Origin of the sequence: Bradyrhizobium sp. KB893862 SZCCT0404 (assembly GCF_018130885.1) — a bacterium.
Lineage (GTDB): Bacteria > Pseudomonadota > Alphaproteobacteria > Rhizobiales > Xanthobacteraceae > Bradyrhizobium > Bradyrhizobium stylosanthis.
Genome location: NZ_JAFCLT010000005.1, coordinates 223,172 through 334,971, shown reverse-complemented (window position 1 = coordinate 334,971; position 111,800 = coordinate 223,172). Strand labels below are relative to the sequence as shown.

Sequence of the window (111,800 nt, the reverse complement as noted above, 5' to 3'; positions counted from 1 at the left end):
GGCGAATTTCCCTGCCCCGTGAAGGTCACGGTCGAGGACGCGACGCTATGTCCGGGCTTCGCGCTCCGCCTCGTGCGCGGCGTCAAGAATGGCCCGTCGCCGGAATGGCTGCAGAAGCGGCTGACCGCGATCGGCCTGCGCCCGATCAACGCGCTGGTCGACATCACCAACTTCATGACCTACGACCGCGCGCGCCCGCTGCACGTGTTCGACGCGAAGAAGGTGAAGGGCAATCTCGTCGTGCGCCGCGCGCGCGACGGTGAGACGCTGCTCGCGCTCGACGGCCGCACCTACAATCTCGACCCCGCGATCTGCGTGATCGCGGACGAGCACGGCGTCGAATCGCTCGCCGGCATCATGGGCGGCGAGGCCTCGGGCTGCGACGAGAACACCACCGACGTGCTGATCGAATCGGCGTTGTGGAACGAGATCAACATCGCCCAGACCGGCCGCAAGCTCGGCATCAACTCCGATGCACGCTACCGCTTCGAGCGCGGCGTCGACCCGGCCTTCATGGTGCCCGGCCTCGAGCTCGCGACCAGGCTGGTGATGGAGATGTGCGGCGGCGCGCCGTCCGAGAACGTCGTGGTCGGCAAGGCCTTCGGCGACGACCGCGTGATCGATTTCCCCGTGACGGAAGTGAAGCGTCTCTCCGGCATCGAGGTGCCGCAGGTGGAGATGAAGCGCATCCTGACCCATCTCGGCTTCATGATGGCCGGCCCCGGCCCGGTGGTGAAGGTCGCGGTGCCGTCGTGGCGCTCCGACGTGCACGGCAAGGCCGACATCGTCGAGGAGATCGTCCGCATCTTCGGCGTCGACAAGGTGCCGATGACGCCGTTCGAGCGCGGCGACGACGCGCGCAAGCCGGTGCTGACCCCGCTGCAGCTTCGCACCCGCCGCGCGCGGCGCGCGCTGGCGAGCCGCGGCATCATCGAGGCGGTGACCTGGTCGTTCATCACCAAGAGTGCGGCTGAACTGTTCGGCGGCGGACAGCGCGAGCTCGAAGTGGCGAACCCGATCGCGTCCGACCTCTCCGACATGCGCCCGACGCTGCTCGCGGGCCTGATCGCGGCCGCACAGGCCAACGCCAATCGCGGCGTCAGTGATGTCGCGCTGTTCGAAGTCGGTCAGGTTTTCAAGGGCGATCGTCCGCAGGACCAGTTCATGGCGGCCAGCGGCGTGCGCCACGGCTTCGCGTCGTCCGAAGGTCTCGGCCGGCACTGGACGGGCTCGGCGCAGGCAACCGTGTTCGACGCCAAGGCCGATGCGCTGGCGGTGCTGGCAGCCGCCGGCGCGCCGATGCAGGCGCTGCAGATCGTGTCCGGCGGACCGGCCTGGCTGCATCCGGGCCGCTCCGGCACGATCCAGATCGGCCCGCAGAACGTGCTCGGCTATTTCGGCGAGGTGCACCCGCGCGCGCTCGAGGCTCTCGGCGCTGACGGTCCGCTGATGGTGTTCGAGGTGATTCTCGACCGCATCCCGGAGGCGAAGAAGAAGCCGACCCGCGCCAAGCCGCTGATCGAGCTGTCGGCGTTCCAGCCCGTGTCGCGCGACTTCGCCTTCATCGTCGATCGCGGCGTGAAGGCCGCCGACATCGTCCGCGCCGCGCAGGGCGTCGACAAGAAGCTGATCACCGGCGTCAACGTGTTCGACGTCTACGAGGGCAAGGGCATCGACGACGGCAAGAAGTCGATTGCGGTCGCGGTCACACTGCAGCCGCGCGAGAAGACGCTGACCGATCAGGAGATCGAAGCCGTTGCCGCGAAGATCGTGGCGGAGGTCACCAAGAAGACCGGCGGCACGCTGAGGGCATGATGCCGAAAAGTGTGAAGCGGTTTTCGGACAACATCATGCTCCAGAATCATAGGGCATGATGCTCTGGAATAGCAGGGCATGAGTATCGCCGACTTCCTGCCGAAGGACGTCAGCCTCACCATTGCGATGGCGCTCTGCGCCGTCGCTTTCGTTTCCGGCACCGCGCGCGGTTTCTCCGGCTTCGGCTCGGCGCTGATCTTCATGCCGCTGGCGAGCAGCATCGCGGCACCCAGGCTCGTCGCGGCGCTGCTGCTCGTGATCGATTTCGTTGCGGCCGCGCCGCTGCTGCCCGACGCGTGGCGCAAGGCGGATCGCAAGGCCACCGCCGTGATCGTGCTGGGCGCGCTGATCGGCGTGCCCGTCGGCACCTACTTCCTCAGCGTGCTCGACCCCGTCACCACGCGCTGGATCATCTCCTGCTTCGTCGCGGCGCTGCTGCTCCTGCTGCTGTCGGGCTGGCGCTATCGCGGCAAGGACCACGCCTGGCTCTCGGTCGGCATCGGCAGCCTCTCCGGCTTCTGCAGCGGCCTCGCACAGACCGGCGGCCCGCCGATCGTCGGCTATTGGCTCGGCCGTCCCATCGCGCCGATCGTTGCGCGCGCCAACATCGTGCTGTTCTTCGGCGCCTCGGATTTCTTCTCGATGGTCAGCTACGCGACCACGGGCCTGATCAGTCGCGAATCGCTGCTGCTGTCGCTGATCGTCGGCCCGGTCTACGCCCTCGGCGTCGCCTTCGGCGCATCCCTGTTCGGCCGCGCCAGCGAACAGGTGTTTCGCGGGATTTGCTACGCGCTGATTGCGATGGCGGTGGTCTTCGGGCTGCCGGCGCTGGACGGAGTGTTGCGGTAGTGTCGTCCCGGCCTAGTGCGCAATTGCGCACGGGGGCCGGGACCCATACGCCGCAGCAGTCGTTGTTGCGCGAGATTGTCATTGGCTGTCTTCGCCAAACTACTGCTGCGGCGTATGGGTCCCGGATCTGCGCTTCGCTTGTCCGGGACGACAGCGGAGTGTGTTGCGGGCCCCTCGCCCTATTGCGGCCTCGCCCGCCGCTTCTTCGTCGACTGCGTCGGCACATCGGCCGGCTCGTCCCTGATCGCGCCGATCTTGCGCAGCGCGGCATCCGCGGCACGCTCGCCGCTTTCCCACGCGCCGTCGATGGTGCCCCACAGCGTTTCGTGGGTGGCTTCGCCGGCGAGGAAGACATTGCCGATCGGCTCGGTCAGGATCTTTCGCGACAGTTGGCCGCCGGGCGCGGACGCCGACATCGCGCCCATCACGTAAGGCGAGGCGTTCCAGCGCGTGGCGCTGGTCTTCTGCACGGCGGCGGCGGCTTCGCTGCCGAACAGTTTCGTGATCCATTCCCTGGCGAAGGCAACCATCGCCTTCTCGCCCTGCTCGGAGAGATCGCGGCCGAACGAGCCGCCGACGTCGATCGCGCACAGCGAGGATCCGCCGATATTGGCGTACATCAGCGCCGTGCGCGTCGAGTTGCTCTGCTCGATCAGGATGTCGTCGCGCGACAGGCCGAGCGGATTGCCCGGGAGCTGCAGCACGATGTGGTCGTAGCTGCCGAGGGTGAGCTTCGAGGCCGCGTCCAGCGTTCGTTTGGGGATGTCGGGCGCGAACTTGATCGCGCCTGACGTCAGCACGTTGATGGAGACGGTGATGATGGCCGCGCGCGCGGCGATCTTGCCGCTTTGCGTCTCGACGCTGACGTCGCGATTGCTCCAGACGATCCGGCTCGCCGGCGTCGACAGGGCGATTGGCGCCTGCTCGCCGAGCTTGGCGATCAGCGTGCCCAGGCCCTGGCGGCAGGCGATCGCGGCATTGCGGTCCTGCGCCCGCGACTTGTCGATCGCCGAGAGCTCCTTGAGGTCCTTGCCGGCAAAGCTCGCGCCCAGCATGAACTCGGTCGCGCCCGCCCAGTCGCCGAGATCCTTCGGCAGCACGGAGGCGCAGGAGGTGTCGAGCTTGCCGCGCGCGGCCTCGTCGATGGCGCGGTTGGCGCGGACCAGCGCCGCCAGGAATTCCTCGGTCTCGCCGGCGCGTGCGTTGCGGCGGCCGATGCGCATCTTCTGGCCGGAGGGCGCCTGCACCACGTCGAGCCCGGCGCTGCGCGCCAGGCGGATCATCGGATTGGTTTCGGGATTGTGCATCCAGCGCGCGCCGCGGTCGAACGGCACGTCGAAGGTCGTGGTATCCGTGATGCATCGGCCGCCGACCTGCGACGCCGCCTCCACCACCACGACCTTGCGATTGGCGGCCATGACGCGCCGCGCCGCAGCGATCCCGGCGGCACCCGCGCCGATCACGACGATGTCGGCCTCGCGCGGCAGGGGCGCGGCGTTTGCGCGCAGCACCGGCAGCGCGGCAAGGCCCGCCGAGGTGATAAGGAAACCACGGCGCGTGATTGTCATGTCATGGTTTCCGGGGACTTGCGGCAAACGGGAACAGCCCGCGAACCTTGCCGCATCTGATGCTGCACGGCAACCATCATGGTGAATCAATCGTGCTTGACCTCACAGAGAGATGAACCGAATTGCAAGACGTTTCGACCATGATAGAGAAGGGAAAAAAGACGGCCGGAAAAGGCTGTGGGGGAGTTCGACATGGGGACGGTCCTAGATTCAGTCGGCAAGGTGATTGCCGCGTACCTCTCGAAGGAGGTGCCGGGCTATGAGCCGTTCACGCCCAGCGACCCCGAGCATCTGCGCGGCGTCATCGAGCCCGGCGACGTGCTGCTGGTCGAGGGCAACAACCGCATCTCCGGCATCATCAAATATCTGACGCAGTCGACCTGGTCGCACGCTGCGCTCTATGTCGGTCCGATCGAGGGCGCGGTAGAGCCCGACGGCGAGCCGCATGTGCTGATCGAGGCCAATATCGGCGAGGGCGTCACCTCGGCGCCGCTGTCGAAATACTTCCCCTATCACACCCGTGTCTGCCGCCCGGTCGGGCTGTCCTATGAGGACCGCACCACGGTGTGCCGCTATGCGATCAACCGCATCGGCTTCGGCTACGACACCAAGAACATCCTCGATCTGATGCGCTTCCTGTTCCCGCTGCCGATACCGCAGCGCTGGCGGCGCCGCATGATCGCGCTCGGTTCGGGCGATCCCACCAAGATCATCTGCTCGGCGCTGATCGCGCAGGCGTTCGACGCGGTGCGCTATCCGATCCTGCCCAAGATCACCAAGGCCGGCAGCCGCGCCGCACGGCGCGAGATCCTGCACATTCGCGATTCCTCGCTCTACATGCCGCGCGACTTCGACATCTCGCCCTATTTCGAGGTGGTGAAGCCGACCATCGTCAACGGATTCGACTACACGGCCCTGCATTGGGCCGACAAGCAAAAGCCGCTCGAGGAGGTGGCGGGCACTTTCAGTGTGTTTCCAGAAACGCTCCGTGCGCCGCCGCTCGTTCCTGAAGCGATTGACGAAGAGACGCCGGTTGAAATTCCGGCTGAGGAAGTGAACGCCCAGCCCGCAGCGATGGCTGCCTCCTTCTGCGAGCATTTCGTGCAGCTCAGCGAGCTCGCAACGTATCGCGCGCGGGCGCGGGAGATGGCGGCTTAAGGTAACGTGTCGTCCCGGCGAAGGCCGGGACCCATACCGCGTGATCTGTCCATCGCACACGATCTTGGTACCGGCGCACGATCAACTTCTAATCTTCGTCAAACCACTCCCTGTGGTTATGGGTCCCGGCCTTCGCCGGGACGACGCCAGGGGGGCAGCCCGATCTCATCCCTCCACCGTCATTACGAGCGCAGCGAAGCAAGCCAGTGTCCCTCCGCGGAGACGGTCTGGATCGCTTCGCTGCGCTCGCAATGACGTAAAGAGCTACCTCTCCGCCCGTCCGATCACCGCCATCAGTTCCGCGATCTTCTCGCGCTGGTCGGCCTTGTCGCCGCTCGAGATCGCGTGCTCGACGCAATGGGCGACGTGGTCCTTCAAAACCTCTTCCTCGACCCGGCGCAGCGCGGCGCGTACCGCCGAGATCTGCGTCACGATGTCGATGCAGTAGCGGTCTTCCTCGACCATTTTTGACAGGCCGCGAACCTGGCCCTCGATCCGGCCGAGACGTTTTCCGACAGATGCCTTGATGTCCTTGCGCATGCGCTCTATATACCCCTACCGGGTATTGGTTGCAAGACCCAGCGGGACGATCGGCAAGGCCGGAGCATGACAATGAACAACAACGAACACGAGCACCGTCACGACGCGGACACGCATTCCGGATGCGGCTGTTCCGCAAAAGCTGAACAGCCGGCCAAGCCGGCGGCGACCTCGTGCTGCGGCGGCCACGGCGATCATTCCGGCCATGCCCATCATCACGGACATGACCACGGCGACGCCGGGGGCAGGGTCAAGGACCCCGTCTGCGGCATGACGGTCGATCCCGCGACCTCAAAACACCACCTCACACATCACGGCGAGACCTTCCATTTCTGCTCGGCCGGCTGCCGCACCAAATTCGCCGCCGATCCCGCAAAATATCTCGCCAAGAACAAGGCGCCCGAGCCGGAGATGCCCGCAGGCACGATCTACACCTGCCCCATGCATCCCGAGATCCGCCAGGTCGGACCCGGCAGCTGCCCGATCTGCGGCATGGCGCTGGAGCCGGAGGTGGCGAGCCTGGAGAGCGGCCCCAACCCGGAGCTCGCCGACATGACGCGGCGGTTCTGGATCGGCGGCGTGCTGGCGCTGCCGGCGGTGGTGCTGGAGATGGGCGGCCATCTCGCAGGACCCCACAACTGGATTGATCAGACGCTTTCGAACTGGATCCAGTTCGCGTTCGCAACGCCCGTGGTGCTGTGGGCCGGCTGGCCGTTCTTCGTCCGCGGCTGGCAGTCGCTCGTGACGCGCAACCTCAACATGTTCACGCTGATCGCAATGGGCACCGGCGTCGCCTACGTCTACAGCGTGCTCGGCACCGTCGTGCCGCAGATCTTCCCCGACACGTTCCGTGGCCATGGCGGCGCGGTCGCCGTCTATTTCGAGGCCGCGGCCGTCATCACCGTCTTGGTTTTGCTCGGCCAGGTGCTCGAGCTGCGCGCCCGCGATGCGACCTCGGGCGCGATCAAGGCGCTGCTGCAGCTCGCGCCGAAGACCGCGCGCCGCGTCGATGCCGATGGCAGCGAGCATGAGGTCGAGATCGACACGCTCCATGCCGGCGACCGCTTGCGTGTTCGGCCCGGCGAGAAAGTGCCGGTCGACGGTGTCATTCTCGAGGGCCGTTCCTCGCTCGACGAGTCGCTCGTGACGGGCGAATCCATGCCGGTCACCAAGGAGACCGGCGCCAAGGTGATCGCCGGCACGCTCAACCAGTCGGGCAGCTTCATCATGCGCGCCGACAAGGTCGGGCGCGAGACGCTGCTGTCGCAGATCGTGCAGATGGTCGCAGATGCGCAGCGCTCGCGCGCGCCGATCCAGCGGCTGGCCGATCAGGTCGCGGGCTGGTTCGTGCCGACAGTGATCGTCGTCGCCCTCGCCGCCTTCGCGGCGTGGGCCTGGTTCGGGCCTGAGCCGCGGCTCGCCTTCGGCCTCGTCGCCGCCGTCAGCGTGCTGATCATCGCCTGCCCCTGCGCGCTGGGCCTGGCGACCCCGATGTCGATCATGGTCGGCGTCGGCCGCGGCGCGCAAGGCGGCGTGCTGATCAAGAACGCCGAGGCGCTGGAGCGGATGGAGAAGATCGACACGCTGGTGGTGGACAAGACCGGCACGCTGACCGAGGGCAAGCCCAAGGTGGTCACGATCGTGCCTGCGGCCGGCTTTGCCGAGGACGACATCCTGCGCATCGCGGCCAGCGTCGAGCGCGCCAGCGAGCATCCCCTGGCCGACGCGATCGTGCGCGCGGCAAAGGAGAAGCAGCTTACCCTCGGCCAGGTCGAGGAGTTCGACTCGCCGACCGGCAAGGGCGCGACCGGCAAGGTCGAGGGCAAGTCCGTCGTGCTCGGCAATGCCCGGTATCTGTCGTGGATCGGCATCGACACCGGGGCGTTCGACACCGAAGCGGAACGGCTGCGCGGCGACGGCGCCACCGTGATCAACATGGCTGTCGACGGCCGGCTCGCCGGCCTGTTCGCGATCGCCGATCCCGTCAAGGCCTCGACGCCGGAGGCGCTGAAGGCGCTGGCCGAAGAAGGCATCAAGGTGATCATGCTGACCGGCGACAACCGCACGACGGCGGAGGCCGTGGCGCGCCGGCTCGGCATCGCCGAGGTCGAGGCCGAGGTGCTGCCGGACCAGAAGAGCGCGGTGGTCACAAAACTGCAGAAGGCCGGCCGCAGCGTCGCGATGGCCGGCGACGGCGTCAACGACGCCCCGGCGCTGGCCGCCGCCGAAGTCGGCATCGCCATGGGCACCGGCACGGACGTCGCGATGGAGAGCGCCGGCGTCACCCTGCTCAAGGGCGACCTCATCGGCATCGTCCGCGCGCGAAAACTGTCGCAGGCGACGATGAGCAACATCCGCCAGAACCTGTTCTTCGCCTTCATCTACAACGCCGCCGGCATCCCGATCGCCGCCGGCATCCTCTACCCGACCTTCGGCGTGCTGCTGTCGCCGATCATCGCGGCGGCGGCGATGGCGCTGTCCTCGGTGAGCGTGGTCGGGAATGCCTTGCGGCTGCGTGCGACGCGGCTGTGACAGTGAAGCCATTGCTCCCTCGCCCTCGCCACGCGCGCGGAACGCGGTAAGATGTGCGTAGCCCGGATGGAGCGTAGCGAAATCCGGGTTGTGTCAACGTTTCGAAACTGTCCCGGATTACGCTTCGCTCCATCCGGGCTACGGATCACGCACTAGGCAGTGCCCGCGGAGAGGACCTGATGCAGCGGATAACGATCACGATCGAGGACGATCTCCTGGCGGAGATCGACGCCGCGGCCGAGGCGCGCGGATACCAGAACCGCTCCGAGATCATCCGCGATCTCGCGCGCGCCGGGCTGCAGCAATCCACCGAGGACACCGCGCAGACCGGCCAATGCGTGGCCGGCCTCATCTATGTCTACGACCACGCCGCGCGCGATCTCTCAAAGCGGCTGGTGCAGGAATTCCACGGCCACCATGACCTCGCGCTGGCGACCCTGCACGTCCATCTCGACCACGACAATTGCATGGAGATGACGGCGCTGCGCGGCTCCGCCGACGAGGTCAAGCATTTCGCCGACCACATCATCGCCGAACGCGGCGTGCGCTACGGCCGCGTGGTGATGATCCCGACCGGCGAGGGCAGGCATGCGAAGGCGAGGAAGCACGGGCACCGGCACGAGTAGACTAGCCGCGCAGACGGTGCGTTTCCTTCTCCCCTTGCGGGAGAGGGTGGCTCGCCGCGCAGCGGCGAGACGGTGAGGGGTCTCTCTCCGCGCGCACCTCTTGCACTAGAATTTGCGGAGACAACCCCTCATCCGGCGCTTCGCGCCACCTTCTCCCGCAAGGGGAGAAGGGAAACGACCCCACGCCCTTGCCGAAGCCACATTGCATCTCTACTTCTCGCGCAGAGTTTAGCTCAGAGGGTCCCCCATGCTGGATGCCGCCGTGAAGGCGCTGTCGCAAATGATCTCGCCGCCGATGCGCACGATCCTGTGGCGATCGATCGGGCTTGCGCTCGTGCTGATCACCGTGCTGGCGATCGGCCTGCAGCGGCTGCTGAGCTGGTTTGCGACCTCCGGCGAGGTCTGGCTGGAGGGCCTGCTCGGGCCGGGCTGGCATTCCTCGCTCGAGGTCCTGTCCTGGATCGTCTCGATCGCGGCGGGGCTCGGCGTCGTGTTCGGCGGTATCTTCCTGATGCCCGCGATCACCTCGCTGGTGGCGAGCCTGTTTGTCGACGACGTCGCCGACATCGTCGAGCGCGAGCATTATCCCGCCGAGCGTCCGGGCACGGCGCTGCCGTTCAGCCAGGCGATCCTCGAAGGCGTCAAGACGGCGCTGCTGACGATCTTGGTCTATCTCGCCGCGCTGCCGCTGGTGCTGTTTGCCGGCGCCGGCTTCCTGATCTTCTTCGTTGCCGCCGCCTGGCTATTGGGCCGCGAATATTTCGAGCTCGCCGCGATGCGCTTCCGCTCGCCGGAGGACGCCAAGGCGATGCGTCGCGACAATGCCGCGACCATCTTCACCGCCGGCCTCTTCATCGCCGCCTTCGTCTCGATCCCGATCGTCAATCTGGCGACGCCGATCTTCGGCATGGCCTTCATGGTCCACATGCACAAGCGCCTGTCGGGCCCGCGCCCCGAGCTGATCGAACCGGCCCGGCAGATGCGGTGACAGTGCGCTCCCTCTCCCGCTTGCGGGAGAGGTAACCGGCGCTACGCGACCCGTACGCCGCATTTCCGCAGCAGCATCTTGGCAAAGCCGAACGGGGCCGGTGTGAACGGGCCCGGCGGCGCGCGGGTGATCAGCGCGATGAAGCCGAGCGCCGATATCGCGAGCCAGAAGCACAGCCAGAAGCCGTCGATATAGGCGAGCACGTTGGCCTCGCGCTGCACCAGTCCCGCGAGCGTGCCGACCGCGCGCGCCTGCGCCGATCCGGCCCCGTGAGGGACAAAATGATCGGCAAGCTGCTTCAGCATCCGTACCACGTCGATATCGCCGACGGCGAGGTTCTGGCCGATGTAGAAGGAATGCACCTGCTCGCGGACACGCAGCCAGGTTCCCATCAGCGCCACGCCGATCTCGGCGCCGCCGAGACGCATGATCTGGATATAGGCGGCGAAGGAGGTCGCGCGGCTCGGATCGGAGTTCGACAGCAGCGTGATGATCAGCGGCAGCAGGGTCAGCGACTGCCCGATCGCCTGGAGCACCACATGCCGATGAAATCCTCGCGCGCCCAGACATGCGTGAGCTGGGTGCCCCAGAGATTGGCGGCAGCGAAGCAGGCAAAGCCGAGCACAGTCACGGTACGGGTGTCAAAATGGCGAAGCAGCCAGATCGAGAGTGGCACCAGCACGAACATCGGCAGCGCGCCCCAGGTCAGCAACAAGAGGCCGCTCTGCTCTGGCCTGAGCAGACCGACAGTGCCGAGAAAGTTCGGCACCAGCGACGAGTTGGAGAGGCTGGTCAGCGTGTAGAGCAGGATCAAGACCAGGCCCAATCCGATGTTGCGCGAGAACAGCACATCCACATGGGCCCAGGGTTGGCGCACCAAAGATTCGTTGATCAGGAAGCCGGCAAACAACACGGCTCCGCCAACGAGCAGTGCCATCACCGTCCCGTTGCCGAGCCAGTCGAGGCGATTGCCCTGATCGAGGCCTGCGTAGATCATCGAAACCGACGTACCGAGCAGCAGCATGCCGCCCCAATCGGCCTCGCGCAGCAATGCGCGGTTCACGGCCTCGCTCGGCGTGCCCAGATAGACCATCAGGCCCATCAGCGGCGCGATCACCACGCTCTGCCAATAGACCCATTGCCAGCCGAGATGATCGACATAGAAGCCGACCAGCGAGCTCGACGTATCGAACGCAAAACCGACGCGGATCGAATAGAGCGCGATCGCCGGCAACCACCAGCGCATCGGCAAATTGCGAAAGATGATCATCAGCGTCGCCGGCACGAAGGTGCCAAGCAGGAGGCCGTGCACGACGCTGAGCGCGATCAGTGTCGTATAGTCGTGCACGAGGGGGACGATCAGCGAGATCACGGCATAGATCAAACTCGGGATGCCGAGCACGCGGCGAAGACCGAACACGGTTGCGAGCCACGGCACCGCGGGTGCGATCAAGATCTGCGATCCGATGCCGGCGGTGGACAGCCACGCGCCCTCGTCGAATGAGAGCGAGAACGCGCCGCGCAGATCCGGCAAGCCGACTGTGGTCAGGCGGCTGTCGACATTGGTGAGAAACGAGCCCAGCAGCACCGCCGCCACCGCGAACAACGGCTGGGGTGCGATGCCGCCGCGCGAGACCGGTCCGCGGCGGTCATCGTCATTTTCCGCCATCGCCGCCCGCAGTATTGATGCTGGTCACCACCGACATGCCCGGCACCAGCCGCGCCAGCAGCGGCTGGTTGGCGTCGAGCTGGATGCGCACGGGAATGCGCTGCACGACCTTGGTGAAATTGCCGGTCGCATTGTCGGGCGGCAGCAGCGCGACCTGCGCGCCGGTCGCCGGTGCGATGCGCTCGACCTTGCCGTGCAGCTTCTCGCGCGGGAAACTGTCGACGGTGATTTCGACCGGCTGGCCCGGCGCCACATGCGTCAGCTGGGTCTCCTTGTAGTTCGCGATCACGTACACTTTCGGCAGCGGCACCACGTTGATGAGGTTGGTGCCGATATTGACGTAATCGCCGGGCTGCACCTGGCGCTCGCCGACGACGCCGTCGAACGGCGCGGTGATTGCCGTATAACCAAGCTTGAGCTTCACGCTTGCGAGCGTCGCCTTGGCCGCCTCGACATCGGCGGCACGCTGCTTCCTGGTGCCCTGCAGGACCTCGAGCTGGTGCTGCTGGGCGGCGATCACGGCGCGGCTGGCGCGCACGTCGGCCTGCGCCTTGGCGTAGCCGGCAACCGCCTGCTCGAACCGCTGGCGCGTGCCGGATTCGGTCTGCGACAGCGATTTCTGTCGATCCTGCTCCTGCTGGGCCTCGATCTCGAGCGCTTCGGCCGAGAGCCGCGCGGCCTGGGCCTGCGCGATGGTCGCATATTGCAGCTCGATCTGCTTGGAGAGATTGTCGAGCACGGCTTGCGCGGCGGCAACCGCGGCCTCGGATTGCGCGACCTGGGCCTGATAGTCGGCGGGATCGATCTGGATCAGGAGATCGCCGGCCTTGACGCGCTGGAAGTCGGTCACTGCCACGGTCAGCACCTCGCCGGAGACGCGGCTTGCCAGCCGCGTCAGTTCGGCGCGCACATAGGCGTCATTGGTGGTCTGGACCACTTCATTGCCGACCCATTCATCGAAACGCAGCGTCGCCAGCGCGACGAAGCCGAGCGCGACGATCACGGCAAACAACGGGATCGCGAGCCGGCTCCACAGCGAGGTCGCTGGCGGCTGGGCGGGCTTTGGCGGCGGCGCGGCAGGCGGTGGCGGCGAAATTTGTTCCTGCTGACTCACGGATGACCCCAAACCGTTTTGTCCTAGACCGTCTTCTCCGGCCACCGGCAGAGATCGTTGATCAGGCACACCTCGCAGCGCGGCTTGCGCGCGAGGCAAGTATAGCGGCCGTGCAGGATCAGCCAATGATGGGCATGCAGCATGAACTCGGCCGGGATCACCTTTTCGAGACCGAGCTCGACCTCCAGCGGCGTCTTGCCGGGCGCAAGCCCCGTGCGGTTGCCGACGCGGAACACATGCGTGTCCACCGCCATCGTATGTTCGCCGAAGGCCATGTTGAGCACGACGTTGGCGGTCTTGCGTCCCGCCCCCGGCAATGACTCGATCTCCGCGCGCGTGCGCGGCACCTCGCCGCCGAAATCGCTGAGCACCTTGGCCGACAGCGCGATGACGTTCTTCGCCTTGGTGCGATAGAGGCCGATGGTCTTGATGTACTCGCGAAGACGCTCCTCGCCGAGGTCGAGCATCTTCTGCGGCGTGTCGGCGATTTCGAACAAGGCCCGCGTCGCCTTGTTGACGCCGGCATCGGTGGCCTGGGCCGACAGCACCACGGCGACCAAGAGCGTGAACGGGTTGACGTGCTCGAGCTCGCCCTTCGGCTCCGGATTGGCCTTGCGGAAGCGGCTGAAGACCTCATGAATCTCCGCCGGCGTCCAGGGCTTTGTCGCTTTGAGCGATTTCTTTGCCGGGGCCGGTTTCCTAGCGGGCTTGGCGATGGCCGCCTTTGCCTTTTTCTGCGGCACGGCGGCTTTGCGCGGGACCGGCTTGCGGGTGATTTTCGCCATGATCGGGATATACTGAGGGACGATGAGCACAGGCAACGAAATTGAGCGCGAGAACGAGCCTCAGATCTTCTCCGCGCTGCTGACGCCGCACCGCTCGCTGAACCGCACCGGCTTCCTCGCCGTCATGCTGTTCCTGAGCGTCGTCAGCTTTGCCACCGGGCTCGCCTTCCTGATGAAGGGCGCCTGGCCCGTGCTTGGCTTCTTCGGTCTCGACGTGCTCGTGGTGTGGTGGGCCTTCAGGGTCAATTTCGGCACCGCCCGGGCGCGCGAGGAAATCACGGTCACGACCTCCGAACTGCGCGTGAGGCGCATCAGCCATCACGGCCAGGTCGCCGAATGGACCTTCAATCCGCTCTGGGTCCGCCTCGACATGGAAGTCGACGAGGATTTTGGCATCGAGCATCTCTATCTGATCTCGCGCGGCCACCAGATCCGCATCGCGAGGTTCCTCGGGCCTGAGGAAAAGGCTAGTTTTTACAAAGGCTTGGTCGAGGCACTCAACGCCGCCAAGCGCGGGCCGACCTACAATCCGATCAACTGAAATCCCGTCGGAAATCGGGTGGTTTCAAGCCCGCCCCTCTCCTACATTTCCGGTCATGATGACACTCGCGATCCATGACCAGCGCTTGGCCAAGCCGGGCCCCCAGAACGCAGCGCTGCGCGACTATGATTCCGTGCGCCGGGCGATCGCGTTCATTTCCGAGAACTGGCGCGCGCAGCCGACCATCGAGGCGATGGCGGATGCGGCCGGCGTCACACCGGACGAACTGCACCATCTGTTCCGCCGCTGGGCCTCGATCACGCCGAAGGCCTTCATGCAGGCGCTCACCCTCGACCACGCCAAGGGGCTGCTGCGGGATTCCGCCAGCATCCTCGATGCGGCACTCGACTCCGGGCTCTCGGGTCCGGGCCGGCTGCACGACCTCTTCGTCACCCATGAAGCGATGTCGCCGGGCGAATGGAAGAACGGCGGCGCGGGGCTGACCTTGCGCTACGGCTTCCATCCCTCGCCGTTCGGCACCGCCATCGTGATCGCGACCGATCGCGGCCTCTCGGGCCTCGCCTTTGCCGATCCCGGCGAGGAGAAGATCGCGCTCGCCGACATGACGCGGCGCTGGCCGAACGCGACCTATGTCGAGGATCACGAGGGCACCGCGCCGCTCGCCGCGCGCATCTTCGACACAAAACTCTGGCGGCCCGACCAGCCGCTGCGCGTGGTGCTGATCGGCACCGATTTCGAGGTGCGGGTGTGGGAGACGTTGCTGAAGATTCCGATGGGCCGCGCGGTGTCCTATTCCGACATCGCCTGCAACATCAGCAACCCGAAGGCCTCGCGCGCCGTCGGCGCTGCGGTCGGCAGGAACCCGGTCTCGTTCGTCGTGCCCTGCCACCGCGCACTCGGCAAGAGCGGCACGCTCACCGGCTATCACTGGGGCATCACCCGCAAGCAGGCGATGCTGGGCTGGGAAGCCGGGCGGGTCGGGGTGCAGTAATCGCCGTCCCGGCAAAGGTCTCGTAGGGTGGGCAAAGGCGCAAAGCGCCGTGCCCACCATTTGTCTTAAGTCGCTGACGCTGCGTGGGCACGCTTCGCTTTGCCCACCCTACGGCACCGCCATTGTGGCGGAAACCTACCCCGCCAGATCCAGCTTCGAGGCCACGGTTGAATCCGCGTTGAGCCGGTAGATGATCGGTACGCCGGTCGCGAGCTCGCGCTTCAGGATGCCTTCCGGCGACAGTTTCTCCAGCACCATGATCAGCGCGCGCAGCGAGTTGCCGTGGGCGGCGACGAGGGTGCGCTTGCCGTTGAGCACGCCGGGCAGGATCTCCTGCACGTAGTACGGCAGGGCGCGCGCCAGCGTGTCCTTCAGGCTTTCGCCGCCGGGCGGCGGCACGTCGTAGGAACGGCGCCAGATCAGCACCTGGTCCTCGCCCCACTTCTTGCGCGCGTCGTCCTTGTTGAGGCCGGAGAGATCGCCATAGTCGCGCTCGTTCAGCGCGAGGTCCTTCGAGGTCGGCAGGCCTTTCTGGCCGAGCTCGCCGAGGATGAGGTCGAGCGTGTGCTGCGCGCGCGTCAGCACCGAGGTGTAGGCGACGTCGAACACGAGGCCCTGCGCCTTCAGCTTGCGGCCGGCTTCCTTGGCCTCTTTGACGCCGAGCTCGGTGAGGTCGGGGTCCTTCCAGCCCGTGAACAGGTTCTTCAGATTCCATTCGCTCTGGCCATGGCGCACGAGCACGAGGAGTCGTTCACTCATCAACTGATTTCCATGTTTGTTCAGATGTCGGAAAGGCCGAGCACGTCGGCCATGGAGTAGTGCCCCGGCGGCTTGCCGTGCGCCCACAGCGCCGCCTTGAGCGCGCCGTGCGCAAACAGCATGCGGTCCTCGGCCTGGTGCGACAGCGTCAGGCGCTCGAACGGACCGAGGAAGGTCACGCTGTGGTCGCCGGCCACGGTGCCGCCGCGCAAGGAGGCGAAACCGATATTGCCCGGCCGGCGCGCGCCGGTGATGCCGTCACGGCCGCGCTCGGAATGCTCGTCGAGGGGGACGCCGCGGCCGCTGGCTGCGGCCTGGCCCAGCATGAGCGCCGTGCCCGAGGGCGCATCGACCTTCATGCGGTGATGGGTCTCGACGATCTCGATGTCGAAGCTCTGGTCCAGCGCCTTGGCGACGCGCTTGACCACGGCGGCGAGCAGATTGACGCCGAGGCTCATATTGCCCGACTGCACCACCACCGCGCGGTTGGTGACGCTCTTGATCACGGCGTTGTCGGAGCCCGATAGCCCCGTCGTGCCGACGACGTGCACGAGGCCGCGCTCGGCGGCGATCGCGACATTGGCGATGGTCGCGGCCGGCACGGTGAAATCGAGGATTCCGTCGGCCTCCTTCGACATCGCCCAGAGATCGGCCGACAGCTTGACGCCGTTGGCGGGGAGCCCCGCGAGCACGCCGGCATCCTTGCCGAGCAGCTCCGAGCCCGGCGCCTCCAGCGCACCTGCCAGCACCGCGCCTTTGCTCTCGGCAATCGCCCGCACCAGCGCGCGGCCCATCCGGCCGCCGGCTCCTGCAACAATCAAGCGCATGTCGGACATGGTGTAATCCTCTTCGGAGGCCGTTGTAGCGGGGGGATGGAGTTCCGGCAACCGAGGGGGATTGTAGGGCGCGACGCCACGTTCACCGTCATTCCGGGGCGATGCGCAGCATCGAGCCCGGAATCTCGAGATTCTCAGGTGCGCAATTGCGCACCATAGTTCGCCCTTTGGGCGCCCCGGAATGACGGTATCCGTCAGCCGTCCGCCGGCTGCGGGCCGTCATAGCCCTCGATGATGATGAGGTCGGCGACCGAGTGCGGCTGGCGCACCTTGATGTTGGCCTGGTATTCCGGCGAGTTGTAGCAGTCGATTGCGGTCTGGTAGCTCGGGAATTCGATGACGACGTTGCGGGTGCGGCTGGCGCCTTCGACGGTGGTGAACTTGCCGGCGCGGACGACGAAGCGGCCGCCCCACTTCTTGAAGATCGGACCGTTGGCGACGGCATAGGGCTTGTAGCCCTCGTCGCTGCTCACATCGACGCGTCCGATCCAGTAGCCCTTTGCCATTGTTCTTCTCCCTTGTTGTCCGGTGGTTGGCAGTCTCTATTTGAGACTGATCTGATTGGAAAACCGCTGCGCACTTTTCCGGATCATGCTCGAAGCGCCTGCGCGATCTCGGCGTGAATGGCTTCTGCCGTCGCCTTGGGATCGGCGGCCTCGACCACCGGCCGTCCGACGACGAGATAGTCGGCGCCGGCGGCAATCGCACGGCCCGGCGTCATGATGCGCTTCTGGTCGCCGCTGGCCGAACCCGCCGGGCGGATACCGGGTGTCACGAGCGTCATCTGGTGGCCGACGATCTTGCGAAGGCTGCCGACTTCCTCGGGCGATGACACCAGCCCGTCGACACCGAGAACCTGCGCCTGCTGCGCGCGCGCTTCGACCAGCTCGGAGACACCGAGCCGATAACCGGCGGCGTGCAGATCGTCCTCGTTGTAGGAGGTCAGCACCGTCACGGCGAGAATCTTCAGGCTAGCACTGCCGCGTCCCTCGACAGCGCCTTTCATGGTCTGCGGATAGGCATGCACGGTCACGAAAGTTGCACCAAGCTTGGCGACGCTCTCGGTGCCGCGCGCGACAGTGTTGCCGATGTCGTGCATCTTGAGATCGGCAAACACCTTCTTGCCCTTGTCGGCGAGCTTGCCGATCAGCGGCAGGCCGCCGGCATAAGCGAGCTGATAGCCGATCTTGTAGAACGAGACGCTGTCGCCGAGCCTTGCGATCATCGCTTCCGCGGCCTCAACGCTCGGCAGATCGAGCGCAACGATCAGGCGGTCTTTCGGGGCGATTTCGGCTGGCGTCATGTCACCTCACATCATGCGTTGGGAAATGTCGATCAACTGCGCGACCAGCTCCTTCAGCCCTGCGATATCGCTCTCGTGCTTCAGCCTGTCCATATCGTCATAGGCTTCGTGGGCAAAGGCGAGCGTGAGCTGGCTGGCAATCACATTGGCGTGGCAGGAGGTCAGGATCAGGCGCAACGCCTGGAGCGCTCGGGCGGCGCCGAGGCGGCTCTGCGAAGCGCCTGCGAGCGCGAAAGCACGGCTGCGAAACACCTCGCCGCGCGCCTCGTGCAGCTCGTGGACGCGGCTGACCCAGTCGATCGCGTTCTTCAGCAGCGGCGGCACCGATGCATTGTATTCGGGCGAGACGATCAGCACGCCATGATGCGCGCCGATCATGCGCTTGAGATTGATCGCGTGCTTGGGCACGCCGGACTTCGCCTGGAGATCGCCGTCGTAGATCGGCAGCGGAAAGTCGGCGAGCGAGATGCGGGTGACGTCGACGCCGGCCTGGGCGAATGCATGGGCGATGACCGCCGCCAGCTTCGCATTGTGCGAGCCGGTGCGCAGCGAGCCGGGAATGACCAGGATCTTCGGAGCTGACATCCAATCCAATACGTTCGGCGAAACGAACCCGCCGCGCATAGAAGGAGCCGGCGGAATTAATCCTTGCGATACACCCAGACGCGGGCCGGCGGAAGGTTCATCCAGATCCGTTCCGAGGCCTCTGTGGACACGCCGGGCAGCGATTTCGGGATCGGCGGCACCACCGCATAGGTGAACTGGACGAAGGGCGCGCCGGGCGCCAGTGCCGTGAAGGCGTCGCGGATGAGCCGCAGCCGCGTCAGCATCGGTTTCGTGACCAGCGGCAGGCCGGACACCACGGCCGAAGCGGGCGCACCCAGCACGTTCCAGAGCGTATCGCGCAGGCGGTAGGCATCGCCCTGCACGACCTTGGCTTGCGGGTAGCGATCACGCAGCAGCGCGCAGAAGCCGGGATTGTATTCGACGAGGACGAGACGCTTCTGATCGACGCCGCGCTCGATCAGCGCTGATGTGATGGCACCGGTGCCGGGCCCGAGCTCGACCACGGGCGCGTCGGAATCGACGTCGACATAATGAGCCATGGTCCGGGCCAGCAGCTTGCCCGACGGCATCACCGCGCCCATGTGGAGGGGCTTTTCGATCCATGATCTCAGAAAGCGCACCTCGTCATCGAGACGGGGCTTCTTCAACGCACGCGCGGACGATGGCAATGGCATGTCAGGACCGGACGGGACCGCGGGACCGCGGCGTGTCAGAAAATGGTCATAAAGACGTATAGGCCGCAGGCGGTATGGTCAAGCCGAGTCAGTTCGCTCGATTACCGAAGAAGTCCTTGACCTTGGCGAAGAAACCCTCGGCTTCCGGCTGGGTATTCCCGGATGAGAGCTTTTCGAACTCGGCCAGCAACTCCTGCTGCTTCTTGGTGAGATTTTGCGGGGTCTCGACCACGACCTGGACGTACATGTCGCCGGTCTGGCGCGACCGCAGCACGGGCATGCCTTTTGATGCAATGCGGAATCGGCGGTTGGACTGGGTCCCGGCGGGCACCTTCACCTTCGCCTTGGCCTTGTCGATGGTGGGCACCTCGAATTCGCCGCCGAGGGCGGCCGTCACCATCGAGATCGGCACACGGCAATGCAGGTCCGCGCCGTCGCGCTGAAAGAACTGGTGCTGGGCCAGCGACAGGAAGATGTAGAGGTCGCCGGGCGGACCGCCGCGCACCCCGGCCTCGCCTTCGCCGGCGAGCCTGATCCGCGTGCCGTCCTCGACGCCCTGGGGAATGTTCACCGACAGCGTCCGCTCGCGCGTGACGCGGCCCTGGCCCGCGCAGGACGGGCAGGCGTCCTCGATCATCTGGCCGCGGCCCTGACAGCCGTGGCAGGTGCGTTCGAGCGTGAAGAAGCCCTGCGACTGCCGCACGCGGCCGGCGCCGCCGCAGGTCGAGCAGGTCTTCGGCTTGGTGCCGGCCTTGGCACCGATGCCCGAGCAGGCCTCGCAGGTGACCGAGACCGGGATCTCGATCTGCGCGGTCTTGCCGCCAAAGGCTTCCTCGAGCGTGATCTCCATGTTGTAGCGCAGGTCGGCACCGCGCTCGCGGCCGCCACGGCCGCGCTGCCCGGCCATGCCGAACAGATCTTCGAAGATGTCGGAGAAGGAAGAGGCGAAGCCTGCGCCGAAGCCGGCGCCGCCACCACCCTGCTCGAAGGCCGCGTGGCCGAAACGGTCGTAGGCGGCGCGCTTGTCCTTGTCCTTGAGGACTTCGTAGGCCTCGTTGATTTCCTTGAACTTGACCTCGCTGGTGTCGTCCCCGGGATTGCGATCGGGGTGGAACTTCATCGCCAGCTTGCGAAAGGACGATTTCAGGACGGAATCGTCAGCGGTGCGTTCGACTTCGAGGGTTTCGTAATAGCAGCGCTTGGTGGACATGGCAGGCTCGGTCTATCCAATCGCGAGTCAAGTCGGAGCGAAACAACGTCGCCACGCGACGATATAGGCAGCCTTCCGCGTCGTGGCAGAGGGCTGCATGGCGGCGTTGAGAATAACGGCTGGGAATTGATCGATCGTAACGGGCATCCCGCCCGTACCGCCCGACACGACAGCCTCCCCCCTGAAGGGGGAGGCCGGTGAAGCGTGTGGGGTCCAAGCCGTCCGCATCATGACCCTCTTGGGGCTTATGCGGACTTCTTGTTGTTCTTGTCGTCGTCGACTTCGGTGAACTCCGCGTCGACAACGTCGTCCTTGGCCGCATCCTTCTTGGCGTCGGCCTCGGCCTGCTGCTTGTACATGGCCTCGCCGAGCTTCATCGAAGCCTGCGCCAGCGTCTGGGTCTTGGCCTTGATCGCCTCGGCATCGTCGCCCTTCAGCGCTTCCTTGAGGTCGCTGACGGCATCCTCGATGGCGCGGCGCTCGGTCTCGGCGACCTTCGAACCGTGCTCGGCCAGGGCCTTCTCGGTCGAATGCACCAGGCCATCGGCCTCGTTCTTGGCGGTGACGGCCTCGCGGCGCTTCTTGTCCGCCTCGGCATTGGCCTCGGCGTCCTTGACCATCTTCTCGATGTCGGCTTCCGACAGGCCGCCGGAGGCCTGGATGCGGATCTGCTGCTCCTTGCCCGTGGCCTTGTCCTTGGCCGAGACGTTGACGATGCCGTTGGCGTCGATGTCGAAGGTCACCTCGATCTGCGGCATGCCGCGCGGAGCCGGCGGAATGCCCATCAGGTCGAACTGGCCGAGCATCTTGTTGTCGGCCGCCATTTCACGCTCGCCCTGGAAGACGCGGATGGTGACGGCATTCTGATTGTCTTCAGCCGTCGAGAACACCTGGCTCTTCTTGGTCGGGATCGTGGTGTTGCGGTCGATGATGCGGGTGAACACGCCGCCCAGCGTCTCGATGCCCAGCGACAGCGGGGTCACGTCGAGCAGCAGCACGTCCTTGACGTCGCCCTGGAGCACGCCGGCCTGGATCGCGGCACCGATCGCCACGACTTCGTCCGGGTTGACACCCTTGTGCGGCTCCTTGCCGAACAGCTGCTTCACGACTTCCTGGACCTTCGGCATGCGCGACATGCCGCCGACCAGCACCACTTCGCCGATCTCACCGGCGGTGACGCCGGCGTCCTTCAGCGCCTTGCGGCAGGGCTCGACCGTCTTCTGGATGAGATCGTCGACCAGCGCTTCGAACTTGGCGCGGGTGAGCTTCATCGTCAGATGCTTCGGCCCGGTCTGGTCCGCGGTGATGAAGGGCAGGTTGATCTCGGTCTGCGTCGTCGAGGACAGCTCGATCTTGGCCTTTTCAGCGGCTTCCTTCAGGCGCTGCAACGCGAGCTTGTCGTTGCGCAGGTTGATGCCCTGCTCCTTCTGGAACTCGTCGGCCAGATAACCCACGAGGCGCATGTCGAAATCTTCGCCGCCGAGGAAGGTGTCGCCGTTGGTCGACTTCACCTCGAACACGCCGTCGCCGATTTCGAGAATGGAGATATCGAACGTGCCGCCGCCGAGGTCGTACACGGCGATCGTGCCGGTCTTGGTCTTGTCGAGACCATAGGCGAGCGCGGCCGCGGTCGGCTCGTTGATGATGCGCAGCACTTCAAGGCCAGCGATCTTGCCGGCGTCCTTGGTCGCCTGGCGCTGGGCGTCGTTGAAGTAGGCGGGAACGGTGATGACGGCCTGGTCGACCTTCTGGCCGAGATGGGCTTCCGCGGTCTCCTTCATCTTCTGCAGGATGAAAGCAGAGACCTGCGAGGGCGAGTAGGTCTGGCCGTCGGCCTCGACCCAGGCGTCGCCGTTGGAAGCCTTCACGATCTTGTACGGAACGAGCTTCTTGTCCTTCTCGACCATCGGGTCGTCGTAGCGGCGGCCGATGAGGCGCTTCACTGCGAAGAACGTACGCTCCGGATTGGTAACGGCCTGGCGCTTAGCAGGCTGGCCGACGAGGCGCTCACCGTCGTCCGTGACGGCGACGATCGAAGGCGTCGTGCGCATGCCTTCGGAATTCTCGATGACTTTGGCGTTTTTGCCATCCATTACGGCAACGCACGAGTTCGTGGTGCCGAGGTCGATCCCAATGACCTTTCCCATGGTCCTGATATCCTTCTTTTTGCGGCAGGTTGGCTGGGCCCAGAAGGCACCCGAACCGAAACCCCCTAAGATCAAACATCCGCGATATTGCGATGATTGAGGCTCATATAGGAGGGGGGGAGGGGGCCGCAAGGACCGAAACCACGTTTCGGCCGTGAAAACATTGGGTTTTAAGAGATGATATCCGGGCTCAACCGCCCTTGCGGGTGATGAAATATTAACAGGTCCGGTGATCCGCCACCCCGCCGGCCGCAATCCGCCCCCACCCTGTTACGGCAGGGCCAAACCCGCTAAAAGGCGGGCCGGCCGGCAGCTCCGCCAAGGCTGCTTCGCGCGACAAAGCGCCCGAGGGCCGACCATCGAACGGCCTCAATGTGAACCAATCAGAGTGCCCATGAAGCTGACCCGCCCCCTCGCCGCGCTCGCCCTGCTTATTGCCTCCGCGTTTCCGGCCCTGGCGGCCGATGCCGTTTTCCCGCCGGGCCTGCGCCTCGGCATGGTGCCCCTGGTCGGTCTCAGCACGGCCAAGACCTTTCCGGGCTTCGAGAGCGAGGACGGCAACGTCAAGGTGCTGATCACCGAGCTGCCGCCGGCGGCCTATGGCGAGGTCGTCAGCGCCTTCAATTCCAATCCGGCCGGCACCGGCGGCGTCAAGCAGGACAAGATCGAGACGCCCGCGGGCCTCGCCTACTTCACCACCGAGAGCGGCAAGGCCGGCGACACCCCGGTGAAGCGCTATTCGATGATCGTGCCGGGCGCAGGCTTCTCCGGCTATGTCGCGGTCCAGATCCCCGAGAATGCGACCAAGATCTACACGGATGAAGCCGTGCGGCAGATGTTTGCGAGTGCCACCACGCGCAAGCAGGTCTCGGCCGAAGAGCAGATCGGGCTGATGCCGTTCAAGATCACCGATCTTGCCGACTTCAAGGACATCCGCACGCTGGCGCCGGGCTCGAGCATCATCCTGGCCGACGGCAATGAGGGCTCGGGCTATGAATCCAAGCCCTTCATGATCCTCGGCCTGATCGGCGCCACCCCGCAAGCCGCCGACGACCGCGCGCGCTTCGCCCAGGAGGCCGCGCTCCAGATCCCCGGCGTGCGCGAATCGCGCGTGACCATGTCAGAGCCGATCCGCATCAACGGCCAGCAGGGCTTTGAGACCCGGATCGACGGCGTCAGCGGCAAGGACAAGGTGCCGGTGACCGTGGTGCAGTGGATCCGCTTCTCCAGCGGCGGCGCCTCGCTGCGCATCATCGCCAGCGCCCCCCGCGACCAGTGGCAAGCCGCCTTCACCCGCTTCCGCGCCGTGCGCGACGGGATTCAGCCGAAGGGGTAGCTGCATCTCCGTACGACATGCGCTCCCTCCCCCGCCTCCGGGTTGGAGAGAGGGTGTCTCCGCATAGGGGCACTCCCGATGTGGAGAGAACCCCCACCCGGCGCTTCGCGCCGACCTCCCCCGCAAGCGGGAGAGGTTGCAGCGGGGGACGCGGAGAGAGCCCAACCCCTCACCAAAGCCGGCCGCATTTTCGGGCTTCTGTTCGTATACGAACGGAACTAGGCTTCCCCCGTTGGATCATCCCAAGGGGAGGCGAACGATGCTGGATCGGCGACAGATTTTAGCAGCACTTGGAACGACGGCGTTCGCGACGCTGGCGCCGTCAGCGCTGTTTGCGGCCGCGTCGATCAAGCCGGACGATGCCTCCGCGCTGCTCGTGATCGACGTGCAGAACTGCTTCCTGCCCGGCGGCAGCCTCGCGGTGAAGGAAGGCGAGCAGGTGGTGCCCGTCATCAACAAGATGGCAAAATCGTTCGCGAACGTGGTGATGACGCAGGACTGGCACACGCCGGGCCACGTTTCGTTTGCCTCGACCCATTCCGGCAAGAAGCCGTTCGAGACCGTCGATCTCGCTTACGGCAAGCAGGTGCTGTGGCCGGACCATTGCGTGCAGGGCACCGACGGCGCTGCGCTGTCGAAGGACCTGTCGATCCCGCACGCCGAACTCATCATCCGCAAGGGTTTTCACAAGGACGTCGACAGCTACTCGGCCTTCCTCGAAGCCGACGGCAAGACCTCAACCGGACTCGCGGGATATCTGAAGGGCCGCAAGATCAAGCGCGTGTTCGTGGCGGGATTGGCGACGGATTTCTGCGTCGCCTGGACCGCGCTGGACGCACGCAAGGCGGGCTTCGAAGTCTATGTCGTGGAGGACGCCTGCCGCGGCATCGACACCCAGGGCTCGCTGGCAAAGGCCTGGGCCGACATGGCCAAGGCCGGCGTGAAGCGGATTCAGTCTGCGGATATCGCGGCGAGCGCGTAGGCGGGGCGCACGACCAGACCCTCGTGGTGAGGAGGCGCGTCAGCGCCGTCTCGAACCATGGAAGGCCCAGCTGCGAGAGCCGGGCCTTCATCCTTCGAGACGCGCGCGAGCGCGCTCCTCAGGATGAGGATCGGGCTCAGTTCACTTCGTTGCTGTTCGCCGCAGGCGCGGGCTTCGCGCCGCCCTTGGCGACACCGACCAGAGCGGGGCGCAGCACGCGCTCGCCGATGGTGTAGCCGGCCTGCATGACCTGCACGACGGTACCTGACGGCACCGACGCATCGGGCACCTCGTACATCGCCTGATGGAAGTTCGGATCGAACTTCTGGCCCTGCGGATCGAGCTTCTTCACGCCGTGCTTTTCAAGTGCGCTGAGCAGCGAGCGCTCGGTGAGCTCGACGCCCTCGATCAGCGCGGTCAGGCCGGGATCGGCCGCCGCTCGCGCTTCGGCCGGAACGGCATCGAGCGCGCGCTGGAGATTGTCGGCGATGTCGAGCACGTCGCGGGCAAAGCCGGTGATACCGTAGAGCTTGGAGTCGGCGACTTCCTTGGCGGTGCGCTTGCGCAGGTTCTCCATCTCGGCCAGCGTCCGCAGCATGCGGTCGCGGGCCTCGGCGGCTTCCTTCTGCAACAGCTCGACCGAACCCGGTTCGGGATCGTCGGGCATGATGTAGGGTTTCGACACCACGGGCTCGCCGCTCGGCGCGGTCGTGTCTTCGGGTTGCCGGTCTCGATCGGTCATCGGCTCAAATCTCGAACTCGTTTCCAGGGATTGTTGGCCCGGATATCGTGCCTAAAGCTCCGAAAATCAAGCGCCCGTGATCGGCGCAAATGCCGGTCAGCCCCCCAGCAGGCGGCTGACGATCCGGGCGGCATAGTCCACGGTCGGGATCACGCGGGCATAATTCAGCCGCGTCGGCCCGATCACACCGAGAACGCCGACAATGTGGCCGGCGGCATCCCGATACGGCGAGATGATCGTGGAGGAGCCCGACAGGGAAAACAGTTTGTTCTCCGAACCGATAAAGATGCGCACGCCCTCCGCGGTCTCGGCGCGGCCGAGCAGGTCGATCACGCCGCGCTTGGTCTCGAGATCGTCGAACAGCAGGCGGACCCGCTCCAGATCCTCCAGCGCGTGCAGGTCTTCCAGCAGATTGGCATGGCCGCGGACGATGAGCTGGCGGTCCTCGCTCTCGCCGCCGGACCAGCTGGCGATGCCGGCCGAGATCACCTTCTGGGTCAGCTGGTCGAGCTCGGCACGGGCCTCCCCGAGCGCGGTTTCGAGCTCGAGCCGCGCCTCCGCCAGCGTGCGGCCGCGGATGCGCGCATTGAGGAAATTGCCGGCCTCGGTCAGCGCCGACGAGGGAACCCCCGGCGGCAGCGTCAGCACGCGGTTTTCAACCTGGCTATCCTCGCCGACCAGGATCACCAGCGCCTTTTCCGGTTCCAGCCGGACGAACTCGATGTGCTTCAGCCGCGCATTGGATTTCGGCGTCAGCACCACGGCCGCGGCCCGGGTCAGGCCCGACAGCCGCGTCAGGGCCTGGTCCAGCGCGGCCTCGACCGACTGGGCCTGGCCGACGGAGGTGAGCTGGCTCTGGATCGCCTGCCGCTCGGCGTCATTGAGGTCGCCGACCTGCATCAGGGCGTCGACGAAGAAGCGCAGGCCGAGTTCCGTCGGCAGCCGGCCGGCGGAGGTGTGCGGGGCGTAGATCAGGCCGAGCTGTTCCAGATCGGCCATGACATTGCGGACCGAGGCCGGCGACAGCGGCATGGCGATCAGGCGGGAAATGTTGCGCGAGCCCACGGGCTCGCCGGTCGCGAGATAGCTTTCGACAATTTGACGAAAGATGTCGCGGGAACGCTCGTTGAGCTGGGCGAGGCCTGCGCGCGGCGCGATCAGATGGATCGGATCGTGATGGGCCACAGACGGTAACTCCTCTCAGATGCTCATAATTTGTCCATCCAGGACGGTTCTGACAAGCGTGGCGTTTGCGGGGTGGAAAACCGGGGGCGAAAAAGCCTTGCTGCCCACCCTCACCCCACCTACAAGCACCGCGAACAGCCCAATTCCGAGATTTCTGGAGGATTTCCCATGCGGCCAAGCCGCCGTGCGCCCGACGAATTGCGCCCCGTGACGCTCGAGCGCGGCGTGGTCAAATATGCGGAAGGCTCCTGCCTCGTGAAATTCGGCGACACCCATGTGCTGGTCACCGCCACGCTGGAAGACCGCCTGCCGCCGTGGCTGAAGGGCCAGGGCCGCGGCTGGGTCACCGCCGAATACGGCATGCTGCCGCGCGCGACCTCCGAACGCACCCGCCGCGAAGCCTCCGCCGGCAAGCAGAGCGGCCGCACCGTCGAGATCCAGCGCCTGATCGGCCGCTCGCTCCGCACCATCGTCGACCTCGAAGCGCTCGGCGAGCGCCAGATCACGGTCGATTGCGACGTGCTCCAGGCCGATGGCGGCACCCGCACGGCCTCGATCACCGGCGCCTGGGTCGCGCTCGCCGATTGCATCAACTGGATGAAGGCGCGCAACATGATCAAGGCCAACGTGATGCGCGACAACGTCGCCGCGATCTCCTGCGGCATCTACAACGGCACGCCGGTGCTCGACCTCGACTATGCCGAGGATTCGGAAGCCGAGACCGATGCCAATTTCGTCATGACCGGCGATGGCCGCATCATCGAGGTGCAGGGCACCGCGGAACGCGAACCGTTCACGCAGGACGAGTTCCTGAAGCTCATCGGCCTGGCCCAGAAGGGCATCGCGCGCCTGGTGGACTTGCAGAAACTGGCTGTCGCGTAGTCAATAAGCCATGCACCGCCGAATCACCGGAAAGCTCGTCATCGCGACCCACAATCCCGGCAAGCTCGCCGAGATGAAGGAGCTGCTCGCGCCTTACGGCATCGAGGCGGTGTCGGCCGGCGAGCTCGGCCTCGCCGAACCCGATGAGACCGGCAACGACTTCCGCAGCAATGCCGCGATCAAGGCGATCGCGGCGGCGCAGGCGACCAAGCTTCCCGCGTTCGCCGATGATTCCGGCATCGTGGTCGACGCGCTCGACGGCGCCCCCGGCATCTACAGCGCGCGCTGGGCCGGCCCGGGCAAGGATTTCAACGCGGCCATGGCGCAGATCGAGCGCCTGTTGCAGGAGCGAGGCGCCACCACGCCAGCAAAGCGCACTGCGCATTTCGTGTCCGCACTCTGCGTTGCCTGGCCCGACGATCATCTCGAAGAGGTCGAGGCGCGCGTCGATGGCACGCTGGCCTGGCCGCCGCGCGGCACCGCCGGCTTCGGCTACGATCCGATGTTTTTGCCCAATGGTTACGACCGCACCTTCGGCGAGATGACCAGCATCGAGAAGCACGGCCTGCCGCCGCTTGGCCTTGGCCTGTCGCATCGCGCCCGCGCCTTCGTGAAACTGGCGGAGATCTGCCTTGAGCCGCGCTAGAGCGTTTTCGAGCGAAGTGGATACCGGTTCGCGCCAGGAAAACGCGTCAAAACAGGAATCCGAAGCTTTCGGCGTCTACGTGCACTGGCCGTTCTGCCTGTCGAAGTGCCCCTATTGCGACTTCAACAGCCATGTCCGCCACGCCGCGATCGACGAGGCGCGCTTCGCCGCCGCCTTCGCGCGCGAGATCGCGACGACCGCCGCGCGCGCGGGCGGCCGCGAGGTGACCTCGATCTTCCTCGGCGGCGGCACGCCGTCGCTGATGCAGCCTTCGACCGTCGGCGCGGTGCTCGACGCCATCGGCAAGCACTGGATCGTCGCTGGCGACGTCGAGGTCACGCTGGAAGCCAATCCGACCAGCGTCGAGGCCACGCGCTTCGCCGGCTATCGCGCCGCGGGCGTAAATCGTGTTTCGCTCGGCGTGCAGGCGCTCGACGATGCCTCGCTGAAGGCACTCGGCCGCATGCACAGCGCGCGCGAAGCGCTCGATGCCGTCGCCATCGCACGCCGCTCGTTCGAGCGCTATTCGTTCGACCTGATCTACGCCCGTCCCGACCAGACGCCGGCGATGTGGGCCGACGAGCTGCAGCACGCCATCGACGAGGCGGCCGAGCATCTGTCGCTTTATCAATTGACGATCGAGGAAGGCACGCCGTTCTTCGGCCTGCACCAGGCCGGCAAGCTGAAGACGCCGGACGAAGCGCTCTCGCGCGCGCTCTACGACGTCACCCAAGAAACCTGCGATAGGCTGGGGCTGCCCGCCTACGAGATCTCCAACCACGCGCGGCGCGGCGCCGAATGCCGGCACAATCTGGTCTACTGGCGCGGCGAGGAATATGCCGGCGTCGGCCCCGGTGCCCATGGCCGCCTCGACATCGACGGCGTGCGCCATGCCACCGCCACCGAGAAGCGTCCCGAAGCCTGGCTGATGCGGGTCGAGACCAACGGCGACGGAATCGTCACCGACGATCTCCTCAACAGCGAAGAGCGCGCCGACGAATTCTTGCTGATGGGATTGCGTTTGGCCGAGGGCATCGACCCCGAGCGCTACAAGGCGCTCTCCGGCCGCTCGCTCGATCCCAAGCGCATCACGCTGCTGCGTGAGGAAGGCGCGATCACCGTCGATGCGACGGGCCGCCTGCGTGTGACGAGCAGCGGTTTCCCGGTGCTGGATGCGGTGGTCGCGGACCTCGCGGCGTAGCGAGCTCTCGTAGGGTGGGTTAGCCCTGCAGATGCGCAAAGCGCATCTGCTCGGCGTAACCCACCAACTTCGTTCAGCGTGTGCGGAAGCATGGTGGGTTACGCCTTCGGCTAACCCACCCTACGGCACCGTCTCTCGGACTACGCCCCAAAGCTCTTCGGCGAGCCCGCGACCGCGACGCCGCCGCCGGTCGTCACCTTCATCACCGCAAGGCCACGTTCGTTGGTGCCGTCGGCGCGGAAGCGGAACAGGCCATCGATGCCGGCGAAGCCGGAAGGATTGGTGAGCACGTCGGGCGAGAAGCGCGTGGTGCCTTGCGTGCGCGCGAGCGCGGCGACGAGGGCGACCGCGTCATAGGCGAGCGTGGCGGTGCGGATCGGCTCGCCGCCGAATTTGGTGCGGTAGCGGCCGGAGAAGGCGCGGAAGCCGGCCGGATCCGGCGCGGCGTAGAGGCCGCCCTGCAGCGCCGGGCTCGCATAGACGCGCGGATTGTCCCACAGGCCCGTGCCGAGCAGCTGGATGTTGCGCAGATTCGCGCCTGCCGCGGTCAACGCGTCGGCCACTTGAACCACGGCATCGCCGTCATCGGCGATGAACAGCGCATCGGCGCTGCCGAGCTGCTGCGCCACGGTGCGCGCCGGAGCGGCGCGATCGGCGCCGTATTTCTCGAACGCGACGATGCGGCCGCCGCGCCGCGGCACCGCCGCCTTCACCGCAGCCTCGACGACATTGCCATAGGCATTGTCGGGCACCAGCACGGCGAAGGAGCGCTTTCCGATGCTGGCGGAATATTCGACGATGCGGTTGACGTCGGACTCCGGCAGGAACGAGAGCAGATAGACGCCGCGGCCGGCGATGCTGGAATCGGTCGAGAACGCGATGACGGAGATGTTGCGGGTGCGCGCGACCTGCGCCACCGCCGGCACCGACTGCGCGAACAGCGGCCCCAGGATGATCTCGGCGCCCTCCTCGACGGCCTGCTGCGCGCCGGCTTGCGCGCCTTGCGGGCTGCCGTTGTCGTCCTTGATCAGGAGCTGGATGTTCGGATTCTGGAACTCGGCCAGCGCCATCTCGGCGGCATTGCGCATCGATTGCGCGGCAAGGCCGGCATTGCCCGAGGCCGAGAGCGGCAGGATCACCGCGACCTTCACCCCGCCGGTGCCGGCGGTCGTCGCCTGTTGCGGCGGACCGGCCGGCTGGGCCGGCGGCGCGGAAGAGCTGGAGAACGGGTTGGAGAACTGGCTGAGGCTTTGCTGCACGCCGGCGCAGGCCGACAACAGGGGCGCGCCGAGCAACAGTCCGAGCGCGCTCCGCCGGGTTGCCCCTGACGGCAGGCGGCCCTGAACAGGAGATTTCGGATCACTCGGGCCCAGCATGGCAACTTCTCTTCTGACCAGCGATCGCCAGCCGGTCACAACATTCTTGGCCGCGACACAAGCCGCGGATTCAGGCATATTGTCGGCAAATAGTTAACCAAAACAAAAGGATAATAACCACTTAACACGGCTGCCTTCCCGTCCTGGCCAGCTGTTCGCCGCTCCTCACACAGCATCAAGGCGGTGTTTCCGTCGCGAATATGGCGCGAGGGCCCACACTCCCTCGTGACGTGATCCCGGATCGATCACATTCCCGTCCGTTCCTCACCCCTCACCTCGGCGCGATCTTTTCCAGGGACTGTTCCCAGCCCTGCGGATCGTGCCTAAGTTGGCTTCATTATGCGCGCAAAGCCGGCCCCGATAAATACGCCTGAAGGCCCAGACGCCGCCCCGCGCGGCTTCTCCATCGATGCCCATCGGCTCCCGGCCCCGAAGGCGGCGCCGGGCCTGCATCTGGTCGCGACCCCCATCGGCAATCTCGGCGACATCACCCTGCGGGCGCTGCAGACGCTCGCCGGGGTCGACGTCATCGCCTGCGAGGACACCCGCATCACGCGCCGCCTGACCGAGCGCTACGACATCTCGGCCCAGCTCAGGCAGTATCACGAGCACAACGCCGAGGCCGCGCGCCCGAAGATCCTGGAGGCGCTGGCGGCAGGTGGTTCGGTCTCACTGGTCTCGGACGCCGGCACGCCGCTGATCTCCGACCCTGGATACAAGCTGGTGCGCGAGGTCTGCGCGGCCGGCCATGCCGTCTACGCGCTGCCCGGCCCCTCCTCGGTGCTGGCGGCGCTGTCGGTCGCGGCATTGCCGACCGACCGTTTCTTCTTCGAAGGCTTTTTGCCGGCCAAATCCGCCGCGCGAAAATCGCGTCTGGCCGAACTGGCCCGCATCGATGCGACGCTGGTGATGTTCGAATCCGGCAACCGCGTGCAGGATACGCTGGCGGAGCTTGCCGGGATCATGGGGACGCGCGAGGCCGCGATCTGCCGCGAACTCACGAAACTGCACGAGGAGATATCGCGCGCGACGCTTTCCGAGCTCGCGCGCGACGCCGATACGCTGGAGACGCGCGGCGAATTCGTGCTGGTGATCGCGCCGCCGGCGGCCGATGCCGAGGTGCTGACGTCGGATGCGCTCGACGATCTCCTGCGCGACCAGCTTGCCGCACACAGCGTCAAGGACGCCGTGGCGCATGCGGTCGCGCTGTCGGGCCGGCCGCGCCGCGAGGTCTATGCCCGCGCGCTCGAGCTCGCAAAAGACTCGCGGGGCGGCGATGGCGAAGACTGAGACCCCTGCGGAACCGAAGGTCGCCTCGCCCGAGCGCGTCGCCGCGTTCCGCACCGGCATCTCGGCAGAGAGCCGCGCCGCGGCCTTTCTCATGGCCAAGGGCTATCGCATCCTCGCCAAGCGCTTCCGCACGCCGCATGGCGAGATCGACCTGGTGGCGCGCCGCCGCAACCTCATCGCCTTCGTCGAGGTCAAGGCGCGCGCCAGCCTCGACGAAGCGGCCTATGCAGTGACGCCGCGCCAGCAGCAACGTATCATCGACGCCGCCCAAGGCTGGCTCGTGGCGCATCCCGAGCATGCCGAATTCGAATTGCGATTCGACGCCATGCTGATTGCGCCGCGCTCACTTCCGCGCCATGTGTTGGCGGCATTCGACGCCTCGACCTGAAAGGCAGACCATGAAACTGAACGTCGCCGTCCAGATGGACCCCATCGCCCGCATCAACATCAAGGGCGATTCCACCTTCGCGCTGCTGCTGGAGGCGCAGAAGCGCGGCCATGGCCTGTCCTATTACACGCCCGACAAGCTCTCGATGGTCGGCGAGGAGATCGTGGCCCCGGTCCAGCTCCTCAGGGTGCGCGACGAGCCCGGCGATCATTTCACGCTGGGCGAGCCCCGGCGCGAGGCGCTCAACGGTTTCGACGTGGTGCTGCTGCGCCAGGACCCGCCGTTCGACCTCGCCTACATCACCTCGACGCACTTCCTGGAGCGCATCCATCCGAAGACGCTGGTGGTCAACGACCCCGCCTCGGTGCGCAACGCGCCGGAAAAGCTGTTCGTGATGAATTTTCCGCAATTGATGCCGCCGACGCTGATCTCGCGCGACCTCGACGAGATCAACGCCTTCCGCGACAAGCACGGCGCCGTCGTGATGAAGCCGCTGCACGGCCATGGCGGCGCGGCGGTGTTCCGCGTGATGCCGCAGGACATGAATTTCGGCTCGCTGTACGACATGTTCTCGGTGACGTTCAAAGAACCCTGGGTGATCCAGCAGTTCATCCCCGAGGTGAAGCACGGCGACAAGCGCATCATCCTCGTCAACGGCGAGTTCGCCGGTGCGGTGAACCGCGTGCCGGCCGCCGACGATCTGCGCTCCAACATGGTGCGCGGCGGCGCGGCGCAGGAGACCGAGCTCACCCCGCGCGAGCGCGAGATCTGCGCCACCGTCGGCCCGGCGCTGCGCGAGCGCGGCCTGCTGTTCGTCGGCATCGACGTCATCAACGGCAATCTCACCGAGATCAACGTGACCTCGCCCACGGGCATCCGCGCCATCGCGCGGCTCGGCGGCCCCGATGTGGCGGCGAAGGTCTGGGACGTGATCGAGCAGAAGCGGAAGAAGTAGCTTTGTAGCCTAACCGCAAAATCCCCGCGCACGCCGCACCGTCTCTGACGGATACAGGCCGAATGTCGAGCGGTATGACGCTGCAAACCGGCCCATATGGGTAAAGCCCCATTTCAGCGCGACCTCGCTGACCGGAAGCAGGTTCTCCGGGCGCGACAGCTCGTCGTGGATCGCCTCGAGCCGGATTTTCCTGAGATAGGCGACGGGCGTCGTGCCGTGGATCCTGCGGAAACCCGATTGCAGCAACCGGCCGCTGATCCCGGCATTGCCGGCGATATCCGCGATCGTCAGCGGCAGATGAAGATTGGCCCGCATGTATTCGACCGCCCGCCTGACATGACGAGGCGGCGCATCCACGGGATGGCGGCTCAAGCGGTCGGTCAGCCGGTGCGGAACATTCTCGAGGATCAATTGCATCGCGGCTTCCGAGAGCAGCGCGCTGGCTTTCGGCGAGCGCGCCAGGATTCCGTCGTGCAGGCCGGCGGTACTGGCACGGATGAGCTGACACAGGAGCTGCCCGGCACTGCTCGACACATCGAGCTTCGGCGTCAGATCCAGATCTTCCAGCGCCGCGTTTCCGAACGTCGCGGACAGGGCCCTGGTCACCACATCCGTATGCAATGTCAGCGTGACGCTCGAATATCGTCCGTCCACCGCTTCCACGCTCTGCTGCCGCAGGTTCGGAAGCGACACGATCGCCACGTCGGATGAGGTTCGCTGTACGCTCTTTCCTGCAACGACGATCTCGGCCTTGCCGGCGTTCAGCACGCTGATCGCGAGCTCGCCCGACGAACCGCCATACGCATAGCGCCAGTCCCAGCCTGCAGACAGCTCCGCCCGCACCACGTCCATGCCGGCGCCGACCGCAACATCCGCATGCCAGCGAAACGATCCGTCAGGCTTCGGCGCCGATTGCGCGTTGATCCCGTGCGGCCGGAGCATGTCGAGCAGATCCTGAAACGACGACCCCGATCGTGCGGGCGGCGCGGCGATTATGTCTTCGACCATGGTGTCCATCGTTCGGGGCGTCCGTTCGTGCGGCAGCTGCATCATCAGGCTAGCACAATTTGGGTGAATTCAGGCCCGGCGCCCGCGCCCGATATCCGATTGCCGCACCAAACATCCACATCGCGCAAGCGCGCGGCGGCCGTCAGGCCGGATTCCGAACGCCTCCATCCCGAATGCGACGGCGTGCATGGACTTGCGGCGCGGTTGGCCTAAATCCCCGCGACTGCGTCAAACAGGTATTGAAAGCATGCTGACAAGAACAATTTGCGCGATCGCGCTCACGGCCCTTTCGTCGTCGATGCCGGCGCGGGCCGAGAGCTGTGCAGATCACTATCAGATGAGCGGCGTTCCCCTGGTGACGGGCACGACCCACAAGGTCTGGATGATCTTCCCGTCCGCCAATCCCGCCGCCGCCCTCGACAAAGTCTCCCGCGCCGTTCTGGCGGAGGGCTTTGTCGACGTGAACGTGGACAAGGCGCTGGGCACGCTGACCACGCAGCAGGAGACCACCGGGTCCGGACGGCCGCAGACGTTGCGCGTCGTCGTTCGCAAGGAGGGTAGGGGCAGCCGCGTCGATGCGGTCTTCATCATGCCGCCGGGCCAGGTGGCGCCGGGCATCACCGCCAATCTCTGCCGCGTCGTGGATGCGGCCGGCCGGTAGCGCGACCATCCGTGAAGTTGCAAGCGAAACAGGAAATCCAATGCGCATCGATCATGTCTTGAAGCTTGTCTTGATGACCGCCGCCACAATGCTCTCGGCCAACGCGAGCGCCGCTCCATTGCAGAGCGTCGCGCGCGCTGCGGGCGAGGTCCCGGCCCTGACCGAGAAGGTCTGGTGCCGTTACGGACCGTGCTATGACAACGGCGCCGGTGTCGGCGGACTGGTCGGCGGCCTCATCGGCGGCGCCATCGCGGCCGGTGCGGCCACCGCCGCCGCGCAGCAGGAAGCGGCGGCCGCCCAGCAGCACGCGACCTCATGCGCCCAGCGTTACCGCTCCTACGATCCGGCATCGAATACGTACGCGGCCAAGGACGGCCGGCGGTATCCCTGCCAGTAAGCGGCGGCTCGTAGCCCGGATGAAGCCACCGGGTCGCGCGAATGCGCGCCCGATGACAGGCTCCGCGCAATACGGGATCACGCGATCGGCTGCACGCCTCAATCTCTCGCCGTCACCCCGAGGTGGCCGCTTCTTCAGCGGCCCTCGAAGGGCGACGGCCCGACTGTTGCTACACGTTGCTGCACCCGGGCCGTTCATCCTTCGAGGCTCCCGGCGCGATGCTTTGCATCGCGCCACTCGCACCTCAGGATGACGGATCACGGGTGCCGGCGCAGATGCTTTGGCACGATAGCGCGCGCACATCACTAACCACCCGTTCACCATGACGCCCCGCGCCTCGTTCGAACGCGGGAGCGCACACGCGTGAAACTACGGGGCCACTGGCCGACCGGATAACGCGACGTTCACCATCTGCTCAAAACTGGCAGCATCACTGGCCATCACGTTCGGGCTCGCAACAACCCTTATACTTTTACTCCCTACTCATCGACACGGGGGAACCCGCCAGGTGCGGTTCGAGTGCCCCGCGTAAGAGTAGAAGTGTATGAACACCGCACGCATTGTCGTTCTCGTCATCGCGCTGGGCGCCGGCGGCGTCGCCGCGTATCTGGCGAGCGGCTATCAGAATGCGCCCGCGCCCGTGCTTCCCGTCGCCGAAAAACTGCCGACGGTCGAGGTTCTGATCGCGAAGAACGACATCCAGCTCGGCCAGGCCGTGAAGCCCGACGACCTGCAATGGCAGTCCTGGCCGGCGGCGACCGCGAGCAACGCCTTCATCCGCCGCGACGCCAGGCCCGACGCCCAGAACCAGATCGCCGGCGCGATCGCACGCGTGCCCTTGATGCAAGGCGAGCCGATCCGCGAGCAGAAGCTGGTGCGCGCCGAAGGCTCCGGCTTCATGGCCGCGATCCTGCCGTCCGGCATGCGCGCCGTCTCCACCGAGATTTCAGCCGAGACCGGCGCCGGCGGCTTCATCCTGCCGAACGACCGCGTCGACATCGTGCTGACGCGCCGCCTGAAGAATCCCGACGCCAACGGCGCGCTCGCCGGCAACGACCTCATCCTGTCCGAGGTCATCCTGACCAATATCCGCGTGCTCGCGATCGACCAGGCGCCGAAGGAAAAGGACGGCCAGAACGCCGTGCTCGGCAAGACCGTCACGCTCGAGCTCAAGCCCGACCAGGTCGCCACGCTGTCGGCCGCGCGCCAGGGCGGCACGCTGCAGCTCGCGCTGCGCAGCATCGTCGATGTCAATGCAACAGAACTCACCGCCGAGGACCTCGCAGCCAAGCGGTCCGGTGGCGGGGTCAACGTGATCCGTTACGGCGTGCAGGCGCGGCAACTGACGTCACAGAAGTGATGGGGATGGGATGAACTACGGGGATGATCGGACGGGCTTGCGCATTCGGGGGAACAGCGCACGCACGTTCTGGACGGGAGCGATGCTGATCCTGGGGCTGCTCGCAGCGCCCGGGCTGGTCAGCGCCGCGGAGGCGCCGGTCGGCGACCAGGCGCCGCTGCAGGTACCGGATCTCGGCCTGACGTCGGTCGGGTCGATCGCGCCGGCGAAGACGCGTTTTCTCTCGCTCGGCGTCGGCAAATCCGTCGTCATCGACCTGCCGCGCGAGGTCAAGGACGTGCTGGTGGCCGATCCCAAGATCGCCAATGCGGTGATCCGCTCGGCCCAGCGCGCCTACATCATCGGCGGCACGGTCGGCCAGACCAACGTCGTGTTCTTCACCGCCGACGGCCAGCAGGTCGCCGCCTATGACATCGCGGTGAAGCGCGACCTCAACGGCATGCGTACGGCGCTGCGCCAGTCGCTGCCGGGCGTGCAGATCGAAGGTGTCGGCGACAGCGTGATGCTGACCGGCTCGGTCTCGAGCCCGGTCGAGGCCCAGCAGGCCGGCGACGTCGCTGCAAAGCTGGTCGGCGGCTCCGACAAGGTGGTCAACAACATCGTCGTGCGCGGCCGCGACCAGGTCATGCTCAAGGTCGTCGTCGGCGAAGTGCGCCGCGACATCGTCAAGCAGCTCGGCGTCGATCTCAGTGCCAGCCTGAATGCCGGCACCGCGGTGGTGAACTTCAACAATTCGAACCCGTTCACGATGTCCGGCGGCCCGCTCGTCGGCACCAACGGGCTCGGCGTCGCCGGCCTTGCCAAGGGCATTGCCACGGTCAGCGCCACGATGCGCGCGATGGAAAGCGCCGGCGTGATGCGCACGCTGGCCGAGCCGAGCCTGACCGCGATCTCGGGCGAATCCGCGACCTTCATCGCGGGCGGCGAATTCCCGATCCCGTCGGGCTACGCCTGCGATCCCGTCACCCATGTCTGTACCACCCAGATCACCTACAAGAAGTTCGGCATCTCCCTGAACTTCACGCCGGTCGTGCTCAGCGAAGGCCGCATCAGCCTGCGCGTGATGACCGAGGTCTCCGAGCTGTCGAACCAGCAGGCGATCACCGTGACGCAGGCGGTGTCGTCGAACACCACCAACTCGATCACCATTCCCTCGATCCAGACCCGCCGCGCCGAAACCACCCTGGAAATTCCCTCGGGCGGCTCGATGGCGATGGCCGGCCTGATCCAGCAGCACACCAAGCAGGCGATCAACGGCCTGCCCGGCGTCGACCAGGTGCCGATCCTCGGCGCGCTGTTCCGCAGCCAGGACTACGTCAACAACGAGACCGAACTGATGGTGATCGTGACGCCCTATGTGGTGCGCGCGGTCGCCCAGAAGGAATTGTCGCGGCCCGACGACGGCTTCGCGCCGGCCTCGGATGCGCAGACGGCGCTGCTTGGCCGCATGAACCGCCTCTATGGCATCGCCCGCCGCGTCGATCCGATCGACGGCGTCCGCGGCGATTTCGGCTTCATCATCGACTGAGACGACCGGCTTGGGGAACGGGGCAAGAGGGGATCAAGCGATGACGAAGATGACAGCCGATCGACGTCGCGGCCTTGGCATCGCACTGGCGCTGACGGGACTCTCCGTCATGCTCGGCGCCTGCAACACCACCGGCGAGATCGTCACCCAGACGGTGCCGACCGACTATCGCCAGCGTCACCCGATCGCGGTGCAGGAAGCCAAGAAGTCGATCGTGATCTTCGTCGGCAAATCGCGGGGCGGCCTCTCCGACGCGCAGCACACCGACGTCGCTGGCATCGCGCGCGAGTGGGTGCGCGAAGGCACCGGGTCCGTGGTCGTGGACGTGCCGGTCGACGCTTCGAATGCGCGCGCCGCGGCGGCGACCTATCAGGAAATCCGTTCCGTGCTGGCGTCCGGCGGCGTGCCCTCGCGCGCCATCGTCAGGCATCCCTACCGGCCCGAGGATCCCGGCCTGCTGCCGACCATCCGCCTCAGCTATTCCCGCATCGCCGCGGTCGCGGGCCCCTGCGGTCTGTGGCCGGAGGACGTCGGCCCGAGCATCCTCGATCCCGGCTACAACGAGAACCGGCCTTACTTCAACCTCGGCTGCGCCAGCCAGCGTAACCTCGCGGCGATGATCGACAATCCCGCCGACCTCGAGCAGCCGCGGGCCGAAACCCCCGTCTATACCGCACGGCGCGACATCGCTTTCGATCGCTATCGCAAGGGCTCGCCGGTCGGCACCCCCAGTCCCGACGCCGAGAAGGCCAAACTCAGCGAAACAGGCAAATGACAGGCTTCAACGACGAAGAGGCGGACGACCCGCAGCACCCCGAGGAACACATCGCGCCGGTTCCTCGCATCTCCGTGCAGGCGTTTTGCGAGACCGACCAGACACTCAAGGCGGTGACCGCGGCCGGCGAGGATCGCCGCCTCGCCAAGGCGCATCTCACCGCCAGGGAAGGCGGCCTCGCGGCGGCGATCGAGGTCTATGAGTCGATGCCGACGCCGAACGTGATCGTGATCGAATCCGACGGCACGCGCGACATCCTCGAAGGTCTCGACGATCTCGCCGGCGTCTGCGATCCCGGCACCCGCGTGGTCGTGATCGGCAGCCCCAGCGACACCGCGCCTTATCGCGAGCTCGTGCGCCGCGGCGTCAACGATTATGTGGTGGGTCCGGTCGAGACGCTCGACGTGGTCCGCTCGATCTGCAGCCTGTTCTCGGCCTCCGAAGCCATCATCACCGGCCGCGTCATCGCGGTGGTCGGCGCCAAGGGCGGCGTCGGCGCCTCCACCGTCGCGCACAACGTGGCCTGGACCATCGCGCGCGACCTTTCGCTCGATTCCGTCGTGATCGATCTCGACCTCGCCTTCGGCACTGCGAGCCTCGACTACAATCAGGACCCGGTGCAGGGCATCGCCAATGCCGTGCTGTCGCAGGAGCGTCCCGATACCGCGCTGATGGAACGCCTGCTCGCCAAATGCAGCGAGCGCCTCAGCCTGCTCGCCGCGCCCGCCACGCTCGACCGCGTCTACGATTTCGGTGCCGAGGCGTTCGATGCAGTGTTCGACACGCTGCGCATGACCACGCCCTGCATCGTGCTCGACGTTCCCCATCAATGGTCGGGCTGGACGCGGCGCGCGCTGGTCAATGCCGACGACATCGTCATCGTGGCCGAGCCTGACCTCGCGAACCTGCGCAACACCAGGAACATGCTGAGCGTGCTGAAGGCGGCGCGGCCGAACGACCGGCCGCCGCTGTACTGCATCAACCAGGTCGGCATGCACAAGCGCGCCGAGATCGAGGTCAAGGCGTTCGCCAAGACCATGGAGAGCCAGCCGATCGCGGTGATCCCGTTCGATTCGAAGCTGTTCTCGACCGCGGCCAATAACGGCCAGATGATCGCGGAGGTCGCCAAGAACCACCGCACCACCGAGCTGTTCCAGAACATGGCGAACCGCCTCGCCGGCCGCGGCGAGGTGAAGAAGCCGAAGCGCTCGCTGCTCGGGCCGCTGCTGAAGAAGCTGAAGGGCCGGTCGGGTCGCGGACCCGCCCCGCATCGCAAGGCGTCCTAGAGATCGGGAATCGCTGGGATCGGAAGAGGGCGGGCTATTTGTCCGCCCTTTGCTGTTTCTTGGCCAGCACCTGCCGCAGCGCCGTGACCTTGGCCGCGGCCTGGTCCGGCGGCAGATCGGCCTTCACGAGGATTTCGGCCTCGGCCTCGCGGCCCTGCAATCCCAGCACGAGCGCGAGATTGGCGCGGACCCGCACATCGTTCTGATTGCGCTGATAGGCGCGGCCGAGCACCTGTTCGGCCTTCGAGAGATTGTTTTGCAGCATGTAGGACAGGCCGAGGTTGGACAGAACCTGCGGCTCGTCAGGCACGATCTTCAGCGCGCTTGCGTAGTATTGCTGCGCTTCCTCGTTGCGGCCGAGCTGGTCGAGCGCGGCGCCCTGCGCCGACAGGATCCGCCAGTCGGGATCCTCGGGCGAATGCGCGCGGCCGAGCACATCGAAAGCCTGCTGGAAATTGCCGTTGTCGGCGAGCGCGCGGCCATAGCCGGCGAGCAATGCCTTGTTGCTGGGATGGGCGAGCACGGCCTGCTCGAGCACCGCGACGGCCTGGGCGCGCTGGCCGCTGGCGCGCAGCGCCTTGCCGTACTCGATCGCGATGGCGGGATCGCTGGGCTTGGCGCGGTAGCGCTCGCGCAGCGCGTCCATATCCGGCCTCGCCTCGGCTCTGGCCTCGGACTTGGCGTCGGCCTTGCCGGCTGTTTCCGTCTTGCCGCCGAGCGCGCCGGTGACGTCCTCGATGCCAGTCGTCTGACAACCGCCGAGGGCAACCACGATGAGGGCGGGAAGCAGCAATCTCGCCGGGGGGGAGGCGAGAGACGAACGCTTGGACATACTCTGATCACTCGGCAACTGATCAGAGATGCTTGCCGATTAACGCTAAAGTCCCGTTAAGGACGCGCGCCCGTGGCGGGGTCAGTCGACGAATTCGGCGCCGAATTCGCAGCCGATGCGCCAGCGCAGGCGGCATTGGCGGGAATAGTCCGGCGCGAAGATGATGGTGAATTGCGGCGGCACTTCCAGAAATTCCGCCACCACTTTCACGCCCCCGTCCGAGATATCCGTGATCGTGCAATCCCGCGGCAGCGAGCCCGCGCCAAAATGGATCTTGGCGAGCCGGCTGCACACCCGACGTTCGCTTCTCCGGCGATTTGCAAGCATTTGAACTCTTCACCCGTTAGACCACGGCCCATCCCGCACCCCTAGGAGTAGCGGACATTTGTTGGGATGTGCTGAGGACAGAAGCTTGCATTCGAGACGTAGTGTCTGCGTCCCGTTGACGATCGGTTAGGGCTCACGTCCCAGTCTGTTCCCGTAATGTTCTTGCGGAACGGCGAGTCTCCTGCTACCCTTGATTGTGCAAACGGGCAGGCTGGTTCGGCATGGTTCAACGGGTATCCACCGTCGCCTTTGAGGGGATCGAGGCCCGCGCGGTCGACGTGCAGGTGCAGGTCGCGCCCGGCCTGCCGGCCTTCGCCATCGTCGGCCTGCCCGACAAGGCGGTGTCGGAGGCGCGCGAGCGGGTGCGCTCGGCGCTGATCGCCTCGGGGCTGGCGCTGCCGGCGCGGCGGATCATCGTCAACCTGGCGCCCGCGGATCTGCCCAAGGAAGGCAGCCATTACGACCTGCCGATCGCGCTCGGCCTGATGGCGGCGATCGGCGCGATCCCGCCGGACGCACTGACCGGCTTCACGGTGCTCGGCGAGCTCGGGCTCGACGGCTCGATCGCGCCGGTCGCCGGTGTCCTCCCCGCCGCGATCGGCGCCAATGTGCGCGAGGAAGGGTTGATCTGCCCGGCGGCCTGCGGGTCGGAAGCCGCGTGGGCGAGCCCCGACATCCAGATCATCGCCGCGCAATCGCTGATCCAGATCGCCAACCACTTCAAGGGCACGCAGGTGCTGTCGCGGCCCTCGCCGAAAGTGCACGAGGCCGCCGCCTCGAAACTCGACCTGCGCGACATCAAGGGCCAGGAGAGCGCCAAGCGCGCGCTGGAGATCGCGGCCGCGGGCGGACATCACCTCCTGATGATCGGCGCGCCCGGCGCCGGCAAGTCGATGCTGGCCGCGCGCCTGCCCTCCATTCTGCCGCCGCTGTCGCCGGGCGAGCTGCTCGAGGTCTCGATGATCGCCTCCGTCGCCGGCGAGATCGAAGGCGGCGCGCTGACATCGCAGCGGCCGTTCCGCTCGCCGCATCATTCCGCCAGCATGGCCGCGCTCACCGGCGGCGGCATCCGCGCCAAGCCCGGCGAGATCTCGCTGGCGCATCAGGGCGTGCTGTTCCTCGACGAGCTGCCCGAGTTCGATCCGCGCGTGCTGGATTCGCTGCGCCAGCCGCTGGAGAACGGCGAGGTCTCGGTCTCGCGCGCCAATCATCGCGTCACCTACCCTGCCCGCTTCATGCTGGTCGCGGCGATGAATCCGTGCCGCTGCGGCAACGCCTTCGAGCCCGGCTATGCCTGCAAGCGCGGTCGCATCGATCGCTGCACCTCCGATTACCAGTCGCGCATCTCCGGCCCGCTGATGGACCGTATCGATCTGCGCATCGAGGTCCCCGCCGTGACCGCGGCCGATCTGATCCTGCCGCCGCCGGCCGAAGGTTCGGCCGAAGTCGCCGCGCGCGTGGCGGCTGCGCGCGACATCCAGCTCGCGCGCTATGCGGATGCCGGCCTGCCGCATGTCCGCACCAATGCCGAGGCACCTGCCTCCGTGCTGGAGGAGATCGCAAAGCCCGACGCGCAGGGTCAAAAACTGCTGCGCGACGCCGCCGAGACCATGCGGCTGTCGGCGCGCGGCTATCACCGCGTGCTGCGGGTGGCGCGCACGCTGGCCGATCTCGACAATGCCGACAGGATCGGCCGGCTGCATCTCGCCGAAGCGCTGTCCTACCGCGCACTCGCGGAGGATGTGCGGCAGCTGGCCTGATCATTCCGCGCATCAACCCGGCGGTAACGAGTTTCCTTTACCCTCTGCAAACCATAAGGCCCACCGAGTTTCTGGAGTCGTTCACTCGGGCCTGGCGAGTAGAGTGTCATGTTGCGTTTCAAGATCCTGGCCTCCGTTGTTCCCCTGCTGGCGGCAGCCGCGTTTGCCCGCGGCGAGATCGGATCGGTCTCGCACCCCTGCATCGCCCTCGGTGAAACCTCCGTCGAGCTGACATCCCTGTTCTGGACCGCCGGCGTCCATGTCGCCTTCACCGACGATCCGTCGCGCGCCACCGTCAAGGTCCAGATCACCGAGGATGCAGACGCCGCGGACTTCGCGGTGGTGGACGACGGCCTCGGTTCCGAAACCGATTCCTGCCAGGCCAGTCCGGCAAACCGCCTCGTCACCATCGCGGCGCAGCCGGTCGACGGCGGCCCGGTGATCTATCTCTCGACCGACGGCCCCGCCGATTACCGCATCTATGTGCGCTCGAAGACGTTCTCGCAGCGCGAGGCGGCGGCGCTGATCGTCGGCGCGCACGACGGCCGCCGCCCCTTCCAGGCCGCCTCGCTCTGAGGGCGTTAACACCTCGCTAACCCTGTTTGGAGGCGGCCGCAAAGCCTCAAGCTGTTCGCAAGGTCGGCGCGACATCGTCGCACGCAGCGGCGGTGGGGTTTCGGACAAGAGTCGGGGTGGCGATGGGTCGGACGTTCCGGATCAAGGTGCGCATGCGCCGCTTCAGGCGGCGGCATCCCAGGATCGCCTTCGCGATCCGCTCCTTCATGATCTTCTCGGCGACGTTCGGCGGCGCCTATGGCTTTGTCTCCGGCAGCCGCTCCGAGAATTCCGGCTACGACCCCAATGCATTCGCGATCGGCGCGAGCTTCCTGTTCGCCTTCGCCTGTCTTGGCCTTGCCACGCTCAGCATGCGGCTGCGCTTCGTCAACAAGCGGATGCGCACGCTGGCCGCCCACAACGAGGCGCTGATCGACCGCAATTGGGAGCTGAAGGAAGCCGAGGAGCGCGCCCGCAGCCTGTTCGAGCAACAGGGCGACCTGATCGTGCTGCGCGACCATCAGGGCCGCATCACCTTCGCCAACGACGCCTATTGCGCGCTGGCCGGACAGGCGCGCAGTGCGCTGGTCGGCACGCGCTTCGATTTCGACGTGGTGGAGCAGGGCGACAGCGCCCGCGAAAGCAACGGCACCCGCATCCACGACCAGAAGATCACGACGCCGCTCGGTGCGCGCTGGATCGCCTGGCGCGAAGGTTACGTGCGGCTCGATGCCGGGCAGCCGGCCGAGTTGCAGAGCGTCGGGCGCGACGTCACCGACCGCACCGAGACCGAGCGCGCGCTGTCGGAGGCGCGCGACCAGGCCGACGCCGCCAACCGCGCCAAATCCCGCTTCCTCGCGATGGCCTCGCACGAGATTCGCACGCCGTTGAACGGCATAATCGGCATGGGCGGCCTGCTGCTCGACACCCATCTGACGCCGGAGCAGGCGACCTACGCCCGCGCGGTGAAGACCTCGGGCGAAGCGCTGATGGCGCTGATCGAGGAACTGCTCGACTATTCCAAGATCGAGGCCGGCAAGCTCGACCTCGAGCAGCGCCCGTTCGCGCTCTCGACCCTGATCGAGGAAATCACCGAGCTGCTGGCGCCGCGCGCGCAGGCCAAGCAGCTCGAGATCGCCGCCTATGTCGACGAGCGCCTGCCGCTCGAGATCGTCGGCGATGCCGCGCGGCTGCGCCAGGTGCTGCTCAACCTCGCCGGCAACGCCATCAAGTTCACCGCTCACGGCGGCGTGGCGCTGATCGTCGAGCCCGGCATCTGGCCGAACGAGATCAGCTTCCTGGTCCGCGACACCGGCATCGGCATCGCGCCCGAGGCGCAGCAGCGCATCTTCCGCGAATTCGAGCAGGCCGACGAACGCGTCGCCCGCACCTATGGCGGCACCGGACTTGGCCTTGCCATCAGCGAGCGCATCGTCAAGCGCATGGGCGGCCGCATCACGCTGACGAGCGAGCCGGGCAGGGGCGCGACCTTCGAGGTCGCGGTGCCGCTCGCACCGTCGCAAGGAAACGCGGGACAGACCGCCTTCCCGAGCCCCGACCTCACCGGCAAATCCGTGCTCCTCGTCGCCGAGGGCATCGAGGCCTCGCTGATCGCCCGGCGCCTGGAGCGCTGGGGCGGACAGACCTGCCTCGTGAGCGACGCCACGGCCGCGGAAGCGCTGCTGCCCGAACGCTCATGGCACGCGGTGCTGGTCGATCGCACCATCGGTTCGGCCATCGCCGACCGGCTGGGTGAAGCGGCGCGCGCGCATGCGCCGCAACGGCTGGTGCTGCTGACGTCGAGCTCGCGCCACGAGAAGATTTCGCCCGCCTTCACCGGCTTCCTGGTCAAGCCGCTGCGCGCGGCCTCGCTCGCCGCACGCCTCGCGCTGACGCCGGAGGTTGCCTCGCCCGACCTCGCGCCGGAGCCGCCGGCCGAGTCCGCCAGCGCGGCGCCGGCGAAAGGGCTCTCCATCCTCGTCGCCGAGGACAACGAGATCAACGCACTGTTGATGCGCTCGCTGCTGACCAAGCTCGGCCACCGCGTCGTCATCGCCGTCCACGGCGAGGCCGCGCTGGAATCCTGGCTCGCAGCCAGCTCGGCCGGCACGCCCTATGATCTCGTGCTGATGGACATCCAAATGCCGCAGCTCGACGGCATCGAAACGACAAAGCGCATCCGCGCGCATGAAGCCGCCACCGGCGGCCGGCACACGCCGATCCTGGCGCTCACGGCCAACACGCTGGTGGAGGATCGCTATGCGTGCTTCGAGGCCGGCATGAACGGGTTTCTGATCAAGCCGCTGGACCGCGAGAAGCTCGACGAGGCGCTGGCGGGACTGGCGGCGTCACGGCATCTGGCGGTGTAGCCGGGGCTCCCACCGCGTCATTGCGAGCGCAGCGAAGCAATCCAGAGTCTTTCCGCAGGGGCATTCTGGATTGCTTCGCTGCGCTCGCAACGACGTTGTGGGCACATGCACGGCCGCAACATAGAATGTCGTAGGGTGGGCAAAGCGAAGCGTGCCCACGCATCTTTTGATGAAACGCGCAGAACGTGGGCACGGCGCTTTGCGCCTTTGCCCACCCTACGGCACCCGACCCACAACTTCACGATAACCTGATCCCGACCGGCAATCGACAATTGAAATCGGCTGCACGGCGCGCCACCATCCTGCGGGGCATTGCATAGCGGATATTGCGCATGAGTATGCTTTTGCGCCTCGCGATCATTGTCCTTCTCGCCGGCCTCTCACGGGGCGCCGCGGCCGATACGCCGGAGCTCATCTCATCGCTGAAGCAAGGCGGCTACGTGCTGGTGTTCCGGCACACCGCCACCGACGACAGTCAAAAGGATGTCTACCCCTTCAGATTCGACGACATGAGCGCCCAGCGTCAGCTCAGTGACAAGGGCAGGGACATGGCCCGCCAGATCGGGGCGGCGGTCAAGGCGCTCGCGATCCCGATCGGCGAGGTCTACACCAGCCGGCTGAACCGCGCGATCGAGACCGGCAGGCTGCTCTCCGGCCGCGAGGTCAGGCCGCTCGATGCGCTGACGGACAGCAGCAATGCCAGTGCATCGGGAATGGCAAACCCGGCCGGCGCAAATGCAAAGGCCGGACAGGCCATGCGTCAGCTCGTCGATGCATCTGTGCAGGCAGGCACCAACACGGTCCTGGTCACCCACAAGACCAACATCACTGACGCCTTTGGCAAGGACGCGGGCGACGTGCAGGAAGGCGAGGCCTTTGTCTACAAGGCCAACAGCACCGGGCCCGCCACCTTCGTGGGGCGCATCAAGCCTGCGGATTGGCTGGCCAGCGCCGGCAGGTGACAGACCGCATCGAACCCGGGCATTGGCGCGACGTGACGGCGTGACTTGCCGCCGCGCCACTGTCCTGTGCTACCAACGTCCGGCGAGCAGCGACTGAAAGGCCGGCGACACGTGAGAACATCGGAAGACCGCTCATTCCTCGTCTTGCTTGCGGCAATCTCCGTCGCGTTCGGCTGGCTGCTTTGGCCGTTCTCCGGCGCATTGCTGTGGGCCATGCTGCTGGCGATCATATTCGCGCCACTCCATCGACGGTGCCTGGAAACGTTTCCGGAATGGCGTAACCTCGCAGCACTCTCCATCGTCCTCGTCGTCGTCGTCATGGTCCTGATTCCCGTGGCCGTCATCATCGCCTCGCTCGTCGATCAGGGAGGAGAGCTGTACCAGCGCGTTCAGACCGGGGAGATCAGTATCGCTCACCCCCTGCAGCAACTGAAATCCGCGCTGCCTGACTGGGCGACTTCCATCTCAGACCGCCTGGCCGGCATCGATCTTTCTGCCCTGAAGGAGCGCCTCTCGGGTCTGGTTGTCCCGGCCGGCCAGCAGCTGGCCGGGCATGCGCTCAACATCGGTCAGTTGACCGTGGAGTTCGCCGCAAGCCTGCTCGTGATGCTGTACCTGCTGTTCTTTTTCCTGCGCGACGGCGACGAGCTGAACGCACGCATCCGCGCCGCGCTGCCGCTGCGGGCGAGCCACACCGCCGAGCTCCTGAATGCGTTCACCCTCTCGGTTCGCGGGACGATCAAGGGGATCATCCTGGTTGCACTGATCCAGGGAGCGCTTGGCGGGCTGATCTTCTGGCTGCTGGGCCTGACTGCGCCGCTGCTGGCCGGCGCAATCATGGCGCTGCTCTCGCTTCTGCCCGTGCTCGGCTCCGCCCTGGTCTGGGTGCCGGTCGGCCTCTATTTGCTCGTGGCAGGCGCAGTCACGAAGGGAATCATCCTGCTCGCTTTCGGCACCTTCGTGATCGGTCTTGCCGACAACTTTCTGCGCCCTGTCCTGGTCGGCCAGTCGATCCGGATGCCAAGCTATGTCGTGCTGCTCGCCACCCTGGGCGGGCTTGCGACGTTCGGCGCGAACGGATTCGTCATTGGCCCGCTCGTCGCCGCCATGTTTCTGGCAGCGTGGCACATCTTCGTTAGCGCGAAAGAGCGGAATTGACCCGTCGCGCGGGGTGACGGGCCCCCTGGAGCGCTCGCGCTTACAGCCGCCTGAGCGCCACGCTCTCCACCACGTGATCAGCGCCCTTCTTCAGGATCAGCGTCGCGCGGGGGCGGGTGGGCAGGATGTTGTCCTCGAGATTGGCGAGGTTGGTGCGTTCCCAGATCGCGGTCGCGGTCGCAGTCGCTTCCTCGTCCGAGAGCAGCGCATAGCGGTTGAAGTAGGACTTCGGATTGGTGAACGCGGTGTCGCGCAGCGCCAGGAAGCGCTTGATGTACCAACGCCGCAGCGCCGCCTCGTCGGCATCGATATAGACCGAGAAGTCGAAGAAGTCGGAGACGACGGGCACCGCCTTGCCGTCACGCGGCAGCTTGCCGGTCTGCAGGACGTTGACGCCCTCGACGATCAAAATGTCGGGCTGGTCGACCTCGGCCCACTGACCCGGCACGATGTCGTAGGTCAGATGCGAATAAACGGGCGCGCGGACGTGTCGGCGTCCCGACTTGATGTCGGACAGGAAGCTCAGCAGCAGCGGCAGGTCGTAGCTTTCGGGAAAGCCCTTCTTCTGCATGATGCCCTGCCGGTCGAGCACCGCGTTGGGATAAAGGAATCCGTCGGTGGTGATCAGCTCGACCTTCGGGCGGGGCGACCAGCGCGCCAAGAGCGCCTGCAGCACGCGGGCCGTGGTGGACTTTCCGACCGCGACCGAACCGGCGACACCGATGATGTAGGGCACCTTGCGGTCGCGGATGTTGAGGAACTGCCGCTCCGAATAATACAGCCGCTGCATCGCATCGACATAGATCGAGAGCAGGCGCGACAGCGGAAGATAGATGTCCTCGACCTCCTGCAAGTCGAGGCGGTCGTGCAGCGAACGCAGCCGGTCGAACTCGCCCGGCTCCAGCGTCATCGGCGTGTCGTCGCGCAGACGCGACCACTCCTCGCGCGTATAGATGCGGTACGGATTATACTGCTGCTCGGGTGCGCGGACATCCATGACGCGACTCTCCACCTCGGCTAGCTGCCGCTCTTGCGCGACGCTTTCTCTTCCAACCCAGACATGTTCGTCCGCTTGTCCAGCGCGGCTTCGACCTCTTCCAGCTTTACGCCGCGGGCCTTGAGCAGGACAAGGAAATGATAGAGCAGGTCGGCACTTTCGGCGATCAGATGCGCGCGATCGTTTTCGACTGCTGCGATTACGGTTTCGACTGCTTCCTCACCGAACTTCTTGGCGCAATGCTCGGCGCCCTTGTCGAGGAGCTTGCGGGTATAGGAGGCCTCGCCACCGGACGCCGCGCGGGCGTCAATGGTCTCGGCCAGGTCGTGGATCGTGAAACGCGGCATAGGGAGCACTCAAAACACGTCCGGCTGAACGAGCCGGTCCCACCGGCCTGTGTAGCATTTTTATGAAGCGGAGTCGTCAGGCATCCAGGCGCATGGGCAGCCCGCGCCGGGACATGTGCTCCTTGGCTTCGCGGATGGTGAATTCCCCGAAGTGGAAGATCGAGGCGGCCAGCACGGCCGTGGCGTGGCCGTCGCGGATACCGTCGACGAGGTGGTCGAGGTTGCCGACGCCGCCCGAGGCGATCACCGGAACGGGAACGCTGTCGGCGATCGCCCGGGTCAGCGGGATGTCGAAGCCCTGGCGGGTGCCGTCGCGGTCCATCGAGGTGAGCAGGATTTCTCCGGCGCCGAGCGAGACCACTTCCTGGGCGTATTCGATGGCGTCGATGCCGGTGGAGTTGCGGCCGCCATGGGTGAATATCTCCCAGCGCTCGCCACCGCCCGCGCGCTTGACCCGCTTGGCGTCGATCGCGACCACGACGCACTGCTCGCCGAATTTTTCGGCGGCTTCCTTGACGAACTCGCGCCGCGACACCGCGGCGCTGTTGATCGAGACCTTGTCGGCCCCGGCACGCAGCAGCGTCTTGATGTCGTCCACCTTGCGCACACCGCCGCCGACGGTGACGGGCATGAAGCAGGCCTCCGCCGTGCGCCGGACCACGTCGAGCATGATGCCGCGGTTCTCGTGGGTCGCGGTGATGTCGAGGAAGGTGAGCTCGTCGGCGCCGGCGGCGTCGTAGGCGATCGCAGCTTCGACGGGATCGCCGGCATCCCTGAGATCGACGAAGTTGACGCCCTTGACGACCCGGCCGTCCTTGACGTCGAGGCAGGGGATCACGCGCACCTTGAACATGTGTCAGCTCCCGGGCGCGCGCGCGTTGCGGATCAGGGTGAGGGCGGCGGCGGGATCGAGCCGGCCGTCGTAAAGCGCGCGGCCGGCGATGGCGCCGGCGAGCTTTTTCGCGCGCGGGGTCAGCATCGCCTTGACGTCCTCGATCGAGGCGAGGCCGCCGGAGGCGATCACCGGGATCGAGATGGCCTCCGCCAGCGCAATGGTCGCATCGAGGTTCAGCCCCTTGAGCAGGCCGTCGCGCGCAATGTCGGTGAAGATGATGGCGGCAACGCCGGCATCCTCGAAGCGCTTTGCGATCTCGAGCACCGTCACCTGCGAGGTCTCGGCCCAGCCTTCGACCGCGACCTTGCCGTCGCGCGCGTCGAGACCCACGGCCACGCGGCCGGGGAATTTCTTCGCGGCAGACTTCACCAGTTCAGGATCGCGCACCGCGGCGGTGCCGATGATGACGCGGGTGATGCCCTTGTCGAGCCAGGCTTCGACAGTCTTGAGATCGCGAATGCCGCCGCCGAGCTGCACCGGGATCTTGATCGTCTTCAGCATCGCCTCGACGGCCTCGGCATTGACAGGCTTGCCGGCGAAGGCACCGTCGAGATCGACGACGTGGAGATACTCAAAGCCCTGCTCGACGAAGCTCTGCGCTTGCGCCGCTGGATTGAGGTTGAACACGGTCGCGCGCGCCATGTCGCCTTGCTCGAGGCGCACGCACTGGCCGTTCTTGAGGTCGATCGCAGGAAAGAGAATCACGGTTTCCATCGCAGGAAGTTCGAGATCAGGGCCAAACCGAAACGCTGGCTCTTCTCGGGGTGGAATTGAGTGCCGATTGCAGTGTCCTTCGCGACGATCGCGGTGACAGGCCCGCCGTAGTCGGCACGCGCAAGCACGTCCGCCTCGCTGGCGGGATTGAGGTGGTAGGAGTGCACGAAATAGGCGTGCTGGCCCTTGGGACCGAGCGGCAGCCTGTTCAGAACCGGATGCTCGCGCAGCACTTCGAGCGTATTCCAGCCCATGTGCGGGATCTTCAGGCTTTCGTCGCGCGGCGTGATCTTCTCGACGTCGCCGCCGATCCAGTTCAGGCCCTCGGTGATGACGTGCTCCTTGCCGCGGCTTGCCATCAATTGCATGCCGACGCAGATGCCGAAGAACGGCCGCGCCTTGACGCGCACCGCTTCGGTGATCGCCTCGACCATGCCGTTGACGGAATCGAGCCCGCGCCGGCAATCGGCGAAGGCGCCGACGCCCGGCAGCACCAGGCGGTCGGCCTCATAGGCCTGGTCCGGATCGCTGGTGACGAAGACCTTTTGCGGGCTCTCCAGGCTGCGCGCGGCGCGCTCGAAGGCTTTCGCGGCGGAATGCAGATTCCCGGAACCGTAATCGATGATGGCGACGCTCATCTTGACCCTCCCGGTTCTGGAAACAACCCAATGATGCCGCCGGCCGGAATCGGCGGCGGGTTCGAAAACTGCTGGCCCGGCGTGCCGCGGGTCGGCGGCGGACCGCCGCGGTCGACGGCCCATTGATCGTTGACGATACCGTGCTGCTTCTGGCTCCAGCGCTCGAAGAAGCGGCGCTCGGCGGTGTCATGGTCGTCTGCGACGACGATATCGAGCTGCCGCCACTTGCCGCGCGACAGCGTCCAGCGCCGCAGGCTGGAGGCCTCGAGGCCCATCAGCAGCGCGATGACGATATCGGCGAAGAAGATCGAGCTGCGGCCGATGCCGAGGCTGGAGAGGCCGGCATAGAAGGCGGCCATGAAGATCAGCCAGCCGATCAGCACGAGCCACAGCCGGTTCCACAACAGCCAGAACGGGCCGAAGATCATCGCCCAGAAATGGAAGCCGTCGCGCACGAAGACGAATTTGTCGGTCGCGCGCAGATCGGCGCCGCCAGGGAAGGGAGCATGAACTGTGTAGACAGGCATGGTGATGCCCCGCTCTCTAAATTCAGTGATGCCGCCGGCAGCGTATGCCGCAAGACGAAGATGTCAGCCGCCGAGCGAGCCCTTGGTAGACGGGATTTCGCCCGCCGCCTTCGGATCGATCGCAACGGCGGTGCGCAGCGCCCGCGCCAGACCCTTGAAGCAGGACTCGGCGATATGATGGCTGTTATCGCCATATAGGGTCTCGACGTGCAGAGTCACGCCGGCGTTGATGGCGAAGGCCTGGAACCACTCGCGCACCAGCTCGGTGTCGAACTCACCGATCTTGTCGCGAGGGAAGTCGGCCTTGAACACCAGGAACGGGCGGCCCGAAATGTCGATGACCACGCGCGACAGCGTCTCGTCCATGGGCATGTGCACGCCGGCATAGCGGGTGATGCCCGCCATGTTGCCGAGCGCCTGCTTGACCGCCTGGCCGAGCGCGATGCCGGTGTCTTCGGTGGTATGGTGATAGTCAATGTGCAGGTCGCCCACCGCCTTGACCGTCAGGTCGATGCGGGAATGGCGGGCGAGGAGATCGAGCATATGGTCGAAAAAGCCGATGCCGGTCGCAATATTGGCCACGCCGGTGCCATCGAGGTTCACGGAGACCTCGATGTCGGTTTCCTTGGTCTTGCGCTTGATCGTCGCGGTGCGCATTGAAAGCTGGCTTTCACCTTCGTTTGAGCCTGACCCTCTCGGAAAACCGGTACCCACTTTTCCGGGTCGTGCTCGGAGCCGAAAACGCCAGTCTATTAACAGCCAAATGACACCTTCGCTACTGCGGGAACGGCTGGCGGGGCCTCTACTTCTGCCTATGGTGAGCGAAATTCGGCCCGGAACGGCCCGTTGTGCGCCCGTCTCCGACCGCCTAAATCAGGCCGGACAACGAGGTATTTCATGCAGGATTCCCAGAACAGCTCCCCCGGCTGGCACGGCACCACGATTTTGACGGTCCGCAAGGACGGCAGGGTGGTGGTCGGCGGCGACGGCCAGGTCTCGATCGGCCAGACCGTGATCAAGTCCAACGCCAAGAAGGTCCGCAGGCTCGGCAAGGGCGACGTGATCGGCGGCTTCGCCGGCGCCACGGCCGACGCCTTCACCCTGTTCGAGCGGCTGGAGAGCAAGCTCGAGCAGTATCCGGGGCAGCTGACCCGGGCCGCCGTGGAGCTCGCCAAGGACTGGCGCACCGACCGTTACCTGCGGCGGCTGGAGGCCATGATGATCGTGGCCGACAAGGACGTCTCGCTGGTCCTGACCGGCACCGGCGACGTGCTCGAGCCCGAGGCCGGCGTCATGGCGATCGGCTCCGGCGGCAATTACGCGCTGGCGGCCGCCCGGGCCCTGCTCGACACCGACAAGGACGCCGAGACCATCGTCCGCCGCTCCCTCGACATCGCCGCCGACATCTGCGTCTACACCAACCGCAACCTGACCATCGAGAGCCTGGCGACCGGGTAGGCCGGAGGGTCCTTTGTCCCAAGGACTAGCCCCGCGCTCGGTGCAACCTATCCCGCAGGCGGGAAAGGGGCGCAGCACCGCTATGGCCGCTAGATGACCGCCATCTACACCTTCCGCGCGATGACCCCGGCCGATATGCCGCTGATCAGGCAGTGGCTGGATGCGCCTCATGTCGCCGAATGGTGGCATGATCCGGAGACGCTCGAGTTCGTCGGAGGCGACCTCGATCATCCTGATCTGTCGCAGTTCATCGTCAGCCTGGACGGCCGGCCCTTCGCCTACCTCCAGTGCTACCGGCTCGGCGAATGGCACGTCGGCTTCGGGCCGCAGCCGGAAGGAACGCGCGGCCTCGACCAGTTCATCGGCGAGGCCGAAATGCTCGGATGCGGCCACGGCTCGGCCTTCATCCGTGCCTTCATCGACCAGCTGTTTGCGCGTGGCGTGCCGCGTATCGTGATCGATCCGAGCCCTGCCAATGGCCGCGCCATTCGTGCCTATGAGAAAGCTGGATTTATCCCGCAGCATGTTATCGTCACGCCCGACGGTCCCGCCCTCCTGATGATCCGAGACGCATGACACTCGCTGCGACCTCCACCGCCAAGACCGCGTTTCCGCCGCTCGGCTGGGCCGGCATCGCGCTATCGTTGCTGGTGCTGCAGGCCGCGATCCTGTTCGCGATGGGGCGCGTGCCGATCTGCACCTGCGGCTATGTCAAGCTCTGGCACGGCGTGGTGAACAGCTCGGAGAATTCGCAGCACATCGCCGACTGGTACACCTTCTCGCACATCCTGCACGGCTTCCTGTTCTACGGCCTGACCTGGCTGCTGTTCGCGCGGCTGCCGTTCCTGCCTCTCTCCTGGCCGGCGCGGCTGATCATCGCCATGCTGATCGAGGGCGCCTGGGAGATCGTCGAGAACTCGCCCTTCATCATCGAGCGCTACCGTGCCGGCACGATCTCGCTGGACTATTTCGGCGACAGCATCGTCAACTCGGTTTCTGACAATCTGGCCATGATGCTCGGGTTCCTCGCCGCGCGCGTGCTGCCGGTGTCGGCGACCGTCCTGCTGGGCCTCGCCTTCGAGGTCATGCTGGCGCTCCATATTCGCGACAATCTGACGCTGAATATCCTGATGCTGATCCATCCGATCGAAGCCGTGAAACAATGGCAATCGGGTCCGCCGATCATCTGACGGCCGAAAAAAGCGGCTTGTCCCGGCCCGCTTCTGACCCTAGCTAAGGTCCCATGACAGACTTCTCTCCCCGCGAAATCGTTTCCGAACTCGACCGTTTCATCGTCGGCCAGGGTGACGCCAAGCGCGCCGTCTCGATCGCGCTGCGCAACCGCTGGCGCCGGCAGCAGCTCGAAGGCTCCCTGCGCGAAGAGGTGCTGCCGAAGAACATCCTGATGATCGGGCCGACCGGCGTCGGCAAGACCGAGATCGCGCGGCGGCTGGCCAAGCTCGCGAACGCGCCGTTCCTGAAGGTGGAAGCGACCAAGTTCACCGAGGTCGGCTATGTCGGCCGCGACGTCGAGCAGATCGTCCGCGATCTCGTCGAGGTCGCGATCGCCCAGGTGCGCGAGAAGAAGCGCAAGGACGTGCAGGCGCGGGCGCAGCTCGCCGCCGAGGAGCGCGTGCTCGACGCGCTGGTCGGCGCCAATTCCAGCTCGGCGACGCGGGAATCCTTCCGCAAGAAGCTGCGCGCGGGCGAGCTCAACGACAAGGAAATCGAGATCGAGACGCAATCCTCCGGCGGCGGCATGCCGATGTTCGAGATCCCGGGCATGCCGGGCGCGCAGATGGGCGCGATCTCGATCGGCGACATCTTCGGCAAGCTCGGCGGCCGTCCCAAGACGCGGCGGCTGACGGTGGAAGGCTCGCACGAGATCCTCGTCAACGAGGAGTCCGACAAGCTGCTGGACACCGAGCAGCTCACGCTCGAGGCGATCAGCGCGGTCGAGAACAACGGCATCGTGTTCCTCGACGAGATCGACAAGATCTGCGCGCGCGAAGGCCGTGCCGCCGGCGACGTCTCGCGCGAGGGCGTGCAGCGCGACCTGCTGCCGCTGATCGAGGGCACCACGGTCTCGACCAAGCACGGCGCGGTGAAGACCGACCACATCCTGTTCATCGCCTCCGGCGCCTTCCACGTCGCAAAGCCGTCCGACCTGCTGCCGGAATTGCAGGGCCGCCTGCCGATCCGCGTCGAGCTGCAGGCGCTGACCCGCGACGACATGCGCCGCATCCTGACCGAACCCGAGGCGTCGTTGATCAAGCAATATGTCGCCCTGCTGCAGACCGAGGGCGTGGCGCTCGACATCACCGACAGCGCGATCGACGCGCTGGCCGACGTCGCCGTGGCCGTCAATTCCACCGTCGAGAACATCGGCGCGCGGCGGCTCCAGACCGTGATGGAGCGGGTGCTGGACGAGATCTCCTTCACCGCCCCCGACCGCAGCGGCGAGACCATCAGGGTCGACGCCGATTACGTACAGAAGCACGTCGGCGACCTCGCCAAGAATGCGGATCTGAGCCGGTTTATTTTGTAATTTTGGGCTAGTCCGCTATCTATCGGACCGTCGTCCTGGCGAAAGCCAGGACCCATTACCCCTGACGGTCCTTGTTGAAACAAATCCTGCAAAACCCCTGGCGCCTGCTGCTCGCGATCAACGCCGCCGTCATCGCCGGCGTGTTCGTGCACAAGATCCAGCTGCCGCCTTACGTCCCCTACATCCATCTCCTCGTCGACTACCATCTCGGCTTCATCAAGCGCGCGCTGATCGGGGCGATCGTCGCGCTGTTCACCGACAAGGTGCCGGTCTGGCTGGTGTTCGCACTCGGCGGCGCGGCGTGGCTGGTGACAGCGGGGCTGTACGCAAGACTGTTCCAGAAGACGTTCGGCTTCACCGCGAAGACGCTGCCGCTGTTCGTCTTCACCGCGGGCTCGCCGTTCTTCCTCAAGAACTTCATGCACACGCTCGGCCATTTCGACATCTATGGCTGCGCGCTGGCGATCGTCCTGCTCCTGATGCCGGCGGGCTCGTTGCTGTTCGTGGCGACGGCGGCGGTGTTCTCGATCGCGCTCGTGCTGATCCACCACATTCATCTCCTGATGTACGTGCCGACCATCATCACGATCGTCGTGATCCGGCATTACCTCGGCTACGGCTGCCATCGCGGCAATGTCGCATTCGGCGTGGTCGCCCTCGCCGTCGTCGCCGCGCTGTTCTTCGCCGCGCAATTTTTGGGAACGATGCCGATTCCCGAGGCGGACTTCGTCGCCTATCTGAAGACCCGGATGGCAGATCCATCGCGGACAGATCTGCTGCAATTCGCCTACATCTGGTACCAGCCGCTGGCGAAGGAGGTTGCCGACACCTGGGGCCGCCTGCCGCACAACATCCTCGGCGTACCCGTGTTCGCGCTGCTGATCTGGCTGCACACGCCGCTCTGGCGCGTCTTCGCGAACCTGATCGGCGCGCTCAAAAGCGAGACGCACGGCCGCCTTGTCATCGCCGCGCTAGCAGGCGTCAGCCTCGCCTATCTCGTGATGTTCGCGATGGTGTTCGACTATTCGCGCTGGATCTCGAACTGGGCGGTCTGCATGTTTCTGATCCTGCATGCGGTGAGGATGCTGCCGGCCGCACGGGAGACAGCGCTGATTCCGGCGGAAGATCAGAAGACCAACATCTTCGGCCTGGTCGTCACGCTGATCCCGCGCGTCGGGATCGTCCGGCCGTTTTAGGGTTTACGCCTAGCCACACGGACCGCGCGCTCCCTCTCCCGCAAGCGGGAGAGGTTGCACCGAGCTTGCCGCTGCTAAAACCTCGCCCGCCTGATCCGCACATACAGCGCGCCCTCGCCGCCATGGCCGATATGCGCTGTCTCGAAGCCGACCACGAAGGCGCGGAATTCGGGCAGGCTGAGCCATTCCGGCACCTGGCGGCGCAGCACGCCGCTTTCGCCGCCGCTCCGGCCCTTGCCGGTGATGACGAGCACGAAGGTCAGGCCGTCATGATGGGCGCGGTGCAGGAAACCGGTCAGCGCGCGATGGGCGCGCATCTGGGTCATGCCGTGCAAATCGAGCCGCGCCTCGATCTCGCTGCGGCCGCGCGACAGTTTTGTGCGCTCGCGCTTGCCGAGCGGCGCCAGTGGCGGGACCGCCGGCTTTGCGACACGCGGCGCCGCTGCGGCGGCAACGGGCCTCACCGGCTGCGATGGCCGGCTCGCCTGCGCCACGGGCGAAGGCCCGGCGGGCGGGGCGGCATGCGCCTTCGCCACGCGATGCTTCCTGAGCGGCTTGACCTGTTTGGCGACAAGGTCCCACAGCGCGCGCTCCTCCTCGCTCAGCGCGCGGCGGCGCGGCGAGGGGCGAGGCTCCAGCACGGGCGGACGGGACGAGCGTTTCATTGCTGCCGATGGGAACGATTCTTCACTGGCCGGCGCGGCTCGCGCGCGGGCTCGATCGCGGGACGCGGCACCGGTAGCGGGACAGGCCCGGCGGTGGCAACCGTTTCGTTCTTGCCCGGCGCCGCGGCGGCAGCAGGCGTCCCCGCCTTGACCGGGTCGGTTTGCGGAAACAGCTTTGCGATCTTCTCCGAGGGCCTGGGGTCCGGCACCGGCAACTTCGCCGCGCGCATGCTGGGATCGAGGCCTTTCGGCACCAGCATGACAAAGTGCATGGGATGGCGGAGCCGCCCGGAGACGCGGCCGGCTTCCTGCCCGGCACCGAAATAGAGGTCGGCGCGCGCGGGCCCGATGATGGCCGAGCCGGTGTCCTGCGCGATCATCAACCGGTGGAACGGCGTCTTCGAGCGCTCGGAGTCGATCGGCAGCTCACCCTCGATGAAGAACGGCGTGCCGTAGACGTGCAGCGCCTTGTCCACCGCGATCGAGCGGCCGGCCGTGAGCGGAATGCCCTGCGCGCCCACCGCCTCGTCCTTGTCGGAGAGGTTGACCTCGCGGAAGAAGATGTAGGAGCGGTTCTGGCGGCGCAGCTCCTTGGCGCCGTCGGGATTCTGCGCCATCCATTCCCGGATCCTCTGCATCGACATCTCTTCCTTCGGAACGATGCCGCGCTCGATCAGGACACGCCCGACGGCGGTGTAGGGATAGCCATTGTAGGCGTCGTAGTTGAGGCGCACGACGCCGCCGTCGTCGAACTTGATCCGCGCCGAGCCCTGGATCTGCGCGAACAGCAGGTCGGTCGGGTCCTTCAGCCAGGCGATCTCCAGCCCGCGCCCTGCGATCTTGCCGTCCTCGATCTCGCCGCGATCGTAATAGGGCACCAGCTTGCGGCGGCCGATCTTGCGATAGACCGGACCCTTGTTGGGCAGGCTGACGGAGTCCTGCTTGTAGCCGCGCACGAACAGGTTCGAGGGCCGGCGATAGACCGGGACATTGAAAACGTCGGTCTGCGTCCGCGACCCCTCCAGCACCGGCTCGTAATAGCCGGTGACGAAACCGTCGGGCTCGCCGAGGCGCGAGATGCGCAGCGGCGCGAAATTCTCCTCGAAGAAGGTTTTGGCCCTGGCATCGTCGCCGAGCTCGAGCGTCTTGGCGACCCGGCACGGTTCGCTCAACGAGCCGCCAAGCGCCTTCGGCTCGGACGCGCCGGTTTGCGCATTGATCGACTTGCAGCTGGCGCGAAAGGTCTTGTAGGCGGCGAGATGATTGTCGTCGCTCCAGCCTTTCACGTCGGTCCAGGCCAGCGGCAGATATTGCGCGCCTGAAATCTCGAACGGCAAAGGGAGCTGCGGATAGGGCAAGGCCCGCGGCGGTGCGGCCGGCACTTGCGGGATGTGGTGATGATGGCCGCGGTAGTGGCGCCGCGCCGCCTCGGCGCCGAGCGAAAACGATGACAGCGCGACGAGGCCCGCACAGAGCGCCGTCGCGCCGTTCTTCAGGAGTATCTTAATTCGCGCTTCCGGTGCCAACCAGCTTCCAGTTCGGATCGCGAGAGGTGGTGTCGCGGGCGAAAGTCCAGATATCGGTGATGTCGGCGACCGTGTCGGCGCTGCCGTCGACGATGTTGCCGGCCTTGTCGCGGGTGGCCGAGATCATCTGCGAAACGAAGCGGATCGTGAGCTGGGCCGTGCGGTCGCGCATCTCGGCGCCGACGAGTTCTGCCTTGTCGATCGAGACGAAGCGCGTCTCGGTCTTCTGCTCGTTCTTCTCGCGGTCCTTGATCGCGGCGTCGAAGCTCTCATAGACCTCCGACGACAACAGGTCGCGCAGCGCGCGACGGTCGCCATTGGCGAAGGCCAGCACGATCATCTCGTAGGCGCCGCGGGCGCCGGAGATGAAATGGCGGGGGTCGAAGGTGGAATCCTTTTCGACGATCGCGTCGAGACCCTGCGCCAGCGCAGTGCCCGGCTCGGTCAGGCCCTTCCAGCGATCGGAGGGCGGGGTCGGCTCGGCCGTCGGCGCCAGCGGGGCCTGGTCGATCACCTTGCCCGGCATGGTCACGACGTTGTTGTCCTGGGCACCCCCCAGCGCATTGCGCGCGGCGGTGCGGTCGAACGGCGGCCGCTCGTTGCCGGTGCGCTGCCCCAGCACACTGCGCAGCCTCAGAAAGATGAAGACCGCCAACGCCAGGAAGATGATGGTGTAGATGTCCACGTCGTATTCGCTTTCTGGTCTTCTCTAGAAGGGTCTCGCCGGGAAAATCGTTCCGGCCAGTAGACCGTTCCACGCGGGAACGGCAAGTCTACATCACCATTTTGGGTGCCGCGCGTCTGGTCCGTGGGATGTAGGCACGAAATCTTGCCCGGCCAATGGCGCCTTTTGGCACAGCGTCGAGTGTAGCGCGTTTTATGCTTAAGGGGAAACCCGATCCTGCCCGGAAATCGCGCATCTTCAATCGTTTAACGTGCGATTAGATCGGAAGCCGGGGTGAACGTCCCAGTTGTGGGCCCGGCCCGGGAAACCCGATCCGGGACCGTTCGTCCTTGTGGAACGAGGCAGCCCTATGGTAGCCAACCGCCGCGAAATTCAGCCCCAATCGGGTAAGGAGACACTTCGATGACCAACGGTAACGGCACCCCTCCCGAGGCGGCCCAGGCTCCCCAGCTCAACGTGCTGGCGCAATATACCAAGGACCTCTCGTTCGAGAATCCGAACGCCCCGGGTTCGCTGCAGCAGCAGGGCCAGCCGCCCCAGATCAACATCCAGATCAATGTCGGCGCCAATAACCTCAGCGAGCAGGAATTCGAGGTGACGCTGTCGGTCGAGGGCAAGGCCGAGACCGCCGGTAAGGTGATGTTCTCGTTCGAGCTCGCCTATGCCGGCGTGTTCCGGATCGTCAACGTTCCCAAGGAGAACCTGCACCCGCTGGTCATGATCGAGTGCCCGCGCCTGCTGTTCCCGTTCGCCCGCGAGATCATCGCCACCGCCGTGCGTGACGGCGGGTTCCCGCCGCTGATGCTGGACCCCGTGGATTTCGTCGGCCTCTATCGCCAGAACATGGAGCGGCAAATGGCCGCTCAGGGTGGCCAGACCGGCCAGGCCTGATCTTCAAGCCCGACTTTACGGGCTTAACCAGCCGGAGGGGCGACTGGAGGGGGTAGATACTCGTTCCAGATCGCCTTTTCGCCCATGGTCGCGATGAAGGCCCGATGGGCCTCCCGCTCGGCATCCGAGACCCGTGGCGTGAGCGGCATCGAACGCTGCCGCCGCGGCGCATCGCCGGCGGAATTGACCCGAATCTCTTCGCTGTCCGACGCCAGCAGCAATTGCGACTGCCGGGCTCCCACCAGATCGACATAGACTTCCGCGAGCAGCTCGGCGTCGAGCAGCGCGCCGTGCTTGGTGCGGTGTGAATTGTCGATCGAATAGCGCGAGCAGAGATCGTCGAGCCGGTTCGACACGCCCGGATGCTTGCGCCGCGCCAGCAGCAGCGTATCGACCAGTCGCTCGCGCGGGATCGCTACGCGCTTGATCTTGTCGAGCTCGGCATTGATGAAGCTGATGTCGAACGAGGCGTTGTGGATCACCAGCGGCGCATCGCCGATGAACTCCAGAAATGCGTCGACCACCTCGTGGAACAGCGGCTTGGTCGACAGGAACTCGGCCGACAGCCCATGCACGGCGAACGCTTCCGCCGGCATGTCCCGCTCGGGGTTGATATAGACGTGATAGGTCTGTCCTGTCGGCATGCGGTTGAATATCTCGACGCAGCCGATTTCGACCAGACGATCGCCGCGGAGCGGATCGAGGCCGGTGGTTTCGGTGTCGAGGACGATTTCGCGCATGATCCCGGGGAGAAATGAGAGGCCGTGTAAGACGGCGAATCAGGCTCGCCGCTGCGGCATCTTAACGACCTCGGCCAGGATGTCCTTGATCTGGGCGCGCACCGGCTCAAGTCCGTGTGAGGTATCCACCACGAAATCGGCCCGCTTGCGCTTCTCGGCATCGGGCGTCTGCTTGGCGATGATGGCATCGAGCTTGGCCTCGTCCATCGTGCCGCGCGCCAGCACGCGTTCGCGCTGAAGTTCCGGCGAGGTCGAGACGACGACGACCGCATCGACCCGCTTCTCACCGCCGGTCTCGAACAGCAGCGGAATATCCAGGACCACGACCGGGGCCTTGGCGGCTTCCGCATCGGCAAAGAATTTCTGCCGGGAGGCGCCAAGCATCGGATGCACGATCTGCTCGAGCTGCTTGATCGCGGCGGGATCGTGCACCACGCGCGCCGACAGCTTGGGACGATCGACCTTGCCGTTGACGGTGGTGCCGGGGAAGGCGGCCTCGATCGCCGGCGCCGCTTCGCCCTCGTAGAGCTGATGCACGGCGGCGTCGGCGTCGTAGACGGGCACGCCGGCCTCCGCGAACAATTTCGCGGTGGTGGATTTGCCCATTCCGATCGAGCCGGTCAGTCCGAGGATCCGCATCAAGCCACAGCCTTCTCTCGCATCTACACCGCAATTAGCTGTTCGCTGCGCAGGAACGCAAGCAGCGGCAGCAGCGGCAGGCCGAGAATGGTGAAATGGTCACCCTCGATGCGCTCGAACAGATGGATGCCGAGGCCCTCGAGCTGATAGGCGCCGACGCTGGTGGTCACGGCGTCGCCGGCAGCGTCGAGATAGGCCGACAGTTCGGCCTCGCTCATCTGGCGCATGGTCATGCGCGCCACCGACAAATCCTCGAACACGATCTTGCCGTCCTTCGCCACGGCGACCGCGGAATTCAGCTCGTGGCTGTTGCCGGCGAGATCGCGCAGTTGCGCCAGCGCCTGCGCGCGGCCGGCCGGCTTGTTGAAGAGACGGTTGCCGAGCGCCAGCGTCTGGTCGGCGCCGATCACATAACTTCCGGGACGAAGGGCGGAGACTGCCTTGGCTTTTTCGCGTGCCAGCAACAGGCCGATCTCGCGCGGGTCCGACAGTTTTGATGCAGCCTGAATGCCGCGCTCGTCGATATCGGCGGTGACGGAATTGAATTCCAGCCCGGCATTGGCGAGCAGCATTTTGCGCGCGCTGCTCTGCGAGGCCAGGATCAGCGGAGTTTTGCCGCGCCACAAACCCATCGCAGCGGCTAGTCCAACGGCCGGTTGCGCTGACGGTCGCTATAGAGCTTCATGATCGCCGCCGCGGTTTCCTCAATCGAGCGCCGCGTGACGTCGAGCAGCGGCCAGTCGTGCTTGGCGCTCAGCTTGCGCGCGAATGCGACCTCCTCGGTGACCGACTGCTTGTCGGTATAGGTGTCGCTGCCGGATTCGGCGCCCATGGAGAGCAGGCGGTTCTGGCGGATCTGGATCAGGCGTTCCGGCGTCGCATGCAGGCTCACCACCAGCGGCCGCGTCAACGTCTCCAGCTGCGCCGGCACGGGAATGCCGGGCACCAGCGGCACGTTGGCGGTGCGGATGCCGCGATTGGCGAGATAGATCGATGTCGGCGTCTTCGAGGTCCGGGACACCCCGACCAGGACCACGTCGGCCTCGTCGAGACCTTCGACATGCTGACCGTCGTCATGGATCATCGTGTAGTTCAAGGCGTCGATACGCTTGAAATATTCCGCGTTGAGCACGTGCTGGGCGCCGACGCGGCCGGTGGTCGCTGCGCCCAGATAGGCTTCGAACAGCTGCATCACCGGCCCGATGATCGACAGGCTCGGAACATTGATCTGCTTGCACTTGTCCTCGAGCCTGGCGACCAGGTCCTTCTCGAGCAGCGTGAAAAGCACGATCCCCGGCGCTTCCTCGATCTCGTCGAGCACGCGGTCGAGCTGCTTCTGGCTCCGCACCAGCGGATAGACATGCTCGACCGGCGTCACGTTGGCGTATTGCGCGGCAACGGCCCGCGCGACGGTGATCAGCGTCTCGCCGGTGGAGTCGGAGACCAGGTGCAGATGGAAATAATTGTTCGAGGTCGGCACAAAAACTCTTGGGATGAGGGCGGGGCAGTTTGTGGATTTCTGTGGAGCTTAACCCCTCGGAAAGGGATGTGCGACACCAGGGACGGGACAAGTGCCAATTTTCTTCACACCGCTGCCCCTCAGAACAAGTCCCGCGCCTCTCCGGCCGGGAAGCGGGATTGCTCGGATAACCCCTTTGACAAGCTGAAGACAGGCGCACGCAAGCCGTTGAGTCCGGACGACTTATCGGAACAGACCGGACCGGCTCGGGACATGTTGACGGATGTGAACAAGCGCGCGCGAACTCGCGGACGGAATTGCGTGAGTCCAATCCACGGTCACTCAGACTCAAACCTTAAGAATCTAAGATTCTAGATTTGAGGAAGGCGCTACGGACGGATATGTGTGCAGTGTGAGACCTTAACGAGTTCTTACTATCCCCAGTTCCTTTCGCTGGGCAGCAAGCCGGGCCGCGAAAATGTTCGAAGACGTCTATCTCTGGATCAAGGCGCTGCATGTGATCGCCGTCATCTCCTGGATGGCCGGCATGCTCTATCTGCCCAGGCTGTTCGTCTATCACTGCGAAGCCGAGATCGGCTCGAAGCAGTCCGAGACGTTCAAGGTGATGGAGCGCCGGCTGCTCAAGGCGATCATCAATCCGGCGATGATCGTGACCTGGCTCGCCGGGCTGTTTCTCGCCTGGTCCGGCCATTGGTTCACGTTTGGCTGGCTGCACGTAAAACTGGCACTGGTCCTGGCGCTGTCCGCGGTCCACGGCTTTTTTTCCCGCTGGCTGAAGGATTTCGCCGCCGACCGGCGCCCGCGGAGCCAGAAATTCTATCGGATTATCAATGAGGTGCCGACCGTCCTGATGATTCTCATCGTCATCATGGTGATCGTGAAGCCGTTCTAGGCAGGCCGCGCGACGATTAGCTCAGCGCTTCGGCTTGCGGAGGGGGAAGCGATTTTCTATATTATCGATATCCCACCCAACGCAGGCGGATGTGGTTGTGTCTGAGCTTCTTTGAAGGCCGGACACCGCATCAGGTTTGAAGCCCCCACCGGCACTTAACCTTGCCAGACCTGCGGACCTTATCTTCTCACGTCCGCATTTCAGAGCCTCCTCGCACCCCCCTCTCTCGGTACCCCACAGGACCACCCCAATGCGGGAAATTAAACTCCAGGACCTCAAGTCGAAAACCCCGGCCGAGCTCGTCTCGTTCGCGGAAGAGAATGGGGTCGAGAACGCCAGCACCATGCGCAAGCAGGAGCTGCTATTCGCCATCCTCAAGCAGCTGTCGCTGGCCGAGACCGACATCGTCGGCGAAGGCGTCGTCGAGGTGCTCTCCGACGGTTTCGGCTTCCTCCGCTCGCCCGATGCGAATTACCTGCCCGGTCCGGACGACATCTACGTTTCGCCCTCGCAGATCCGCCGTTTTGGCCTGCGCACCGGCGACACCATCGAAGGCCACATCCGCAGCCCGAAAGAGGGCGAGCGCTACTTCGCGCTGCTGAAGGTCAACACGCTCAATTTCGAGGACCCGGAAAAGGCCAAGCACAAGGTCAATTTCGACAACCTCACGCCGCTGTTTCCGAACCAGCGTTTCCGCATGGAAATCGACGATCCGACGCGGAAAGACCTGTCTGCACGCGTGATCGATATCGTCGCGCCGATCGGCAAGGGCCAGCGCGCGCTGATCGTCGCGCCGCCGCGCACCGGTAAGACGGTGCTGATGCAGAACATCGCGCACTCGATCACGCACAATCATCCCGAATGCTATCTGATCGTGCTGCTGATCGACGAGCGTCCGGAAGAAGTCACGGACATGCAGCGCTCGGTGAAGGGCGAGGTCGTGTCCTCGACCTTCGACGAGCCGGCGGTGCGCCACGTCCAGGTCGCCGAGATGGTGATCGAGAAGGCCAAGCGCCTGGTTGAGCATGGCCGCGACGTCGTGATCCTGCTCGATTCGATCACCCGCCTCGGCCGTGCCTACAACACCGTTGTGCCGTCATCCGGCAAGGTGCTGACCGGCGGTGTCGACGCCAACGCGCTGCAGCGCCCGAAGCGCTTCTTCGGTGCCGCCCGCAACATCGAGGAGGGCGGCTCGCTGACCATCATCGCGACCGCGCTGGTCGATACCGGCAGCCGCATGGACGAAGTCATCTTCGAAGAATTCAAGGGCACCGGTAACTCGGAACTCATCCTGGACCGCAAGGTCTCGGACAAGCGTACCTTCCCGGCGATCGACATCTCCCGCTCCGGTACCCGCAAGGAGGAGCTCATCACCGATCCGCAGGTGCTCAAGAAGATGTACGTCCTCCGCCGCATCCTCAATCCGATGGGCACGATGGACGCGATCGACTTCCTGCTCGACAAGCTGCGCTCGACCAAGAGCAATTCGGAGTTCTTCGACTCCATGAACACCTGAGTGCAGTGCAATACGAATTTAAGGGGCGCCTTCGGGCGCCCTTTTTGTTTGTGCGGCTTTGCTGCGGAGAATTGCAGCAAGGCGAGCATCCGGTACGTAAGCTCAATCCTCTCGGAAGTTGTTGATATAACTACGTTATACTTGACTTTGGCTGGCACTTATCCTGGGGCAGGATCGGGTTTTGCAGCAAATTGCTGCGTGATTTATTGCATCGCAATATAGATTTTGCTGCGCCGGGAACCGCAGCAAAACGGGCGCCTGAGGCTGTCTGGAAAACCGCATTTGCGTTTTCCCTGCCAGCCGGACAAATAGGCCATGCATCCGCGAGACCAGACCATCTTTGCGCTGTCGTCCGGCCGAGCGCCGAGTGCGATCGCCGTGGTGCGCGTCTCGGGTCCGCAAGCGGGCCTGGTGCTGACGACCCTCGCGGGAAAACTTCCGGCGCCGAGGCAGGCGAGCCGCCGGCTGCTGAATGACGGCGCGGGTCAGCCGATCGACGATGCCGTCGTGCTCTGGTTTCCGGCGCCGGGCAGCGCGACCGGCGAGGACGTCGCCGAATTTCACGTCCATGGCGGCCGCGCGGTGCTGGCGGCGCTCTCCTCCGCTATTTCGCAAATTCAGAATATTCGCGCGGCCGAGCCCGGCGAGTTCACGCGGCGCAGCTTCGAGAACGGCAAGCTCGATCTGACCGAAGCCGAGGGCCTCGATGATCTCATCCACGCCGACACCGACCGCCAGCGCCGCCAGGCGCTGCGCCAGTTGCAGGGCCTGCTCGGCGACCGCGCGCGCGACTGGCGCGAACGCATCATCGAGGCGTCCGCGCTGATCGAGGCCGGCATCGATTTTTCCGATGAAGGCGACGTGCCGGCCGAGTTGCGGGCGCCGGCGATCAAGGCGATCAGAGCGCTGCACGACGAAATCACAAGAGTCCTTGCGGCACAGGGACATTCTGAACGCCTGCGCGACGGCCTCGTGGTTGCAATCGCCGGCGAGCCGAACGTCGGCAAATCGACGCTGATGAATCAGCTCGCGCGCCGCGAGGTCGCGATCGTCTCGCCATACGCCGGCACGACGCGTGACGTGATCGAGGTGCAGCTCGACCTCGACGGCTATCCCGTCACCGTCATCGACACCGCCGGTATTCGCGAGACCGACGATCCGGTCGAGCAGGAGGGCGTGCGTCGGGCGAGGGCGCGGGCCGAAGATGCGGACCTGGTCCTGTGGCTGGTCGAGGACGGCCGGTCGGTCGATCCGGAGGCAATCCAGTCGCTTCGGAAAACCGGAGGCGGTGATCGGGCGGACGGGTCGATCTGGATCGTCCGGAACAAGATCGATCTCGGGGGAACCGGGCCGGGTAAGTCTCGCGGCGAGTTTGGAATCTCGGCGAGCCGGGGTGACGGGATCCCGGAGCTGGTCGAAGCGCTCGTGACATTCGCGGCCGATTTTTTTGGAGCGAGCGAGGGCGCGGTGATCACCCGGGTCCGTCAACGAGATCTGTTGGTCCGGGCGTCCGACAGCTTGCGCCGGAGTCTGGACCTTGTAGAAGAGGGCGAAGAGCTCGCCGCCGAAGAGCTGCGCGCTGCGGCCTATGCCCTGGGTCGCCTGCTCGGCCGGGTGGACGTCGAGGACGTCCTTGGGGCCATTTTCCAGAAATTCTGCATCGGAAAGTAGCGCTAGTTCTTCAATGTAGAACTAGCGCTTGTTCCATTGCTTGTGTTTCACGTGAAACATCCGGCCGTTACCCATGTCGTAGCCTGCATGTAGCGAGGCACAATTCGGGGTCGCTCGTGCCGGACCGATAGGTTCTCCGGATTGCGCTTCGCTCCATCCGGGCTACATTTTTGTTTCACGTGAAACACTGATGCTGTCAGAGATGGGAACTGGCCGTAGTGCGGCGTCGCCTCGCGGACGGCGACGGTAATGGCGAGCGCGGCTCTTAGTCCCCGTCATTGCGAGGAGCCCTTGCGACGAAGCAATCCGGGCTGCCTCACCGGAGGGATTCTGGATTGCTTCGCTACGCTCGGAATGACGGTCGCGGCGGGCCGTCTTGCTTCTGCTGATAGCTCCTCCGCCGGGCGAGGATTGTTTCACGTGAAACAGCAGCCCCTTCAACACCCCGTCTACTGTGCATGGGGTTGTTTTCGAAAAACTGCCCGGACCTCCCGCACTCCGTTTCACGTGAAACACCCGCCTCCCCAGTTTCCACTTCCGGCTTTCCCGCCTCTGGGATAGAAGTCCGCGCATGCGAACAGAGCGAGAGAGTTTCGACGTCATCGTGATTGGCGGCGGCCACGCCGGCTGTGAGGCCGCGGCTGCGTCTGCCCGGATGGGCGCGGCGACGGCTCTGGTGACGCACCGTTTCTCGACCGTCGGCGCGATGTCCTGCAATCCCGCGATCGGTGGTCTCGGCAAGGGTCATCTGGTCCGCGAAGTCGATGCCCTGGATGGCCTGATGGGCCGGGTCGGCGATGCCGGCGGCATCCAGTTCCGCGTCCTCAATCGCCGCAAGGGTCCCGCTGTCCGTGGTCCCCGGGCCCAGGCGGACCGAAAGCTCTATGCGGCAGCGATGCAGGCCGCGATCCGGGAGACCGATGGTCTTTCGGTCATTGAAGGTGAGGCCGACGAGCTGATCGTGACCGATGGCCGGGTGACCGGACTGCGCCTGGCCGATGGCCGGGAGTTCCGGGCAGGGGCCGTTGTCGTCACCACCGGCACCTTTCTGCGTGGTCTGATCCATCTCGGTGAGAAGAATTGGCCGGCCGGCCGGGTCGGCGAGGCCCCCGCGATGGGTCTCTCGACCTCCTTCGAACGTGCCGGCTTCACCCTGGGACGGCTCAAGACCGGCACTCCACCGCGTCTGGACGGCACCACGATCGACTGGTCCGCGGTCGAAATGCAGCCCGGAGACGAGCCGCCGGAGCCGTTCTCGGTGATGACCGAGCGCATCACGACCCCGCAGATCCAATGCGGGATCACCCGGACTACGGCGGCGACCCATGAGGTGATCCGGGCCAACGTCCATCGCTCCCCGATGTATTCCGGCCAGATCAAGAGCTCTGGTCCCCGCTATTGTCCCTCGATCGAGGACAAGATCGTCCGCTTCGGCGACCGCGACGGCCACCAGATCTTCCTTGAGCCGGAAGGGCTCGACGACAGCACGGTCTATCCCAACGGCATCTCGACCTCGCTGCCCGAGGAGGTCCAGCTTGCGATCCTCGCCAGCATTCCCGGCCTCGAGCAGGTGAAGATGGTCCGTCCGGGTTATGCCATCGAATACGACCACATCGATCCCCGGGAGCTCGATCCGACCCTGCAGACCAAGCGTCTGCGCGGTCTCTTCCTGGCCGGACAGATCAACGGCACCACTGGATATGAGGAAGCCGCCGGGCAGGGCATCGTGGCAGGGCTGAACGCGGCACTCTGCGCCAGCGGTGCCGCGCTGACGGTGTTCGACCGTGCGGACGGCTATCTCGGCGTGATGATCGACGACCTCGTCACCCGCGGGATCAGCGAGCCCTATCGGATGTTCACCTCGCGCGCCGAATACCGGCTGACACTGCGGGCCGACAATGCCGATCAGCGCCTGACCGAGAAGGGTATCGCTCTGGGCTGCGTCGGAAGTGCCCGGACCCGGCGCCACCGCGCCAAGATGGACGCCTTGAACGCGGCTCGTACGCTCTCGAAGTCGCTGACCATCACCCCGAACGAGGCGATCAAGCACGGACTGTCCCTGAACCGGGACGGCCAGCGCCGTTCGGCCTTCGAATTGATGGCCTATCCCGACATCGGTTGGAGTCAGGTCCGTGCGATCTGGCCGGAGCTGTCCGCCATTGATCCCGTCATCGCTACGCATCTCGAGATCGACGCCAAGTACGATGTCTATTTGGAGCGCCAGAGCGCCGACGTCGAAGCCTTCCGGCGCGACGAGGGCATGGTGCTGTTGGAGGTCGATTACAGCCTCGTCCCCGGTCTCTCCAACGAGGTCCGCGCCAAGCTGGAGAAAGCGCGGCCGTTCACCGTTGGCCAGGCCGGACGGATCGATGGCATGACGCCGGCGGCGCTCGGCATCCTCGCGGCCTATCTCCGCCGTGAGGCACGGAAGACTTCCAAAGCAATCGCATAGGCGTTTCACGTGAAACAGCGCGGACCGGGCGGAGACAGACCGCTTTCCCGAAAACCCGGAGCAGGTGAGGGAGCCGCTCGCCGATCCGATCCGGCCCCGGCCAAGCCGAAGATCGACAAGGCCAGCGCCAACGATCAGTCGCTCGACGCGGTCATCGCCGCTGACAAGATAGCGGCGCTCAAGCTCGCTCCCGTTTCACGTGAAACCGAAGCCCGGCTCGATCGCTACATCGCGCTGCTGCGGGAGTGGCAGGCCAAGACCAATCTTGTCGCGCCCTCGACCCTGCCCAACCTCTGGACCCGGCACATCGCTGATTCGCTCCAGCTCGTCGCTCTCGCGCCCGGTGCAAAACGCTGGGCCGATCTCGGCAGCGGCGGCGGCTTTCCCGGCGTCGTGCTGGCTTCCGTCATGGCCGAGGTCCCTGGCGCGAGCGTCCACCTCGTCGAACGAATCGCCAAGAAGGCCGCGTTTTTGCGTGAAGCGATCCGCGTCACCACCTCTCCGGGAGTCGTACATCTCGCTGAGATCGGGGATAATGTGGATAGAATCACCGGCCCCGTCGATTGCGTCACCGCGCGCGCACTGGCTCCGCTACATCAACTTATCGGCTTTGCGGAGCCGCTGATGCGCCAGGGCGCAAAGGCGTTATTTCTCAAGGGTCAAGATGTAGAGGCTGAATTGACCGAAGCCGCTAAATATTGGAATATTCAGCCGCAGCTCCATGAAAGCCGTACAGGGGACGGCTGGATCGTGGAGCTCAATGCCGCCGAACGGCGCAGCTGAAGCGTTCAGGGGTGAGTGGGGAATTTCGATGAGCGCGATTGACGAACCGCAGCAAGACCAGACGGCCCAAGAAGCCAACGACGTCCCGCACGGCCACCCGCGCATCCTCGCGCTGGCGAATCAGAAGGGCGGCGTGGGAAAAACAACCACAGCGATCAATCTCGGCACGGCACTCGCTGCGATCGGAGAGCGCGTCCTGATCGTCGATCTCGATCCGCAGGGCAACGCCTCGACGGGTCTCGGCATCGATCGCCGCAACCGTTCCTGCTCGACCTATGACGTGCTGATCGGCGAAGCGCCGCTGCGCGAAGCGGTGGTCTCGACCGCGGTGCCGCGGCTGCACATCGCGCCGTCGACCATGGATCTCTCCGGCCTCGAGCTCGAGCTCGGCACCACGCCCGGCCGCGCCTTCAAGCTGCGCGATGCGATCGGCGCGCTCAACAACAACGTCTCGCCGGACGCCGACTACACCTACGTTCTGATCGACTGCCCGCCCTCGCTCAACCTGCTCACGGTCAACGCGATGGCAGCCTCTGATGCGATCCTGGTGCCGCTGCAGTGCGAGTTCTTCGCGCTCGAAGGTCTGTCGCAATTGCTGCAGACGGTGGAGCAGGTGCGCTCGACGCTCAACCCGAACCTGTCGATCCACGGCATCGTGCTGACCATGTTCGACTCGCGCAACAACCTCTCGAACCAGGTCGTCGCCGACGTCCGCCAGTTCATGGGCGAGAAGGTCTACAAGACCATGATCCCGCGTAACGTGCGCATCTCGGAGGCGCCGTCCTACGGCAAGCCGGTGCTGGTCTACGATCTTAAATGCGTCGGCAGCGAAGCGTATCTGCGCCTCGCCACCGAAGTGATCCAGCGCGAGCGCGAGCTGCGCGTCACGCATTGACGATGCCGTAGTTCGTAGGATGGGTAGAGCGAAGCGAAACCCATCATCACACGCACGAACAGCGATGGGTTTCGCTTCGCTCTACCCATCCTACTCGTTACGACAATTCAGTTCTGGAGTGCTGCCAAGTGAATCCAAGGGAGCTGGCAATGGCCGACGAAGCGCGTTCGCGACTGGGCCGGGGTCTTGCAAGTCTGATCGGTGACGTCGGCGGCGAGGCTCAGCACGTCGACCGTCCGCGCGCGCAGCGCAAGGTGCCGATCGAATTCATCAAGGCCAATCCGCGCAATCCGCGCCGCACGTTTTCGGACACGGAGCTGAAGGAGCTCTCCGAGTCCATCAAGCAGCACGGCGTGATCCAGCCGATCGTGGTGCGCCCCGTGAAGGGCACGCAGGATCGCTTCGAGATCATCGCCGGCGAGCGGCGCTGGCGTGCCTCGCAGATGGCCGGCCTGCACGAAGTGCCGATCGTCCCCGTGGACATCAGCGACAGCGACGCGCTCGAATTCGCGATCGTCGAGAACGTGCAGCGCGAAGATCTCAACCCGATGGAAGAGGCGCTCGGCTATCACGCGCTCGCCAACGAGTTCAAGCGCAGCCAGGACGACATCGCAAAGGTCGTGGGGAAGAGCCGCAGTCATGTCGCCAACATGATGCGGCTGACCAAGCTGCCGGCCGAGGTGCAAGCCCTGATCACCAGCGGCGATCTCTCCGCCGGCCACGCCCGCGCGCTGATCGGCGTCCCCGATCCGATCGCGGCCGCCAAGCGTATCGTCGAGGAAGGCCTCAACGTCCGCCAGACCGAGGCGCTCGCGCATGAAGAGGGCGTGCCGGAGCGCAAGCCGCAGAAGGCGCGCGCGACCGGTGGCAAGGAAAAGGACCCCGACACGATCGATCTGGAAAAGCGCGTCAGCGACGCGCTCGGTCTCAAGGTCACGGTCAATCACCGCGACCCCGGCGGTTCGGTCCAGATCAACTATCGCAACCTCGATCAGCTCGACGAGGTGATGAAGCGGCTGGCGAAGGGCGCGCTGTAGACGCTCCGACTCTCTATCACCGTCACCCTGAGGTGGCCGCTTCTTCAGCGGCCCTCGAAGGGCGACGGCTCGGCTGTATCTCGGCCGTTCATCCTTCGAGGCTCCCCGCGCGCCGCGTTGCGCCGCGCGGCTCGCACCTCAGGATGACGGGTTTGGCGCTTCGCTCTATCATCAGGGGCGCATCTCTTTCCACGTCGTCATTGCGAGCGCAGCGAAGCAATCCAGGATCTTTCCGCGGAAGGACTCTGGATTGCTTCGCTATGCTCGCAATGACGTGGAGAGAGCTGCGCCTAACCCCGCCGCCTCGCATTCGCGGCGATCGCCATCAGCGTACGCTGGGCGATGGCGGCGGCGAGGGTCGATTGCTTACGGGTGTCGAGCGCGGCGGTCGCGAGCTGCTCGATCACGGCGGCGAGGCGCGCGACGCTGAAATTGCGCAACGCGGTTTCGACCATTGGCTTTCGTGAAAAATGCAGGCGCGGATAGCCGCCGTCGAGAACGGCGGAGGCAGGCTGGCCATCGGCGATCGCAAGCGCGGATTTGTGCAGCCACGCGGCCTGGCGCTGCGCGGCCGAGATGATCACGCCGGGATAGGTGCCGGCGATCATGGCTTTGGCGAACTCGGTCTCGACGATGTCGGGCCGGCCGGCGAAGGCGCCGTCGACGATCGGATCAAGCTTCAGCTCGGACGCATCCGCAACCACCGACATCACATCGTCGAGCGTGATCTCGCCCTTGCCGTGGGCGTAGAGCGTCAGCTTGCGCAGCTCGTTGCGCGAGGCCTGACGGTCGCCGCCGAGAAACGACATCAGCGCCGCGCGGGCATCCTGCGCGATGCGCAGGTTCGCGATGCGGAGCTCGTCCTCCATCAGTTTCGCAAGGTCGCGCTCGGTGTCGGGATAGCAGCCGATCGCCACGGCAGTCTTTGCCTTTTCGCAGGCCTTGCGCAGCGGCGATTCCGGCCGCAGCTCGCCGGCCTCGATCACGATGCGGCAATCCCTGACGCTCATCTCGGCCAGCGTGTCGACCCCGCTGGCAAAGCTGCGCGAGCCGGCGCGGATGCGGATGGCGCGGCGGCCACCGAACAGCGGCACCGTCATGGCTTCGTCGACGAGCCGCGACGGCTCGGCGGACAGCTCGTCGCCGTCGAGCTTCACCATGGCAAAGGGATCATTGGGATCGTCGACCGCCGAGGCGATCAGCGCATCGGCGCGCTCGCGCACGAGGCCCGCGTCGGGACCGTAGAGCAGGATGATCGGCCGGCCCGCATCGGGGCGGGCGAGAAAGGCGTCGATCTCTTTTCCGCGCAGCGCGACCATCGGGCCCGATTGTCATTCCGGGGCGCCCGAAGGGCGAACCCGGAATCCAGAGGTTGGGGATCGAGATTCCGGGTTCTCGCTTCGCGAGCCCCGGAATGACGGAAGTGGTTACGTACCCGCGGTGAAGAACGAGGCGAGCCGGGTATTGATGTTCTCGGCGATCTCGTTGGCGGCGCGGTCCTCGGCGTCGCGCACCGCGCGGTTGCGCGAGAAGCGCTGGTAGGAGCCGGGCATGTCGTAGGACACGCGCGAGAACGTGGTGCCGCTCATCACCGACTTGCCGCTGACGACCTCGACCAGATTGTACTGGCAGTCGATGCCGTAATTCTCGCTGCTCGGCAGGCCTGTGTTGGGATCGACGATCAGGGACGAGCGGCTGGAGCTGAAGCGGATGTCCAGGCGGTGCGTCGGCGGCATGCCCGTGGCGGAGCCGTAGAGCTTGAAGGCGAGGGCATTGCGGACCTCGACGCCGACCCGGGCCTCGCGGGAGGCATTGGGCTTCGCAATCGGGGGCAGCTCGACCCCCATCAGCTTCTCGCGCAGGCCGGGGGTGCCGTCGGTACGCTCGGCATACATCGGCTGGAAGCAGCCGGCCGTCAGCGCCGCCAATGCGGCCACCGCCAGCAAGCGGGCTGCGATACGGAACCTAGCCGACAACATTCACGATCCTCTTGGGGACGATGATCACCTTGCGGACGGGCTTGCCGTCCAGGGCCAGTTTTACCGCATCGAGGGCCAAAACGGCAGCCTCGATTTCCGGATTCTGGGCCGCTGTTGCAACTGTGACCTCGCCCCGCTTCTTGCCGTTGACCTGGACCACCAGGGTCACGCTGTCTTCAACCAGCAAATCGCGTTCGATTTGGGGCCAATCGGCCTCCGAAACCAGCCCGGAGTGCCCCAGCACCTGCCAGCACTCCTCGGCCAGGTGCGGCATCATCGGCGAGAACAGCTGGACCAGGATCTGGCTGGCCTCCCGGATTGCCCAGGCGAGATCGGCCGACGGCTGGCCGGGACGCTGCAGTACTTCCGAGAAGGCGTTGGCGAATTCGCGGATATGGGCGAGGCAAACGTTGAAGTGCAGCCGCTCGATCCCGGTCGTGACCTTGTCCAGCGCGCCATGGGCCGCCTTGCGCAGGGCGGTGGCGTCCGGGCCAAAGCTGGCCGGCCGGGCCGCCGGTGCGGCCTTGCCGAGTTCCGCGGAATCGTTCACCAGCCGCCACAGCCGCTGCACGAAGCGCGAGGCGCCCTGGACGCGCTCGTCGCTCCAGATCACGTCGCGGTCGGGCGGGGAGTCCGACAGCATGAACCAGCGGGCGACGTCGGCGCCGTAGGTCTCGATGATGTCATCGGGGTCGACCGTGTTCTTCTTCGACTTCGACATCTTCTCGATCGGGCCGATCGTGACCGCCTCGCCGGTGCTCAGCAGCGTGGCGCGGCGGTCGTTGCCGGCGCCTTCGACCCTCACCTCGGCCGGCTGCGCCCAGGTGCCGTCGGCCTTCTGGTAGGTCTCGTGCACCACCATGCCCTGCGTGAACATGCCGGCGAACGGCTCGTCCAGCGCGATGTGCCCGGTGGCCTTCATCGCCCGGGTGAAGAAGCGGCTGTAGAGCAGATGCAGAATCGCGTGCTCGACGCCGCCGATATACTGGTCGACCGGCAGCATCCGGTTGGCAACTTTGGGCGTCGTCGGCGCGGTCTCGTTCCAGGGATCGGTGAAGCGCGCGAAGTACCAGGACGAATCCACGAAGGTGTCCATGGTGTCGGTTTCGCGTTGAGCCTTGCCGCCGCATTTCGGGCAGGTGACGTGCTTCCAGGTCGGGTGATGGTCGAGCGCATTGCCCGGCTTGTCGAAGCTCACATCCTCCGGCAGCACCACCGGCAGGTCGGCGTCGGGCACCGGCACCACGTCGCACTTCGGACAGTGGATGACCGGAATCGGGCAGCCCCAATAGCGCTGGCGCGAAATGCCCCAGTCGCGCAGGCGGAAATTGACCTGACGCTCGCCGACCGGCGCGTTGCCGCGCAGCTCGGCCTCGAGGCGCTTCGCCACTTCTTCCTTGGCCTGCTCGATCGTCATGCCGTCGAGGAAGCGCGAATTGATCATGTGGCCGTCACCGTCATAGGCGGTGTCGGTGATCACGAACGTCTTCGGATCCTGCCCGTCCGGGCACACGACCGGCGTGTTGCCGAGATTGTACTTGTTGACGAAGTCGAGGTCGCGCTGGTCGTGCGCGGGGCAGCCGAAGATCGCGCCGGTGCCGTATTCCATCAGCACGAAGTTGGCGACATAGACCGGGAGCTTCCAGCTCGGGTCGAACGGATGCACCGCGCGGATGCCGGTGTCGAAACCCTGCTTCTCCGCGGTGTCGATGATCGACTGCGCGGTGCCGATCTTCTTGATGTCGGCGATGAACTCGGCAAGTTTCGGGTTCTTTGCGGCAGCCGCCTGCGCCAGCGGATGATCCGCCGAGATCGCCATGAACTTCGCGCCGAACAGCGTGTCCGGCCGCGTCGTGAAAATCTTCAGCTCGCTCTCGCCGGCGGGCGTCGTCGCCGCGTCCAGCGCGAAGCGGACCAGCAAGCCCTCCGACCGCCCGATCCAGTTGCGCTGCATCAGCCTGACCTTGTCGGGCCAGCGGTCCAGCCCGTCCAGCGCCGACAGCAGCTCCTGCGAGTACTTCGTGATCTTGAAGACCCACTGGCTCATCTCGCGCTGCTCGACGATCGCGCCGGAACGCCAGCCGCGACCGTCGATCACCTGCTCGTTGGCGAGCACGGTCATGTCGACCGGGTCCCAGTTGAGCTTGCGCTTCTCGCGTTCGGCGAGGCCGGCCGCGAGCATGTCCAGGAACATCTTCTGCTGATGCTTGTAGTAGGTGGGATCGCAGGTCGCGAATTCGCGGCTCCAATCCAGCGACAGCCCGATCGAGCGGAGCTGCTTCTTCATTGCGGCGATGTTGTCGTAGGTCCAGGCCTTCGGCGCCACCTTGCGCTCGATGGCGGCGTTCTCGGCCGGCAGGCCGAAAGCGTCCCAGCCCATCGGGTGCAGCACGTTGAACCCCTTGGCGCGCATGAAGCGGGCCAGCACGTCGCCGAGCGTATAATTCCGGACGTGGCCGATATGGATGCGCCCCGACGGGTAGGGGAACATCTCGAGCACATAGTATTTCGGCCGCGGATCGTCGTTCTTCGAGACGAAGATCGCCTGCTGGTCCCAGGCAGCCTGCCAGCGGGGTTCGGAATCGCGGGCGTTATAGCGTTCGGAGGTCATGGAATCGTTGGGTTTTCGTGGGTTCGGCCGTCCTAAAGAGGCCGGACTAGGCCATAGAAGTCCGTAAGGGGTCAATGGGTTGCCGCACCTTGGGGACCTCCCCGGGCGGCTCCGCATAACTACCGAGGCGCCGTTGGGATGTGATTAAGGGGTCGATGCGAATTTGCGGTCGGCCAGGACCCCAAAAATACTTCCAATGGACGCCAGTTTCGACGATCCCGACTACGACTATGCCGCCTCCATCGCCGGACGGGCGATGCGGAGCATGGCCGAGCAGGGGATTCCGCCGACACCGACCAATTTTGCGGTCTGGTTCCAGTATTTCGCGGGCGGCCAGGACGATCTGCGCAACGCCATCGATCTCCTGATCGACCACAACCGTCCCTTCGACAGCAAAACCAACCAGAGCCTGTTCGAGACCTACATCGCTCCCAAAGTGAGTGCCGTCGTCACCAGCACCTCGGAGCGCCTGCACGCCCTGATGGGCGCGGCAAAGGAGTTTCTGACCACCGCGATCGCCGACAACCATTCGCAGATGCAGGCGATCAGCGAGGCCGCCGACCAGGGCAAGTCCGGCCTCGATCCGAAGGCGCTGGTCGCCCAGCTCATGAACGAGCTGGCACGCGCCGCCACGAGGGCGACCCGCCTCGAGGCGGGCTTTGCCGAAAAGGCCCGCGAGCTCGACGTGATCCGCGACTCGCTCTCCAAATCCGAGGAACGGGCGCGGACCGACACGCTGACGGGCCTTGCCAACCGCCGGGCGCTCGACGAATTCCTGCGCAAGGCGCAGGCGACGGCCGACTGGGGCGAGCCGCTCAGCGTGCTTCTGATCGACATCGACCACTTCAAGACCTTCAACGACAGCTTCGGCCACGGCGTCGGCGACCAGGTGCTGCGCTTGATGGCGAGGGTGCTGCGCGAGAAGGTCGGCGCGCACGACCTGCCGGCGCGCTATGGCGGCGAGGAGCTGATCGCCGTGCTGCCGGGCGCCGATCTTGCCGCCTGTGCCGAGACCGCCGAGCGCATCAGGCGCGCGATCGCGGAATCCACCATCACGCGCCGCTCGACCGGCGAGGTCCTGCCCAACATCACGATTTCGATCGGTGTGGCGCAGTATCGTTCCGGCGAGGCCATCGCCGACTTCATCGAGCGCTGCGACCGCGCGCTCTACCTCGCCAAGGGCGGCGGCCGCAATCGCGTGGTGACGGAGATCGAGCTCGATCGCGCCGACGCGGCAAGTTAAGCGCTGGCTGCCATCATCATGGCAGCGGTGCCGGTCTCGATCATCTGTACGCCATGCTCGACGACATTGTTGCGGCCGCGATGCTTGGCAGCATAGAGCGCGGCGTCGGCGGCTTCGATGAGGTCGCCAGGACGCAAGGCCTCGTTCGGCCTCGTCGCGGCAACGCCGATCGAGACGGTGACGATCATGTGCGCGGAGGTGATGTGCGGCAGGCACAGCTTCAGCACCGCCGCGCGCACCTGCTCGCCGATCTCGACGGCGCGGTTCACGTCCGTGTTCGGCAGCAGCAAGCAGAATTCCTCGCCGCCATAGCGTGCGGCAAAACCCATCGTGTCGGCGGCGATGCCGGACAGCGACTCGCCGAGCCGGGTCAGGCAGGAATCGCCTTCGAGATGTCCGTAGGTGTCGTTGAACAGCTTGAAATGGTCGACGTCGATCATCAGCAGCGCGAGGTCGCTGCCATATTGCTGCGCGCGCATCCACTCGAAGTCGAGCCGGCTCTGGAAGCCGCGGCGGTTGGCGAGGCCCGACAGCATGTCGATCGAGGCCATCACGGTCAGGCGGTCGTTGCTCGCGATCAGCTCGCGCTCGCGCTGGCTGAGCTGCGCGGCCATCGCGTTGAAGGCGCGGGCCAGCGGCACGAACTCGGCAGGAAGGCGGTTGCGCGCCGCGCGCGCGGAGAGATCACCCTCGCCGAGGCGCTTGGCCATGTCGGCCAGCATCTCGATCGGCTTGATCACGAGCTTCTCGGCCGCGATCAGCGCGCCGAGCAGGACGAACACGACGACGAAGGCAAGCTGGAGATAGGCGGTGCGGATGTCGCGGCTCACCGCCGCGGATACCTTGTCTTCGTCGATGCTGGCGATCAGGCGGGCATTGGTGCCGGCGATGCGGATGTAGCTGACCGCGCGGCGCGAGCCGTCGGCGGCGAGGAAGGAGAGCGAGCCTTCGTCCTGGTCCGAGCGTAGCGCCTTGTCGGCGATCGCGGACATCAGCGGCATGTTGTCGAGCGGACGGCCGACCGCGCTGTGCTGGTCGGCGGGGGCGGCCAGCACGGTGCCGGCGCTGTCGACCAGCACGGCAGTGATGCCGGCGCGGCCGCCGAGATTGTTCATGACCTTCGACATCCAGTCGAGGTTGACCGTGGCGAGCACGACGGCATCGGCAACGCCGCTGAACGCGGACACCGGATACACCGCCATCACGGTCGGCGTCGGCACCGGCCGCGACAGGATGAAGTCGCTCAGCACGAAGCGTCCGGTCTCCTGCGCCTGCTGGAAATAGGGCCGGTCGCTGAGGTCGAGGCCGACATACATGTTGTTGGTGGCGCACTGGATGCGTCCGTCCTGGCCGGCGATCAGCAGCGTACGGATCCAGGGCAGGTTCGACGGCAGGCTCGCGCGCAGCACGTCACAGCTCTTGGTGATGCCGCCGGCAGAGGCGCGGATGAATGCTTCCGATTTCAGGATGGTCTCGACCGACGAGATCACCTCGCGCTGAGCATCGGCGCTGTGTCTTGCGACGGTGGTGAATTCGGCTGCGGCCTGGGCGATCTGGCGCGTGCGCGCATCTTCGAGCGAGCGAATGCGCTCGAGCATCAGGGGCGCAACCAGAATGACCGCGAGCAAAGCAAGCCGCGCCCGGATCCCGAGAACCTGCTTGAGTTTCGCTCGTTTGCGGTTGAAACTGACGTTTGCCATCTTCGCTGCCCACCCCGCGGGCTAAGGTAAAGCGAAGGGTTCAAAAACTCTTTCTTGAACTCGGTAAAATTGGACTTACCTCCGTTACGATCACGGACAATCCGACATCATGACAGAAGACAGCGCCGCGCCGGTAACCGGCCATTCACCAAATGGACTCGCTTCGGTCGAGGCTGAAATTGCACGCGCCTGCAAGGAAGCGCGCCGCGATCGCGCCTCCGTCACGCTGATCGCGGTGTCCAAGACTTTCGACGCTGATGCAATTACCCCGGTCATCGCCGCCGGACAGCGCGTATTCGGCGAGAATCGGGTGCAGGAGGCCAAAGGCAAGTGGCCGGCCTTAACGTCCGTTTACCCTGATGTCGCGCTGCATCTGATCGGGCCGTTGCAATCCAACAAGGCGAAAGAGGCGGTCGCGCTGTTCGACGCCATCCATTCGGTCGACCGCCCCAGCATTTGCCAAGCGTTAGCCAAGGAAATCGAATCCCAGAAAAAGAGTCCGCAGCTGTTCGTCCAGATCAACACCGGCGAGGAGCCGCAGAAGGCCGGCATCGCTCCTGGTGAGGCCGATGCCTTCCTCGCCAGCTGCCGCGACACCTATGGGCTGACGATCTCCGGCTTGATGTGCATCCCGCCCGTGGACGAGCCGCCGGCGGCGCATTTCGCGCTCACCGCCAAGATCGCCGCGCGCAATGGACTGAAGAATCTCTCGATGGGCATGAGCGCCGATTTCGCCACCGCTATCATGCTGGGCGCCACGCATGTGCGCGTGGGCAGCGCGATCTTCGGGCATCGGTAGGAGCCGTTAGCGAGGCGCGTGCCGGGCAACGGCTGTCGATTTCGTCATTGCGAGCGCAGCGAAGCAATCCAGAATCTTTCCGCGGAGGGACTCTGGATTGCTTCGCTGCGCTCGCAATGACGTGTGGAGAGAGATGGGCTCGCAGCGACGGCGGTGGTTACACAAACCCCACCGACACCTTCCCCAGCGCGCCAAAATCCACCGCAAGATGATCGCCGGCCTGGATCGGCAGCGGCGGATGGCATGTGCCCGTGGTCACCACCTGCCCTGCCCGCAAGGTGATGCCGAGCCCGCGGAGCTCGTTGGCGAGCCAGGCCAGCGCAACGCGGGGGTCGCCGAGCACGTTCCTGCCGTGGCCGATATAGCGCTCGCCGCGCAGCGTGATCTGCGGCCGCTCTTCGACCAGATCCATCGCGCGCCAATCCGCCGATGTCGCTGCGCCCAGCACGAACAGATGTGCGCAGGCATTGTCGGCGATGAGCTGCGCCTCGCCGGCACCGGCGAAATCGGTGAAGCGCGAATCGGGAATCTCGATCGCGGGATGGAAGCTGCCGACCGCGGCGAGCACTTCGTCGACGGTGTATGGCGTCGCGCGCGGCGGCAGGTCGCGGCCCATGCGGAAGGCAAATTCCGGTTCGCCGACGCGCATCGCGTTGCCCTTCATCGACGCGGTGCCGCCGTCGGCGATCACGGTGTCGTTCATGATGCGGCCGGCCAGCGGTCCCGAGACATTGATGTGCTTCTGGCCGGACTCGCTCGTTGCCGCGATCTTCCAGCCGAACAGTCCGGGCGACTGCGTTTCGAGCACGGCCTGGATGGCGTAACCGTCGGCGCGGCTCTGCGGCCTCAGCTTCGTCTCCAGCGCGTCGAGCTTGCTGCCATCGCGCCAATGCTGGACGAGGACGCGCGATGCGGCGGCGATGTGATCTTTCTCGAGCATGTGCCCTCACCCGATGATGATTCTTGTTCTTGGTCCCAGCCTTCGCAGCAATTGTAACATCGCCGCCTTGGTCATCGAAACGCAGCCCGCGGTCGGGCCGAAATTGTCGCGGGCCAGATGCAGGAACACGGCGCTGCCGCGACCGGCGATGCGCGGCCTGGTGTTGTGGTCGATGTCGATGATGAAATCATAGAGATGGTCGGCCCGCTTGAGCCGGTCACCGCCCTGCCCTTCGCCGCGCCGGATGGCCTGGTTGTAGTGGCGGTCGTTGGGATCCTCGCACCAGGCGTCCGTAGCGGTGATGATTCGCGCCGGCAGGAAGGTCTGCGGGCGGCTGTGCCGATCGCCGCGCCACCACAGGCGCTTGGGCCGGAAGCTGCCCCGCGGGGTCCCGCCGTCGCCCTCGCGCTTGTTGGCGAGGATGCCGCCGCGCCCCAGCGCCACCGGTATCGTCAGCGGTCCGGCCGTCAGCCAGCCCCGGCGCGGATTCCCGGCAGCAGGCTTAACGCGGATCGCCGACAGCGGTCCGGAGCGTCGATTTCGGGCGTAAGTACCTGAAGCGGCGTTGTTTTTCATGTGAACGTGCAATGTCGAATTCATTACAGGACATTCATCAAAACGGCCTGCTATTCTGAGTTAGAGTGGTTCTGGCTTGAGAATCGGTAACAGCCCACTACTTCAACACGAACAACAATAATAACGGCGACCCCTAAACTTCCCCTCGCGGCTGGGTGCGGCATGCATGCGCGCCGAGCCGGCCCCAAAAGGATGATACCCTATGGCCAATGCCCGCAAGATCCTGATCGTGGATGACGATACCGATCTGCGCGATACGTTGGTGGAGCAATTATCGCTGCACGAAGAATTTGAAGCCTCCGCCGTCGATACCGGCGCCAAGGGCGCGAGCGCCGCAAAGGCCAATTCCCCCGATCTGGTTCTGATGGATGTCGGCCTGCCCGACACTGACGGCCGCGAAGTCGTCCGCTCCCTGCGCAAGGGCGGCTTCAAGGCTCCGATCATCATGCTGACCGGGCATGACACCGACTCCGACACGATTTTGGGCCTGGAATCCGGCGCCAACGACTACGTCGCAAAACCCTTCCGTTTCGCCGTGCTGCTCGCCCGCATCCGCGCCCAGCTTCGCCAGCACGAGGCCAGCGAGGACGCTGTGTTCTCGGTCGGCCCCTACTCCTTCCGTCCGGGCTCGAAGATGCTGACCGCGGCCAATGCCCGCAAGGTCCGCCTCACCGAGAAGGAAACGGCGATCCTCCGCTTCCTCTATCGCGCCGGCCAGATGCCGGTCTCGCGCGAGACCCTGCTCCAGGAGGTCTGGGGCTACAATTCCGGCGTCACCACCCACACGCTGGAAACCCACATCTACCGCCTCCGCCAGAAGATCGAGAAGGATGCCGCCAATCCGGAGATCCTGGTCACGGAAGCCGGTGGCTACAAGCTGGTGCCGTGATACGCTTTGGGGGCGTGCGAATCGTTTTAGATGGCGCGCCCTTGAGCCTCGGATCTGAATGTCAATCGACGACGACGTAGCGCTTCTCGAGCGTGTCCCGACACTGCGCCTGTTGGGAGACGCCTCGTTGCGCATGCTGGCGATCGGCTCCGAGCAGCGTGACTTCGTCCGCGGCGACGTCCTGTTCAATCTCGGCGACGATGCCGATGCCGGCTTCGTGGTCCAGCGCGGCGCCTTCCGGGTCGACGACGGCGCCGGCGCCGAGATGATCGCAGGTCCCGGCGCGCTGATCGGCGAGCTCGCGCTGGTGGTGCCGATGAAGCGGCCGTCGAGCGCGATCGCGCTGGAGCATTCCTCCGTCATCCGCGTCGCGCGCAGCCTGTTCCAGCGCGTGCTCGAAAGCGACCCCGCCGCCGCCGTGCGCCTGCGCGACGAGTTCGCGGTGCGATCAAGTCAGATCGCGAGCGATATATTGATGGCGGGCGCGAAGCTGACGAGCTGAGAGGTGTAGTGCCGTAGCCCGGATGGAGCGTAGCGCAATCCGGGATTCTCGCCCGATGAAAGATGCCCCGGATTTCGCTGCGCTCCATCCGGGCTACGGATCTCAAACGTCCAGCGTCACCGTCACTGGCACATGGTCCGACGGACGCTCCCAGCTCCGCGCATCGCGCAGAATCCTGAAATCGCTGACCGCGTCCTTTAGCGCGCGCGAGACCCAGATGTGATCGAGACGGCGGCCGCGATCGCCGACGGTCCAGTCGGCGGAGCGGTAGCTCCACCACGTATAGACCTTCTCCGACATGGGAATGCGGTCGCGCGCGACGTCGACCCATTCGCCGGCTTCGAGCGCCGCCTTCAGCTTCTCGGTCTCGACAGGCGTGTGCGAGACGACTTTTAGAAGCTGCTTGTGCGACCACACGTCGTTCTCGTGCGGGGCGACGTTGAGATCGCCGACCAGGATGTGACGATCCTCGCCGCGCGGATGCAGCGGCTCGCAAGCTTTCATCTCGTCGAGGAAGCGAAGCTTGTGATCGAACTTCTCGTTCAGCGCGGGATCGGGAATGTCGCCGCCCGCGGGCACGTAGAAATTATGCAGCACCAGCGGCTTTGCGATGCCCGCCTTCTCGCCGAACGACACCGAGATGTGCCGCGAATCCACCTTGTCGCAGAAGGTGCGGATGTCCTTCGACTCGAACGGAATCTTCGAGACGATGGCGACGCCGTGATAGCCCTTCTGCCCGTTCAGCGCGACATGCTCATAGCCGAGCCGCTTGAAGCGCTTCAGCGGAAAGGCGTCGTCGATGCACTTGGTTTCCTGAAGGCACAGCACTTCGGGCCGCGCGCTCTTGAGGAATTTCGCGACCAGGTCGATGCGCAGCCGCACCGAGTTGATGTTCCAGGTTGTCAGGGAAAGACGCATGGGAATTGCGTCTTAGCATGGATTGGCGGGGGGAAAACGCTTGTCCACAGGCGTGGAATCGTAGGGTGGGTTAGCGCAGCGTAACCCACCTCTTTGGTTTCTGCGGTGGCGGAAGTGGTGGGTTACGCCTTCGGCTAACCCACCCTACGCAGCTATCCCGGCGACGGGCCGTAGTTCGTAAAATCGATCTTGAACATGCCGGGGTCGAGCTTCTTGCTCGAATCCAGATTGTAGACCGCTATGGTGGTGTCGTAGCCCTGCGGGTCGGTGACGGTCCACTGCTTGAGCTGGCCGTCCTTGGCGCCGAACATCAGCAGCAGGCGGCTGGTGCCGACGAGCGCCTGCTTCTCCTCGATGGTGACGCTGACGAAGACGTCGTCGGCCGAGACGTTGACGACATTGGTGTCCTTCATCAGGTCGATGCGGTCGGACAACAGGAAGCGCAGCGGCGTCTGCGACAGCGGATAGACGTCCTGGGTCGCGAGCTTGCGGTCGCGCACCACGAGTGAGGATCCGTCGGCGACGATGTCGATCGGGCTTGGTGCGTCATATTCGAAGCGTACCTTGCCCGGCTTCTGGATGTAGAAATCGCCCTGCGTCTTGCTGCCGTCGGGGCCGACCTGGACGAAATTCCCGACCAGGGTCTGCAGTGACGACAGGTACGCGCTGACCTTGGCCGCCTGCGCCTTCTGGTTGGCATCGAAGGTTTGGAAGATGCTGCTCGGCACGTTGCGGCGCGGATCCGGGATCACCGGATTAGGCGGCGTCTGCATCGCGCCGGTGACGGCCGGCCCGCCGGCGGAGGCGCCATCGCGGCCCTTCGGCGCGGGCTTCGGCACCGGCACGTTCTGCGCAAAGGACGACGCAGTCACCATCGCGGCGGTGACGAGAAGCACGCCCGCGACCCGCGCGCTACGCGCGGCGATGGTGGCGGCGAATCGAATGTCCTTGTGTCTGATCAACGCGTCGTCCTGTGTGGCTAGGCGCCTTTTAGCGTGATTTTGGGCAAAAGCAGATATCGATTCTACGTGAAATTATGTTTAGAGGCTCCTCGCCTCACATATGGCTGTCTTCTTCCTCGACCAGAATCTCGCGTTTTCCGGCGTGGTTGGCGGGTCCGACGATGCCTTCCAGTTCCATCCGCTCCATCAGCGAAGCGGCGCGGTTATAGCCGATTTGCAGGCGGCGCTGGATGTAGCTGGTCGAGGCCTTGCGGTCGCGTTTGACGATCGCCACAGCCTGCTGGAAGAGGTCGCCGCCGCCATCTCCGCCCATGCCTGTCGCGTCGAACACCGCGCCGTCCTCGTCCTCGGTCGGCTCCTCGGCGGTAACGGCCTCGAGATATTCCGGCTGGCCCTGCGTCTTGAGGTGACGCACCACCTTCTCGACTTCCTCGTCGGAGGCAAACGGTCCGTGCACGCGGCTGATGCGGCCGCCGCCGGCCATGTAGAGCATGTCGCCCTGGCCGAGCAGCTGCTCGGCGCCCATCTCGCCGAGAATGGTGCGGCTGTCGATTTTCGACGTGACCTGGAAGGCGATGCGGGTCGGGAAGTTGGCCTTGATGGTGCCGGTGATGACGTCGACCGACGGACGCTGCGTCGCGAGGATCACGTGCAGGCCGGCGGCGCGTGCCATCTGCGCGAGACGCTGCACCGCGCCTTCGATGTCCTTGCCGGCGACCATCATCAGGTCGGCCATTTCGTCGACGATGATGACGATGTAGGGCAGCGGATCGAGCGAGAGTTTCTCTTCCTCGTAGATCGCCTTGCCGGTCTCCTTGTCGAAGCCGGTATGCACCGTGCGCGTCGGCTCCTCGCCCTTGGCCTTCAGTTCGAGCAGGCGGGTGTTGTAGCCGTCGATGTTGCGCACACCGAGCTTGGCCATGTTCTTGTAGCGCTCTTCCATCTCGCGCACCGCCCATTTCAGCGCGACCACCGCCTTCTTCGGGTCGGTCACGACGGGCGTGAGCAGATGGGGGATGCCGTCATAGACGGAGAGTTCGAGCATCTTCGGATCGACCATGATCAGGCGGCACTGGTCCGGGCGCAGCCGGTAGACCAGGCTGAGGATCATGGTGTTGATCGCGACCGACTTGCCCGAGCCGGTGGTACCGGCGATCAGCATGTGCGGCGTGCGTGCGAGGTCGATAATGACAGGGTCGCCGCCGATGGTCTTGCCGAGGCAGAGCGGCAACTTGGCCACCGTGTCTGTCGCTTCCTTGGCGATGAGCAGCTCGCGCAGATAGACCTTTTCGCGATGTGCGTTCGGTAGCTCGATGCCGATGGCGTTGCGGCCGGGCACGACGGCGACGCGCGCCGACAGCGCGCTCATCGATCGCGCGATGTCGTCGGCGAGGCCGATCACGCGCGAGGACTTGATGCCGGGCGCCGGCTCCAGCTCGTACAGCGTGACCACGGGACCCGGATTGGCCTTCACGATCTCGCCGCGCACGCCGAAATCCTGCAGCACGCCTTCGAGCGAGCGCGAATTGGCTTCCAGCTCGGCCTTGCTGAGCGGCTGGCGATCGCCGGCCTTGGGCGCGGCCAGTACGGAGACGGAGGGAAGCTCGAACTTGTCGCCCTTCTTGGACGCGGCCTTCGGCGCAGCCTTCTTCTTCGGCGCGCGCGCGGCGGGCTCCTCCTCTTCCTCCTCCTCGTCTTCCTCTGCTTCCTCGTGCTCGTCCTCGTAGTCTTCGTCCTCAGCCTGCGGCGAGATCGAGGGCGCGGCGCGGCCGCCGCCGAGATTGGGCTCCTGGCGGCTGAAGCCGACCGCCTTGGTCTTCGGCCCGCTCGACACCAGCGAACGGTAGGCGGCACCACACAGCCAGATCAGCCGCGCCTTCGTGCTCATCAGCGCATGGAACAGCCAGCCCAGCGATACCGAGCCGCGATCGCTCTCCTCGTCCTCGTCGAGCGGCTTGTCCTCATCCTCGATATCGGCAAGCTCGTCATCGTGCTCGCGCGCGCCGAGGCCGCAAGCGATCAGGAACGTCGCTGCCATCGCGGCGAACAGGATCGTGCCGAGGATGATGCGATAGATCGTGCCCGGCGGCCCGAAGATCACCGCGGGCGCGCGCACCAGGGCATCGCCGACCACACCGCCGAGGCCGGTCGGCAGCGGCCATGCGCCGCCATGCGGCCAGCAGCTGACGAAGCCCGCCGCGATCACGGTGCAGAGAATCCAGGAGCCGAGCCGCAGCGCCTCGCGGTCGAACGGGCGATGCGTCATCATGCGCCAGCCCCAGACCGCGACGGTCAGGACCAGCATGATCGCGCCGAGCCCGAGGATCTGCATCGCAAGGTCGGCGCCGATCGCGCCGGCATAACCGAGGATGTTGCGGATCGGGCGCGAGGTGGCGTGGCTGAGGCTGGGATCCTGCACCGACCAGGTCATCAGCGCCGCCGATGCAACGCCCGACAGGCCAATCAGGCCGAGGCCGGTGAGCTCGCGCATGCGCCGCGCCAGCCCCTCGCGGATCGAGGGCGGCAGATGGCCGACCAGAGGAATGACGCGTTCGATTGCCGACATGCTCACGGGCCCCGCCTAACCCAGAGTCTCGACCAGGCGGTGCAGTGCCTGCGCCGTGGTCTCGCCATCCTGCACCAGCGCGAGGCGGATGTAGCCTGCGCCGGGATTGAATCCGTCGGGCTGCTGCCGCGCCAGGAAGCTGCCGGGCACCACGCGCACGCCGGCCTCCTTGAACAGCTTGAGCGTCACCGACACGTCGTCGCCGATCTCGGACGTATTGAGCCAGACGCAGAAGCCGGCATCGGGCCGGCGATAGCCGTAACGATTGCCGATGATCTGGTCGGCGAGATCGAACTTGATCCGGTACAGCCTGCGGTTCTCCTCGACATGCGCTTCGTCGCCATAGGCGAAGGTCGCAACGTGCTGGAGCGGCACCGGCACCTGCGGCGCCGCGATGTTGCGCAGCTCCAGGAACATGCCGATGAACTTCTTGTCGCCGGCGGCGAAGCCGACGCGCAGGCCCGGAAGGTTCGAGCGCTTCGACAGCGACTGGAACGCGGCCACGCGGGTGAAATCGGGCCCGGCACATTCGAGCGCGCTGCCCGGTGCTTCGCGGGTGTAGATCTCCGAATAGCACTCGTCGCTGAGGATCATGAAGCCGTAGCGATCGGCGAGACCCTTCAGGCGCGTGAAGTAATCGCGCGAGGCGACCGAGCCTTGCGGATTGGCGGGCGAGGCCAGATAGAACGCCACCGTGCGCGCGAGCGTTGCTTCATCGATGGCATCGAGATCGGGCAGGAAGCCGTTCCCGACCGTGGTCGGCAGATAGACCTGTTCGCAGGCCGCTGCATCGGCACCGGCGCCATAGACCGGATAGAACGGGTTCGGCATCAGGATGGCGGGTTTGCCGGGTTTCGGGCCGACATAGCGGACGGCCGCGATCGCGGCGAGGAACAGCCCTTCGCGGCTGCCATTGAGGACGAGAATCTCGCTCTTAGGGTCGAGCTGTCGCGGCAGCTTGAAGCGCGAGGACAGCCAGGTGCTCGCGGCCTGCCGGAACGGGTCGGTGCCCTGGTTCATCGGGTAGCGGCCGAAATCGGCGATGTGCTTGGCCAGCACCGGGCCCACGAAATCCGGCACCGGATGCTGCGGCTCGCCGACCGCGAGCGAAATCAAGGGCTTGCCGGGCTGATGCGGCGCCAGCAGCTCGTTCAGCCGGACGAAGGGCGAGCGTGCGTTGTTGGAGCTTCCACCGTCCAGCGGCGCACGGGTTGAAGCGGTCATGACCATTCTGGGCGCCAGTACTCTTGGAACGGCCGGTCGCACCAAGGCGCCGGCGGGAAGCGGTTCAGTTCACCATAGATAGGGCGAGGTTAAGACGCGATTAACCATCGGCCGGCGGCCCCGTCCAGAGCGGGAAAAATGGGGCCGGATAACAACGGGATGCATGGCGGCTGACCAAGGCCGCAGCTTTTCGTCGAAAGCGACGACTGCTGGCGCTGTGGGGGCGAGGATATTTCGGCAACGTCATGGCCGGGCTTGTCCCGGCCATCCACGATCTTTCCTGCCGCGCTCAAGAACGTGGATGCCCGGGCCTTCGCCTCGTCGAAGCGGCTCTGGCCGCGCAGGCGGGGCAAGCCCGGGCACGACGAGCGTCGCAATACGGCGCGCTCAGTGCCCCGGCAGCTTCTCGAACGTCTTCATGCCCGCAGGGATCGCGTGGAACTCCTGCATGTCGCAGGTGTAGATCGCCATCTGCGGCTGGAATTGTTTCGGCTCGTCCAGCGTGCCGACCTTGAGGATCGCTGCGGGCAGGCCCGGGACCTTGGTCACCAGATGCGTGCCGCATTCGGCGCAGAATTCGCGCGTCACCGCGCGCTCGAGGTCCTTGCGCGTGAACTGCTTGGGCTGGCCGCTGACGTAGCTGAAGCCGGCCGCCGGCATCGCGATGAAGGTGTTGGGCGCGCCGCCCGAGATGTACTGGCATTCGCGGCAGTGACACTGCGCCTGCATCATCGGATCGCCCTCGGCCTTGTAGCGCACCGCGCCGCAATAGCATCCGCCTTCCAAACGCATGACGACCTCCCGTTGTTTTTCGTTGTGGTTGGTATTTCTGCGCCGGCCGAGCGGAATGGCAATCTCTTTCTTCGCCGCGCGGGCCCAAAAGAAGACAAAAAGAAAGGGGCTCCAACTTGCGCTGGAGCCCCTCAACGGTCGGGGCATTGCCGGGTATGTGCCCAAACCGTAGGAGTGGACGCGGCCCCCGAGGAGACCGCGCCCGGGAGGAGAGCGTTACATGTTGTAGGCGCGCTCGGTGTGCTCGGTGATGTCGAGGCCTTCACGCTCGCTCTCGACATTGGCGCGGAGGCCAACGATCACATCGACGACCTTGTAGAGGATCGCCGAACCGACGCCCGACCACACCAGCGTGGTGCCGACGCCCCACATCTGCGAGACCATCTGCGCCGCGAAGTCGTAATCGGCAACCTTCGGCGGGATCGCGGTGTAGTCGATGATGCCCGCGCCGCCGAGGGCCGGGTTCACCAGGATGCCGGTGCCGAGAGCGCCGACGATGCCGCCGACGCAGTGGACGCCGAACACGTCGAGGCTGTCATCGTAGCCGAGCGCGTTCTTCACGACGGTGCAGAAGAACAGGCAGACCACGCCGACCACCAGGCCGAGGACGATCGCACCCATGACACCGGCGAAGCCGGCGGCGGGCGTGACGGCCACGAGACCCGCGACAGCGCCGGAGATGACGCCGAGCACCGACGGATGACCCTTCACGATCCACTCTGCGAACATCCACGACAGCGCGGCGGCTGCGGTGGCGACGAAGGAGTTGGTCATGGCGAGCGCAGCGCCGCCGTTGGCTTCGAGGTTGGAGCCGGCGTTGAAGCCGAACCAGCCGACCCAGAGCAGCGAGGCGCCGATCATCGACATGGTCAGCGAGTGCGGAGCCATCAGCTCCTTGCCGTAGCCGACGCGCTTGCCGATCAGGAGAGCGCCGACGAGACCTGCGATGCCGGCGTTGATGTGCACCACGGTGCCGCCCGCGAAGTCGATCGCGCCCTTCTTGAAGATCCAGCCGGCGTCGGCGTTGATCTCGTCGAGCTTGGCCTGAGCCGCGGTCTTCGCCGCCGCATCACCCGCCGCAGCCAGAGCCTTGGCCGCATCCTGGATCGCGTCCGGGCCGGGCCAGTACCAGACCATGTGCGCGATCGGGAAGTAGATCAGCGTGACCCAGAGCGGGATGAACAGGGCGATCGCCGAGAACTTCATGCGCTCGGCGAAGGCGCCGACGATGAGGGCGGGCGTGATCGCCGCGAAGGTCATCTGGAAGCACATGTAGATGAGCTCCGAGATGTTGGCGTCGACCGAGAAGGTCGCAGCCTTCGAGTCGGTGGTGACGCCCATCATGAAGGCCTTGGTGAAGCCGCCGATGAAGTCGGAGCCGCCGGTGAAGGCCAGGCTGTAGCCGTACACGGCCCAGATCACGGTGACGACGCAGACGGTGTAGAACACCTGCATCAGGACGGAGAGCATGTTCTTGGAACGGACGAGGCCGCCGTAGAACAGCGCGAGGCCGGGGATCGTCATCAACAGCACCAGCACTGTCGATGTCAGCATCCAGGCGTTGTCTCCCTTGTTGACCGTTGGCTCGGCGTAGGCTGCGGTCGCAGCGAACAGGCCGACTGCGAGAGCCGCCAATCCCGCGCCATAGGGACGCTTGAACGTCATATTATTCACTCCTGATTGGATAAGGTTGAGCGCGAAATCAGAGGGCCGCAGCATCGGCCTCGCCGGTGCGGATACGGACCGCGTGGTCGAGGTTGATGACGAAGATCTTGCCGTCGCCGATCTGTCCGGTTTTCGCCGCGGACGTGATGGCGTCGATGGTCTTGTCGACCTGATCGGAGGCGACAGCGACCTCGATCTTGATCTTGGGCAGGAAGCTCACGGCGTATTCGGCGCCGCGATAGATTTCCGTATGGCCTTTCTGACGGCCATATCCCTTGACTTCCGTCACCGTGAGACCGTGAACGCCAATGGCGGTCAGGGCGTCACGGACTTCTTCCAGCTTGAATGGCTTGATAATCGCCATAACAATTTTCATGGGTCCTATCCCCGCTTGGGCCCGGTCCGGACGTGGCCGGGCGTGTCTCGACTGGTTCGCCACGAGGGAGAAGTTTCACTACGCGGGCACAGCCGGGACCCCTAGAATCAAATGCCGTGCCAGATCGGGTGCATTGCCTAACGGACTATGAAAACGGGTGTTTTCGCGCCGGACGGGTATTGCGGTGCAGTGCGCTATTACGTCGCGCTCAAAACCTGACCACATCTGCTCAAAATGCAGGCATGACAGGCGGCCGACACAATGTTGCTCACGCGCCGGGCAGCCTGGTGGTATCTAATTACATCAAAAGCCCATGAACGGGCGTGTCCGCGCCGCGGAATACCGGATAGCCCGCCGTCCTGCTCATGGGATGCGCGCTCACCGGCCGGCCAGCCCGCGCCGCCCTGGACTCCCTAAGTGGTATCCGGCTGGGGCCGCTGACCGCCCGTCAGGCGGCCTCCCGCTCCGCAAAGACCCGGTCGATCAATCCCCATTCGACCCCTTGCTGCGCGGTCATGAAGTGGTCGCGGTCGAGCGTCCGTTCGACCTCCTCCTCGGAGCGTCCGCAATGATGCGCATAGAGGCGGATGAGGCGCCGCTTGGTTTCCTGCATTTCGTTGGCGTGGATCAGGATGTCGGACGCCTGGCCCTGGAAGCCGCCGAGCGGCTGATGCACGTGAAGGCTGGCATTGGGCAGCGCGGCGCGGTGACCGGGCTCGCCGGCCATCAGCAGGAACGAGCCCATGGAGCGCGCGGTGCCCATGCACAGCGTGTGAACCGGCGCCTTGATGAACTGCATGGTGTCGTACATCGCAAGGCCGGAGGTGACCACGCCGCCGTAGGAATTGATGTAGAGATTGATCGGCCGGTTCGGATTCTCCGCTTCCAGGAACAGCAGCTGCGCGCAGACGAGGCCCGACATCGCATCATTGACCTCGCCGTTGAGGAAGATGATGCGCTCGCGCAGCAGCCGCGAGTAGATGTCGAAGGATCGTTCGCCGCGCGCGGATTGTTCGACGACCATAGGGACGAGCTGAAGCATGTCGCGCATCGGCGACCTCCATGTCTGCAGGTGATGATGTCTGGTTGTGGTTAGGCGGCTGCGCGCATCAGGCAGCAATTGCTGTTGGCTGCTTGTGGCAGCTTTACGCTGATTGCCTGCTGGATGATGCGAAAGCGTGTGCCGCCGTCTTCGTTCGGCTCGATCTTGAAGATGACGTGGCTCTCGCGAAACGGCGGTTCGGAATCGCGCAGCCGATAACGCACCTCTTCGCCCGGAATCGATGTCTCCGGCTCGGCGCCGGCAAGATCGCAATCCGGCAGCCAGCGCTCGCGCAATTCAGGAATGGTCACTGCGCGCCAGACCTTTGCCGGCGGTGCATCGAACTCATATTCAAGCACCAGCTTTGTGTCGGGGCGATCAGATTCGACTGCATCGCTCATTGATCCAGATCCTTATTGGTCCATGTCCTTCAGGAGGTCAGCGAGGGCTTCCATGCGCTTCGGCCAATAGGCGCGATAACGCGCGAGCCATACTCCGATGGCGGCGATGCCGTCCGGATCGACTTCGTAATTCACAAATCGGCCCTGCCGCTCTTCGCGCACGAGGCCTGCCGCGCGCAGCACCGAGAGATGCTGCGACATCGCCGGCTGGCTGATCTCCAAACCGTCGCGCAAGGCGCTGGCATTGAGGCTTCCGCCAGCGAGCTTTTCAAAGACCTTTCGGCGCGTCGGGTCGGCCAGCGCCTTGAAGATGTCGGCTTCGATCATGCCGACACATAAGCACTTACTTATGTGTCGTGCAAGTCCTCTCTCGCCGAGTGCTTATTGCCAGGCCCTTACTGCAGAGCTTCGCCGTGCTGCGAGATATCGAGTCCTTCGAGCTCGTGCTCACGGGAGACGCGCAAGGGCACGAACAGGCCGACCAGCTTGAGCAGGATGAAGCTGACGCCCCCCGCCCAGACAAAGGTGACTGCGACGCCGTAGAGCTGGATCAGCAACTGCCGCGGATGGCCCTCGAGCAGGCCGGCGGTGCCGCCGATCGCGCTGGTGGCGAACACGCCGGCGAGCAGGGTCCCGGTCAGGCCGCCGATGCCGTGGACGCCGAACACGTCGAGGGAGTCGTCGTAGTTGAAGCGGTGCTTCAGCCAGGTGCAGGCCCAGTAGCAGACCGCGCCGGCGACGATGCCGATCAAGATGCCATGCCACGGCGCGACGAAGCCCGAGGCCGGCGTGATGGTGCCGAGGCCTGCGACCGCGCCCGAGATCATGCCGAGCACCGAGGGCTTGCGCCGGGTCGACCATTCGATCGCGCCCCAGGTCAGCGCGCCGGAGCAGGCCGCAAGATGCGTCGCGATGATCGCCAGCACCGCGCGCGAATTGGCCGCGCCCGCCGAGCCGCCGTTGAAGCCGAACCAGCCGACCCACAACAGGCCGGTGCCCATCACCGCGAGCGAGAGATCGAACGGCGAGAGATTTTCGGTGCCGTAGCCATGACGGCGTCCCATCACTTTCGCGGCGACGAGGCCGGCGGTTCCGGCCGACAGATGCACCACGAGCCCGCCTGCGAAGTCGAGCACGCCCATGCTGTTGAGGAAGCCGCCGCCCCACACCCAATGCGCCAGCGGAATGTAGACGAAGATGAACCAGGCGACGGAGAACAGCAGATAGGCCGAGAACCGCATGCGGTCGGCGACCGAGCCAGCGACCAGCGCGACCGTGATGATCGCGAACGTCATCTGGTACAGCATGAACAGCGCTTCCGGGATCGTCTTCGCCGCCGGGTTGACGCTGTCGAGGGTCATGCCCGCCAGGAACCAGCGGTCGAGCGTGCCGATCCACGGGCCGTCGCCGACGAAGCAGAGCGAATAGCCGAACGCGACCCAGAGGATGGAGATGATCGTCACCGCGGCGAGGCTTTGCGCCATGGTGGCGAGCACGTTCTTCTTGCGCACCATGCCGGAGTAGAACAGCGCGAGCCCCGGGATCGTCATCATCAGCACCAGCGCGGTGGCGACGATCATCCAGGCGGTGTCGGCGGTGCTGATCTCGGAATCCGCGGCGTATGCGGGCGCGGCAATAACCGACACAAGTCCAATTCGCGCAGCCATAGCGGCTGCGCGGCGCAACAATCCCGCCATATCGTTCCCCCCGGCATCAATTGGCGTCGCACGCTGTGGCGTCGTTGCCCGGTGCGATCGAAGATTACTTTTCAAAGCGTTTTCGAGCGAAGTGGATACCGGTTCGCGTGAAGAAAACGCGTCAAAACCAAAGTCTACAGAGCGTCGCTGTCGGTCTCGCCGGTGCGGATGCGCAGGGCGTGGTCGATCGGCGTGACGAAGATCTTGCCGTCGCCGATCTGGCCGGTGCGCGCCGTCGCCGTGATCACGGCGACCGCCTTGTCGGCGACGTCGGAGGCGACCGCGATCTCGATGCGCAGCTTCGGCAGGAAGTTCACGACATATTCGGCGCCGCGATAGATCTCGGTGTGGCCCTTCTGGCGGCCATAGCCCTTCACCTCGGTCACGGTCATGCCGTGGACGCCGATCGCCGTCAGGGCCTGGCGGACCTCATCGAGCTTGAAGGGTTTGATGATCGCGACGACAAGTTTCATGGTCAGGCCTATTCCCCGGGATGCGCCGCGCCGTATGTCCCCGGCGCAGCGTCAATCTGGCATCTTTCGCGGCAAATGGCATAAAAAAGTTGCAGATTGAAGCGGAAAAACGTTTGGCCAGGGACGGCCATGTGAATGGCCGCCTCTGTACAGGGCAGCCGTTCATCCTTCACAATGCATTTTTGGCATGGATGCGGTGAGCCGAAGCGGTGAACCTAAGCGCCTTGGCCGGTACATAAGTAAGTTCAAGGGGGACGTTTCATGGCGAGCTGGTTCTACGCATCCGAGGGCAAGCAGCAGGGGCCCTTCCCTGAAGGGCAATTCCGCGACCTGGTCGCCCAGGGCGTCGTCCGTCCGGACACGCTGGTCTGGACCGAGGGCATGGCCGGCTGGCAGAAGGCCGCCGAGATTCCCGGCCTGCTCGGAGGCGGTGGCGCACCGCCGATGATCCCGGCCGGTGGCCCGCCCATGATGGGCGGCGGCAGTTACGGCGGCGCCGTCAGTGGCGGAGCGCTCGCGGTCGATTTCGGCATCCTCGAGTTCACCTGGCGAACGATCGTCCTGCTGATCGGAATGATCTTCGTCATCCCGGCTCCGTGGGCGTTCGTCTGGTACACGAACTGGATCGTGCCCTGCGTCAAGGTTCCCGGACGCCCCAACCTCAGCTTCACCGGCAGTGCGATGACGCTGGTGCCGTGGTATTTCGGCTTCATCGTCCTGGCGATCGTGATCGGCTTCATCGGCAGCCAGTTGCTCAGCAACCTGCTGTTCATCGCCCAGATCGTTCTGTACTGGCTGCTGATCAAATGGATGGTCGCGAACCTCGCGTCCAACGGGCAGCCGCTCGGTCTCAGCTTCACGGGTTCGGTCTGGGCCTATATCGGCTGGAACCTGCTGTTCGCAATCTCCATCATCACCATCATCGGCTGGGCCTGGGTTGCCGCGGCCCAGATGCGCTGGTTCTGCCGCAGCATTGAAGGCACGCGGCGCGAGATCGTGTTCCGCGGCAGCGGCCTCGATATTCTCTGGCGCGGCATCGTGGCTGCCATCCTGTGCAGCCTCATCATTCCGATCCCGTGGGTCTATCGCTGGATCATGAACTGGTTCGCCTCGCAGACCGAGCTCGCACCGCGCGGATCGCAGGCGCGCATGTAAGCTTCCGCTGGCTCCGGATCACGACGAGATGTCGAACCGAATCTGGTTTTACGCATCCGGAGGCCAGCAGAAGGGTCCCTTCCCCGAGACGCAATTCCGCGATCTCATCGCCCAGGGCGCCGTGGATTCCGACACTCTGGTCTGGGCGGACGGGATGGCGGGCTGGCAGAAGGCCCGCGAAGTGCCGGGCCTCCTGCCCGGCGCATCCGCGCCGCCATCCTTGCCCGTCGGTGATCGCCCGGGCGGAGGTCCGCTCTCGGTGGACCTGCCGCTCTGGTCGTTCCTGGGATGGTGCGTCCTCTTGGTCGTCGGCAATGCGCTGGTGATCCCCGCGCCCTGGACCGCGACAGGCTATTATCGCTGGCTGTTCCCGCGCATTCACGTTCCGCAGCGGCCGAACCTCGCCTTCACCGGGCAGGTCGGAGACATCTGGTATGTCTTCGTTGCGATGGGACTGGTGGGCTACGCTGGCTATATCGACAGCATCCTTCAGATCTTGTCGATCCCGGTTCAGGCGGTCTTGTCCTGGATCGTCATGCGCTGGGTCGTCGCCAATCTGAGCTCGAATGGTCAGCCGATTCCGATGACGTTCACCGGCAGCGTCTGGGGGTTCATCGGCTGGCAGATCGTGATGTTTCTGTCCGTGTTCACGATCATCGGCTGGGCCTGGGTGATGGCCGCGTGGATGCGGTGGATTTGCCGCGGCGTCAGCGGCACGCGCCGCGAGATGATCTTCGTCGGCACCGGTCTTCAGCTGCTCTGGCGCACCGTCGCCTTCACCCTCGGATGTCTCGTCATCATTCCGATCCCGTGGCTGCTGCGCTGGTACTTCGCCTGGAGCATGGCGCAGTTCGTGCTCGTCGAGCGCGGCACGGCGAAAGCCGCGTGAGGCTTTCGATCACGCACGCCGTGTCAGGCGTGTATCGACAGTTGCGGAGCGATGGTTTCCGCAACGGTGCGCATGTCGCGCGCCAGCGCCAGCGAGGTTGCGCGCTCGAGCTGGCTGCCGAGGCCGACGGCCGCGATCGTGTGTGAGATCGTTCCCTTCGCGTTCAGGACCGGAACGGCGACGATGGTCACGCCGGCAATGTAGTTGCCGCGGTCGATGCTAAAGCCCTGCTTGCGCACCTGGTCGACTTCCTTGCGCCAGGCGTCATAGGTCGGCGCGTTGTGCCAGCGCAGCAGGCGGAAGCGTTTTTCGATCTCCTTCTCCGGCTGGCCGCTGAAGGCGGCGACGCAGCGTCCCGTGGCGCTGATCAGCGCCGGAAAACGGCTGCCGATATCGACATGCAGCCGCACCGGCGCCTGGCTGCGGGCCAGCGCGACGACGATCATGTTGTCGAGATCCGGCACCTCGACTCCGATCGCGGTGACGCCGTAGCGGCTTGAAAGCTCCTCGAGCTTCGGCCGCATCAGGCTGGGAAAATCTGCATTCTCCAACACGGCGCGCGCCAGCGGCAGCATGCCGACGCCGAGGCTGTAGCGCTTGGTCTGCGGATCGACCTGCAGCAGATCCTCGGCGAGCAGCGCGCGCACGATGTGCAGCGCGGTGCTCGGCACCAGGTCGAGACTTTCCGCGATCGCCTTGAGGCTCTGTGGCGCAGGGCTGCGGCTGAGCAGGCGGAGGATGGCGACGGCGCGCGTGACCGCAGGGACAGCACGGACACGAGGTGATTTGGCATTCGGCATGATCGTATCGGTACAACAGGGTGCGGAGTGCAACAACACCGTCTCGTCACGACGGAGCTTCGATGGGACCTGTCGAGGAGCGCCGCAAGCAGGCCGGTCCTCGCTTCGTCGTAATTGTACATATACAATCAATAACGCTATTTGACAATTAGCGCGTCGTCGGTATCTTGCCGGTCATGACCAGGCTGACCGACTACACGAGCTACGCTGCCGCGCAGACGATCTTCTCGCCGGAGAAGCTCTGGGAGCTGTTCGACGGCAATCGCGCCCAGCTCAACATCGCGCATGAATGCATCGACCGGCACGCCGGTCGTTCCAATCCGGCCGTGATCGTCGTTCGCGCCGATGGCCCGGACGAGGTGCTGGGCTTTGCCGAGCTTGCGGATGAGTCCTCGCGCTTCGCGCATGATCTGGTGAGCCGCGGGGTCAAGCCCGGCGATCGCGTCGCGGTCATGCTCGAACCGTCGCGCGCATTCTACGTGGCGGTGTTCGGCACCATGAAGGCCGGCGCCATCGCGGTGCCGCTGTTCACGCTGTTCGGACCCGACGGCGTCAAGCTGCGCGTCGACGATTGCAAGCCGCGGCTGATCGTGACGAATGCGGAGAAGGCATCGCTGCTCGCAGGCATCGGCACCGAGGTCGTCGTCGCCGACGACACGTTCCTGCAAGGCTTGCTGCGCTTCGCGCCGCACTTCACGCCCGATACGGCGGCCGACGCCATGGCGCTGTATCAATATACGTCGGGCACGACGCGCGAGCTGCCCGAAGCGGTCAAGCACACCCATCGCTCGATCGTCACGCTGATGGTGGCGGCGCTGTACGGCACGGGCCTGCGTCCCGGCGACCGCTTCATCTGTCCGTCGTCGCCGGCCTGGGGGCATGGACTCTGGCATGGCACGCTGGCGCCGCTGGCGCTCGGAATCACCATTGGAGCCTATGCCGGCAAGTTCAATCCGGAGCGGCTGCTGGCTGCATTGGAGCAGCATCGCTTCACCAACATCTCCGCGGCTGCCACGCATTACCGCATGATGCGCAATTCGGGTGCCGCGCCGCGCTACCGCTATGTGCTCGAGAAGATGTCGTTCACCGGCGAGCCGATCGACAGCGAGACGGCTACCTTCATCAGCGAGACGTTCGGCCATCAGGTCTGCAGCATGTACGGCACCACCGAGATCGGCGTGATCCTGGTGAGCTATCCCGGCGCGCGCGACTTCGTGGTCAAGCCGGGATCGCTGGGCAAGCCGATCCCCGGCGGGCGCGTCGAGGTGCAGGACGCCGAGGGCAAGCCGTGTGCGACCGGCGTCACCGGCGAGCTCAAGGTCTGGCGCCGCGGCGAGTGGATCGCGACCAAGGATCTCGGGCGCATCGACGAAGACGGCTATTTCTATCACGGCGGCCGGGCCGACGACGTCATCATCTCCGCCGGCTGGACCATGAGCGCCGTCGAGATCGAGGACGCGATCCTCAAGCACCCGGAGGTGCGCGAGGCCGCGGCCATCGGCGTGCCCGATCCCCTGCGCGGGCAGGTGGTCAAGGCGTTCGTGGTCACGGAGCGGGCGGGCGATGCGTCGTTCGAGCATGAGATCCAGGACGTCGTGCGCCAGCGCCTCAGCCATCACGAATATCCGCGTCTCGTCAGCTTCGTCGCGGAGCTGCCGAAGACGCCGGCCGGCAAGGTCAACCGCAAGGTGCTGCGCGACCGCGAGCAGGCCGCCCGACAATCAGAAGCGACGAGTTAAGGAGAGGAACGTCACATGCTGGACAAGATCGAAACCAGGTTTCCAAAGATCACCGAAGAGGGTCTCGACGATCTGCGCAAGCGCATCGGCGTCTCCATCGGCGTGACCGCCGAGCCCTGGTGCTACGAGGCGACGCGCGACAACATCCGTCACTACGCGCACGGCATCGGCGACGACAATCCGCTGTGGTGCGATCCCGACTACGCGGCGAAGTCCGCTTACGGCGGCATCGTCGCGCTGCCGAGCTTCCTGTTCTCGACCAGCCGCATCGTGTCGGGCTATGTCGGCGGGCTGCCCGGCGTCCACGCCATGTGGTCGGGTGCGGACTGGACCTGGCACAAGGCGGTCCGGCGCAACGACGTGATTTCGACCGAGGCCAAGCTGAAGGATCTCGTCGAGCATCAGACCCGCTTCGCCGGCCGCGCCATCCAGCAGACCTATCACGTCGACTTCTTCAACCAGCAGGGCGATCTCGTCGCCGAAGCCGACAGCTGGTGCTTCCGCACCGAGCGCGACCACGCGCGCGACCAGGGCACCAAGTACAAGGAAGTGAAGGCCCGCGCGCCGCGCCGCTACAGCGACGAGGAATTGGCCGCCGCCTACAAGCACTACGCCGAGGAGCGCGTTCAGGGTTCGCGTCCACGCTACTGGCAGGACGTCACCGAAGGCGAGGCGCTGCCGGTGATGCTGAAGGGCCCGATGACGGTCACCGGCTTCATCGCCTATGCGCAGGGCTGGGGCGGCCTCTACATCCGCGCCAACAAGCTCGCCTGGAAGCTCGCCGACGCCCATCGCGGCCTCGGCATCCCGAACCGCTTCAATATCCCCGACTGCCCCGAGCGTGTGCACTGGGAAGAGGAGTTCGCGCTCGAGGTCGGCGCGCCCGGCGCCTATGATTACGGTCCGGAGCGCTGCTCCTGGCTCACCCATCACCTCACCAACTGGATGGGCGACGACGGCTTCCTGCGGCGCGCGACCTGCAAGATCCGCCGGCACAATCCGGAGGGCGACATCCTGTTCATCAAGGGCAAGGTGAAGCGCAAATTCGTCGAGAACGGCCGTCACCTCGTCGAGATCGAGCAGGAGGCGCGCAACCAGGAGGACGAGCTCTCCGTGCTCGGAACCGGTATCGTCGAACTGCCAAGCCGCAGCTGACAGCAACCAACTGGGCGCATGAGCATGCCCGCACCTGATCTCACGCGCGGAGCGGTGACCGGCCTCAAGGTCGTCGATCTCTCGCGCGTGCTGGCGGGACCGCTGTGCACGCAGATGCTGGCCGATCACGGCGCCGACGTCGTCAAGATCGAGCCGCCGGCGGGCGACGAGACGCGCGGTCTCGGCCCGCCCTTCGATGCGGCGGGGCAGGCGGCGTATTTCAGCGCCGTCAATCGCGGCAAGCGCGGCATGGCGCTCGACCTGTCGCGAGCCAATGGGCGGGCGGTGCTCGAAGCCCTGCTGGAAGGTGCCGACGTGCTGCTGGAGAATTTCCTGCCCGGCACGATGGAGCGCTGGGGGCTCGGATACGAGGCGCATTTGTCGGAGCGCTTCCCGCGCCTGATCTACTGCGCCATCTCGGGCTTCGGCGCCGACGGGCCGCTCGGCGGCCTGCCGGGCTATGACGCGGTGCTGCAGGCCATGTGCGGCCTGATGAGCATCAACGGCGCGCAGGAGTCAGGCGCGACGCGCGTCGGGGTACCCATCGTCGACTACGTCACCGGCTACAACGCGCTCACCGGCGTCCTGCTGGCGCTGGCGGCGCGCGAGCGGACCGGACGGGGGCAGCGCGTCGAGGTGACGCTGTTCGACACCGCGCTTGGCCTGCTGGTGCCGCATGCGGCGAACTGGCTCTGCTCGGGCAATACGCCCGGCCGTCTCGGCAGCGCCCATCCCAACATCGCGCCTTACGACAAGTTCGCGGCGGCCGATGGCGAGATCTTCCTCGGCATCCTCAATGACGGCCAGTTCCGCCGCTTCTGCCAGAAGGTCGCGCGCGTCGACCTGCTCGACGATCCCCGCTTCAGGACCAACGCCGACCGGCTTGCTCACGTCGCCGCGTTGCGCGCTGAGCTGGAACGCACGCTGGCAAAATTCACATCGGAGGCGCTCTGCCGCGACCTGATGCAGGCCGGTGTTCCCGCGGGCGCCGTCAACACCGTGCCGCAGGCGTTCGCGCAAGCCCATGTCGCTCACCGCGACATGCTGGTCGAGAGCGAGGGCCATCGCGCGCCCGGCATTCCGGTCAAGCTAGCCCGGACCCCCGGCGGCGCCGGACGGCGCCCGCCCCGCTTCGGTGAGCATGCCCGTGACATTCTGGCGGATGCCGGTTTCGATGAGCGTACGATCAACGGCCTGATCGAGACCGGAATCGTGTCGCCGCAACGGAAGGACACCGCCCAACGCTGAGACGGCCAACAAGAACACGACCAAAACAATCATAACGAGAGGAAACGAGCATGCTGAGATCCGCGAGATGGGCCGTGGGATGGCTGGCCCTGCTATGGAGCTGCGCGAGCCTCGCGCAGACCTATCCGACCAGGCCCGTCAAGATCATCGTTCCCTATCAGGCCGGCCAGGGCACCGACGTCGTCGCGCGATATCTCGCCGACCATCTGTCGCGCACGCTGGGCCAGCGTTTCTATGTCGAGAACAAGCCCGGCGCCGGCGGCAATATCGGCGCCGAGCAAGCCGCGCATTCCGAGCCCGACGGCTACACGCTGCTGATGGGCACCAACGCTACCCAGACCATGAACGAGTTCATGTATCCGTCGATGGGGTTCGCGCCGGACAAGGATTTCGCCCCGATCATCCTGGTCGGCAAGCTGCCGCTGGTGATCACGGCCAGTCCGTCGTTTGCCGGAAACAGCGTCGCCGACCTGATCAGTGCTGCGAAGGCAAAGCCTGACAGGATCGACATCGCCTTGCCGAGCACGACGGCGCGCGTCATCTTCGAGTTCCTCAAGGACGTCACCGGCGCGCCGATGTTCGGCGTTCCCTACAAGGGATCGGCGACCGCGATGACCGACGTGCTCGGCGGGCAGGTGCCGCTGATCATCGACACGGTCACGGCGGTACGCACCCAGATCGACGACGGCAAGCTGAAGGCACTCGGCATCACCGTGCTGAAGCCGAGCGAGCTGCTGCCCGGCGTGAAGCCCGTCGCCGAACAGGGCGTGCCTGATTTCGAGATGGCCGGATGGAATGCCTTCTACGCGCCGCGCGATACGCCGCAGGCCATCATCGAGCTTCTGAACGGTGAGTTCGCCAAGGCGCTGGCCCTGCCCGAGACCAGGAAGCGGCTGCACGAGCTGGGGCTCGATCCGGCCGGCGGGACACCGGCGGACCTTGCGCGGTTCGAAACGCGGGAGCGGCGCAAATGGGGCCCGGTGATCAAGGCGACGGGACTGCAGGGCGGCTGACGCCGCTCAGACTCTTTTCCGAAGCATGATCTCGTCCGAGAACCGGTTCCCACTTCTCGGGATCAAGCCTTGCGCTCGCGCACCGAGCCTTCCTGTGCGACGGACGCCACCAGCGTGCCGTCGGGCTTGAAGATCAGGCCGCGCGACAGGCCGCGGCCGCCCCGCGCGTTCGGCGAATCCTGCGCATAGAGCAGCCATTCGTCGGCGCGGAACGGGCGGTGAAACCACATCGCGTGATCGAGGCTCGCCGGCATCATGGCCTTGTCGAACAGCGTGCGGCCATAGCGCGCCATGATCGCGTCGACCAGCGAGAAGTCCGAGGCATAGGCCAGCGCGCACAGATGCAGCGCGGGATCGTCGGGCAGCTTCGCCGCGGTGCGGATCCAGATGTTGATGCGCCCGTCGTCGACCTTCTGGCCGAAATAGCGGCCGATCTCGACGGGACGCAATTCGATCGGACGATCCATCTCGTAATAACGGCGGATGAACTCCGGCATCTCCTTGAAGATCGGCTGCTTGGCCACCTCCTCGGCGGTCAGCTTTTCCGGCGGCGGCACGTCAGGCATCTTGTCCTGGTGATCGAAGGCGCTTTCCTCCTCGGCATGGAACGAGACCATGATCGAGAAGATGGCGTTGCCGTGCTGGATCGCGGTGACCCGGCGGGTCGAATAGCTCTTGCCATCCCGCAGGCGCTCGACCTGGTAGATGATCGGGACCTTCGGGTCGCCTGGCAGAATGAAATAGCAATGCAGCGAATGCGGCAGCCGGCCCTCGACGGTGCGGCAGGCCGCGACCATCGCCTGCCCGATCACCTGGCCGCCAAACACCCGCTGCCAGTCCGTCTTCGGGCTGTTGCCGCGGAACAGGTTTACCTCGAGCTGTTCGAGGTCGAGGATCGAAATGAGGTCGAACAGGCTTTTGGACATGGAATGCTCTCGAAAAGACCCGTCATTCCGGGGCATCGCACCAGCGATGAACCCGGAATGACGGAATGGGGCCGTTCCGCCCTTGTTTCACCGCACTGTTTCGCCCAGCTCAAGTCTGCTAGCAAGACCAGGATTTGACCGGGAATTTGGGTATGTCGGTACAGGGTAGCATTGTTATTGGCGGCGGCGCGTTTGCCGGCCTCGCGCTGGCTCTGGCGTTGCGCCAGGGGCTGGGGCCTGAGATCCCCGTCATCGTCGCCGATCCCGCGCTGAGCACGCGCCCGAGCCGCGACCCCCGTGCAACCGCGATCGTGGCTGCCTGCCGCCGTCTGTTCGAGGTGATCGGCGCCTGGGACGACGTCAGGGGCGAGGCACAGCCGATCCTCGACATGGTCGTCACCGATTCCAGGCTCGAGGACGCCACGCGGCCCGTCTTCCTGAATTTTGCCGGCGATGTCGCGCCGGGCGAGCCCTTCGCCCACATGGTCGAGAATCGCCGCCTGATCGATGCGCTGGTGGTGCGCGCCGAGGCCGCGGGCATCGACCTTCGCGCCACCACGGTCGCCTCCTACGACGCGCGCGCGGAGGGCATCGACGTCACACTCGGTGACGGCAGCGTGATTGCCGCCAGCCTCCTGGTTGCCGCCGACGGCGCGCGGTCGAAGCTGCGCGAGCGCGCCGGCATCGCCACCCATGGCTGGGAGTATGACCAGTCCGGCATCGTCGTCACCGTCGGGCATGAGCGCGATCACGAGGGCCGCGCCGAGGAGCACTTTTTGCCCGCGGGCCCCTTCGCGATCCTGCCGCTGACCGGAAAACGCTCGTCGCTGGTCTGGACCGAGCGCCGGGCCGAGGCTGCGCGCATCATCGCGCTCAGCGACGAGGAGTTCCACGCCGAGCTTGAGCAGCGCTTCGGCCTGCATCTCGGCGAGGTGAAGGCGCTCGACAAGCCGCGCGCGTTCCCGCTGTCCTATTTCGTCGCGCGTTCCTTCATTGCCGACCGTCTCGCGCTGGTCGGCGATTCCGCCCACGTCATTCATCCCATCGCGGGCCAGGGCCTCAACATGGGGCTGAAGGATGTGGCCGCGCTGGCCGAGGTCGTCGTCGATGCCGCGCGGCTCGGCATGGATCTCGGCGGCGCCGATGTGCTCGAGCGCTATCAGCGCTGGCGCCGCTTCGACACCATGGCGATGGGCGTTGCCACCAACTCGCTGAACTTCCTGTTCTCCAACCAGTCGACCCTGCTGCGCACCGTGCGCGACATCGGCCTCGGCCTCGTCGACCGCGCCCCGCCGCTGAAGAACCTTTTTATTCGGCAGGCCGCAGGGCTGACGGGCGAGGTGCCCAGGCTGTTGAAGGGCGAGGCGCTGTAAGGGGCGCTCGCGCTACACCCGTCGCCGTCGTCCCGGCGAAGGCCGGGACCCATAACCACAGGGCGTGGTTTGGCGTGGGCTGGTCGCTCCGAATCTTCGCATAACTCTTGCTGCGGAGTATGGATCCCGGCCTTCGCCGGGACGACACCGAGAGGCGGCGCGGCTATCGGGCCAAATGACGGAGCTCCATCCCGGCCACAAACCCTCAATCGATCTTGCGCGCTTCTTCCGGCAGCATGATCGGGATGCCGTCGCGGATCGGGTAGGCGAGCTTGGCGCTGCGCGAGATCAGCTCCTGCTTTGCGGAATCGAATTCCAGCGGACCCTTGGTCAGCGGACAGACCAGGATCTCCAGCAGTTTGGGATCGACGCTGGCTTCGGGGCGTTCGGTCGGCGTGTTCATTTTGGTCTCCGGCGTTCGGCTGCCTCTAGCACAGAAATCCGCCATCGCCCATCGGGTCGCCTCAAGCGGACACCATGCGCAGAATCTCGTCGATCATGCCCTGGAGCCGCGCCGCGGGCACCGGCGCTGCCGACAGGGCGAAGCCGAGAAAGGTCCAGTAGAGGATCTGCGCGCGGACCTGTGCGGTCGCCCGGTCCAGCCCGCGCAGCGTGAGCTGCTCCTCGATATAGTCCAGCCTGCGGCGGTCGATCGCGCGCACCGCGCCTTGCGCGCCCGCATCGAACGCGGCCCAGTTGCGCACCGCGCGCTCGAGATCGAGCCGCGCGCCGAATGACCTCCGCAGCAGCGCCTTCAGCGGCTCGTCGCCGGCGGCTTCGACGTCGGCGATGATCTGCTCCGCGGCGATCTCGCGCCAGCGCTTCAGCACCGCGGCGTGGAACGCGCCGAGATCGGCAAAATGCCAATAGAAGCTGCCGCGCGACACCCCCATGGCCCTTGCCAGCGGATCGGCCTTCAGCGCCGTGAAGCCGCTCTTGGCGAGCGCCTTCAGCCCCTCTTTGATCCAGTCGTCGGCGGAAAGCTGCTCGGTCATGTCGGTTCCCGGGAATGACACCATACACTAGTGTATTGACAGGCGGCAGGCCAGCCGCTATCTCACCCTACATAACTGTATGGAGAAGTCGATGCGTGATCTCCTGCTCCAATGTGCCGGCGTGTTGACCATCGTCGTCGCGCTGATCCACGGCTATCTCGGCGAGGCCAAGGTCTTTGCACGCGCCAGCATCGAGCCGGAACGGCTCCGCACCCTGATCCGGCTGGTCTGGCAGGCCTCGACCGTCGCCTGGATCGGCGGCGGTGTGCTCCTGATCGCGGCGCCCTTGATGGGCTCGGAGCCGGCACGCCACTGGATCGTCGCCACCCTCGCCTGTGTGTTTGGCGTCTCCGCGCTGGCCAATGCCTGGGCCACGCGCGGCCGGCATTTCGGCTGGATGATGCTCAGCGTCGTCGTGGTGCTGGCTGTCGCCGGCTATTGAACCTCCAGCCGAACAGCCACGCAGTGAAGCGGAGCGGCATCATGGACAATCGCGTTCGACTGACCATCGAGAACGGCGTGGCCCATCTCCGGCTGAACCGTCCGGACAAGATGAATGCACTCGATCCCGCGATGTTCGAAGCGATCATCGTTGCAGGCTCGCGGCTCGGCACGTGCAAGGACGTCCGCGCCGTCGTTCTCTCGGGCGAGGGCCGCGCTTTCTGCGCGGGCCTCGATCTCGACCGCCTTCTCGCCACCACGAATGGCGATCCGTTGCTCCCGTCCATCTGCTCCCGTCCATCGACCTGACACGCCGGACCCACGGCGTTGCGAACTACGCCCAGCATCTCGTCTGGCTCTGGCGCGAGCTGCCGGTGCCGGTGATTGCAGCGGTGCACGGTGTTGCCTTCGGCGGCGGCTTCCAGCTCGCGCTGGGGGCCGACCTGCGCTATCTCGCGCCGGGAACAAAGCTCGCGATCATCGAGGCCAAATGGGGTCTCGTGCCCGACATGTGCGGCACGCAGCTGATGCGCCATCTCGCGCGCGACGATGTCGTGCGTGAGCTGACCTATTCCGGCCGCGTCTTTTCTGCGGAGCAAGCGCTCGCCTACGGCTTTGCAACGCGCCTCACTGACGATCCCGTGGCGGCGGCGCTCGCCATGGCGCAGGAGATCGCGAGCCGCAGCCCCGACGCCGTCCGCGCGGCCAAGCGCCTGTTAAACTTGGCCGCGACCTCCGACGCCGCGACCGGTCTTGCCGCAGAAACTGCCGAACAGGCGGCGCTGCTTGGCGCGTCCAATCACATCGAGGCCGTCAGAAGCAGCCTCGAGAACCGTGCCCCGCGATGGAGCCCTGCATGAGCGAGCCCGGCGGATTCGACCTGCAGGCAATCAACGCGGTCAACGCCTCCGCCGCGTTCAACCGCGCCATGGGCTTTGAAGTGATTGCGGCGGGCAAGGGTGAGGTGACCATCCGCATGGATTGGCGGGACGACCTCACCCAGTATTCCGGTCATCTGCACGCCGGTCTGATCGCGGCCCTGCTTGACACCGCCTGCGGCTTTGCGGCGGCAACGCTCGTGGGCGCGGTCACGGCGTCGCATTTCTCGATGAATTGCCTGAGGCCGGCGGTCGGCCGCTATTTCGTCGCCAGCGGAACGACGCTTCGCGCCGGGCGCAGACAGGTGTTCGCGCGCGCCGAGCTGTTCGCGGCCGATGAGCGGGACGATCTGACACGCGTTGCGACCGGCGAAACCGTGCTGGTTCCCACCGGCGAGCCGCGCAAGGCCGACGGGAGCTGAGCCATGGCGCTGACACTCGTCACCGGAGGCACGGGACATCTTGGCCGCGATATCGTCGATCGTCTCGTTCGCGCCGGATCTCGCGTCCGCGTTCTTGCGCGCACGCCGGGCGTGCGCTCGGATGTCGAATGGGCCGCAGCTGATCTCGCCGCCGGCGCAGGCTTGCAGGATGCGCTGCATGACGTCGACACGGTCATTCATGCGGCGACCTTCTCGCCGATCGCACGGCGCGGCGGCATCCGCCCGATCGACTTCTTCAGATCGCCTTCGGCGGTCGACGTCGAAGGAACGGAGCGGCTGCTGGCATGCGGCGAGAAAGCCGGGGTGCGGCACTTTCTCCATGTCTCGATCGTCGGCCTCGACGAGGCGACCCTGCCCTACGCGCGGGTCAAGCTCGCCGGCGAACGGCTGGTGCGCGCATCCGCCCTGTCCTGGTCGATCGTTCGCGCGATGCCGTTCTATTATCTGCTCGACAGGCTGCTTGCAGGTCTCTCGTGGCTTCCGGTGTGGCCGGTGCCGACGACGCGGTTCGATCCGGTCGATACGTCCGATGTTGCCGACCACGTCGTGACCTGCGCGTTCGACGGCGAGCGCGGCGTGCGCACGGAGATCGGCGGGCCGGAAGCTCTCGATCTCGTCGCCTTTGCCCGCCAGTATCAGGATGCGAGACGCCTGCATCGAAGGATCCTGCCGATCGATCTTTCGGAGACGAAGGCGCGCGGCATGGGTTTTGTCGTAAGCCAGGGCGTGCGCGGGCATCTCACCTGGACGGATTGGCTGCGGCGCACCTCTCCAGAGGCGTGAAGCGCGGGCTAGCGCAACTGCCAAAGCCTCCTTCGGCATCCCCTGATCCCGTGAGGCGTAAGGCCGCAGCGGGCGCGTCGCGTACCAAGAGCACTCAGCTTTTGGCCGCGGTTAGAACTTATCTAAACCTGCGCTCGCCCGAACGGATTGACTTCACTCCCTCCTTTGCTTCCTTCGGTGCCGCTTCGCGGCTCCGCGCCGCTCACGACAGAGGAGGATACGTTCGTGAAGGTCATTCGTGTTGTTGCCATTGCACTGACGATCGGGATTGGCACGGGATCGGCGGCCATGGCCGACGGTTTCAAGGATTGCACCAAGCTCGACAAGGCGTCGTGGAAGCCGGCCAGCGAAGCCGAAGCCAAGGCCAAGGCGCTTGGCTACGAAGTGCGGCGCTCGAAGATCGAAGGCTCGTGCTATGAGGTCTACGGCGTCAAGGAAGGCAAGCTGTACGAGCTGTTCTACAGCCCGGAAGATCTCAGCCTGAAGCACACGATCGCCAAGTAAGATCAGAGGTAAGGATCATCCTGGCTTGATCGACGAAGCGGGGACAGAAGCGCGCGGGGCGTCCGACAGGGCCCCCGCGGATCGGGCCGTTTCACGGACGGTTGCGGTCTGGGACCTTCCGCTCCGTCTCTGGCACTGGGCGTTTGCGGCCGGCATTCTCGCCGCCTGGTTCACACCCACGGTCTACGATCGGCTTCACCGCATCGTCGGCTATACGGTGCTTGGGCTGCTCGCCTTCCGTCTGGTCTGGGGCTTCTGGGGAAGCCGCTATTCGCGCTTCCGCATGGTCGGCGTCAGGCTGCGTGCCGCGCCACGCT

Annotated in this window: 110 protein-coding genes and 2 pseudogenes (2 of these 112 running past the window's edge); 57 read left to right on the top strand and 55 right to left on the bottom strand. The window is 65.6% G+C overall.

Features of this window, described 5'->3' with window-relative positions:
* Both pheT and JQ617_RS22210 read left to right on the top strand, forming a co-directional pair.
* Nucleotides 1–1,815 carry the 3' portion of a phenylalanine--tRNA ligase subunit beta gene (pheT, locus tag JQ617_RS22215; RefSeq protein WP_212028136.1) on the top strand. 594 nt of this gene lie to the left of the window's left edge, so only the last 1,815 of its 2,409 coding nucleotides appear in the window; the start codon falls outside the window, past its left edge; it ends in the stop codon at nucleotides 1,813–1,815.
* A gap of 78 nt (nucleotides 1,816–1,893) precedes the next feature.
* Complete coding sequence (locus tag JQ617_RS22210) at nucleotides 1,894–2,664, top strand: sulfite exporter TauE/SafE family protein (RefSeq protein WP_212028135.1); 771 nt, start codon at nucleotides 1,894–1,896, stop codon at nucleotides 2,662–2,664.
* A gap of 179 nt (nucleotides 2,665–2,843) precedes the next feature.
* Here JQ617_RS22210 and JQ617_RS22205 read toward each other — a convergent pair whose 3' ends face one another.
* Entirely contained in the window at nucleotides 2,844–4,232 is a 1,389-nt protein-coding gene (locus JQ617_RS22205; protein ID WP_212028134.1) for a flavin monoamine oxidase family protein, read from the bottom strand.
* A gap of 192 nt (nucleotides 4,233–4,424) precedes the next feature.
* Between JQ617_RS22205 and JQ617_RS22200 the strand changes: the two genes are divergently transcribed.
* On the top strand, nucleotides 4,425–5,390 hold the full coding sequence (locus JQ617_RS22200) for a YiiX/YebB-like N1pC/P60 family cysteine hydrolase (RefSeq protein WP_212028133.1): 966 nt from the start codon (nucleotides 4,425–4,427) through the stop codon (nucleotides 5,388–5,390).
* A gap of 264 nt (nucleotides 5,391–5,654) precedes the next feature.
* On the opposite strand, the gene JQ617_RS22195 is transcribed toward JQ617_RS22200, so the two are convergent.
* Nucleotides 5,655–5,930, bottom strand: a complete 276-nt coding sequence (locus JQ617_RS22195) for a metal-sensitive transcriptional regulator (protein ID WP_063685637.1) — start codon at nucleotides 5,928–5,930, stop codon at nucleotides 5,655–5,657.
* A 72-nt stretch (nucleotides 5,931–6,002) separates the two neighbouring features.
* Between JQ617_RS22195 and JQ617_RS22190 the strand changes: the two genes are divergently transcribed.
* From JQ617_RS22190 to JQ617_RS22180, 3 genes are all read left to right on the top strand, one after another.
* Nucleotides 6,003–8,462, top strand: a complete 2,460-nt coding sequence (locus JQ617_RS22190) for a heavy metal translocating P-type ATPase (protein WP_212028132.1) — start codon at nucleotides 6,003–6,005, stop codon at nucleotides 8,460–8,462.
* Between the two features lie 179 nt (nucleotides 8,463–8,641).
* Nucleotides 8,642–9,088, top strand: a complete 447-nt coding sequence (gene nikR / locus JQ617_RS22185) for a nickel-responsive transcriptional regulator NikR (RefSeq protein ID WP_212028131.1) — start codon at nucleotides 8,642–8,644, stop codon at nucleotides 9,086–9,088.
* A gap of 247 nt (nucleotides 9,089–9,335) precedes the next feature.
* Nucleotides 9,336–10,076, top strand: coding sequence for a sulfate transporter family protein (locus tag JQ617_RS22180; protein WP_212028130.1), 741 nt, complete (start codon nucleotides 9,336–9,338; stop codon nucleotides 10,074–10,076).
* A 41-nt stretch (nucleotides 10,077–10,117) separates the two neighbouring features.
* Here the strand turns inward: JQ617_RS22180 and JQ617_RS22175 are convergent.
* From JQ617_RS22175 to nth, 3 genes and pseudogenes are all read right to left on the bottom strand, one after another.
* A pseudogene (locus tag JQ617_RS22175) lies at nucleotides 10,118–11,745 on the bottom strand (MFS transporter).
* Complete coding sequence (locus JQ617_RS22170; protein WP_212028129.1) at nucleotides 11,732–12,859, bottom strand: HlyD family secretion protein; 1,128 nt, start codon at nucleotides 12,857–12,859, stop codon at nucleotides 11,732–11,734. Before JQ617_RS22170 ends, JQ617_RS22175 begins: the two are co-directional and overlap by 14 nt.
* 23 nt (nucleotides 12,860–12,882) lie before the next feature.
* Nucleotides 12,883–13,644, bottom strand: a complete 762-nt coding sequence (nth, locus tag JQ617_RS22165) for an endonuclease III (protein WP_212028128.1) — start codon at nucleotides 13,642–13,644, stop codon at nucleotides 12,883–12,885.
* A gap of 22 nt (nucleotides 13,645–13,666) precedes the next feature.
* Here nth and JQ617_RS22160 point away from each other — a divergent pair, with 22 nt between their 5' ends.
* Both JQ617_RS22160 and JQ617_RS22155 read left to right on the top strand, forming a co-directional pair.
* Complete coding sequence (locus JQ617_RS22160) at nucleotides 13,667–14,185, top strand: DUF2244 domain-containing protein (RefSeq protein WP_212028127.1); 519 nt, start codon at nucleotides 13,667–13,669, stop codon at nucleotides 14,183–14,185.
* A 55-nt stretch (nucleotides 14,186–14,240) separates the two neighbouring features.
* Entirely contained in the window at nucleotides 14,241–15,137 is an 897-nt protein-coding gene (locus JQ617_RS22155) for a methylated-DNA--[protein]-cysteine S-methyltransferase (RefSeq protein WP_212028126.1), read from the top strand.
* A 135-nt stretch (nucleotides 15,138–15,272) separates the two neighbouring features.
* Here the strand turns inward: JQ617_RS22155 and JQ617_RS22150 are convergent, their stop codons facing one another.
* The 8 genes from JQ617_RS22150 to dnaK form a co-directional block, all read right to left on the bottom strand.
* Nucleotides 15,273–15,896, bottom strand: coding sequence for a 2,3-bisphosphoglycerate-dependent phosphoglycerate mutase (locus JQ617_RS22150; protein WP_063685454.1), 624 nt, complete (start codon nucleotides 15,894–15,896; stop codon nucleotides 15,273–15,275).
* 20 nt (nucleotides 15,897–15,916) lie between these two features.
* Nucleotides 15,917–16,732 carry a 4-hydroxy-tetrahydrodipicolinate reductase gene (gene dapB, locus JQ617_RS22145; protein ID WP_212028125.1) on the bottom strand — a complete coding sequence of 272 codons (816 nt, stop codon included), beginning with the start codon at nucleotides 16,730–16,732 and terminating at the stop codon, nucleotides 15,917–15,919.
* A gap of 194 nt (nucleotides 16,733–16,926) precedes the next feature.
* Complete coding sequence (locus JQ617_RS22140) at nucleotides 16,927–17,238, bottom strand: DUF1330 domain-containing protein (RefSeq protein ID WP_145657576.1); 312 nt, start codon at nucleotides 17,236–17,238, stop codon at nucleotides 16,927–16,929.
* 83 nt (nucleotides 17,239–17,321) lie between these two features.
* On the bottom strand, nucleotides 17,322–18,035 hold the full coding sequence (pyrF, locus tag JQ617_RS22135) for an orotidine-5'-phosphate decarboxylase (protein ID WP_212028124.1): 714 nt from the start codon (nucleotides 18,033–18,035) through the stop codon (nucleotides 17,322–17,324).
* 6 nt (nucleotides 18,036–18,041) lie between these two features.
* Nucleotides 18,042–18,620 carry an NADPH-dependent FMN reductase gene (locus tag JQ617_RS22130; RefSeq protein WP_212028123.1) on the bottom strand — a complete coding sequence of 193 codons (579 nt, stop codon included), beginning with the start codon at nucleotides 18,618–18,620 and terminating at the stop codon, nucleotides 18,042–18,044.
* 56 nt (nucleotides 18,621–18,676) lie between these two features.
* Entirely contained in the window at nucleotides 18,677–19,276 is a 600-nt protein-coding gene (locus JQ617_RS22125; protein WP_063685446.1) for a class I SAM-dependent methyltransferase, read from the bottom strand.
* Nucleotides 19,277–19,364: 88 nt separating this feature from the next.
* Nucleotides 19,365–20,486, bottom strand: coding sequence for a molecular chaperone DnaJ (gene dnaJ, locus JQ617_RS22120; protein ID WP_145657580.1), 1,122 nt, complete (start codon nucleotides 20,484–20,486; stop codon nucleotides 19,365–19,367).
* A 245-nt stretch (nucleotides 20,487–20,731) separates the two neighbouring features.
* On the bottom strand, nucleotides 20,732–22,633 hold the full coding sequence (gene dnaK, locus JQ617_RS22115; protein WP_011083506.1) for a molecular chaperone DnaK: 1,902 nt from the start codon (nucleotides 22,631–22,633) through the stop codon (nucleotides 20,732–20,734).
* 394 nt (nucleotides 22,634–23,027) lie between these two features.
* On the opposite strand from dnaK, the gene JQ617_RS22110 reads away from it, so the two are divergent.
* Nucleotides 23,028–23,969: a hypothetical protein gene (locus JQ617_RS22110; RefSeq protein ID WP_212028122.1), complete on the top strand. Its 942-nt coding sequence runs from the start codon at nucleotides 23,028–23,030 to the stop codon at nucleotides 23,967–23,969.
* Between the two features lie 259 nt (nucleotides 23,970–24,228).
* Entirely contained in the window at nucleotides 24,229–24,951 is a 723-nt protein-coding gene (gene pncA, locus JQ617_RS22105) for a bifunctional nicotinamidase/pyrazinamidase (protein ID WP_212028121.1), read from the top strand.
* Nucleotides 24,952–25,087: 136 nt separating this feature from the next.
* Here pncA and grpE read toward each other — a convergent pair whose 3' ends face one another.
* Both grpE and hrcA read right to left on the bottom strand, forming a co-directional pair.
* Nucleotides 25,088–25,693, bottom strand: coding sequence for a nucleotide exchange factor GrpE (gene grpE, locus JQ617_RS22100; protein ID WP_063685437.1), 606 nt, complete (start codon nucleotides 25,691–25,693; stop codon nucleotides 25,088–25,090).
* A gap of 96 nt (nucleotides 25,694–25,789) precedes the next feature.
* Complete coding sequence (hrcA, locus tag JQ617_RS22095) at nucleotides 25,790–26,878, bottom strand: heat-inducible transcriptional repressor HrcA (RefSeq protein ID WP_063685435.1); 1,089 nt, start codon at nucleotides 26,876–26,878, stop codon at nucleotides 25,790–25,792.
* A 168-nt stretch (nucleotides 26,879–27,046) separates the two neighbouring features.
* Here hrcA and rph point away from each other — a divergent pair, with 168 nt between their 5' ends.
* From rph to hemW, 3 genes are read left to right on the top strand one after another with little or no spacing between them, the layout of a single operon-like run.
* The gene (rph, locus tag JQ617_RS22090; protein ID WP_063685433.1) at nucleotides 27,047–27,760 is read left to right on the top strand and encodes a ribonuclease PH; all 714 of its coding nucleotides are present in this window, start codon (nucleotides 27,047–27,049) and stop codon (nucleotides 27,758–27,760) included.
* 10 nt (nucleotides 27,761–27,770) lie between these two features.
* Nucleotides 27,771–28,406: an RdgB/HAM1 family non-canonical purine NTP pyrophosphatase gene (gene rdgB, locus JQ617_RS22085; protein WP_212028120.1), complete on the top strand. Its 636-nt coding sequence runs from the start codon at nucleotides 27,771–27,773 to the stop codon at nucleotides 28,404–28,406.
* Between the two features lie 16 nt (nucleotides 28,407–28,422).
* On the top strand, nucleotides 28,423–29,607 hold the full coding sequence (gene hemW, locus JQ617_RS22080; RefSeq protein WP_212028304.1) for a radical SAM family heme chaperone HemW: 1,185 nt from the start codon (nucleotides 28,423–28,425) through the stop codon (nucleotides 29,605–29,607).
* Between the two features lie 140 nt (nucleotides 29,608–29,747).
* Here the strand turns inward: hemW and JQ617_RS22075 are convergent, their stop codons facing one another.
* On the bottom strand, nucleotides 29,748–30,983 hold the full coding sequence (locus JQ617_RS22075; protein WP_212028119.1) for a penicillin-binding protein activator: 1,236 nt from the start codon (nucleotides 30,981–30,983) through the stop codon (nucleotides 29,748–29,750).
* Between the two features lie 339 nt (nucleotides 30,984–31,322).
* Between JQ617_RS22075 and rsmI the strand changes: the two genes are divergently transcribed.
* Genes rsmI through gshB form a run of 3 tightly spaced genes read left to right on the top strand, consistent with a single transcriptional unit; the run spans nucleotide 31,323 to nucleotide 33,616 of the window.
* Nucleotides 31,323–32,273 (top strand): 16S rRNA (cytidine(1402)-2'-O)-methyltransferase, encoded by a 951-nt coding sequence (gene rsmI / locus JQ617_RS22070; protein ID WP_212028118.1) that lies wholly within the window; start codon nucleotides 31,323–31,325, stop codon nucleotides 32,271–32,273.
* Nucleotides 32,260–32,661: a YraN family protein gene (locus JQ617_RS22065; RefSeq protein WP_212028117.1), complete on the top strand. Its 402-nt coding sequence runs from the start codon at nucleotides 32,260–32,262 to the stop codon at nucleotides 32,659–32,661. The genes rsmI and JQ617_RS22065 overlap by 14 nt, the downstream gene beginning before the upstream one ends.
* 10 nt (nucleotides 32,662–32,671) lie before the next feature.
* On the top strand, nucleotides 32,672–33,616 hold the full coding sequence (gshB, locus tag JQ617_RS22060; protein ID WP_212028116.1) for a glutathione synthase: 945 nt from the start codon (nucleotides 32,672–32,674) through the stop codon (nucleotides 33,614–33,616).
* Nucleotides 33,617–33,625: 9 nt separating this feature from the next.
* Here gshB and JQ617_RS22055 read toward each other — a convergent pair whose 3' ends face one another.
* A complete protein-coding gene (locus tag JQ617_RS22055; protein WP_249157359.1) occupies nucleotides 33,626–34,624 on the bottom strand; it encodes a helix-turn-helix transcriptional regulator in 999 nt (332 codons plus the stop codon).
* A 247-nt stretch (nucleotides 34,625–34,871) separates the two neighbouring features.
* Between JQ617_RS22055 and JQ617_RS22050 the strand changes: the two genes are divergently transcribed.
* The 6 genes from JQ617_RS22050 to JQ617_RS22025 all read left to right on the top strand — a co-directional run bounded on the left by JQ617_RS22050 (nucleotide 34,872) and on the right by JQ617_RS22025 (nucleotide 40,631).
* The gene (locus JQ617_RS22050) at nucleotides 34,872–35,285 is read left to right on the top strand and encodes a hypothetical protein (protein WP_249157357.1); all 414 of its coding nucleotides are present in this window, start codon (nucleotides 34,872–34,874) and stop codon (nucleotides 35,283–35,285) included.
* Nucleotides 35,286–35,358: 73 nt separating this feature from the next.
* A complete protein-coding gene (locus JQ617_RS22045; protein WP_249157356.1) occupies nucleotides 35,359–35,682 on the top strand; it encodes a BA14K family protein in 324 nt (107 codons plus the stop codon).
* A 544-nt stretch (nucleotides 35,683–36,226) separates the two neighbouring features.
* Nucleotides 36,227–37,042, top strand: coding sequence for a Flp pilus assembly protein CpaB (gene cpaB, locus JQ617_RS22040; protein ID WP_145657594.1), 816 nt, complete (start codon nucleotides 36,227–36,229; stop codon nucleotides 37,040–37,042).
* A gap of 10 nt (nucleotides 37,043–37,052) precedes the next feature.
* Nucleotides 37,053–38,570 (top strand): type II and III secretion system protein family protein, encoded by a 1,518-nt coding sequence (locus JQ617_RS22035; RefSeq protein ID WP_145657596.1) that lies wholly within the window; start codon nucleotides 37,053–37,055, stop codon nucleotides 38,568–38,570.
* 40 nt (nucleotides 38,571–38,610) lie between these two features.
* On the top strand, nucleotides 38,611–39,345 hold the full coding sequence (locus JQ617_RS22030; RefSeq protein ID WP_212028114.1) for a CpaD family pilus assembly protein: 735 nt from the start codon (nucleotides 38,611–38,613) through the stop codon (nucleotides 39,343–39,345).
* Nucleotides 39,342–40,631 (top strand): CpaE/TadZ family protein, encoded by a 1,290-nt coding sequence (locus JQ617_RS22025; RefSeq protein ID WP_063685413.1) that lies wholly within the window; start codon nucleotides 39,342–39,344, stop codon nucleotides 40,629–40,631. Before JQ617_RS22030 ends, JQ617_RS22025 begins: the two co-directional genes overlap by 4 nt.
* A 34-nt stretch (nucleotides 40,632–40,665) precedes the next feature.
* Here JQ617_RS22025 and JQ617_RS22020 read toward each other — a convergent pair whose 3' ends face one another.
* Nucleotides 40,666–41,463: a tetratricopeptide repeat protein gene (locus tag JQ617_RS22020; protein ID WP_145657598.1), complete on the bottom strand. Its 798-nt coding sequence runs from the start codon at nucleotides 41,461–41,463 to the stop codon at nucleotides 40,666–40,668.
* 81 nt (nucleotides 41,464–41,544) lie between these two features.
* Nucleotides 41,545–41,790, bottom strand: a complete 246-nt coding sequence (locus JQ617_RS22015) for a PilZ domain-containing protein (RefSeq protein ID WP_018644993.1) — start codon at nucleotides 41,788–41,790, stop codon at nucleotides 41,545–41,547.
* 221 nt (nucleotides 41,791–42,011) lie between these two features.
* Here JQ617_RS22015 and JQ617_RS22010 point away from each other — a divergent pair, with 221 nt between their 5' ends.
* The 5 genes from JQ617_RS22010 (at nucleotide 42,012) to JQ617_RS21990 (ending at nucleotide 48,594) form a co-directional block, all read left to right on the top strand.
* Nucleotides 42,012–43,550 carry a YifB family Mg chelatase-like AAA ATPase gene (locus JQ617_RS22010; protein ID WP_212028113.1) on the top strand — a complete coding sequence of 513 codons (1,539 nt, stop codon included), beginning with the start codon at nucleotides 42,012–42,014 and terminating at the stop codon, nucleotides 43,548–43,550.
* A gap of 108 nt (nucleotides 43,551–43,658) precedes the next feature.
* On the top strand, nucleotides 43,659–44,126 hold the full coding sequence (locus JQ617_RS22005) for a hypothetical protein (protein WP_212028112.1): 468 nt from the start codon (nucleotides 43,659–43,661) through the stop codon (nucleotides 44,124–44,126).
* 122 nt (nucleotides 44,127–44,248) lie between these two features.
* Entirely contained in the window at nucleotides 44,249–46,474 is a 2,226-nt protein-coding gene (locus tag JQ617_RS22000; protein WP_212028111.1) for a PAS domain-containing hybrid sensor histidine kinase/response regulator, read from the top strand.
* Between the two features lie 332 nt (nucleotides 46,475–46,806).
* Complete coding sequence (locus JQ617_RS21995; protein ID WP_212028110.1) at nucleotides 46,807–47,436, top strand: histidine phosphatase family protein; 630 nt, start codon at nucleotides 46,807–46,809, stop codon at nucleotides 47,434–47,436.
* 111 nt (nucleotides 47,437–47,547) lie between these two features.
* A complete protein-coding gene (locus tag JQ617_RS21990; RefSeq protein WP_212028109.1) occupies nucleotides 47,548–48,594 on the top strand; it encodes an AI-2E family transporter in 1,047 nt (348 codons plus the stop codon).
* A gap of 40 nt (nucleotides 48,595–48,634) precedes the next feature.
* Here JQ617_RS21990 and coaA read toward each other — a convergent pair whose 3' ends face one another.
* The 7 genes from coaA to hisB all read right to left on the bottom strand — a co-directional run bounded on the left by coaA (nucleotide 48,635) and on the right by hisB (nucleotide 53,369).
* The gene (gene coaA / locus JQ617_RS21985) at nucleotides 48,635–49,591 is read right to left on the bottom strand and encodes a type I pantothenate kinase (RefSeq protein WP_063685399.1); all 957 of its coding nucleotides are present in this window, start codon (nucleotides 49,589–49,591) and stop codon (nucleotides 48,635–48,637) included.
* A 20-nt stretch (nucleotides 49,592–49,611) separates the two neighbouring features.
* Complete coding sequence (locus tag JQ617_RS21980; protein ID WP_061023638.1) at nucleotides 49,612–49,938, bottom strand: phosphoribosyl-ATP diphosphatase; 327 nt, start codon at nucleotides 49,936–49,938, stop codon at nucleotides 49,612–49,614.
* 76 nt (nucleotides 49,939–50,014) lie between these two features.
* The gene (gene hisF, locus JQ617_RS21975; RefSeq protein ID WP_212028108.1) at nucleotides 50,015–50,791 is read right to left on the bottom strand and encodes an imidazole glycerol phosphate synthase subunit HisF; all 777 of its coding nucleotides are present in this window, start codon (nucleotides 50,789–50,791) and stop codon (nucleotides 50,015–50,017) included.
* A 3-nt stretch (nucleotides 50,792–50,794) separates the two neighbouring features.
* A complete protein-coding gene (hisA, locus tag JQ617_RS21970; RefSeq protein ID WP_212028107.1) occupies nucleotides 50,795–51,538 on the bottom strand; it encodes a 1-(5-phosphoribosyl)-5-[(5-phosphoribosylamino)methylideneamino]imidazole-4-carboxamide isomerase in 744 nt (247 codons plus the stop codon).
* On the bottom strand, nucleotides 51,535–52,185 hold the full coding sequence (gene hisH, locus JQ617_RS21965) for an imidazole glycerol phosphate synthase subunit HisH (RefSeq protein ID WP_212028106.1): 651 nt from the start codon (nucleotides 52,183–52,185) through the stop codon (nucleotides 51,535–51,537). Before hisH ends, hisA begins: the two co-directional genes overlap by 4 nt.
* Nucleotides 52,182–52,712 carry a DUF2628 domain-containing protein gene (locus tag JQ617_RS21960; protein ID WP_212028105.1) on the bottom strand — a complete coding sequence of 177 codons (531 nt, stop codon included), beginning with the start codon at nucleotides 52,710–52,712 and terminating at the stop codon, nucleotides 52,182–52,184. The genes hisH and JQ617_RS21960 overlap by 4 nt, the downstream gene beginning before the upstream one ends.
* 63 nt (nucleotides 52,713–52,775) lie before the next feature.
* Nucleotides 52,776–53,369 carry an imidazoleglycerol-phosphate dehydratase HisB gene (hisB, locus tag JQ617_RS21955; protein ID WP_027561673.1) on the bottom strand — a complete coding sequence of 198 codons (594 nt, stop codon included), beginning with the start codon at nucleotides 53,367–53,369 and terminating at the stop codon, nucleotides 52,776–52,778.
* Between the two features lie 240 nt (nucleotides 53,370–53,609).
* On the opposite strand from hisB, the gene hslV reads away from it, so the two are divergent.
* From hslV to JQ617_RS21930, 5 genes are all read left to right on the top strand, one after another.
* Nucleotides 53,610–54,170: an ATP-dependent protease subunit HslV gene (gene hslV / locus JQ617_RS21950; protein ID WP_212028104.1), complete on the top strand. Its 561-nt coding sequence runs from the start codon at nucleotides 53,610–53,612 to the stop codon at nucleotides 54,168–54,170.
* Nucleotides 54,171–54,263: 93 nt separating this feature from the next.
* The gene (locus JQ617_RS21945) at nucleotides 54,264–54,746 is read left to right on the top strand and encodes a GNAT family N-acetyltransferase (protein WP_212028103.1); all 483 of its coding nucleotides are present in this window, start codon (nucleotides 54,264–54,266) and stop codon (nucleotides 54,744–54,746) included.
* On the top strand, nucleotides 54,743–55,360 hold the full coding sequence (locus JQ617_RS21940) for a DUF2585 domain-containing protein (protein WP_212028102.1): 618 nt from the start codon (nucleotides 54,743–54,745) through the stop codon (nucleotides 55,358–55,360). The genes JQ617_RS21945 and JQ617_RS21940 overlap by 4 nt, the downstream gene beginning before the upstream one ends.
* Before the next feature lie 53 nt (nucleotides 55,361–55,413).
* Nucleotides 55,414–56,718 carry an ATP-dependent protease ATPase subunit HslU gene (hslU, locus tag JQ617_RS21935; protein ID WP_212028101.1) on the top strand — a complete coding sequence of 435 codons (1,305 nt, stop codon included), beginning with the start codon at nucleotides 55,414–55,416 and terminating at the stop codon, nucleotides 56,716–56,718.
* 71 nt (nucleotides 56,719–56,789) lie between these two features.
* Complete coding sequence (locus JQ617_RS21930; protein ID WP_212028100.1) at nucleotides 56,790–57,914, top strand: hypothetical protein; 1,125 nt, start codon at nucleotides 56,790–56,792, stop codon at nucleotides 57,912–57,914.
* A 74-nt stretch (nucleotides 57,915–57,988) separates the two neighbouring features.
* On the opposite strand, the gene JQ617_RS21925 is transcribed toward JQ617_RS21930, so the two are convergent.
* Genes JQ617_RS21925 through JQ617_RS21915 form a run of 3 tightly spaced genes read right to left on the bottom strand, consistent with a single transcriptional unit; the run spans nucleotide 57,989 to nucleotide 60,790 of the window.
* A complete protein-coding gene (locus tag JQ617_RS21925; RefSeq protein ID WP_212028099.1) occupies nucleotides 57,989–58,579 on the bottom strand; it encodes a Smr/MutS family protein in 591 nt (196 codons plus the stop codon).
* A complete protein-coding gene (gene mltA, locus JQ617_RS21920; protein WP_212028098.1) occupies nucleotides 58,576–60,105 on the bottom strand; it encodes a murein transglycosylase A in 1,530 nt (509 codons plus the stop codon). The genes JQ617_RS21925 and mltA overlap by 4 nt, the downstream gene beginning before the upstream one ends.
* Entirely contained in the window at nucleotides 60,083–60,790 is a 708-nt protein-coding gene (locus tag JQ617_RS21915) for a Tim44/TimA family putative adaptor protein (RefSeq protein ID WP_212028097.1), read from the bottom strand. The genes mltA and JQ617_RS21915 overlap by 23 nt, the downstream gene beginning before the upstream one ends.
* 402 nt (nucleotides 60,791–61,192) lie before the next feature.
* Between JQ617_RS21915 and secB the strand changes: the two genes are divergently transcribed.
* Nucleotides 61,193–61,681 carry a protein-export chaperone SecB gene (secB, locus tag JQ617_RS21910; protein ID WP_212028096.1) on the top strand — a complete coding sequence of 163 codons (489 nt, stop codon included), beginning with the start codon at nucleotides 61,193–61,195 and terminating at the stop codon, nucleotides 61,679–61,681.
* Nucleotides 61,682–61,704: 23 nt separating this feature from the next.
* Here the strand turns inward: secB and dnaQ are convergent, their stop codons facing one another.
* The 4 genes from dnaQ to JQ617_RS21890 are packed head-to-tail and all read right to left on the bottom strand — an operon-like array spanning nucleotide 61,705 to nucleotide 64,540.
* Nucleotides 61,705–62,421, bottom strand: a complete 717-nt coding sequence (gene dnaQ, locus JQ617_RS21905; RefSeq protein ID WP_212028095.1) for a DNA polymerase III subunit epsilon — start codon at nucleotides 62,419–62,421, stop codon at nucleotides 61,705–61,707.
* Nucleotides 62,422–62,460: 39 nt separating this feature from the next.
* Entirely contained in the window at nucleotides 62,461–63,060 is a 600-nt protein-coding gene (gene coaE / locus JQ617_RS21900) for a dephospho-CoA kinase (protein WP_212028094.1), read from the bottom strand.
* Between the two features lie 23 nt (nucleotides 63,061–63,083).
* Nucleotides 63,084–63,692, bottom strand: a complete 609-nt coding sequence (locus tag JQ617_RS21895) for a Maf family nucleotide pyrophosphatase (RefSeq protein WP_212028093.1) — start codon at nucleotides 63,690–63,692, stop codon at nucleotides 63,084–63,086.
* 8 nt (nucleotides 63,693–63,700) lie between these two features.
* Nucleotides 63,701–64,540, bottom strand: coding sequence for a pyruvate, water dikinase regulatory protein (locus tag JQ617_RS21890; protein WP_063685365.1), 840 nt, complete (start codon nucleotides 64,538–64,540; stop codon nucleotides 63,701–63,703).
* 457 nt (nucleotides 64,541–64,997) lie between these two features.
* Here JQ617_RS21890 and hemJ point away from each other — a divergent pair, with 457 nt between their 5' ends.
* The 7 genes from hemJ to JQ617_RS21855 all read left to right on the top strand — a co-directional run bounded on the left by hemJ (nucleotide 64,998) and on the right by JQ617_RS21855 (nucleotide 73,786).
* Complete coding sequence (gene hemJ, locus JQ617_RS21885) at nucleotides 64,998–65,432, top strand: protoporphyrinogen oxidase HemJ (RefSeq protein WP_063685363.1); 435 nt, start codon at nucleotides 64,998–65,000, stop codon at nucleotides 65,430–65,432.
* Between the two features lie 250 nt (nucleotides 65,433–65,682).
* A complete protein-coding gene (rho, locus tag JQ617_RS21880; RefSeq protein ID WP_011083462.1) occupies nucleotides 65,683–66,948 on the top strand; it encodes a transcription termination factor Rho in 1,266 nt (421 codons plus the stop codon).
* Nucleotides 66,949–67,263: 315 nt separating this feature from the next.
* Entirely contained in the window at nucleotides 67,264–68,619 is a 1,356-nt protein-coding gene (mnmE, locus tag JQ617_RS21875) for a tRNA uridine-5-carboxymethylaminomethyl(34) synthesis GTPase MnmE (RefSeq protein ID WP_212028092.1), read from the top strand.
* Nucleotides 68,620–69,190: 571 nt separating this feature from the next.
* Nucleotides 69,191–71,071 carry a tRNA uridine-5-carboxymethylaminomethyl(34) synthesis enzyme MnmG gene (gene mnmG / locus JQ617_RS21870; RefSeq protein ID WP_212028091.1) on the top strand — a complete coding sequence of 627 codons (1,881 nt, stop codon included), beginning with the start codon at nucleotides 69,191–69,193 and terminating at the stop codon, nucleotides 71,069–71,071.
* Between the two features lie 9 nt (nucleotides 71,072–71,080).
* Entirely contained in the window at nucleotides 71,081–71,854 is a 774-nt protein-coding gene (gene rsmG, locus JQ617_RS21865; protein ID WP_502754887.1) for a 16S rRNA (guanine(527)-N(7))-methyltransferase RsmG, read from the top strand.
* A gap of 28 nt (nucleotides 71,855–71,882) precedes the next feature.
* A complete protein-coding gene (locus JQ617_RS21860) occupies nucleotides 71,883–72,749 on the top strand; it encodes a ParA family protein (protein WP_212028090.1) in 867 nt (288 codons plus the stop codon).
* A gap of 149 nt (nucleotides 72,750–72,898) precedes the next feature.
* Nucleotides 72,899–73,786 (top strand): ParB/RepB/Spo0J family partition protein, encoded by an 888-nt coding sequence (locus JQ617_RS21855; RefSeq protein WP_212028089.1) that lies wholly within the window; start codon nucleotides 72,899–72,901, stop codon nucleotides 73,784–73,786.
* A 290-nt stretch (nucleotides 73,787–74,076) separates the two neighbouring features.
* Here the strand turns inward: JQ617_RS21855 and holA are convergent, their stop codons facing one another.
* The 3 genes from holA to leuS form a co-directional block, all read right to left on the bottom strand.
* Nucleotides 74,077–75,105, bottom strand: coding sequence for a DNA polymerase III subunit delta (holA, locus tag JQ617_RS21850; RefSeq protein ID WP_212028088.1), 1,029 nt, complete (start codon nucleotides 75,103–75,105; stop codon nucleotides 74,077–74,079).
* Nucleotides 75,106–75,213: 108 nt separating this feature from the next.
* Entirely contained in the window at nucleotides 75,214–75,765 is a 552-nt protein-coding gene (gene lptE / locus JQ617_RS21845; RefSeq protein WP_145657686.1) for an LPS assembly lipoprotein LptE, read from the bottom strand.
* Entirely contained in the window at nucleotides 75,752–78,376 is a 2,625-nt protein-coding gene (gene leuS / locus JQ617_RS21840; protein WP_212028087.1) for a leucine--tRNA ligase, read from the bottom strand. The genes lptE and leuS overlap by 14 nt, the downstream gene beginning before the upstream one ends.
* Before the next feature lie 196 nt (nucleotides 78,377–78,572).
* Here leuS and JQ617_RS21835 point away from each other — a divergent pair, with 196 nt between their 5' ends.
* Entirely contained in the window at nucleotides 78,573–79,619 is a 1,047-nt protein-coding gene (locus JQ617_RS21835; RefSeq protein WP_212028086.1) for a GGDEF domain-containing protein, read from the top strand.
* On the opposite strand, the gene JQ617_RS21830 is transcribed toward JQ617_RS21835, so the two are convergent.
* Nucleotides 79,616–81,319 (bottom strand): diguanylate cyclase domain-containing protein, encoded by a 1,704-nt coding sequence (locus JQ617_RS21830; protein WP_212028085.1) that lies wholly within the window; start codon nucleotides 81,317–81,319, stop codon nucleotides 79,616–79,618. The two genes, JQ617_RS21835 and JQ617_RS21830, sit on opposite strands and share 4 nt — an antisense overlap.
* Nucleotides 81,320–81,428: 109 nt before the next feature.
* Here JQ617_RS21830 and JQ617_RS21825 point away from each other — a divergent pair, with 109 nt between their 5' ends.
* A complete protein-coding gene (locus JQ617_RS21825; RefSeq protein WP_212028084.1) occupies nucleotides 81,429–82,118 on the top strand; it encodes a YggS family pyridoxal phosphate-dependent enzyme in 690 nt (229 codons plus the stop codon).
* Between the two features lie 157 nt (nucleotides 82,119–82,275).
* On the opposite strand, the gene JQ617_RS21820 is transcribed toward JQ617_RS21825, so the two are convergent.
* A complete protein-coding gene (locus JQ617_RS21820) occupies nucleotides 82,276–83,058 on the bottom strand; it encodes a 2-keto-4-pentenoate hydratase (protein ID WP_212028083.1) in 783 nt (260 codons plus the stop codon).
* Between the two features lie 6 nt (nucleotides 83,059–83,064).
* Nucleotides 83,065–83,634 (bottom strand): L,D-transpeptidase family protein, encoded by a 570-nt coding sequence (locus JQ617_RS21815; protein ID WP_212028082.1) that lies wholly within the window; start codon nucleotides 83,632–83,634, stop codon nucleotides 83,065–83,067.
* A gap of 202 nt (nucleotides 83,635–83,836) precedes the next feature.
* Between JQ617_RS21815 and JQ617_RS21810 the strand changes: the two genes are divergently transcribed.
* Nucleotides 83,837–84,523: a response regulator transcription factor gene (locus tag JQ617_RS21810; RefSeq protein ID WP_008142830.1), complete on the top strand. Its 687-nt coding sequence runs from the start codon at nucleotides 83,837–83,839 to the stop codon at nucleotides 84,521–84,523.
* Between the two features lie 58 nt (nucleotides 84,524–84,581).
* Nucleotides 84,582–85,025, top strand: coding sequence for a cyclic nucleotide-binding domain-containing protein (locus tag JQ617_RS21805; RefSeq protein ID WP_212028081.1), 444 nt, complete (start codon nucleotides 84,582–84,584; stop codon nucleotides 85,023–85,025).
* 102 nt (nucleotides 85,026–85,127) lie between these two features.
* Here JQ617_RS21805 and xth read toward each other — a convergent pair whose 3' ends face one another.
* From xth to JQ617_RS21745, 12 genes are all read right to left on the bottom strand, one after another.
* A complete protein-coding gene (xth, locus tag JQ617_RS21800) occupies nucleotides 85,128–85,943 on the bottom strand; it encodes an exodeoxyribonuclease III (RefSeq protein WP_063685336.1) in 816 nt (271 codons plus the stop codon).
* 152 nt (nucleotides 85,944–86,095) lie between these two features.
* Nucleotides 86,096–86,818: an outer membrane lipoprotein carrier protein LolA gene (locus JQ617_RS21795; protein ID WP_249157394.1), complete on the bottom strand. Its 723-nt coding sequence runs from the start codon at nucleotides 86,816–86,818 to the stop codon at nucleotides 86,096–86,098.
* A 181-nt stretch (nucleotides 86,819–86,999) separates the two neighbouring features.
* Nucleotides 87,000–89,477: a DNA translocase FtsK gene (locus tag JQ617_RS21790; protein WP_212028079.1), complete on the bottom strand. Its 2,478-nt coding sequence runs from the start codon at nucleotides 89,475–89,477 to the stop codon at nucleotides 87,000–87,002.
* Nucleotides 89,478–89,486: 9 nt separating this feature from the next.
* Complete coding sequence (locus JQ617_RS21785; protein ID WP_212028078.1) at nucleotides 89,487–90,701, bottom strand: aminotransferase class I/II-fold pyridoxal phosphate-dependent enzyme; 1,215 nt, start codon at nucleotides 90,699–90,701, stop codon at nucleotides 89,487–89,489.
* A 381-nt stretch (nucleotides 90,702–91,082) separates the two neighbouring features.
* On the bottom strand, nucleotides 91,083–91,487 hold the full coding sequence (locus tag JQ617_RS21780; protein WP_063687651.1) for a GFA family protein: 405 nt from the start codon (nucleotides 91,485–91,487) through the stop codon (nucleotides 91,083–91,085).
* Between the two features lie 216 nt (nucleotides 91,488–91,703).
* A complete protein-coding gene (locus JQ617_RS21775) occupies nucleotides 91,704–93,152 on the bottom strand; it encodes an ammonium transporter (protein WP_212028077.1) in 1,449 nt (482 codons plus the stop codon).
* A gap of 37 nt (nucleotides 93,153–93,189) precedes the next feature.
* Nucleotides 93,190–93,528, bottom strand: coding sequence for a P-II family nitrogen regulator (locus JQ617_RS21770; RefSeq protein WP_008142813.1), 339 nt, complete (start codon nucleotides 93,526–93,528; stop codon nucleotides 93,190–93,192).
* A gap of 448 nt (nucleotides 93,529–93,976) precedes the next feature.
* Nucleotides 93,977–94,579 (bottom strand): ATP-dependent Clp protease proteolytic subunit, encoded by a 603-nt coding sequence (locus JQ617_RS21765; RefSeq protein ID WP_212028076.1) that lies wholly within the window; start codon nucleotides 94,577–94,579, stop codon nucleotides 93,977–93,979.
* 41 nt (nucleotides 94,580–94,620) lie between these two features.
* Nucleotides 94,621–94,971, bottom strand: a complete 351-nt coding sequence (locus tag JQ617_RS21760) for an SRPBCC family protein (RefSeq protein ID WP_145657706.1) — start codon at nucleotides 94,969–94,971, stop codon at nucleotides 94,621–94,623.
* Nucleotides 94,972–94,983: 12 nt separating this feature from the next.
* Nucleotides 94,984–95,298 (bottom strand): ArsR/SmtB family transcription factor, encoded by a 315-nt coding sequence (locus JQ617_RS21755; RefSeq protein ID WP_212028075.1) that lies wholly within the window; start codon nucleotides 95,296–95,298, stop codon nucleotides 94,984–94,986.
* A gap of 68 nt (nucleotides 95,299–95,366) precedes the next feature.
* Entirely contained in the window at nucleotides 95,367–96,668 is a 1,302-nt protein-coding gene (locus tag JQ617_RS21750; protein ID WP_212028074.1) for an ammonium transporter, read from the bottom strand.
* 134 nt (nucleotides 96,669–96,802) lie between these two features.
* Nucleotides 96,803–97,141, bottom strand: coding sequence for a P-II family nitrogen regulator (locus JQ617_RS21745; protein ID WP_008142802.1), 339 nt, complete (start codon nucleotides 97,139–97,141; stop codon nucleotides 96,803–96,805).
* A 261-nt stretch (nucleotides 97,142–97,402) separates the two neighbouring features.
* Between JQ617_RS21745 and JQ617_RS21740 the strand changes: the two genes are divergently transcribed.
* Nucleotides 97,403–98,296 carry a DUF4339 domain-containing protein gene (locus JQ617_RS21740; protein WP_212028073.1) on the top strand — a complete coding sequence of 298 codons (894 nt, stop codon included), beginning with the start codon at nucleotides 97,403–97,405 and terminating at the stop codon, nucleotides 98,294–98,296.
* A 28-nt stretch (nucleotides 98,297–98,324) separates the two neighbouring features.
* On the top strand, nucleotides 98,325–99,185 hold the full coding sequence (locus JQ617_RS21735; protein WP_212028072.1) for a DUF4339 domain-containing protein: 861 nt from the start codon (nucleotides 98,325–98,327) through the stop codon (nucleotides 99,183–99,185).
* A gap of 23 nt (nucleotides 99,186–99,208) precedes the next feature.
* On the opposite strand, the gene JQ617_RS21730 is transcribed toward JQ617_RS21735, so the two are convergent.
* Nucleotides 99,209–99,985 (bottom strand): IclR family transcriptional regulator, encoded by a 777-nt coding sequence (locus JQ617_RS21730; RefSeq protein WP_212028071.1) that lies wholly within the window; start codon nucleotides 99,983–99,985, stop codon nucleotides 99,209–99,211.
* Nucleotides 99,986–100,161: 176 nt separating this feature from the next.
* Here JQ617_RS21730 and JQ617_RS21725 point away from each other — a divergent pair, with 176 nt between their 5' ends.
* The 4 genes from JQ617_RS21725 to JQ617_RS21710 are packed head-to-tail and all read left to right on the top strand — an operon-like array spanning nucleotide 100,162 to nucleotide 105,140.
* Complete coding sequence (locus JQ617_RS21725; RefSeq protein ID WP_212028070.1) at nucleotides 100,162–101,724, top strand: acetate--CoA ligase; 1,563 nt, start codon at nucleotides 100,162–100,164, stop codon at nucleotides 101,722–101,724.
* Between the two features lie 15 nt (nucleotides 101,725–101,739).
* The gene (locus tag JQ617_RS21720; protein WP_212028069.1) at nucleotides 101,740–102,879 is read left to right on the top strand and encodes an FAS1-like dehydratase domain-containing protein; all 1,140 of its coding nucleotides are present in this window, start codon (nucleotides 101,740–101,742) and stop codon (nucleotides 102,877–102,879) included.
* Nucleotides 102,880–102,903: 24 nt separating this feature from the next.
* Entirely contained in the window at nucleotides 102,904–104,127 is a 1,224-nt protein-coding gene (locus tag JQ617_RS21715; RefSeq protein ID WP_212028068.1) for a CaiB/BaiF CoA transferase family protein, read from the top strand.
* Between the two features lie 50 nt (nucleotides 104,128–104,177).
* Nucleotides 104,178–105,140, top strand: a complete 963-nt coding sequence (locus JQ617_RS21710) for a Bug family tripartite tricarboxylate transporter substrate binding protein (RefSeq protein WP_063685309.1) — start codon at nucleotides 104,178–104,180, stop codon at nucleotides 105,138–105,140.
* A 62-nt stretch (nucleotides 105,141–105,202) separates the two neighbouring features.
* On the opposite strand, the gene tesB is transcribed toward JQ617_RS21710, so the two are convergent.
* On the bottom strand, nucleotides 105,203–106,066 hold the full coding sequence (gene tesB, locus JQ617_RS21705) for an acyl-CoA thioesterase II (protein ID WP_212028067.1): 864 nt from the start codon (nucleotides 106,064–106,066) through the stop codon (nucleotides 105,203–105,205).
* 152 nt (nucleotides 106,067–106,218) lie between these two features.
* Here tesB and JQ617_RS21700 point away from each other — a divergent pair, with 152 nt between their 5' ends.
* The gene (locus tag JQ617_RS21700; protein WP_212028066.1) at nucleotides 106,219–107,439 is read left to right on the top strand and encodes a ubiquinone biosynthesis hydroxylase; all 1,221 of its coding nucleotides are present in this window, start codon (nucleotides 106,219–106,221) and stop codon (nucleotides 107,437–107,439) included.
* 205 nt (nucleotides 107,440–107,644) lie between these two features.
* Here JQ617_RS21700 and JQ617_RS21695 read toward each other — a convergent pair whose 3' ends face one another.
* Together JQ617_RS21695 and JQ617_RS21690 are read right to left on the bottom strand one after the other, a co-directional pair.
* A complete protein-coding gene (locus JQ617_RS21695; RefSeq protein WP_194405294.1) occupies nucleotides 107,645–107,842 on the bottom strand; it encodes a Trm112 family protein in 198 nt (65 codons plus the stop codon).
* Nucleotides 107,843–107,903: 61 nt separating this feature from the next.
* Nucleotides 107,904–108,434, bottom strand: coding sequence for a TetR/AcrR family transcriptional regulator (locus JQ617_RS21690; RefSeq protein WP_212028065.1), 531 nt, complete (start codon nucleotides 108,432–108,434; stop codon nucleotides 107,904–107,906).
* Between the two features lie 91 nt (nucleotides 108,435–108,525).
* On the opposite strand from JQ617_RS21690, the gene JQ617_RS21685 reads away from it, so the two are divergent.
* The 6 genes and pseudogenes from JQ617_RS21685 to JQ617_RS21660 form a co-directional block, all read left to right on the top strand.
* A complete protein-coding gene (locus JQ617_RS21685; RefSeq protein ID WP_063685299.1) occupies nucleotides 108,526–108,876 on the top strand; it encodes a hypothetical protein in 351 nt (116 codons plus the stop codon).
* 41 nt (nucleotides 108,877–108,917) lie between these two features.
* Nucleotides 108,918–109,735, top strand: a pseudogene (locus tag JQ617_RS21680) (crotonase/enoyl-CoA hydratase family protein).
* Nucleotides 109,732–110,175, top strand: coding sequence for a PaaI family thioesterase (locus tag JQ617_RS21675; RefSeq protein ID WP_212028064.1), 444 nt, complete (start codon nucleotides 109,732–109,734; stop codon nucleotides 110,173–110,175). Before JQ617_RS21680 ends, JQ617_RS21675 begins: the two are co-directional and overlap by 4 nt.
* A gap of 3 nt (nucleotides 110,176–110,178) precedes the next feature.
* Entirely contained in the window at nucleotides 110,179–110,979 is an 801-nt protein-coding gene (locus JQ617_RS21670; RefSeq protein WP_212028063.1) for an SDR family oxidoreductase, read from the top strand.
* A 225-nt stretch (nucleotides 110,980–111,204) separates the two neighbouring features.
* The gene (locus tag JQ617_RS21665) at nucleotides 111,205–111,483 is read left to right on the top strand and encodes a PepSY domain-containing protein (RefSeq protein WP_130216017.1); all 279 of its coding nucleotides are present in this window, start codon (nucleotides 111,205–111,207) and stop codon (nucleotides 111,481–111,483) included.
* 25 nt (nucleotides 111,484–111,508) lie between these two features.
* Nucleotides 111,509–111,800 carry the start of a cytochrome b/b6 domain-containing protein gene (locus tag JQ617_RS21660; RefSeq protein WP_212028062.1) on the top strand. Its footprint extends 302 nt past the window's final position, so the window shows 292 of its 594 coding nt (coding positions 1–292); the start codon lies at nucleotides 111,509–111,511; its stop codon lies beyond the right edge, outside the window.

Coding starts and splice junctions, on each gene's coding strand:
- JQ617_RS21685 (WP_063685299.1), top strand. CDS start 108,526: ATGCGTGATCTCCTGCTCCAATGTGCCGGCGTGTTGACCATCGTCGTC.
- mnmE (WP_212028092.1), top strand. CDS start 67,264: ATGCATCCGCGAGACCAGACCATCTTTGCGCTGTCGTCCGGCCGAGCG.
- JQ617_RS21860 (WP_212028090.1), top strand. CDS start 71,883: ATGAGCGCGATTGACGAACCGCAGCAAGACCAGACGGCCCAAGAAGCC.
- JQ617_RS21780 (WP_063687651.1), bottom strand. CDS start 91,487: ATGCGTTTGGAAGGCGGATGCTATTGCGGCGCGGTGCGCTACAAGGCC.
- hemJ (WP_063685363.1), top strand. CDS start 64,998: ATGTTCGAAGACGTCTATCTCTGGATCAAGGCGCTGCATGTGATCGCC.
- JQ617_RS21795 (WP_249157394.1), bottom strand. CDS start 86,818: ATGGTGACTGCGTCGTCCTTTGCGCAGAACGTGCCGGTGCCGAAGCCC.
- xth (WP_063685336.1), bottom strand. CDS start 85,943: ATGCGTCTTTCCCTGACAACCTGGAACATCAACTCGGTGCGGCTGCGC.
- JQ617_RS21980 (WP_061023638.1), bottom strand. CDS start 49,938: ATGCCGCGTTTCACGATCCACGACCTGGCCGAGACCATTGACGCCCGC.
- JQ617_RS21830 (WP_212028085.1), bottom strand. CDS start 81,319: ATGGCAAACGTCAGTTTCAACCGCAAACGAGCGAAACTCAAGCAGGTT.
- JQ617_RS21720 (WP_212028069.1), top strand. CDS start 101,740: ATGCTGGACAAGATCGAAACCAGGTTTCCAAAGATCACCGAAGAGGGT.
- JQ617_RS21945 (WP_212028103.1), top strand. CDS start 54,264: ATGACCGCCATCTACACCTTCCGCGCGATGACCCCGGCCGATATGCCG.
- JQ617_RS21675 (WP_212028064.1), top strand. CDS start 109,732: ATGAGCGAGCCCGGCGGATTCGACCTGCAGGCAATCAACGCGGTCAAC.
- rdgB (WP_212028120.1), top strand. CDS start 27,771: ATGCACCGCCGAATCACCGGAAAGCTCGTCATCGCGACCCACAATCCC.
- nikR (WP_212028131.1), top strand. CDS start 8,642: ATGCAGCGGATAACGATCACGATCGAGGACGATCTCCTGGCGGAGATC.
- JQ617_RS21695 (WP_194405294.1), bottom strand. CDS start 107,842: ATGAACACGCCGACCGAACGCCCCGAAGCCAGCGTCGATCCCAAACTG.
- JQ617_RS21760 (WP_145657706.1), bottom strand. CDS start 94,971: ATGAGCGATGCAGTCGAATCTGATCGCCCCGACACAAAGCTGGTGCTT.
- JQ617_RS22210 (WP_212028135.1), top strand. CDS start 1,894: ATGAGTATCGCCGACTTCCTGCCGAAGGACGTCAGCCTCACCATTGCG.
- JQ617_RS22155 (WP_212028126.1), top strand. CDS start 14,241: ATGATGACACTCGCGATCCATGACCAGCGCTTGGCCAAGCCGGGCCCC.
- JQ617_RS21810 (WP_008142830.1), top strand. CDS start 83,837: ATGGCCAATGCCCGCAAGATCCTGATCGTGGATGACGATACCGATCTG.
- JQ617_RS22025 (WP_063685413.1), top strand. CDS start 39,342: ATGACAGGCTTCAACGACGAAGAGGCGGACGACCCGCAGCACCCCGAG.
- JQ617_RS21770 (WP_008142813.1), bottom strand. CDS start 93,528: ATGAAAATTGTTATGGCGATTATCAAGCCATTCAAGCTGGAAGAAGTC.
- JQ617_RS21745 (WP_008142802.1), bottom strand. CDS start 97,141: ATGAAACTTGTCGTCGCGATCATCAAACCCTTCAAGCTCGATGAGGTC.
- JQ617_RS22200 (WP_212028133.1), top strand. CDS start 4,425: ATGGGGACGGTCCTAGATTCAGTCGGCAAGGTGATTGCCGCGTACCTC.
- gshB (WP_212028116.1), top strand. CDS start 32,672: ATGAAACTGAACGTCGCCGTCCAGATGGACCCCATCGCCCGCATCAAC.
- JQ617_RS22035 (WP_145657596.1), top strand. CDS start 37,053: ATGAACTACGGGGATGATCGGACGGGCTTGCGCATTCGGGGGAACAGC.
- JQ617_RS21895 (WP_212028093.1), bottom strand. CDS start 63,692: ATGGGTTTGTGGCGCGGCAAAACTCCGCTGATCCTGGCCTCGCAGAGC.
- JQ617_RS21715 (WP_212028068.1), top strand. CDS start 102,904: ATGCCCGCACCTGATCTCACGCGCGGAGCGGTGACCGGCCTCAAGGTC.
- JQ617_RS22075 (WP_212028119.1), bottom strand. CDS start 30,983: ATGCTGGGCCCGAGTGATCCGAAATCTCCTGTTCAGGGCCGCCTGCCG.
- cpaB (WP_145657594.1), top strand. CDS start 36,227: ATGAACACCGCACGCATTGTCGTTCTCGTCATCGCGCTGGGCGCCGGC.
- JQ617_RS21835 (WP_212028086.1), top strand. CDS start 78,573: ATGGACGCCAGTTTCGACGATCCCGACTACGACTATGCCGCCTCCATC.
- JQ617_RS22195 (WP_063685637.1), bottom strand. CDS start 5,930: ATGCGCAAGGACATCAAGGCATCTGTCGGAAAACGTCTCGGCCGGATC.
- JQ617_RS22030 (WP_212028114.1), top strand. CDS start 38,611: ATGACGAAGATGACAGCCGATCGACGTCGCGGCCTTGGCATCGCACTG.
- hisB (WP_027561673.1), bottom strand. CDS start 53,369: ATGCGCACCGCGACGATCAAGCGCAAGACCAAGGAAACCGACATCGAG.
- JQ617_RS21815 (WP_212028082.1), bottom strand. CDS start 83,634: ATGAAAAACAACGCCGCTTCAGGTACTTACGCCCGAAATCGACGCTCC.
- rph (WP_063685433.1), top strand. CDS start 27,047: ATGCGGCCAAGCCGCCGTGCGCCCGACGAATTGCGCCCCGTGACGCTC.
- JQ617_RS21710 (WP_063685309.1), top strand. CDS start 104,178: ATGCTGAGATCCGCGAGATGGGCCGTGGGATGGCTGGCCCTGCTATGG.
- JQ617_RS21750 (WP_212028074.1), bottom strand. CDS start 96,668: ATGGCGGGATTGTTGCGCCGCGCAGCCGCTATGGCTGCGCGAATTGGA.
- holA (WP_212028088.1), bottom strand. CDS start 75,105: ATGGTCGCGCTGCGCGGAAAAGAGATCGACGCCTTTCTCGCCCGCCCC.
- secB (WP_212028096.1), top strand. CDS start 61,193: ATGACCAACGGTAACGGCACCCCTCCCGAGGCGGCCCAGGCTCCCCAG.
- JQ617_RS21940 (WP_212028102.1), top strand. CDS start 54,743: ATGACACTCGCTGCGACCTCCACCGCCAAGACCGCGTTTCCGCCGCTC.
- JQ617_RS22190 (WP_212028132.1), top strand. CDS start 6,003: ATGAACAACAACGAACACGAGCACCGTCACGACGCGGACACGCATTCC.
- JQ617_RS21855 (WP_212028089.1), top strand. CDS start 72,899: ATGGCCGACGAAGCGCGTTCGCGACTGGGCCGGGGTCTTGCAAGTCTG.
- JQ617_RS21670 (WP_212028063.1), top strand. CDS start 110,179: ATGGCGCTGACACTCGTCACCGGAGGCACGGGACATCTTGGCCGCGAT.
- JQ617_RS22045 (WP_249157356.1), top strand. CDS start 35,359: ATGACCGCCGCCACAATGCTCTCGGCCAACGCGAGCGCCGCTCCATTG.
- JQ617_RS21775 (WP_212028077.1), bottom strand. CDS start 93,152: ATGACGTTCAAGCGTCCCTATGGCGCGGGATTGGCGGCTCTCGCAGTC.
- hisH (WP_212028106.1), bottom strand. CDS start 52,185: ATGAGCGTCGCCATCATCGATTACGGTTCCGGGAATCTGCATTCCGCC.
- JQ617_RS22010 (WP_212028113.1), top strand. CDS start 42,012: ATGGTTCAACGGGTATCCACCGTCGCCTTTGAGGGGATCGAGGCCCGC.
- JQ617_RS21925 (WP_212028099.1), bottom strand. CDS start 58,579: ATGAAACGCTCGTCCCGTCCGCCCGTGCTGGAGCCTCGCCCCTCGCCG.
- JQ617_RS21765 (WP_212028076.1), bottom strand. CDS start 94,579: ATGCGCGACATGCTTCAGCTCGTCCCTATGGTCGTCGAACAATCCGCG.
- coaA (WP_063685399.1), bottom strand. CDS start 49,591: ATGGATGTCCGCGCACCCGAGCAGCAGTATAATCCGTACCGCATCTAT.
- JQ617_RS21700 (WP_212028066.1), top strand. CDS start 106,219: ATGTCGGTACAGGGTAGCATTGTTATTGGCGGCGGCGCGTTTGCCGGC.
- JQ617_RS21805 (WP_212028081.1), top strand. CDS start 84,582: ATGTCAATCGACGACGACGTAGCGCTTCTCGAGCGTGTCCCGACACTG.
- JQ617_RS21730 (WP_212028071.1), bottom strand. CDS start 99,985: ATGCCGAATGCCAAATCACCTCGTGTCCGTGCTGTCCCTGCGGTCACG.
- JQ617_RS21960 (WP_212028105.1), bottom strand. CDS start 52,712: ATGCCTGTCTACACAGTTCATGCTCCCTTCCCTGGCGGCGCCGATCTG.
- JQ617_RS21740 (WP_212028073.1), top strand. CDS start 97,403: ATGGCGAGCTGGTTCTACGCATCCGAGGGCAAGCAGCAGGGGCCCTTC.
- JQ617_RS22000 (WP_212028111.1), top strand. CDS start 44,249: ATGGGTCGGACGTTCCGGATCAAGGTGCGCATGCGCCGCTTCAGGCGG.
- JQ617_RS22110 (WP_212028122.1), top strand. CDS start 23,028: ATGAAGCTGACCCGCCCCCTCGCCGCGCTCGCCCTGCTTATTGCCTCC.
- grpE (WP_063685437.1), bottom strand. CDS start 25,693: ATGACCGATCGAGACCGGCAACCCGAAGACACGACCGCGCCGAGCGGC.
- hisF (WP_212028108.1), bottom strand. CDS start 50,791: ATGTTCAAGGTGCGCGTGATCCCCTGCCTCGACGTCAAGGACGGCCGG.
- JQ617_RS21785 (WP_212028078.1), bottom strand. CDS start 90,701: ATGGTCATGACCGCTTCAACCCGTGCGCCGCTGGACGGTGGAAGCTCC.
- rho (WP_011083462.1), top strand. CDS start 65,683: ATGCGGGAAATTAAACTCCAGGACCTCAAGTCGAAAACCCCGGCCGAG.
- leuS (WP_212028087.1), bottom strand. CDS start 78,376: ATGACCTCCGAACGCTATAACGCCCGCGATTCCGAACCCCGCTGGCAG.
- JQ617_RS22160 (WP_212028127.1), top strand. CDS start 13,667: ATGAGCACAGGCAACGAAATTGAGCGCGAGAACGAGCCTCAGATCTTC.
- JQ617_RS22065 (WP_212028117.1), top strand. CDS start 32,260: ATGGCGAAGACTGAGACCCCTGCGGAACCGAAGGTCGCCTCGCCCGAG.
- JQ617_RS22050 (WP_249157357.1), top strand. CDS start 34,872: ATGCTGACAAGAACAATTTGCGCGATCGCGCTCACGGCCCTTTCGTCG.
- JQ617_RS21755 (WP_212028075.1), bottom strand. CDS start 95,298: ATGATCGAAGCCGACATCTTCAAGGCGCTGGCCGACCCGACGCGCCGA.
- JQ617_RS21725 (WP_212028070.1), top strand. CDS start 100,162: ATGACCAGGCTGACCGACTACACGAGCTACGCTGCCGCGCAGACGATC.
- JQ617_RS22150 (WP_063685454.1), bottom strand. CDS start 15,896: ATGAGTGAACGACTCCTCGTGCTCGTGCGCCATGGCCAGAGCGAATGG.
- JQ617_RS22020 (WP_145657598.1), bottom strand. CDS start 41,463: ATGTCCAAGCGTTCGTCTCTCGCCTCCCCCCCGGCGAGATTGCTGCTT.
- nth (WP_212028128.1), bottom strand. CDS start 13,644: ATGGCGAAAATCACCCGCAAGCCGGTCCCGCGCAAAGCCGCCGTGCCG.
- lptE (WP_145657686.1), bottom strand. CDS start 75,765: ATGTTGTCGGCTAGGTTCCGTATCGCAGCCCGCTTGCTGGCGGTGGCC.
- dnaK (WP_011083506.1), bottom strand. CDS start 22,633: ATGGGAAAGGTCATTGGGATCGACCTCGGCACCACGAACTCGTGCGTT.
- JQ617_RS21735 (WP_212028072.1), top strand. CDS start 98,325: ATGTCGAACCGAATCTGGTTTTACGCATCCGGAGGCCAGCAGAAGGGT.
- JQ617_RS22130 (WP_212028123.1), bottom strand. CDS start 18,620: ATGTCAGCTCCGAAGATCCTGGTCATTCCCGGCTCGCTGCGCACCGGC.
- rsmI (WP_212028118.1), top strand. CDS start 31,323: ATGCGCGCAAAGCCGGCCCCGATAAATACGCCTGAAGGCCCAGACGCC.
- dnaQ (WP_212028095.1), bottom strand. CDS start 62,421: ATGCGCGAAATCGTCCTCGACACCGAAACCACCGGCCTCGATCCGCTC.
- JQ617_RS22125 (WP_063685446.1), bottom strand. CDS start 19,276: ATGCCATTGCCATCGTCCGCGCGTGCGTTGAAGAAGCCCCGTCTCGAT.
- dnaJ (WP_145657580.1), bottom strand. CDS start 20,486: ATGTCCACCAAGCGCTGCTATTACGAAACCCTCGAAGTCGAACGCACC.
- pyrF (WP_212028124.1), bottom strand. CDS start 18,035: ATGACGCCAGCCGAAATCGCCCCGAAAGACCGCCTGATCGTTGCGCTC.
- JQ617_RS21820 (WP_212028083.1), bottom strand. CDS start 83,058: ATGCTCGAGAAAGATCACATCGCCGCCGCATCGCGCGTCCTCGTCCAG.
- pncA (WP_212028121.1), top strand. CDS start 24,229: ATGCTGGATCGGCGACAGATTTTAGCAGCACTTGGAACGACGGCGTTC.
- JQ617_RS21825 (WP_212028084.1), top strand. CDS start 81,429: ATGACAGAAGACAGCGCCGCGCCGGTAACCGGCCATTCACCAAATGGA.
- dapB (WP_212028125.1), bottom strand. CDS start 16,732: ATGTCCGACATGCGCTTGATTGTTGCAGGAGCCGGCGGCCGGATGGGC.
- JQ617_RS21690 (WP_212028065.1), bottom strand. CDS start 108,434: ATGACCGAGCAGCTTTCCGCCGACGACTGGATCAAAGAGGGGCTGAAG.
- JQ617_RS21995 (WP_212028110.1), top strand. CDS start 46,807: ATGAGTATGCTTTTGCGCCTCGCGATCATTGTCCTTCTCGCCGGCCTC.
- hslU (WP_212028101.1), top strand. CDS start 55,414: ATGACAGACTTCTCTCCCCGCGAAATCGTTTCCGAACTCGACCGTTTC.
- JQ617_RS22205 (WP_212028134.1), bottom strand. CDS start 4,232: ATGACAATCACGCGCCGTGGTTTCCTTATCACCTCGGCGGGCCTTGCC.
- hslV (WP_212028104.1), top strand. CDS start 53,610: ATGCAGGATTCCCAGAACAGCTCCCCCGGCTGGCACGGCACCACGATT.
- JQ617_RS22005 (WP_212028112.1), top strand. CDS start 43,659: ATGTTGCGTTTCAAGATCCTGGCCTCCGTTGTTCCCCTGCTGGCGGCA.
- mnmG (WP_212028091.1), top strand. CDS start 69,191: ATGCGAACAGAGCGAGAGAGTTTCGACGTCATCGTGATTGGCGGCGGC.
- coaE (WP_212028094.1), bottom strand. CDS start 63,060: ATGCGGATCCTCGGACTGACCGGCTCGATCGGAATGGGCAAATCCACC.
- JQ617_RS22140 (WP_145657576.1), bottom strand. CDS start 17,238: ATGGCAAAGGGCTACTGGATCGGACGCGTCGATGTGAGCAGCGACGAG.
- JQ617_RS22180 (WP_212028130.1), top strand. CDS start 9,336: ATGCTGGATGCCGCCGTGAAGGCGCTGTCGCAAATGATCTCGCCGCCG.
- JQ617_RS22015 (WP_018644993.1), bottom strand. CDS start 41,790: ATGCTTGCAAATCGCCGGAGAAGCGAACGTCGGGTGTGCAGCCGGCTC.
- JQ617_RS22055 (WP_249157359.1), bottom strand. CDS start 34,624: ATGGTCGAAGACATAATCGCCGCGCCGCCCGCACGATCGGGGTCGTCG.
- tesB (WP_212028067.1), bottom strand. CDS start 106,066: ATGTCCAAAAGCCTGTTCGACCTCATTTCGATCCTCGACCTCGAACAG.